Origin of the sequence: Bacillus sp. JNUCC-22 (assembly GCF_018861275.1) — a bacterium.
Classification (GTDB): Bacteria; Bacillota; Bacilli; order Bacillales; family Bacillaceae; genus Bacillus; species Bacillus velezensis.
This window is the reverse complement of record NZ_CP076408.1, coordinates 3,641,675-3,757,017: the sequence shown is the minus strand read 5'-3', so window position 1 is coordinate 3,757,017 and position 115,343 is coordinate 3,641,675. Positions and strand designations below refer to the sequence as shown.

The 115,343-nt window shown below is 46.9% G+C and carries 108 protein-coding genes, 1 pseudogene, 3 riboswitches and 1 other annotated feature (2 of these 113 running past the window's edge); of the genes and pseudogenes, 64 read left to right on the top strand and 45 right to left on the bottom strand.

Going from position 1 to position 115,343, the window contains the following annotated elements:
* Both hutH and hutP read right to left on the bottom strand, forming a co-directional pair.
* Window positions 1–1,035 carry the 5' portion of a histidine ammonia-lyase gene (hutH, locus tag JNUCC22_RS18420; RefSeq protein WP_039063838.1) on the bottom strand. The gene continues 504 nt to the left of window position 1, outside the view, so only the first 1,035 of its 1,539 coding nucleotides appear in the window; the start codon lies at window positions 1,033–1,035; the stop codon falls past the left edge of the window.
* A gap of 112 nt (window positions 1,036–1,147) precedes the next feature.
* The gene (gene hutP / locus JNUCC22_RS18415; RefSeq protein WP_007407810.1) at window positions 1,148–1,594 is read right to left on the bottom strand and encodes a histidine utilization transcription antiterminator HutP; all 447 of its coding nucleotides are present in this window, start codon (window positions 1,592–1,594) and stop codon (window positions 1,148–1,150) included.
* A 241-nt stretch (window positions 1,595–1,835) separates the two neighbouring features.
* Between hutP and JNUCC22_RS18410 the strand changes: the two genes are divergently transcribed.
* The 3 genes from JNUCC22_RS18410 (at window position 1,836) to JNUCC22_RS18400 (ending at window position 5,106) form a co-directional block, all read left to right on the top strand.
* On the top strand, window positions 1,836–3,242 hold the full coding sequence (locus JNUCC22_RS18410) for an arabinan endo-1,5-alpha-L-arabinosidase AbnB (RefSeq protein ID WP_100001663.1): 1,407 nt from the start codon (window positions 1,836–1,838) through the stop codon (window positions 3,240–3,242).
* A 113-nt stretch (window positions 3,243–3,355) separates the two neighbouring features.
* A protein-coding gene (locus tag JNUCC22_RS18405) for an IS3 family transposase (RefSeq protein WP_216061885.1) occupies window positions 3,356–4,506 on the top strand; the annotation gives its coding sequence in 2 pieces (ribosomal slippage) (window positions 3,356–3,629 and window positions 3,629–4,506; 1,152 coding nt in all).
* Window positions 4,507–4,716: 210 nt separating this feature from the next.
* Window positions 4,717–5,106, top strand: a complete 390-nt coding sequence (locus JNUCC22_RS18400; protein ID WP_216061984.1) for a (deoxy)nucleoside triphosphate pyrophosphohydrolase — start codon at window positions 4,717–4,719, stop codon at window positions 5,104–5,106.
* Here JNUCC22_RS18400 and JNUCC22_RS18395 read toward each other — a convergent pair.
* Window positions 5,095–8,226 carry a DUF3427 domain-containing protein gene (locus JNUCC22_RS18395; protein ID WP_216061983.1) on the bottom strand — a complete coding sequence of 1,044 codons (3,132 nt, stop codon included), beginning with the start codon at window positions 8,224–8,226 and terminating at the stop codon, window positions 5,095–5,097. The two genes, JNUCC22_RS18400 and JNUCC22_RS18395, sit on opposite strands and share 12 nt — an antisense overlap.
* 670 nt (window positions 8,227–8,896) lie before the next feature.
* Here JNUCC22_RS18395 and JNUCC22_RS18390 point away from each other — a divergent pair.
* The 20 genes from JNUCC22_RS18390 (at window position 8,897) to JNUCC22_RS18295 (ending at window position 30,602) form a co-directional block, all read left to right on the top strand.
* Window positions 8,897–10,732, top strand: a complete 1,836-nt coding sequence (locus tag JNUCC22_RS18390; protein WP_216061982.1) for a beta-glucoside-specific PTS transporter subunit IIABC — start codon at window positions 8,897–8,899, stop codon at window positions 10,730–10,732.
* A gap of 18 nt (window positions 10,733–10,750) precedes the next feature.
* The gene (locus JNUCC22_RS18385; protein ID WP_020958057.1) at window positions 10,751–12,148 is read left to right on the top strand and encodes an aryl-phospho-beta-d-glucosidase; all 1,398 of its coding nucleotides are present in this window, start codon (window positions 10,751–10,753) and stop codon (window positions 12,146–12,148) included.
* 81 nt (window positions 12,149–12,229) lie between these two features.
* The gene (locus JNUCC22_RS18380) at window positions 12,230–12,676 is read left to right on the top strand and encodes a universal stress protein (protein WP_007407802.1); all 447 of its coding nucleotides are present in this window, start codon (window positions 12,230–12,232) and stop codon (window positions 12,674–12,676) included.
* A gap of 147 nt (window positions 12,677–12,823) precedes the next feature.
* On the top strand, window positions 12,824–13,735 hold the full coding sequence (locus JNUCC22_RS18375; protein WP_007407801.1) for a DMT family transporter: 912 nt from the start codon (window positions 12,824–12,826) through the stop codon (window positions 13,733–13,735).
* A gap of 141 nt (window positions 13,736–13,876) precedes the next feature.
* Window positions 13,877–14,941 (top strand): polysaccharide lyase family 1 protein, encoded by a 1,065-nt coding sequence (locus tag JNUCC22_RS18370; RefSeq protein ID WP_007407800.1) that lies wholly within the window; start codon window positions 13,877–13,879, stop codon window positions 14,939–14,941.
* Window positions 14,942–15,102: 161 nt separating this feature from the next.
* Entirely contained in the window at window positions 15,103–22,134 is a 7,032-nt protein-coding gene (locus JNUCC22_RS18365) for a DNRLRE domain-containing protein (RefSeq protein WP_216061981.1), read from the top strand.
* Window positions 22,135–22,137: 3 nt separating this feature from the next.
* A complete protein-coding gene (locus JNUCC22_RS18360; protein WP_015387499.1) occupies window positions 22,138–22,545 on the top strand; it encodes a YxiG family protein in 408 nt (135 codons plus the stop codon).
* A 67-nt stretch (window positions 22,546–22,612) separates the two neighbouring features.
* Window positions 22,613–23,092 (top strand): hypothetical protein, encoded by a 480-nt coding sequence (locus JNUCC22_RS18355; RefSeq protein ID WP_039063832.1) that lies wholly within the window; start codon window positions 22,613–22,615, stop codon window positions 23,090–23,092.
* A 42-nt stretch (window positions 23,093–23,134) separates the two neighbouring features.
* Window positions 23,135–23,962, top strand: coding sequence for a hypothetical protein (locus JNUCC22_RS18350; protein WP_072589729.1), 828 nt, complete (start codon window positions 23,135–23,137; stop codon window positions 23,960–23,962).
* Window positions 23,963–24,007: 45 nt separating this feature from the next.
* Complete coding sequence (locus JNUCC22_RS18345; RefSeq protein WP_072589728.1) at window positions 24,008–24,517, top strand: YxiF family protein; 510 nt, start codon at window positions 24,008–24,010, stop codon at window positions 24,515–24,517.
* The gene (locus JNUCC22_RS18340; protein WP_044802380.1) at window positions 24,499–25,104 is read left to right on the top strand and encodes a hypothetical protein; all 606 of its coding nucleotides are present in this window, start codon (window positions 24,499–24,501) and stop codon (window positions 25,102–25,104) included. The genes JNUCC22_RS18345 and JNUCC22_RS18340 overlap by 19 nt, the downstream gene beginning before the upstream one ends.
* Before the next feature lies 1 nt (window position 25,105).
* Window positions 25,106–25,951 (top strand): hypothetical protein, encoded by an 846-nt coding sequence (locus JNUCC22_RS18335; protein ID WP_044802381.1) that lies wholly within the window; start codon window positions 25,106–25,108, stop codon window positions 25,949–25,951.
* A gap of 1 nt (window position 25,952) precedes the next feature.
* Window positions 25,953–26,318, top strand: a complete 366-nt coding sequence (locus tag JNUCC22_RS18330; protein WP_072589727.1) for a YxiJ family protein — start codon at window positions 25,953–25,955, stop codon at window positions 26,316–26,318.
* Window positions 26,319–26,334: 16 nt separating this feature from the next.
* The gene (locus tag JNUCC22_RS18325) at window positions 26,335–26,613 is read left to right on the top strand and encodes a DNA-binding protein (RefSeq protein WP_072589726.1); all 279 of its coding nucleotides are present in this window, start codon (window positions 26,335–26,337) and stop codon (window positions 26,611–26,613) included.
* Window positions 26,601–27,470 (top strand): hypothetical protein, encoded by an 870-nt coding sequence (locus tag JNUCC22_RS18320; RefSeq protein WP_072589725.1) that lies wholly within the window; start codon window positions 26,601–26,603, stop codon window positions 27,468–27,470. Before JNUCC22_RS18325 ends, JNUCC22_RS18320 begins: the two co-directional genes overlap by 13 nt.
* A 62-nt stretch (window positions 27,471–27,532) precedes the next feature.
* Window positions 27,533–28,006 (top strand): DUF2716 domain-containing protein, encoded by a 474-nt coding sequence (locus tag JNUCC22_RS18315; protein WP_072589724.1) that lies wholly within the window; start codon window positions 27,533–27,535, stop codon window positions 28,004–28,006.
* A 50-nt stretch (window positions 28,007–28,056) separates the two neighbouring features.
* Complete coding sequence (locus tag JNUCC22_RS18310; RefSeq protein ID WP_072589723.1) at window positions 28,057–28,422, top strand: SMI1/KNR4 family protein; 366 nt, start codon at window positions 28,057–28,059, stop codon at window positions 28,420–28,422.
* Window positions 28,409–28,753, top strand: a complete 345-nt coding sequence (locus JNUCC22_RS18305; RefSeq protein ID WP_072589722.1) for a hypothetical protein — start codon at window positions 28,409–28,411, stop codon at window positions 28,751–28,753. Before JNUCC22_RS18310 ends, JNUCC22_RS18305 begins: the two co-directional genes overlap by 14 nt.
* Window positions 28,734–29,108 carry a hypothetical protein gene (locus JNUCC22_RS18300; RefSeq protein WP_072589721.1) on the top strand — a complete coding sequence of 125 codons (375 nt, stop codon included), beginning with the start codon at window positions 28,734–28,736 and terminating at the stop codon, window positions 29,106–29,108. Before JNUCC22_RS18305 ends, JNUCC22_RS18300 begins: the two co-directional genes overlap by 20 nt.
* A gap of 54 nt (window positions 29,109–29,162) precedes the next feature.
* Window positions 29,163–30,602 (top strand): DEAD/DEAH box helicase, encoded by a 1,440-nt coding sequence (locus JNUCC22_RS18295; protein ID WP_072589720.1) that lies wholly within the window; start codon window positions 29,163–29,165, stop codon window positions 30,600–30,602.
* 31 nt (window positions 30,603–30,633) lie between these two features.
* Here JNUCC22_RS18295 and JNUCC22_RS18290 read toward each other — a convergent pair whose 3' ends face one another.
* Complete coding sequence (locus tag JNUCC22_RS18290; protein WP_108655016.1) at window positions 30,634–31,884, bottom strand: MFS transporter; 1,251 nt, start codon at window positions 31,882–31,884, stop codon at window positions 30,634–30,636.
* A gap of 171 nt (window positions 31,885–32,055) precedes the next feature.
* Between JNUCC22_RS18290 and licT the strand changes: the two genes are divergently transcribed.
* Together licT and JNUCC22_RS18280 are read left to right on the top strand one after the other, a co-directional pair.
* A complete protein-coding gene (gene licT / locus JNUCC22_RS18285) occupies window positions 32,056–32,883 on the top strand; it encodes a BglG family transcription antiterminator LicT (protein ID WP_025285501.1) in 828 nt (275 codons plus the stop codon).
* A 235-nt stretch (window positions 32,884–33,118) separates the two neighbouring features.
* Window positions 33,119–33,850: a beta-glucanase gene (locus tag JNUCC22_RS18280; RefSeq protein WP_072589718.1), complete on the top strand. Its 732-nt coding sequence runs from the start codon at window positions 33,119–33,121 to the stop codon at window positions 33,848–33,850.
* A 41-nt stretch (window positions 33,851–33,891) separates the two neighbouring features.
* Here the strand turns inward: JNUCC22_RS18280 and citH are convergent, their stop codons facing one another.
* Complete coding sequence (gene citH / locus JNUCC22_RS18275) at window positions 33,892–35,172, bottom strand: citrate transporter CitH (protein WP_072589717.1); 1,281 nt, start codon at window positions 35,170–35,172, stop codon at window positions 33,892–33,894.
* A 200-nt stretch (window positions 35,173–35,372) separates the two neighbouring features.
* On the opposite strand from citH, the gene JNUCC22_RS18270 reads away from it, so the two are divergent.
* The 3 genes from JNUCC22_RS18270 (at window position 35,373) to JNUCC22_RS18260 (ending at window position 38,808) form a co-directional block, all read left to right on the top strand.
* Window positions 35,373–37,424: a catalase gene (locus JNUCC22_RS18270; protein WP_072589716.1), complete on the top strand. Its 2,052-nt coding sequence runs from the start codon at window positions 35,373–35,375 to the stop codon at window positions 37,422–37,424.
* 260 nt (window positions 37,425–37,684) lie between these two features.
* Entirely contained in the window at window positions 37,685–37,993 is a 309-nt protein-coding gene (locus tag JNUCC22_RS18265) for a hypothetical protein (protein ID WP_015418528.1), read from the top strand.
* Between the two features lie 140 nt (window positions 37,994–38,133).
* Window positions 38,134–38,808: a DUF3298 and DUF4163 domain-containing protein gene (locus JNUCC22_RS18260; RefSeq protein WP_012118794.1), complete on the top strand. Its 675-nt coding sequence runs from the start codon at window positions 38,134–38,136 to the stop codon at window positions 38,806–38,808.
* Between the two features lie 47 nt (window positions 38,809–38,855).
* Here the strand turns inward: JNUCC22_RS18260 and JNUCC22_RS18255 are convergent, their stop codons facing one another.
* Window positions 38,856–40,049, bottom strand: a complete 1,194-nt coding sequence (locus JNUCC22_RS18255; RefSeq protein ID WP_003150774.1) for a NupC/NupG family nucleoside CNT transporter — start codon at window positions 40,047–40,049, stop codon at window positions 38,856–38,858.
* A gap of 139 nt (window positions 40,050–40,188) precedes the next feature.
* A riboswitch (purine riboswitch) is annotated at window positions 40,189–40,289 on the bottom strand.
* A gap of 361 nt (window positions 40,290–40,650) precedes the next feature.
* Between JNUCC22_RS18255 and JNUCC22_RS18250 the strand changes: the two genes are divergently transcribed.
* Window positions 40,651–41,532 carry a methyltransferase domain-containing protein gene (locus JNUCC22_RS18250; RefSeq protein ID WP_020954369.1) on the top strand — a complete coding sequence of 294 codons (882 nt, stop codon included), beginning with the start codon at window positions 40,651–40,653 and terminating at the stop codon, window positions 41,530–41,532.
* Window positions 41,533–41,566: 34 nt separating this feature from the next.
* Here the strand turns inward: JNUCC22_RS18250 and JNUCC22_RS18245 are convergent, their stop codons facing one another.
* The 4 genes from JNUCC22_RS18245 to pepT all read right to left on the bottom strand — a co-directional run bounded on the left by JNUCC22_RS18245 (window position 41,567) and on the right by pepT (window position 45,508).
* On the bottom strand, window positions 41,567–42,703 hold the full coding sequence (locus tag JNUCC22_RS18245; RefSeq protein WP_007407774.1) for a 5-methyltetrahydropteroyltriglutamate--homocysteine S-methyltransferase: 1,137 nt from the start codon (window positions 42,701–42,703) through the stop codon (window positions 41,567–41,569).
* 78 nt (window positions 42,704–42,781) lie between these two features.
* Window positions 42,782–42,868: riboswitch (SAM riboswitch) on the bottom strand.
* A gap of 84 nt (window positions 42,869–42,952) precedes the next feature.
* On the bottom strand, window positions 42,953–43,429 hold the full coding sequence (locus JNUCC22_RS18240; RefSeq protein ID WP_007407773.1) for an LURP-one-related/scramblase family protein: 477 nt from the start codon (window positions 43,427–43,429) through the stop codon (window positions 42,953–42,955).
* Between the two features lie 102 nt (window positions 43,430–43,531).
* Window positions 43,532–43,699, bottom strand: coding sequence for a hypothetical protein (locus JNUCC22_RS18235; protein WP_003150808.1), 168 nt, complete (start codon window positions 43,697–43,699; stop codon window positions 43,532–43,534).
* A 576-nt stretch (window positions 43,700–44,275) separates the two neighbouring features.
* Complete coding sequence (gene pepT / locus JNUCC22_RS18230; protein ID WP_012118789.1) at window positions 44,276–45,508, bottom strand: peptidase T; 1,233 nt, start codon at window positions 45,506–45,508, stop codon at window positions 44,276–44,278.
* A gap of 210 nt (window positions 45,509–45,718) precedes the next feature.
* Here pepT and galE point away from each other — a divergent pair, with 210 nt between their 5' ends.
* Window positions 45,719–46,735 (top strand): UDP-glucose 4-epimerase GalE, encoded by a 1,017-nt coding sequence (gene galE / locus JNUCC22_RS18225; protein ID WP_015240856.1) that lies wholly within the window; start codon window positions 45,719–45,721, stop codon window positions 46,733–46,735.
* A gap of 45 nt (window positions 46,736–46,780) precedes the next feature.
* Here the strand turns inward: galE and JNUCC22_RS18220 are convergent, their stop codons facing one another.
* On the bottom strand, window positions 46,781–47,320 hold the full coding sequence (locus JNUCC22_RS18220) for a DUF4352 domain-containing protein (protein ID WP_120655388.1): 540 nt from the start codon (window positions 47,318–47,320) through the stop codon (window positions 46,781–46,783).
* A gap of 345 nt (window positions 47,321–47,665) precedes the next feature.
* Window positions 47,666–47,767: riboswitch (guanidine-I (ykkC/yxkD leader) on the top strand.
* A gap of 65 nt (window positions 47,768–47,832) precedes the next feature.
* Here JNUCC22_RS18220 and JNUCC22_RS18215 point away from each other — a divergent pair.
* From JNUCC22_RS18215 to JNUCC22_RS18200, 4 genes are all read left to right on the top strand, one after another.
* Complete coding sequence (locus tag JNUCC22_RS18215; protein ID WP_003150818.1) at window positions 47,833–48,669, top strand: YitT family protein; 837 nt, start codon at window positions 47,833–47,835, stop codon at window positions 48,667–48,669.
* Window positions 48,670–48,835: 166 nt separating this feature from the next.
* On the top strand, window positions 48,836–49,729 hold the full coding sequence (locus JNUCC22_RS18210) for a PucR family transcriptional regulator (protein WP_046702204.1): 894 nt from the start codon (window positions 48,836–48,838) through the stop codon (window positions 49,727–49,729).
* 117 nt (window positions 49,730–49,846) lie between these two features.
* Entirely contained in the window at window positions 49,847–50,947 is a 1,101-nt protein-coding gene (gene ugpC, locus JNUCC22_RS18205; protein WP_017418599.1) for an ABC transporter ATP-binding protein, read from the top strand.
* Window positions 50,948–51,046: 99 nt separating this feature from the next.
* Entirely contained in the window at window positions 51,047–51,889 is an 843-nt protein-coding gene (locus tag JNUCC22_RS18200; protein ID WP_012118785.1) for a polysaccharide deacetylase family protein, read from the top strand.
* Between the two features lie 34 nt (window positions 51,890–51,923).
* On the opposite strand, the gene JNUCC22_RS18195 is transcribed toward JNUCC22_RS18200, so the two are convergent.
* Window positions 51,924–53,267, bottom strand: a complete 1,344-nt coding sequence (locus tag JNUCC22_RS18195) for a citrate/malate transporter CimH (protein WP_032869366.1) — start codon at window positions 53,265–53,267, stop codon at window positions 51,924–51,926.
* A 501-nt stretch (window positions 53,268–53,768) separates the two neighbouring features.
* Between JNUCC22_RS18195 and JNUCC22_RS18190 the strand changes: the two genes are divergently transcribed.
* The 5 genes from JNUCC22_RS18190 (at window position 53,769) to JNUCC22_RS18170 (ending at window position 60,527) form a co-directional block, all read left to right on the top strand.
* Window positions 53,769–55,175 (top strand): cytochrome ubiquinol oxidase subunit I, encoded by a 1,407-nt coding sequence (locus JNUCC22_RS18190; protein ID WP_007614697.1) that lies wholly within the window; start codon window positions 53,769–53,771, stop codon window positions 55,173–55,175.
* Window positions 55,159–56,175: a cytochrome d ubiquinol oxidase subunit II gene (cydB, locus tag JNUCC22_RS18185; RefSeq protein WP_007614694.1), complete on the top strand. Its 1,017-nt coding sequence runs from the start codon at window positions 55,159–55,161 to the stop codon at window positions 56,173–56,175. The genes JNUCC22_RS18190 and cydB overlap by 17 nt, the downstream gene beginning before the upstream one ends.
* Complete coding sequence (gene cydD / locus JNUCC22_RS18180; RefSeq protein WP_216061980.1) at window positions 56,175–57,878, top strand: thiol reductant ABC exporter subunit CydD; 1,704 nt, start codon at window positions 56,175–56,177, stop codon at window positions 57,876–57,878. The genes cydB and cydD overlap by 1 nt, the downstream gene beginning before the upstream one ends.
* Window positions 57,875–59,605, top strand: a complete 1,731-nt coding sequence (gene cydC, locus JNUCC22_RS18175) for a thiol reductant ABC exporter subunit CydC (protein ID WP_150941509.1) — start codon at window positions 57,875–57,877, stop codon at window positions 59,603–59,605. Before cydD ends, cydC begins: the two co-directional genes overlap by 4 nt.
* Before the next feature lie 91 nt (window positions 59,606–59,696).
* Window positions 59,697–60,527, top strand: a complete 831-nt coding sequence (locus JNUCC22_RS18170; RefSeq protein WP_052827997.1) for an NAD(P)H-hydrate dehydratase — start codon at window positions 59,697–59,699, stop codon at window positions 60,525–60,527.
* Between the two features lie 13 nt (window positions 60,528–60,540).
* Here the strand turns inward: JNUCC22_RS18170 and JNUCC22_RS18165 are convergent, their stop codons facing one another.
* Window positions 60,541–61,899, bottom strand: a complete 1,359-nt coding sequence (locus JNUCC22_RS18165; protein ID WP_015240847.1) for a purine-cytosine permease family protein — start codon at window positions 61,897–61,899, stop codon at window positions 60,541–60,543.
* A 316-nt stretch (window positions 61,900–62,215) separates the two neighbouring features.
* Here JNUCC22_RS18165 and JNUCC22_RS18160 point away from each other — a divergent pair, with 316 nt between their 5' ends.
* Complete coding sequence (locus JNUCC22_RS18160) at window positions 62,216–63,202, top strand: choloylglycine hydrolase family protein (protein ID WP_025285486.1); 987 nt, start codon at window positions 62,216–62,218, stop codon at window positions 63,200–63,202.
* A gap of 39 nt (window positions 63,203–63,241) precedes the next feature.
* Here the strand turns inward: JNUCC22_RS18160 and katX are convergent, their stop codons facing one another.
* The 13 genes from katX to JNUCC22_RS18095 all read right to left on the bottom strand — a co-directional run bounded on the left by katX (window position 63,242) and on the right by JNUCC22_RS18095 (window position 76,131).
* Window positions 63,242–64,855 carry a catalase KatX gene (katX, locus tag JNUCC22_RS18155; RefSeq protein ID WP_216061979.1) on the bottom strand — a complete coding sequence of 538 codons (1,614 nt, stop codon included), beginning with the start codon at window positions 64,853–64,855 and terminating at the stop codon, window positions 63,242–63,244.
* A 77-nt stretch (window positions 64,856–64,932) separates the two neighbouring features.
* The gene (locus JNUCC22_RS18150; RefSeq protein WP_216061978.1) at window positions 64,933–66,015 is read right to left on the bottom strand and encodes a glycosyl hydrolase; all 1,083 of its coding nucleotides are present in this window, start codon (window positions 66,013–66,015) and stop codon (window positions 64,933–64,935) included.
* Window positions 66,016–66,034: 19 nt separating this feature from the next.
* The gene (manA, locus tag JNUCC22_RS18145; RefSeq protein ID WP_216061977.1) at window positions 66,035–66,979 is read right to left on the bottom strand and encodes a mannose-6-phosphate isomerase, class I; all 945 of its coding nucleotides are present in this window, start codon (window positions 66,977–66,979) and stop codon (window positions 66,035–66,037) included.
* Complete coding sequence (locus tag JNUCC22_RS18140; RefSeq protein WP_216061976.1) at window positions 66,976–67,857, bottom strand: ROK family protein; 882 nt, start codon at window positions 67,855–67,857, stop codon at window positions 66,976–66,978. The genes manA and JNUCC22_RS18140 overlap by 4 nt, the downstream gene beginning before the upstream one ends.
* 19 nt (window positions 67,858–67,876) lie before the next feature.
* Complete coding sequence (locus tag JNUCC22_RS18135) at window positions 67,877–69,277, bottom strand: glycoside hydrolase family 1 protein (protein ID WP_012118773.1); 1,401 nt, start codon at window positions 69,275–69,277, stop codon at window positions 67,877–67,879.
* A gap of 29 nt (window positions 69,278–69,306) precedes the next feature.
* A complete protein-coding gene (gene celB, locus JNUCC22_RS18130; RefSeq protein ID WP_216061975.1) occupies window positions 69,307–70,626 on the bottom strand; it encodes a PTS cellobiose transporter subunit IIC in 1,320 nt (439 codons plus the stop codon).
* A gap of 18 nt (window positions 70,627–70,644) precedes the next feature.
* Window positions 70,645–70,962, bottom strand: a complete 318-nt coding sequence (locus tag JNUCC22_RS18125) for a PTS lactose/cellobiose transporter subunit IIA (protein ID WP_007407750.1) — start codon at window positions 70,960–70,962, stop codon at window positions 70,645–70,647.
* Window positions 70,963–70,976: 14 nt separating this feature from the next.
* Window positions 70,977–71,288 (bottom strand): PTS sugar transporter subunit IIB, encoded by a 312-nt coding sequence (locus JNUCC22_RS18120; protein WP_094031394.1) that lies wholly within the window; start codon window positions 71,286–71,288, stop codon window positions 70,977–70,979.
* Between the two features lie 152 nt (window positions 71,289–71,440).
* Window positions 71,441–72,739: an arsenical efflux pump membrane protein ArsB gene (locus tag JNUCC22_RS18115; protein WP_061581630.1), complete on the bottom strand. Its 1,299-nt coding sequence runs from the start codon at window positions 72,737–72,739 to the stop codon at window positions 71,441–71,443.
* 13 nt (window positions 72,740–72,752) lie between these two features.
* Window positions 72,753–73,103, bottom strand: a complete 351-nt coding sequence (locus JNUCC22_RS18110) for an ArsR/SmtB family transcription factor (protein ID WP_108654954.1) — start codon at window positions 73,101–73,103, stop codon at window positions 72,753–72,755.
* Between the two features lie 102 nt (window positions 73,104–73,205).
* A complete protein-coding gene (locus JNUCC22_RS18105; protein WP_108654955.1) occupies window positions 73,206–74,102 on the bottom strand; it encodes an ABC transporter substrate-binding protein in 897 nt (298 codons plus the stop codon).
* A gap of 16 nt (window positions 74,103–74,118) precedes the next feature.
* Window positions 74,119–75,132 (bottom strand): FecCD family ABC transporter permease, encoded by a 1,014-nt coding sequence (locus JNUCC22_RS18100; RefSeq protein WP_007407745.1) that lies wholly within the window; start codon window positions 75,130–75,132, stop codon window positions 74,119–74,121.
* Window positions 75,133–76,131 (bottom strand): FecCD family ABC transporter permease, encoded by a 999-nt coding sequence (locus JNUCC22_RS18095; RefSeq protein WP_223252816.1) that lies wholly within the window; start codon window positions 76,129–76,131, stop codon window positions 75,133–75,135.
* Window positions 76,132–76,373: 242 nt separating this feature from the next.
* Here JNUCC22_RS18095 and JNUCC22_RS18090 point away from each other — a divergent pair, with 242 nt between their 5' ends.
* The 7 genes from JNUCC22_RS18090 (at window position 76,374) to licH (ending at window position 82,709) form a co-directional block, all read left to right on the top strand.
* Window positions 76,374–76,964, top strand: coding sequence for a DNA-3-methyladenine glycosylase (locus JNUCC22_RS18090; protein ID WP_060562370.1), 591 nt, complete (start codon window positions 76,374–76,376; stop codon window positions 76,962–76,964).
* 60 nt (window positions 76,965–77,024) lie between these two features.
* The gene (locus tag JNUCC22_RS19650) at window positions 77,025–77,150 is read left to right on the top strand and encodes a hypothetical protein (RefSeq protein ID WP_003150859.1); all 126 of its coding nucleotides are present in this window, start codon (window positions 77,025–77,027) and stop codon (window positions 77,148–77,150) included.
* Between the two features lie 146 nt (window positions 77,151–77,296).
* Window positions 77,297–79,252, top strand: coding sequence for a transcriptional regulator LicR (gene licR, locus JNUCC22_RS18085; protein ID WP_216061974.1), 1,956 nt, complete (start codon window positions 77,297–77,299; stop codon window positions 79,250–79,252).
* A gap of 98 nt (window positions 79,253–79,350) precedes the next feature.
* Complete coding sequence (gene licB / locus JNUCC22_RS18080) at window positions 79,351–79,659, top strand: PTS lichenan transporter subunit IIB (protein ID WP_003150863.1); 309 nt, start codon at window positions 79,351–79,353, stop codon at window positions 79,657–79,659.
* Between the two features lie 15 nt (window positions 79,660–79,674).
* The gene (gene celB, locus JNUCC22_RS18075; RefSeq protein ID WP_012118765.1) at window positions 79,675–81,033 is read left to right on the top strand and encodes a PTS cellobiose transporter subunit IIC; all 1,359 of its coding nucleotides are present in this window, start codon (window positions 79,675–79,677) and stop codon (window positions 81,031–81,033) included.
* Window positions 81,034–81,051: 18 nt separating this feature from the next.
* Window positions 81,052–81,384, top strand: a complete 333-nt coding sequence (licA, locus tag JNUCC22_RS18070) for a PTS lichenan transporter subunit IIA (protein WP_003150867.1) — start codon at window positions 81,052–81,054, stop codon at window positions 81,382–81,384.
* Window positions 81,381–82,709: a 6-phospho-beta-glucosidase LicH gene (gene licH, locus JNUCC22_RS18065; protein ID WP_014419213.1), complete on the top strand. Its 1,329-nt coding sequence runs from the start codon at window positions 81,381–81,383 to the stop codon at window positions 82,707–82,709. Before licA ends, licH begins: the two co-directional genes overlap by 4 nt.
* A gap of 39 nt (window positions 82,710–82,748) precedes the next feature.
* Here the strand turns inward: licH and JNUCC22_RS18060 are convergent, their stop codons facing one another.
* From JNUCC22_RS18060 to JNUCC22_RS18035, 6 genes are all read right to left on the bottom strand, one after another.
* A complete protein-coding gene (locus JNUCC22_RS18060) occupies window positions 82,749–83,840 on the bottom strand; it encodes a branched-chain amino acid aminotransferase (RefSeq protein WP_150941583.1) in 1,092 nt (363 codons plus the stop codon).
* Between the two features lie 184 nt (window positions 83,841–84,024).
* Window positions 84,025–85,203, bottom strand: a complete 1,179-nt coding sequence (gene dltD / locus JNUCC22_RS18055; RefSeq protein ID WP_012118763.1) for a D-alanyl-lipoteichoic acid biosynthesis protein DltD — start codon at window positions 85,201–85,203, stop codon at window positions 84,025–84,027.
* Entirely contained in the window at window positions 85,204–85,440 is a 237-nt protein-coding gene (gene dltC, locus JNUCC22_RS18050; RefSeq protein WP_003150875.1) for a D-alanine--poly(phosphoribitol) ligase subunit 2, read from the bottom strand.
* A 16-nt stretch (window positions 85,441–85,456) separates the two neighbouring features.
* The gene (gene dltB, locus JNUCC22_RS18045; RefSeq protein WP_012118762.1) at window positions 85,457–86,638 is read right to left on the bottom strand and encodes a D-alanyl-lipoteichoic acid biosynthesis protein DltB; all 1,182 of its coding nucleotides are present in this window, start codon (window positions 86,636–86,638) and stop codon (window positions 85,457–85,459) included.
* Window positions 86,635–88,146, bottom strand: a complete 1,512-nt coding sequence (dltA, locus tag JNUCC22_RS18040; RefSeq protein ID WP_150941503.1) for a D-alanine--poly(phosphoribitol) ligase subunit DltA — start codon at window positions 88,144–88,146, stop codon at window positions 86,635–86,637. Before dltA ends, dltB begins: the two co-directional genes overlap by 4 nt.
* 15 nt (window positions 88,147–88,161) lie before the next feature.
* On the bottom strand, window positions 88,162–88,311 hold the full coding sequence (locus JNUCC22_RS18035) for a teichoic acid D-Ala incorporation-associated protein DltX (RefSeq protein ID WP_003150882.1): 150 nt from the start codon (window positions 88,309–88,311) through the stop codon (window positions 88,162–88,164).
* Window positions 88,312–88,754: 443 nt separating this feature from the next.
* Here JNUCC22_RS18035 and JNUCC22_RS18030 point away from each other — a divergent pair, with 443 nt between their 5' ends.
* Window positions 88,755–89,690 carry a 1,4-dihydroxy-2-naphthoate polyprenyltransferase gene (locus tag JNUCC22_RS18030; RefSeq protein WP_007614633.1) on the top strand — a complete coding sequence of 312 codons (936 nt, stop codon included), beginning with the start codon at window positions 88,755–88,757 and terminating at the stop codon, window positions 89,688–89,690.
* Window positions 89,691–89,820: 130 nt separating this feature from the next.
* Window positions 89,821–90,453: a GTP pyrophosphokinase YwaC gene (locus JNUCC22_RS18025; protein ID WP_150941502.1), complete on the top strand. Its 633-nt coding sequence runs from the start codon at window positions 89,821–89,823 to the stop codon at window positions 90,451–90,453.
* 56 nt (window positions 90,454–90,509) lie between these two features.
* Here JNUCC22_RS18025 and tyrS read toward each other — a convergent pair whose 3' ends face one another.
* Window positions 90,510–91,754: a tyrosine--tRNA ligase gene (tyrS, locus tag JNUCC22_RS18020; protein WP_216061973.1), complete on the bottom strand. Its 1,245-nt coding sequence runs from the start codon at window positions 91,752–91,754 to the stop codon at window positions 90,510–90,512.
* Between the two features lie 45 nt (window positions 91,755–91,799).
* Window positions 91,800–92,011 (bottom strand) — a binding site (T-box leader).
* Window positions 92,008–92,505, bottom strand: a complete 498-nt coding sequence (locus JNUCC22_RS18015) for a MarR family winged helix-turn-helix transcriptional regulator (RefSeq protein ID WP_032864572.1) — start codon at window positions 92,503–92,505, stop codon at window positions 92,008–92,010. It overlaps the preceding feature by 4 nt.
* A gap of 178 nt (window positions 92,506–92,683) precedes the next feature.
* Between JNUCC22_RS18015 and JNUCC22_RS18010 the strand changes: the two genes are divergently transcribed.
* On the top strand, window positions 92,684–93,544 hold the full coding sequence (locus JNUCC22_RS18010) for a glycosyltransferase family 8 protein (protein WP_216061972.1): 861 nt from the start codon (window positions 92,684–92,686) through the stop codon (window positions 93,542–93,544).
* Window positions 93,545–93,601: 57 nt separating this feature from the next.
* Here JNUCC22_RS18010 and JNUCC22_RS18005 read toward each other — a convergent pair whose 3' ends face one another.
* Complete coding sequence (locus JNUCC22_RS18005; RefSeq protein WP_216061971.1) at window positions 93,602–95,347, bottom strand: S8 family peptidase; 1,746 nt, start codon at window positions 95,345–95,347, stop codon at window positions 93,602–93,604.
* Between the two features lie 161 nt (window positions 95,348–95,508).
* Between JNUCC22_RS18005 and celB (JNUCC22_RS18000) the strand changes: the two genes are divergently transcribed.
* The gene (celB, locus tag JNUCC22_RS18000; RefSeq protein WP_007407728.1) at window positions 95,509–96,843 is read left to right on the top strand and encodes a PTS cellobiose transporter subunit IIC; all 1,335 of its coding nucleotides are present in this window, start codon (window positions 95,509–95,511) and stop codon (window positions 96,841–96,843) included.
* Window positions 96,844–96,870: 27 nt separating this feature from the next.
* Here celB (JNUCC22_RS18000) and JNUCC22_RS17995 read toward each other — a convergent pair whose 3' ends face one another.
* A complete protein-coding gene (locus JNUCC22_RS17995) occupies window positions 96,871–97,254 on the bottom strand; it encodes a glyoxalase GlxA (protein ID WP_003150894.1) in 384 nt (127 codons plus the stop codon).
* A 94-nt stretch (window positions 97,255–97,348) separates the two neighbouring features.
* Here JNUCC22_RS17995 and JNUCC22_RS17990 point away from each other — a divergent pair, with 94 nt between their 5' ends.
* Window positions 97,349–98,536 carry a class I SAM-dependent rRNA methyltransferase gene (locus JNUCC22_RS17990; RefSeq protein WP_039063816.1) on the top strand — a complete coding sequence of 396 codons (1,188 nt, stop codon included), beginning with the start codon at window positions 97,349–97,351 and terminating at the stop codon, window positions 98,534–98,536.
* 81 nt (window positions 98,537–98,617) lie between these two features.
* Here JNUCC22_RS17990 and JNUCC22_RS17985 read toward each other — a convergent pair whose 3' ends face one another.
* Complete coding sequence (locus tag JNUCC22_RS17985) at window positions 98,618–99,520, bottom strand: DUF2268 domain-containing putative Zn-dependent protease (RefSeq protein ID WP_216061970.1); 903 nt, start codon at window positions 99,518–99,520, stop codon at window positions 98,618–98,620.
* Window positions 99,507–100,268: a MerR family transcriptional regulator gene (locus JNUCC22_RS17980; protein ID WP_216062339.1), complete on the bottom strand. Its 762-nt coding sequence runs from the start codon at window positions 100,266–100,268 to the stop codon at window positions 99,507–99,509. Before JNUCC22_RS17980 ends, JNUCC22_RS17985 begins: the two co-directional genes overlap by 14 nt.
* 234 nt (window positions 100,269–100,502) lie before the next feature.
* Between JNUCC22_RS17980 and JNUCC22_RS17975 the strand changes: the two genes are divergently transcribed.
* Window positions 100,503–101,653 (top strand): IS3 family transposase gene (locus tag JNUCC22_RS17975; RefSeq protein ID WP_216061885.1). Its coding sequence is split into 2 segments (ribosomal slippage): window positions 100,503–100,776 and window positions 100,776–101,653, totalling 1,152 coding nucleotides; the frame shifts between segments, so codons are not numbered across the junction.
* A gap of 59 nt (window positions 101,654–101,712) precedes the next feature.
* Here JNUCC22_RS17975 and JNUCC22_RS17970 read toward each other — a convergent pair.
* The 3 genes from JNUCC22_RS17970 to JNUCC22_RS17960 all read right to left on the bottom strand — a co-directional run bounded on the left by JNUCC22_RS17970 (window position 101,713) and on the right by JNUCC22_RS17960 (window position 103,085).
* Complete coding sequence (locus JNUCC22_RS17970; RefSeq protein WP_003150901.1) at window positions 101,713–101,907, bottom strand: YwbE family protein; 195 nt, start codon at window positions 101,905–101,907, stop codon at window positions 101,713–101,715.
* 129 nt (window positions 101,908–102,036) lie between these two features.
* Window positions 102,037–102,717, bottom strand: a complete 681-nt coding sequence (locus JNUCC22_RS17965; RefSeq protein WP_007407726.1) for a CidB/LrgB family autolysis modulator — start codon at window positions 102,715–102,717, stop codon at window positions 102,037–102,039.
* Entirely contained in the window at window positions 102,699–103,085 is a 387-nt protein-coding gene (locus tag JNUCC22_RS17960) for a CidA/LrgA family holin-like protein (RefSeq protein ID WP_007407725.1), read from the bottom strand. The genes JNUCC22_RS17965 and JNUCC22_RS17960 overlap by 19 nt, the downstream gene beginning before the upstream one ends.
* 106 nt (window positions 103,086–103,191) lie before the next feature.
* Here JNUCC22_RS17960 and JNUCC22_RS17955 point away from each other — a divergent pair, with 106 nt between their 5' ends.
* From JNUCC22_RS17955 to JNUCC22_RS17930, 6 genes and pseudogenes are all read left to right on the top strand, one after another.
* The gene (locus JNUCC22_RS17955; protein ID WP_047936295.1) at window positions 103,192–104,100 is read left to right on the top strand and encodes a cidABC operon transcriptional activator CidR; all 909 of its coding nucleotides are present in this window, start codon (window positions 103,192–103,194) and stop codon (window positions 104,098–104,100) included.
* Window positions 104,101–104,102: 2 nt separating this feature from the next.
* Entirely contained in the window at window positions 104,103–104,921 is an 819-nt protein-coding gene (gene thiM, locus JNUCC22_RS17950; protein WP_003150909.1) for a hydroxyethylthiazole kinase, read from the top strand.
* Window positions 104,918–105,592 carry a thiamine phosphate synthase gene (gene thiE, locus JNUCC22_RS17945; RefSeq protein WP_039063815.1) on the top strand — a complete coding sequence of 225 codons (675 nt, stop codon included), beginning with the start codon at window positions 104,918–104,920 and terminating at the stop codon, window positions 105,590–105,592. The genes thiM and thiE overlap by 4 nt, the downstream gene beginning before the upstream one ends.
* Window positions 105,593–105,697: 105 nt before the next feature.
* Window positions 105,698–105,987: pseudogene (locus JNUCC22_RS17940) on the top strand (Efem/EfeO family lipoprotein); the annotation flags it as partial.
* Window positions 105,988–106,005: 18 nt separating this feature from the next.
* Window positions 106,006–107,262: an iron uptake transporter deferrochelatase/peroxidase subunit gene (gene efeB / locus JNUCC22_RS17935; RefSeq protein WP_039063813.1), complete on the top strand. Its 1,257-nt coding sequence runs from the start codon at window positions 106,006–106,008 to the stop codon at window positions 107,260–107,262.
* An 86-nt stretch (window positions 107,263–107,348) separates the two neighbouring features.
* On the top strand, window positions 107,349–107,951 hold the full coding sequence (locus JNUCC22_RS17930) for a DsbA family oxidoreductase (RefSeq protein ID WP_012118748.1): 603 nt from the start codon (window positions 107,349–107,351) through the stop codon (window positions 107,949–107,951).
* A gap of 20 nt (window positions 107,952–107,971) precedes the next feature.
* On the opposite strand, the gene JNUCC22_RS17925 is transcribed toward JNUCC22_RS17930, so the two are convergent.
* From JNUCC22_RS17925 to JNUCC22_RS17915, 3 genes are all read right to left on the bottom strand, one after another.
* Window positions 107,972–108,646, bottom strand: a complete 675-nt coding sequence (locus tag JNUCC22_RS17925) for a glycosyltransferase family protein (protein ID WP_039063812.1) — start codon at window positions 108,644–108,646, stop codon at window positions 107,972–107,974.
* Window positions 108,646–109,326 (bottom strand): class I SAM-dependent methyltransferase, encoded by a 681-nt coding sequence (locus JNUCC22_RS17920; protein ID WP_014306063.1) that lies wholly within the window; start codon window positions 109,324–109,326, stop codon window positions 108,646–108,648. The genes JNUCC22_RS17925 and JNUCC22_RS17920 overlap by 1 nt, the downstream gene beginning before the upstream one ends.
* 216 nt (window positions 109,327–109,542) lie before the next feature.
* A complete protein-coding gene (locus JNUCC22_RS17915; RefSeq protein WP_003150917.1) occupies window positions 109,543–109,704 on the bottom strand; it encodes an anti-repressor SinI family protein in 162 nt (53 codons plus the stop codon).
* 335 nt (window positions 109,705–110,039) lie between these two features.
* Here JNUCC22_RS17915 and JNUCC22_RS17910 point away from each other — a divergent pair, with 335 nt between their 5' ends.
* From JNUCC22_RS17910 to galT, 4 genes are all read left to right on the top strand, one after another.
* On the top strand, window positions 110,040–110,663 hold the full coding sequence (locus JNUCC22_RS17910; protein ID WP_216061969.1) for a TetR/AcrR family transcriptional regulator: 624 nt from the start codon (window positions 110,040–110,042) through the stop codon (window positions 110,661–110,663).
* Window positions 110,664–110,742: 79 nt separating this feature from the next.
* Window positions 110,743–111,129: a GtrA family protein gene (locus JNUCC22_RS17905; protein WP_042635745.1), complete on the top strand. Its 387-nt coding sequence runs from the start codon at window positions 110,743–110,745 to the stop codon at window positions 111,127–111,129.
* A 51-nt stretch (window positions 111,130–111,180) separates the two neighbouring features.
* Window positions 111,181–112,365 carry a galactokinase gene (locus JNUCC22_RS17900; RefSeq protein ID WP_216061968.1) on the top strand — a complete coding sequence of 395 codons (1,185 nt, stop codon included), beginning with the start codon at window positions 111,181–111,183 and terminating at the stop codon, window positions 112,363–112,365.
* The gene (gene galT / locus JNUCC22_RS17895; protein WP_158185951.1) at window positions 112,355–113,896 is read left to right on the top strand and encodes a UDP-glucose--hexose-1-phosphate uridylyltransferase; all 1,542 of its coding nucleotides are present in this window, start codon (window positions 112,355–112,357) and stop codon (window positions 113,894–113,896) included. Before JNUCC22_RS17900 ends, galT begins: the two co-directional genes overlap by 11 nt.
* A 16-nt stretch (window positions 113,897–113,912) precedes the next feature.
* Here the strand turns inward: galT and JNUCC22_RS17890 are convergent, their stop codons facing one another.
* The gene (locus tag JNUCC22_RS17890; RefSeq protein ID WP_003150926.1) at window positions 113,913–114,158 is read right to left on the bottom strand and encodes a GlsB/YeaQ/YmgE family stress response membrane protein; all 246 of its coding nucleotides are present in this window, start codon (window positions 114,156–114,158) and stop codon (window positions 113,913–113,915) included.
* Window positions 114,159–114,660: 502 nt separating this feature from the next.
* On the opposite strand from JNUCC22_RS17890, the gene qoxA reads away from it, so the two are divergent.
* On the top strand, window positions 114,661–115,343 hold the 5' portion of the coding sequence (gene qoxA, locus JNUCC22_RS17885) for a cytochrome aa3 quinol oxidase subunit II (RefSeq protein ID WP_012118744.1). It continues 283 nt past the right edge of the window; only the first 683 of its 966 coding nucleotides appear in the window; it begins with the start codon at window positions 114,661–114,663; its stop codon lies beyond the right edge, outside the window.

Below are 115,343 nucleotides of genomic sequence, written 5' to 3'. Positions count from 1 at the left end.
AAGCTCGGCCGCCGCCACTTTGAGAAAATCCATGGCAAAGGCGATCGGCTGTCCGTGAAAGTTTCCGCCTGAGATGATTTTGGCGCCGTCTTCGAAAATGAGCGGGTTATCTGTCGCGGCATTCATCTCAATTTCTAATTTTTCTTTTACATACGCTAATGTCTGCCATGATGCGCCGTGGACTTGAGGAATACAGCGGATCGAATAGGCGTCCTGGACACGCAGCTCCCCTTGGACGGTCGTCAGCTTGCTGTCTGACAAGTAATAGCGGATTCGCTCTGCGACATCCATCTGTTCCTGATAACCGCGGGCGGCATGAATGTCCTCGTCAAACGCATCGATAATACCCTGAAGGCCTTCGATCGTTAAGCTCGCGATCCGTTCCGACTGATAGGCCAGCTTTTCGGCTTCGAGGTAAGCGATCAGCCCCATCGCGGTCATGGCCTGCGTTCCGTTGATCAGCGCGAGTCCTTCCTTAGAGGTCAGGACGGCCGGCTGAAGGTTTGTCTGTTCTAAAGCATGAGCTGTCGGCATCCGGGCCCCTTCGTAAAAGACTTCGCCTTGACCGATAAGCGCCAGTGCGAGATGAGAAAGCGGCGCTAAATCCCCGCTCGCCCCCAGTGACCCTTGCTGCGGGATGACCGGGTGAATGCGATGATTGAGATACGCGAGCAGTTGATCAATCAGCTCAGTCCGCACGCCGGAAAAGCCTTTCAGCAGGGCATTGGCGCGCAAAAGCAGCATGGCCCGCGATACAGATTCCGGAAACGGATCACCGACGCCGCACGCGTGAGAAAGAATCAGATTCAGCTGCAGATCCGCGGCGTCTTCTTTTTGAATCAGCACATCGCTGAACTTGCCGAATCCCGTCGTAATCCCGTAAATGGTCTTCTCCTCTTGAACGATCCGTTCAACCGCCGCCCTGCTTTTTTTCACACGTTCCATGCTTTCGGCAGATGCTTGAACCTCTTCAAAATCAAACAGCACACGCTGGGCATCTGCGGTTGTCAGTGAGGAACCGTCTAACGTCACCATCATTTCAACCCCTTTTCCTTTACTTTGGTAAAGCGCCCATACAAAAAGGAGCTATGCCATGAAAATGATATTTCACGCATAGCCCCCTATCATCTGAAATCTATGGGCTGATTCATATGTGATTAATTCCGACTCCGAATGTTTCGTGCTCAAGCCCCTTAATCGGAGCTCCGATCGTGCCGTAAAGTGAAACGGCGATCCAATCGCCTTCCGCCTCGCTTTCATACGGATTTCCCCGCAAGACGGCAAACTTCAGGCCCACGGTACGAAGCAGCGAGCCAAGCAGCATTTCGCCCCGCGTCACTCCGTGCAAAGCTTCCATTGTAGCGTGATACAGCGCATGTGATTCGCGATAACCCTCAGATTGAATGACGCCGCTCTTTTTGGAAGCGGTTTCAATTGCAGCTACCACCTTATGCGCATCCATTGAACCCACCCTGCCGAGACAGACTTTCCAGCCGTCCCGTTCCAGCCGTCTGATCTGCTGGTTTTCTTCAGTCTCATGAAGCAGAAGAAGGACGGATAAGCGCCCGATGCGGCGGTCTTTGTGTAAGGTCATATATGCTTCACTCAATTCTTAAATATTCTGATAACTAGTAACTGTTTTTTATATTAAGTGTTTGCGAATCAGAAGTCAAAACTTTTTTTCCAGTCTTTCACAAATCAGATTGTTATCGAAGTAAAGCGGTACATCGCGAAGCCGGCGCTGTTGATCACATATTTCCGCCATCCGCATCATAAAATGGAGCGTTGTCTTGAAAGCGTTTTAAGAAAAGAAGAGAGCGAGGAGATTTCAGAAAATGAAAACCAGTTTCTTTCGTGTGTGCCTGGTCTCAGCAGCGGTCATCGGATTCACTCTGCCGCAGGCAAAAGCCCAGCATCCGGTTTTTTCAGAGGTCAGCGTGCATGATCCGTCCGTCATTAAAACAGGCGATACATATTATGTATTCGGCTCACATTTGGCTTCCGCCAAGTCGAAAAACCTGATGCAGTGGCAGCAGATGTCTTCAAGCGTCAATCCCAATAATCCCCTGATCCCGAACGTCTACACCGAATTAAAAGAGACATTCGACTGGGCCCAGTCTGATACGCTGTGGGCGCCGGACGTCGCCCAGCTGTCTGACGGGAAATATTACATGTACTATAACGCCTGTAAAGGAGACTCGCCGCGATCCGCTCTCGGTGTCGCCGTGAGTGACAAAATCGAAGGACCCTACAAAAACAAAGGCATCTTTTTGAAATCGGGCATGGAAGGAAAAAGCGAAGACGGCACGACGTATAATGCAAACGTTCACCCGAACGTCGTAGACCCGCAAACGTTTTTTGACCATAAAGGCAAGCTCTGGATGGTGTACGGCTCTTACTCCGGCGGGATTTTCATACTGGAAATGAATCCGAAAACCGGTTTCCCGCTCCCGAACCAAGGCTACGGAAAAAAACTGCTCGGCGGAAATCACAGCAGAATCGAAGGCCCGTACATCAGCTACAATCCGGAAACGAAATATTACTATCTGTATCTGTCATTCGGCGGACTTGACGCAGCCGGCGGTTATCATATGCGTGTGGCGCGCTCTAAAAATCCGGACGGTCCGTACTATGACGCCGCAGGCCATAACATGCTTGATGCCAAAGGAAAAGACGGCAGTTTCTTCGACGACAAAGCAATTGAACCGTACGGGGTCAAACTCATGGGCGGCTACAGCTTCGCCTCACAATCTGAAAAAGGCACGGGGTACGTATCGCCGGGACACAACTCCGTGTTTTACGACGGGAAAACGAAACGATCATACCTCATTTTCCACACCCGTTTCCCGAACAGAGGCGAAGAGCACGAAGTCAGAGTACATCGGCTGTACATGAACAAAGACGGATGGCCCGTTGCAGCGCCATACCGCTACGCGGGAGAACCGGATACACACATATCGGCATCCGCCGCATCCGGAACCTACAAACTCATCCAGCACGGAAAAGACATCACAGCTACGATCAAAAACCCAAAAAACATCCGGCTTAACAACGACGGCACCATTTCCGGGGAAATGACCGGAACCTGGACAAAAACGGACAGCAGCAAAGCCCGAATCAACCTGAACGGCACAAATTATGACGGCGTCTTTCTGAAAGAATGGGACTCAGCGAGAGAGAAAGAAGTTGTGACGTTTAGTGTGCTGAGCGGTGATGGGGAGGCTGTTTGGGGAGTGAAATAAAAAAGCACCTACTCCAGTTGGGACTGACCCCATAAGATGAGACAAATAAAAACACCTTCAAGTTTGAATACGGATGATTGTTATCCGAAATTAGACTTGGAGGTGTTTTTTCTATGGGGACAAGAGTGAGTTATCCGGTTGAAGCGAAACAGAAGGCTGTAAAAATGAGATTGGCAGGCGTACCTATGAAAGAGATCATGCAGGAGTTGAATATTAAGAATAAGACACAGGTTCAGACATGGGTTAGATGGTATAAGGCTGGTGATACACATCGATTCGAACAGCCTGTTGGAAAGCAATACACTTACGGAAAAGGTCCGGAGTATTCTTCCGATTTAGAGAAACTGCAGGCAGAGATTCGTTACCTGAGACAACAGAATGAAGTTTTAAAAAAGTACAACGAATTGGAAAGGAAGTTGATAGCGAAACGTCAGTCGAACTTGTAGAAATATTGCACAGCACAATGACCGTACAGGATATCTGTATTCATTTAGGTATCTCTCGAGCGTCTTATTATCGTTGGAAGAAGAATCTGATGAAGGATCATCCCAAGCGCCATTTGGAAAAACAAATCGGCACGTTGTGCCGAGAGCACAAGTATCGATATGGATATCGAAAAATCACAGCCATACTAAAAAAGAGAATGTGTATTAACCATAAAACGGTTCAACGTATTATGCAGAAAAATCAATGGCAGTGTCGGGTTAAGGTGAAAAAGCGCAAGAAGGATGGGCAGCCATATGCCGTGGTCGATAATATATTGGATCGGAACTTTCAGTCTGATCGTCCTCTTGAAAAACTAGTAACGGACATCACATATTTGCCTTATGGACAGAAACAATTGTACCTTTCCAGTATATTAGATTTATACAATGGAGAAGTGATTGCTTTTACTATTGGGGATAAGCAGGACACAGCCTTTGTCTTAGACACACTTGATCAGCTACCAATGCTGCCTGAGAACTGCGTGTTACATAGTGACCAGGGTTCTGTGTATACATCTTACGAGTATCAAAAAGCTGTTAAAACAAAAGGCATTACCATGAGCATGTCCCGCAAAGGGACGCCCGCTGATAATGCCTCCATCGAATCGTTTCATTCCTCGCTAAAGTCTGAAACGTTCTATCTTAACAGCATTGATCGAACTACGACTGCCATCGTAGAACGCACTGTCATAGAATACATTCATTATTATAACAATATTCGTATTCAAACCAAACTAAACAACCAATCACCGATAAACTATCGGCAATTGGCTGTTTAAAAGGTGTTTTGACCCCTGTCTCAAAAACGGGGGGCAGTCCCAGTTTGGAGGGTGCTTTTTTATTGCTAATTAGGAGAATGACCTTCTATTGCTTTTAATAAACTAATTGAATTATGATGGACTCAACCTCTATCATTTGTAGTGAATAGTATAAAATTGAAAACAAAAATATGAATACATACCTAAGAAAAAACGAAAGGAAGTTTAATTTTGAAAAAAACAATAAAAGTAGCCGCCGCAGTTATACAAAATGAAAACAATGAAATTCTATGTGCTCTACGTTCTCCAACAATGTCTCTTCCTAATCTGTGGGAGTTTCCTGGTGGAAAGCTTGAAGAAGGAGAGAATGCTCGGGAAGCACTTGTAAGAGAAATTGAAGAAGAACTTGACTGTAAAATTGTTGCGGGCGATGTGATAGCCGATATTCATCATGAATATGAGAAGGTCATCGTCAATTTAATTTCAATAAAAGCGAAGATTGTATCAGGGAAGCCGGTAACAAAAGAGCATGCGGAATTCAGATGGGTGCCTATACGTGAGCTAGAATCACTAGAGTGGGCACCCGCTGATCTTCCGACCGTATCTGCTTTAATTCGTTAAATCCACATACAAGTTTTCTGGGACAGGCTGATGGAGCTTCCATTTGACATTCATTGGCTTGTCTCCGTGGCTTGATACATAATCCGCTTCTCCTACATAAATAAATGGTAAAGTGATGTTGTGCATTTCAGTGAATTTCCTCACAAATAAATGAATATGGTATCCTTTTTCCTTATGGTGAATAAAGTTTTGTCCTACGCTTGATGTATGTGAGGTTTGATTTTGACTTTGCCAGTGAAAATGGCTAGGATCAATAAAATAATCTTTATATAGCAAATGATCTTCTACTTTTTCTGACTTATTCAAATTGATAAAGATTAAATAGTGATTTTTAACTCTACGTACACCCTCTCGCCAAGTCCCTTCCTGATCAGTTGACTGAAAAAGATAAATGAGCTCATTTCTTGTATAGGTCTGATACAATGTTAGCTTAATCTCTTTTGAAGCAAGGGCTTCTATATTGTTCATACGTCTAAATTCAATTAGTCCATAGTGGACGCGCTCCTTAATATACGGTCCGAATAATGGATCGTTTAATATCTCGCTCACTTCTGGATCTAACTTGAATGTATCACCTTGTAATGTACCAAAGCGCCAATTCTGTTTTTGATCTGATTTCGTTAAACGCTCCATTGCTCGCTGAATGAGGTCATCATGTGTATCTGTTGTGATTTGAATATGAAACTGTTTTTCTAACGATTCTTTTACATCTTCTATTGTGATGATATTTTTGTGAAAACCGCTCTGTAAAATTAACCATTCATAAGGCCATTTAATAGGTAATTGCTGTTCTAATTTTGCTACTATCCCTACAACCAAGGGGTTATTGAGAATTCCTTCATCTGTAACATTCAAATCGTCCATTTTCTTTTTGGTCTGTACCCACGATTTGTATTTCTTTATAAAAAAGGTAAGCCCAGGTGCCTGTTCAGAGTATAGAAAATCAATTAATTCTGGAGAGCGTCCTAGCTCTTGTTTAAATTGCTTGTATAACGTTTTCAGCATGGCATCTGAATTTAGTTTAATATGATCGATCTTATTTAAAATTTCTTTCTTCGTTACGGCTGAAAGGTCAACATAAGATCCCCCAGGTAAATCTGAAAACTCATGCGTCACGGCCACTCGGAGGGAATCTTTATCAAACGATTTTTGGCTTGTTTGTCCAGATAGTGCGAGTGGAATAACGAATGACTTTTGATAGTTTCCGATAAAATCCAGTATCGTTACAAACTCTTTGTCGTCAGTTTTTCTAAGTCCCCGTCCTAATTGCTGAATGAAAATCGTTGGTGATTCTGTTGGTCTAAGGAACAATAGTAGATTGAGTTTTGGAATATCTATTCCTTCGTTGAAAATATCTACTGTAAATATAAGTTCTAAACTGTGGTGCGGGTCCTCCAAATGACGAATGACCTCTTGTCTTTTTGCAGGAGAATCCTTTCCTGTTAAGTAAGTTGTATAAAATCCCAATTTATTAAATTCATCACTCATGTATATTGCGTGTTCGACGTTTGTACAGAAACCTAAGCCAACCATTTTCTCGCCGTGGAATCCATACATGTTGATCATCTTGATGATATATTCTACTCGTTTATGAGTTTTTAAATGATCTACTAGCGATTTCTCTTCGTACAGTCCATTTTTCACTTTTACTTTTTCATAATCTACAGTATGATCTGAAATTCCAAAATAGTGAAATGGTGCAAGTAGCTCTGCCTTTAGAGCATCGCGGAGTCTAATTTCGTAAACAACATTATGATCACAAATCTGAAGCACATCTTTACCGTCAAGACGCTCTGGTGTTGCAGTTAAACCTAATAAAAACTTTGGTGTAAAGTAGTTTAATACAGCTTGATAGGTAGATGCTTCTGCATGATGGAATTCATCAATCACAATGTAGTCAAATTCATCTGTTGAAAAGGATTCCAATGTTTCTTTTTTATGTAGCGTTTGTACAGTGCTAAATAAAAAACGCTTATCTCTTTCTTTTTTCGTTCCAGTCAATAAACCAAAATCTTCATGATTATTGGTGACTTTCTGGAATGTTTCGATTGCTTTTGTAAGTAACTCTTCCCGGTGGGCAAGAAAAAGATATTTATTTGGTTTAAATTGCTCAAAATCAAATGCTGCTAAAAATGTTTTTCCGGTTCCAGTGGCGGCGATGATGACTGCTTTTGTCTCCCCTTCGTTTCTTGTTTTTTTAAGGTTTCGTAACGCTTCCTTTTGCATGGCATTCGGGGACATTTTCGTTTTGTAAAGAGAGTTTTGAGCAGCAAAGGAAGCACTTACCTTTTGGCTTCCTGCTTGGAATTCCTCATAGGCTTGTAAAAATTGTTCGTCAACAGGCTGTGTCTTTTCATTCCAAACAGTGTCAAACAAATCTTTTGTTTGTTGATAAACGGGGAGATATCTGGTTTCAGGTAGTCTAACATTTAACTCATACCCGGTCGTAAGTGCAGCTTGTGATAGATTTGAAGATCCTACAATGACACTATGCTGTCCAGAACAGCGTTCAAATAAGTATGCTTTCGTATGGAAAGATTTTTTATATTCATTTACAATTTTCAACTCAACATTTTCAAATTGAAGAAGATGTCTTAACGCTTTCGGTTCTGTAATACCCATATAGGTAGATGTAATGATGCGTACAGGGACATGTCTTTTAGCAAGCTCCTGAAGCGGAGGGATCAAAAGCTGAACACCAGACCACCTTGTAAAACTAACCATAAAGTCTACCCGATCCGCCGTTAACATCTCGTGTTTTAATGCTTTGAAAAAGTTATCATGAGTTTGATGATTTCCTAGCAGTTTCAGACGATGTAGAGAGAATTCCTCTGAAATAGGAAGTTCCATTTCGTTTAAACTATAAAGCACTGTGGAAAGTGGTAATGAAAAATTCGTATGTTGTCCAAGCTGAGAGGCAACTTTCTCGCTCAGCTGAATCGCTTGTTCATATTGATCTTGATCCACAAGTGTTTGAAATGTCTCGCTCAGTTGTTTTGCCGTATGTAAAGTCAAAACCTCTGCATATTCTTTAGGGCCAACCGGTTGAATGCGATGTGATGTTGGATAAAGTTTTTGTTGTTGCTGAATTTCCTCATGGAAGCCTCTATGATTTCTCATCATAATCTCCTTTTTTATATCAATAATTCCATTTTATCACTACTCTTACCAATAGGTAATACTAAAAAAGAAGAGAATAAAGTCCTATTTATTAAGCGTTTAAAAAATAACGCTGAGGTAGTTTGGTGGAGTATGGAGTATTCTTACATTGAAAATGGGGTTACTGTTGAGGTAATGGGCTTGAATTGACTGCATGATCTAGTATTTGCTCTTATCAACTGGAAGTAGGTACTACTTTAACCGTTGTGGACAAACTAGAGAAGTGTGAAATTAAAGTAGAGAAGAGGAATTAGGGCGCAATTTAACTTAAAGCTACTTTATCAGAGGTACTTAACATGAGGGTTCTTTTAGTTAATATAGTAGATGGGAACAATATTTTAATGCCTTTATATATTTGACTAGTATATTTTTAAAAATGTAAGCGTTGACACCCAATAAATCCAGTGCTAAAGTATACATATCAACCCAATATCATTCACCAAGGATTGTTACTGCAAACCGCAGGCAAAACCTAAATTGCGTCAGACAGGGGGAGACCCCCGTGTTCTGTGCAGTTTGGGTTTTTTTTATACCCTTTTTTCGGAGGTGATGCTGATTTCATAACAAAAAAAGCCGGAGAAAGGCGGGCACCTTTCGTCCGGCGGTTCCCCATTTTTAAGGAGGTATACTCATGGACTATCATAAAATATCAAAAGAGATTTTACAACTTGTCGGCGGGGAGGAGAATGTTCAGAGTGTCATCCATTGCATGACGCGGCTTCGTTTTAATCTATATGACAATGCGAAAGCAGATCGGAGCGGGCTGGAACAGACGGAAGGCGTGATGGGGACAAATATTAGCGGCGGGCAATTTCAGATCATTATCGGCAATCATGTGCCGAAGGTGTATCAGGCTTTGATGGAAAGCAGCGGGCTCAGTGATGAAAGCGCAAACAAAACTTCAAAGCAGAAGAAAAATGTGCTGAGCGCCGTGTTTGATGTGATTTCCGGCGTGTTTACACCGATTCTGCCGGCCATTGCCGGAGCCGGCATGATAAAAGGGCTTGTCGCGCTAGCGGTGACATTCGGCTGGATGTCGGAGAAGAGCGAGACTCACAGCATTCTCACGGCTGTCGGTGACGGTGCGTTTTATTTTCTGCCGCTTTTGCTTGCGGTAAGCGCGGCGAGAAAATTCAGATGTAATCCGTACGTGGCAGCCGCTGTGGCGGGTGCGATTCTGCATCCGGATTTGACGGCCTTGCTTGGAGCAGGGAAAAGTATCTCCTTTATCGGTCTTCCTGTAACCGCTGCCACGTATTCATCGACAGTCATCCCGATTTTGCTGGCGATATGGCTGATGTCCTATGTAGAGAAAGGAATTGACCGAATCACTCCTTCATCTTTGAAATTGATTGCCGTTCCGATGCTTACGCTCGTGATCGTCGTGCCTGTCACCCTGATCACAGTCGGCCCGCTCGGCGCGATTCTCGGGAATTATCTGTCTGTCGGCGTCAATGATTTGTTCAATCATGCGGGCATTGCCGCGATGATTCTGCTTGCCGGCACATTTTCTCTTATCATTATGACCGGCATGCATTATGCGCTTGTGCCGATCATGATCAATAACATCGCCCAAAACGGACATGATTACATTCTGCCTGCGATGTTTTTGGCGAATATGGGGCAGGCCGGCGCGTCATTTGCGGTTTTCTTAAAATCAAAAAACAAAACCTTCAAATCGCTGGCATTTACGACGGGCATTACGGCATTGATGGGCATTACCGAACCCGCGATGTACGGCGTCAACATGAGATTGAAAAAACCGTTCGCGGCTGCTTTAATCGGCGGCGCGGCAGGCGGAGCTTTTTACGGTATAACGGGCGTCGCTTCTTACATTGTGGGCGGAAACGCCGGTCTGCCGAGCATTCCGGTCTTTATCGGGCCGACGTTTCTTTACGCGCTGATCGGGCTTTTTATCTCGTTTGCGGCGGGTATGGCGGCGGCACTTCTGATCGGGTTTGAGGATGTACAGTCTGAACGGGACAAAGCATCTGAAACGCCGGGTGTGACGGCAGGCGGAGAAATCATTCACAGCCCGATTAAAGGCGAAGTGAAAGCATTAAGCGAAGTGAACGACAGCGTCTTTTCCGGTGGAATGATGGGAAAAGGTTTTGCGATTCTGCCTGAAGAGGGCGCAGCGGTTTCTCCCGTAGAAGGGAGGGTGACAGCCGTATTTAAAACAAAGCACGCCATCGGCATTACGAGCACCCGGGGAGCCGAGGTTCTCATTCATATCGGGCTTGATACCGTCCGGCTGGATGGCAGGCATTTTGAGATGCACGTCAAAGAAGGCGATACTGTCGCGCCGGGAGATCTGCTGATTACTTTTGATATCGACGAGATAAAGGCTGCCGGTTTTGACGTGATCACGCCGGTCATCATTACGAATACGGATCAATATTCATTTACAGACGTGAAAAAAAGCGGAATGGTCAAACCGAACGAAGCGCTTCTGGCGTTATCCTGAAAAAGAGGTGGAGAAAACATGAAGAGATTTCCGGAAGGTTTTTTATGGGGCGGCGCAACGGCTGCCAATCAGATTGAAGGAGCTTATAAAGAAGGAGGCAAAGGACTTTCTACGGCGGATGTCTCCCCGGACGGCATTATGTCTCCGTTTCATGAGACGGACGATGCGCTGAATTTGTATCACGACGCGATTGATTTTTATCACCGCTATCAAGAGGATATCGCCCTGTTTGCGGAGATGGGCTTTAAAGCGTTCCGCACCTCCATTGCGTGGACGAGAATCTTTCCGAACGGCGATGAAACAGAACCGAATGAAGAAGGGCTGCAATTTTACGACCGTTTGTTTGACGAATTGAGAAAACATCAGATCGAACCGGTTGTCACGATTTCTCACTATGAGATGCCGCTCGGTCTTGTGAAAAACTACGGCGGCTGGAGAAACCGCCAAACGGTCGATTTCTATGAGCGGTACGCCCGCACGGTTTTCACCCGTTATAAAGACAAGGTGAAATATTGGATGACCTTCAATGAGATCAACGTCGTTCTTCACGCTCCGTTTACAGGCGGCGGCCTTATATTCCGGGAAGGCGAAAATAAACAAAACACGATGTACCAAGCGGCCCACCATCAATTTGTGGCGAGCGCGCTGGCGGTAAAAGCCGGTCATGAGATCATTCCGGATTCACAGATCGGCTGCATGATCGCCGCGACGACGACGTATCCGATGACGCCGAAGCCGGAGGATGTATATGCGGCTTTGCAAAAAGAGCGGAGCACGCTGTTCTTTTCTGATGTACAGGCGAGGGGCAGCTATCCGGGCTATATGAAACGCTTCTTTAAAGAAAACGGAATTACGATCGAGATGAAGGAAGGAGACGAGGCGCTCCTGAAAGAACATACGGTGGATTACATCGGCTTCAGCTACTACATGTCGATGACGGCCAGCACGGCGCCTGAGGATCTGGCGCAATCTAAGGGAAATCTTCTCGGCGGCGTGAAAAACCCGTACCTGAAATCTTCCGAATGGGGCTGGCAGATTGATCCGAAGGGCTTGCGCATCACCTTAAACACGCTGTACGACCGTTATCAGAAACCGCTCTTCATCGTCGAAAACGGACTCGGCGCGGTTGATCAGCCGGAGGAGGACGGAACCATTCAGGATGACTACCGCATCAATTATCTGCGTGATCATTTAATAGAGGCAAGAGAGGCGATTGAAGACGGCGTCGACCTGATCGGCTACACGTCGTGGGGGCCGATTGACCTCGTCAGCGCCTCAACGGCAGAAATGAAAAAACGCTACGGCTATATCTATGTCGACCGCGGCAATGACGGAAAAGGCACGTTTGAAAGAAAGAAAAAGAAAAGTTTTTATTGGTTTAAAGACGTCATCGCCACAAACGGAGAAAGTCTGTAAGCGCAATGTTCCGGAGAAAGCCGGCAAAATTGACATTCAGCAAAGAGAGGAGGACAATAAAAGCAGAAAGGCGGGATTCATATGTTTAAAAAAATTCTTGCAGCAGTAGACGGTTCAGACATGAGCAATAAAGCCCTGGACGCAGCCATCCATCTGGCGAAAGAACAGCAGGCTGAACTCACCATTCTCTATGCGGGACGTGAAGCCGTTGTCTCCACATCAGCTTTAACCGGGATTGTCTATGTTCCGGAAAACTTCATTGAAGACATCAAACATGAAGTCGAGCAAAAAGGAGCAGCCATTCTGGAAGATGCCAAGCAGAAAGCGGCAGAAAGCGGAGTAAACGCGGAAAGCCTGTACGTCCAAGGCGAACCTGCGCATCAAATTTTAAACATAGCGAAAGAACAGCATTTCAATCTGATTGTCGTCGGAAGCCGCGGAATCAGCGGATTTAAAGAAATGATGCTCGGAAGCGTGAGCCATAAGGTCTCACAATTGTCTCCTTGTCCTGTACTGATCGTTCATTAAACAGAAGGCCCTGCTGATGCGGGGCTTTTTTCATGAGAAAAGACCGCCGGCTTTCGAAAAATAGGGTGAAATCTTCCTCTGAATCAAGTAAAATGGCTGTTAGTATTTGTCTGAATAAACAGTCAATGATATGGGGGAAGCAAATCAATGCAAGCTGAACAAACATCAAATGCCGTCATCAAAATGGTCATTTCCATGGTCATTTTCGGATCAATCGGCTTTTTCTCAGAACATACGAATGTGCCTTCAATTGAACTGGTCTTTGTGAGATGTCTGTGCGCCTCATTGTTTCTGGGCGTCTGCTGGTTTGGTTCCGGACGGTACCGCACCGAACAATGGAACCGGCGGGAGGTGCTGCAGACACTGGCCTGCGGATTTTTTCTCGTGCTGAACTGGGTGTTTTTATTTAAATCATTTGAGGAGACATCAGTGACGATAGCGATTTCCGTTTATCATTTGGCTCCGGTTCTCGTCCTTCTTCTAGGGAGCCTTATATACCGGGAGAAACTGCATATTGTGTCCGTCAGTTCCATCGTGATTTGTTTTCTGGGCACCGCCCTGATTTCCGGCATCAACGGAAGTACATCATTTTCTCAGCTGATGGGATCGGGTATTATTTGGGCCGTGCTGGCCGCCCTTTTTTATGCTTTTACGACACTGGCCGGGAAAGGCATCAACAGCCTCAGCCCATACGCCGTCACCTGTTTGCAGACCGGATTGGGCGTTATCATTCTTCTTCCGTTCGTCCGTTTCGGCGCTTTTTCTGATTTGTCGCATGTGAACTGGATCATGATTGTGTCGACCGGTATCATTCATACGGGAATTGTGTATTTGCTCTTTTTTGACAGCTTGCGGTTTTTATCCACCCGGTTTATTTCAATCATCGTATTTCTTGATCCGGCGGTGGCGATTGTGCTCGACACCGTATTTACGGGATTTCGCCCCGACCTTTATCAATCTTTGGGGATAGTGTTGATTTTTGCGGGAATGGCGCTGTCCCTGATTCGAAAGCAAAAAGCCGTGCCTTCGGAAGCTCAGGCAGACAGCACCCGTATATAGGCGGCCGTACCGGCTGCTTTTTTTGTTTTGGGGCTTTTTAGCCATAACGAAAAAGCAGACAAACAGATCATGGAAAAAGAGGATAGTAATTGTATAATACTTCTTGTGTTTACAATTTAAGAAATTAAAGGAGTGAAGGGCATGATAAAAAAGACGCGTCATCTCGCTTTCTTGGCTGCATTCGGATTTGCGCTTTGTCTGGCCATCGTATGTTCCGCATCAAAGCAGGCAGAAGCGGCAGCGGCTTATCCGGATGTGATGCAGGGACTTACCGGATTCGCGGGCAATGCGAAGGATCATAACGGTAAAGCAAAATCCGCCGTATCGGGAGGCCAGGGCGGCCCCGTCGTCTACGTCAGCAATCTCAATGATTTGAAAAACAATGCGGGCGGAACGGACCGCAAAACCATCGTCATCACAAGTGATATTTCTTCCCCGGGTAAAGCCGTCGTGACAGTCGGCGCCAATAAAACCATCGTCGGCTCTTATACCAGCCACAGGCTGACCAACATCTATCTGACCACCGGCTCCGGCTCAAACAATGTGATTTTCAAAAATCTCATTATCAGCCATAGTGCCGCCATTACAGGCAACAACGACATTCCGATGTACATAGCGAACGGACAGAATTACTGGATTGACCACGTCTGGTTTGAAGGACACAGCTACAATCCGAACAGCCACAGTGATTTGGGAAAGCTTCTGTATGTCGGCGCCAAAGCGGATTTTGTGACGCTGTCTAACTCTAAATTCACAGACCATCTGTACGGCCTGATTCTCGGTTATCCGAATGATGATAACGAAGGACGCAATTATATCGGCTATCCGCATATGACGATCACCAACAACTATTTTAATAACGTCTATGTGCGTTCACCGGGCCTGATGAGATACGGCTATTTTCACGCAAAAAACAACTATGTGACCAATTTTAATTTAGGATTCACCATTCATACAAACGCGACTGTCTTCTCAGAAGCCAACTATTTCGGTAACGGAAATGAAAAAGGCGGAATGATAGACGACTACGGGACGGCCCAATTCACCGACATCGGTTCATTCCCGTCGCTCAAAGCCCCGAAATCACCGCGCACCGGCTGGAATCCGAGATCAAATTACAGCTACGGCACCCTTTCAGCCCAGGACGCCAAAAACTTCGCCCAATCCTACGCGGGAGCGCAAAATACAAATCTCCGCTATCCATAATACGAAAAACCGCCGGCAGCCGGCGGTTTTTTTATATGAATAAAAGGTTCAAAATACCTATAATCCTTAAAATAACCTTAAATACCTAGGAAAATATTGATAAACAATTTCAATAATATTACTATTGTTAAGCCTATATTACAAAAGAAGGAGGAGAACCTATGAAAATAGGAAAAAAGAACAAGTGGAAAAAGTGGCTGGCCGGCACTCTTGCGGCAACGCTGATGATTTCCATTGCGCCTGCCGATGTGTTTGCGGCAGAAACGCGTGAAAAACAAGATCAAGCGAAAACCGCCGCCATTCCGGCCGCAGACCCGGAAAAAGATCTTCCGGCGGAAAGAGCATCTGAGCAGATGCCTCTTGATCAAAAAGATATCAATCAAGACGGTGAGATCACGTCTGAAAGAACTGAGAATTCAAAGCTTTACTATGAAGGCGAGGGTGTGTACAAACAGGAAATCTACACAGACCCCATTCATACGAAAGAAACCGCCAATGCGGACTGGGAAGACGTTTCTCCTGAATTGAAAACCGGCTCAAAGGAAGTCGGGACGGAAAATACAGTGCTGAATTCCGATTTTCTGAAGCAAATGAAAAACGGATTATACGCTACATTTGAACACGATGATCATAAGCTCACATACTCATTAACCGGCGCAAAAGGCCCCGATCAGGCTGCAATCACTCCGACAGATGCCTCAGCAAAAGTCAAGGGAGACAGCAACGAGCTTACGTATCAGCAAGTGTTTCCTGCTATTGATTTACAAACCTACACATTTAACGAAAACATAAAAGAAGACCTTGTGCTTCATAAATATGAAGGCTACAATTCCTTCACCTTTCAAATCAAAACCGACCTTCAGGCTAAAGAACAGGAAGACGGCTCGATCGCGTTTTCTGATGATAAAGACAATGTCGTCTACACCGTGCCGAAGCCCTTTATGACCGACTCAGATCTCGACGAAAAGTCAGGTGAAGTCAACAGGTCAGAAGATGTCAGCTTCAAGCTTGAAAAAAACAGCGAAGGCTACTTGCTCCATGTAACGGCCGATGAAAAATGGCTGAAAGATCCCAAGCGGGTTTATCCGGTATCTATTGACCCTTCAACATCAGTATCTGTGTCATCCGATACCTTTGTCATGAGCGCGTACCCGACGACAAACTACTCTGCCGCATCGCAGAAATGGGATGCCGGATTGAAAGCGTACGTGCTGAAAACTGGATATTATGACGGCACAACCGGAACGAACTACGCTTTTATGAAGTTTGATAATCTAAAGCCGATCAAAAACATGACGGTGACGAAAGCGACGCTCAAAGCGTACACAGCCCACTCCTATTACGGATCAAAAGCGACGGGGCTTTGGCTCGACACCGTTAACAGCAATTACGATAATGCCAAGATTACGTGGAAGAACAAGCCGGGCTCCAAAAACATCGGCAAAGCCGAGGTCTATAAAGGCCAATGGGCAAGCTTCGATGTCACCTCCGCAGTCAAGTCGTGGAACAGCGGCGGCGCCAATTACGGCTTTAAGCTTCACGCAAACGGCAACGGAAAAGAATATTGGAAGAAGCTGATGTCATCAGCAAACTCTGCTAAAAAACCATACATTGAAGTGACATACACGATTCCGAAGGCGGACACGCCGTCTGTCAAAGCGTATCATAACGGAGATTCGACAGGATTTTTCAATATCAGCTGGAAAAAAGCTGAAGGCGCCAAAAGCTATAAAGTCTGGCTCTATAACGGGAAAGAATACCAGGCCATTCCGGTCGGCAATGCAACCTCTTGGAGCACAAAAGGAAAAAACATCTGGCCGACAAAAGCGGAAATCGACTCCGGCAAATATAAGCTGCATACAGACGGAAAAGGCGGAAGTGAATTAGCGCTTAATCCTTCGCCGGTCTATAAAAACGCCGGCGGCAGCTATCCGGCAAGTAAAAATTACTGGGTCGCGGTCAGCGCGGTGTTTGACCAGGGAGAAGGCGCCATGTCTGCGGCCGCCAAGCCCGTCATTCCGAATATCGGAAGAGTTCAGAAACCGAGCACGAAAGGCTTTAATAACAACAACGCCACAGGCTGGTTTGATCTTTCCTGGAAAGCTGTATCAGGCGCAGCCGGGTATAAAATGCAAGTCTTTAACGGCAAAGGCTTTGAAACGCTTGACCTCGGAAATAAAACATCCTGGTCCACAAAAGATCAAAACATCTGGCCGACAAAGGCGGAAATCAGCGCCGGAAAATATGCGCTTCACCTGAAAGACAAAAAAGGCGCGGAATTGCCGATCAACCCGGGCCCCGTTTATAAAAACGCCGGCGGAGATGCAAATCGGAAAACTTACGGATTTAAAGTCATTGCTTATAACAAAGACGGAGAAGCGATCGCCTCACCGGAAGCGAGTCCGGCGCTGCCTGATATCGCAAAGCCGAAAAACCTGACAGGCTATGTCTATACGAACACGAAATCGAGCCAAACGGGTTATGTCAATCTCATATGGGATAAAGTCAAAAACGCCAAAGGCTACAAAATCAACATCTACAACGGAAAAGACTATCAATCATTCGATGTCGGGGATACCGATCATTGGACGACCCAAAACAAACGCATCTGGCCTTCAGCCGAAGAAGTGAAAGCGGGAAGATTCCAGCTTCACACAGACGGAAAGGGCGGCGAACTGGCGCTTGACCCTTCACCTGTTTACGAAAACGCAAACGGCAATTACAAAGGGAAGAAGAACTACTCCTTCACGCTGACCGCCTATGACGCAAACGGTGACAGCATACCGACGGCACCTTTTAACCCTGTTTTCCATGAAGGGGCGGAATTCCTCGGAACGGAAGAATTCTGGTCTATTATCGACATTCCGGACGGACAGCTGAACGGCGCGACGGGAAATGTCATCGTCAATGAGGAAGATATGTCAATCGACGGACGCGGGCCGGGGCTCGGGCTCTCCCGGACATTCAACAGCCTTGACAGCTCTGACCATATGTTCGGCCAAGGCTGGTATGCCGATGCGGAAACGTCGATCCTTTCTGAAGACGGCAGAGCCGTTTATATTGATGAGGACGCGACAACACATGTCTTCACGAAAAAATCTGACGGCACGTATCAGCCGCCGACGGGCGTTTATCTCGAACTGACGGAAACAAGCGACCAATTTGTATTAAAAACAAAAGATCAGACGAACGCTTATTTCAGCAAAAAAGGCGGCAAGCTCCAAAAAATCGTTGACGGACACAACAATACAACCGTATACGAATATAACGACAGCAATCAGCTGACCGCCATAACAGACGCATCAGGGCGCAAGCTGACATTTACCTATGATGAAAACGGCCATGTCACATCTCTTACAGGGCCGAAAAACAAAAAGATTTCATATTCATATGACAAAGACCTTCTCAAAAAGGTGACGGATACTGACGGCAGCGTCACAAGCTACGACTATGATGCCGAAGGGCGCCTCGTCAAGCAGTATTCCGCAAACAGCACGGATGACAAACCGCTGTTCACTGAATACCAATACAGCGGCCACCGTCTGGCCAAAGCCGTCAATGTGAAAAAAGAAACGTACGACTACAGCTACGACGCGGGCAAAAAAACGCTGCTCATGACGCAGCCGAACGGCCGCAAAGTGCAGTACGGCTATAATGAGGCGGGCAACCCGATTCAGATGATCGATGATGCCGAAGGGCTGAAAATCACGACCAACACTGTATACGAAGGCAACAACGTCATTCAGGACACCGATCCGAACGACGCGGATGCGGGCAAAGCGACAGAAAGCTATCAATATGATAAAGACGGCAACGTCACAGCCGTAAAAGACAACTACGGCACCGAAACGTATCAGTACAACAAAAACAATGACGTAACGAAAATGAAGGACACCGAGGGGAACATCACTGATATTGCGTACGACGGACTTGATGCCGTTTCTGAGACGGATCAAAGCGGAAAATCCTCATCCGCCGCCGTGTATGACAAGTACGGAAATCTCATTCAATCAAGCAAAGAGCTGGCAGCTTCGGCAAGTCTGCTGAAAGACGGCAGCTTTGAAGAAACAAAGCTGGGCTGGAATCTCACCGCTACGAGAGACAGCGGAAGCATCGCGTCTGTCAAAGGAAGAAGCGGCGCGCTGTCCGGACAAAAAGCATTGGAGGTCACCTCACAATCCTCTACTGCCGGAACAGAGCACGGCCATGCGTCCGCAACGCAGGAAGTGCAGCTAGAGCCGAATACGACGTATACACTCAGCGGCCAGATCAAAACGGATCTGACGAAGGCAAGAGCGTATTTCAACATTGATCTGCGTGACAAAGACCAAAAACGCATTCAATGGATTCACAATGAATCAGGCGCATTAGCCGGAAAGAATGACTGGACGAAACGGCAGATCACCTTTACAACACCGGCCAATGCAGGAAAAGCCATCGTCTATATGGAAGTGGATCATAACGACAAGGACGGCAAAGGAAAAGCGTGGTTTGATCAGGTTCAGCTGGAAAAAGGCGAAGTCTCTTCAAGCTATAACCCGGTGCAAAACAGCAGTTTCACGGCCAAAACAGATGGCTGGAGCACAAGCGGAGCCGCCGCTGACCTTGATGAAGGCTTCGATGATGACAGCTCATTAAAAGCGTCCCGCACAAATGCATCACAAGCCAATGCGGCCGCAAAACAAACCGTTACGCTAGGCCAAAGCGCGGACGATAAGCCGGTATATATCACGCTGACAGGGATGTCCAAGGCTGACGGCGTAAAATTAACGAACGACAATGATTACGCTCTTCAGGCTGACGTCACTTATGCGGACGGCACGACGGGCGTATACACCGCCAAATTCCCGCAGGGGACACAGGAATGGAACCGGGCGGCGGCAGTCATTCCGAAAACAAAGCCGATCAATAAAATCGAAATCAGCATTCTGTTCCAAAAAAGCGCCACAGGAACGGCGTGGTTTGATGATATCCGTTTAATCGAAGGAAGCATCCTGACGAAAAACACCTATGACGAAAAAGGAAACTACGTCACAAAAGAAGAAGACGAACTAGGGTATGCAAGCACTGCTTCATATGACGAGACTGGAAAGAAAATGTCTGAAACCGACGCGAAAGGCGAAACAACCGCCTACGAATACGATCAGGCCGACCAGCTGACAAAGCTGACCTTGTCAAACGGCACATCCATCCTTCACAGCTATGACAAGGAAGGAAATGAGCTGACAAAAACGATTCGGGCCAGCGCAGACCAGACCTATCAATATGAATATGACGTCATGGGCAAGCTCGTCAAAACAACCGACCCGCTCGGCAATGTACTGAAGAGTGAATATGACGCCAACAGCAACTTGACGAAAACCGTTTCCGCCAACGGCAATGAAGTGTCGCTGACCTATGACGGCACCGACCGGGTTAAGTCAAAAGCGTATAACGGCACTGAAAAATACAACTTTACCTATGACAAAAACGGCAATGAAACATCGGTCACAAACAAAGAACAAAATACAACGAAAAAACGCACCTTTGACAACAAAAACCGCCTGACCGAATTAACCGACCGCGGCGGCAGCCAAAGCTGGACGTATCCGGCTGATTCGGATAAGCTGAAAACTTTCTCATGGAGCCACGGCGGCCAAAAAGGAACAAACAGCTTTACGTACAACAAACTTGATCAAATGATTGAAATGAAAGACGGCACTTCAGCCTATACATTTGATTATGATGAAAACGGCAATGTCCAGACATTCATCAGCGGAAATGAAGTCGGCACGAGCTTCTCATATGATGAGCGGAATCTTGTCAGCTCTCTTCATATCGGAGCGAAAAACGGCGGCAGCATCTTCCGGGAAAGCTATGAATACGACGCCAACGGCAACCGCACGATCATCGACAGCTCAGCGGGCGGAAAGGTGCAGTACGAATACGGCAAGCTCAACCAGCTCGTCAAAGAAACTCATGAAGACGGCACCGTCATTCAATATACGTACGACGGCTTCGGCAACCGGACAAATGTTACCACCACAAAGGACGGCGCAAGCAAATCAGTCAACGCATCCTTCAACATCATGAACCAGCTGACGAAGGTGAATGACGAAGACCTGTCCTACGATAAAAACGGCAACCGCACATCCGACGGCAAATACACATATACGTGGGACGCGGAAGACAACCTGACCGCCGTCACGAAAAAAGGCGAAGACAAGCCGTTCGCAACATACAAATACGATGAAAAAGGAAACAGAATCCAAAAAACCGTCAACGGAAACGTCACGAACTACTTCTACGACGGAGACAGCTTGAATGTCCTGTATGAAACAGACGCCGACAACAACGTCACTAAATCATACACGTACGGTGACAGCGGCCAGCTGTTATCCTATACAAAGAACGGCAAGAAATATTTCTATCACTACAACGCACACGGCGACGTCATCGCCATCTCAGACAGCACCGGAAAAACCGTTGCCAAATATCAATACGATGCATGGGGAAATCCGACAAAAACCGAAGCGAGCGACGAAGTAAAAGACAACCGCTACCGCTACGCAGGCTACCAGTACGATGAAGAAACCGGTCTATACTATCTCATGGCCCGCTACTACGAACCAAGAAACGGCGTATTCCTATCACTCGACCCAGACCCGGGCAGCGACGGCGATTCACTGGATCAGAATGGGTATACTTATGGAAACAACAACCCAGTGATGAACGTCGATCCGGATGGGCATTGGGTGTGGATGGTAGCAGGAGCTTTAATTGGCGGAATTTCATCTTATAAAGCAGCAAAAGCAAAGGGGGCAAGAGGTTGGAGGTTAGTTGGATCTGTAGCCTTAGGTGCTGCTGGCGGAGCAATCGGAGGAAACTATCTACGAGTAGGACGTACTCTATATAAGGCTGGAAAATTATCTAAAACGTATTGGAACGCTAGAAAAGTTGCAAAAGCAAACAAAGGTGTAATTAAAAGAGCTAGAAATAAAAAAGGTTGGGTAGTTACTACTAAAAAACATACAGTAAGATTAATGGGAAGGAATTCAGGACAAAGGAAAAGACCTTATTATCGAATGAGTCATCATAAAAAAGGGGCCATGAACGCAAAGGGACACTATTCAAATAAACAAGCTGAGACTCATATTAAATTAAGATGGCATTCATATAGAAATATCAATAAAAGATTACGTAAGGGGAGATAAACGATGTACAAAACAATAAATGAATGGGTAGATTACATAGATGGGGGGTGCGCTGTCCTTCATTTTGATTTTCAAGTGTTTAAAAAAGAACTTTCACTTAAGATTCAGGTCGTTGAAAATAAAGCCGAATATACGCATAACATTCTTTTTCAAAATGTAGCATCTGTTTATTTTAGTGCAGATATTGGTGATATGAGATTAGAAAAAATAGATCCTGAAGAATACAATTGGCAAGTATTTGAGATGAGTTACCACCCGGAAGGAATCGGAAATCTATCAAATGCTGTAATTCCTGAGTATCAATCAAATGCTAATTTTCTCATTGACATGAACAGAATGCTGATTGCTATAGAAGCTGAAACAGTTCGCTTTGATGATCAATCATTTTATGCGTATCATTCGAAATCATAAATAAACAAATAAGAGAGGTTCCCAGCCTCTCTTTTCTTACATAACGAAATCGTTTGCGGAGGTAAACATGAACACTCCTTTAAATTTACAAAAAGAATCATTGAGGGCTATAGGGAATCTGAATGTGATTAATCCGCTTAAATACAATTCGATTTATTCATGTGATCTAGTGAGTAAAGATACTTTTTCTCAATTAATGAATGACTTAGAATTCGAAACAGTTCTGATAGAAGTAATGGCATCACCTTCTTTTATTGAAGAATGGAAGAAGAAGGTTGAAAAGAAAATGATAAATATGAATACTGTATCGAAAAAGTTAATTCATATTGAATGTGTCCTAACCAAAGAAGAATTGATGGCAGATCACTTATTGGATGAATTATATTTTTTAGCATCGATCAATGATTTTGTTGTTATAATAGCAAACCCTTCCAACAATAAGTCCTATATGAATCTGAACACTAAAAAAGTTGATGTAAACACTGAGTATAATGAAAAAATCATTTGGTTTGAATACGATGCAGCAGATTTATATATCATTGATTAATTTGATATAAATTCCAGATTCCTAATCAACGGAGTGTTGCTGATGTTAGAACTTACCGCGGAGCGGGTTGGGTCATATAAAAGAGAGCACATCATCTATTTCAATGCGGGTCGGGATGATCAAGTGTTTATTGTGTCGGTGCATGATCACAAAGTAATATTGGAGGTTATGAAAGGCAGCTCTCTTTTAATCAAAAAAGAGTTACACGGATTTTCTGAAGATACCCATTTCTATCTGGTTGATTCGTATGATGACACTATCGTGATCGTTTACCTGGAAAATCATACGTGTCAATTGGCCGCATACTGCGTAAACAGTAATAAAATCAATCCGATTTGTTCTTTTCTATTAAGCGCCAATGTATTTCATCTGGGTGAGGATGGATTATTATGGATCGGATTAACAGACGAGGGTATGTATGATGAGAGAAATCCTCAAGGAAAAGCGATATTTGCTTTTCATGCAGAAGACAGAACGTTTTATTTTGAAGACGATTTTAAAGAAATGATGCATGAATGCTATGCCGTACAATCGATCAAATCTGATTTGTATGTATGTTTCGAGGGAGAGGATTGCTGTGTCATCGGGCATTATCAGATTGGACGGGATAGAATTCGTACTGTTGCAGAATATGTGCTGGACGGCGATCAATACTCCTATTGTGATCAGCTATCCGTTTCGAAAAAAAGGGTGCTGCTGATTCAGAGTCACGAGGATACCCTATTTACATTTCATGAAGAGCACAAAGGCTTATCAGAGACTGACGTCATGATACACGGTATTGATAGAAAAGGAGAAACAACGTACAGAGCCGTCCAGGACCGCATTTTTATCTTTAGTGATAACGATTTATATCTGGTAAAGTATTGATACTTCTGTGCAAAATGAAAGTATCCTGTAAGGAAGTGCTCAGTGATGAGAGAAAAGTTAATTGACAAGCTTGAGGAAAACAAAAGGCATTTTTTAATGAAACAGGTGCGTGCCTCGTTAAGATCTTGTGAAGAATCAGGGTTTGTTTATCAATTAGCTGAGGCAGAACAAAGCAGGCAGATATTTGAGACTATATTATCGAATTCTTTCCCAAGTGCAGTGCGTGAAGTTGATATAAGCGACAGGGAGACAGCTATATCGCTTATTTTAGAAAACATTGCGGACACGGGGGTTGAACGGATGAATGATATTGTTTATCTGTTTCATCCGTATAGTGATGAAGTCGGCGCTATCAAATGTGCGCTGAAGGATTGTGCATGTCATCTGCACTGTCTCATGGATTTTATAGATTTTGAAGGCCGGCTGCTTTCTAACAGCTTTATTTTAGTTGAGCCGTCCTTCTCATTTGCTATCTGTTTATTTCACACAGAATACGGCTGTGAGCTTGTGTATAAACCGCTGAAAAGAGGTTCAAAATGCATCCCTTTTTTATAAAAAACACAAAGGAATCGGCGGTTTTTCAATCCCAAATATATTCCTTATTTCATGAAAACAAAACGTTGCCCGAACAAGTATTTAAACAACGAAAACATTATTATCTATTCGAAGAATTCCACTGGGTCTTGTCTGAAGAAGGCTGGGAGATGCTCAAAAGTTTGGCGCATCATCATCACGATGATTTTATCTTAATGGCTGTTCTGGCACAACTGGATGATATGAATCGGTTTTACGAGGAATTCGGTTATTTTAACTGGTTAAAGATTCCTTTATATATAACCAAAGATGAATATCTTTCAATCTTAACTGATTATCCAAAGTACAGTAAAAATGACAGCATAATGAATATTGCATCCCGCGTCGTATGGGCTTCACCGACTTTAAAGTGGGCGATTTACGGAGAGAGAGAATTTGAAATTTGTATTTTAGGCATTGATCAGGAGATTGCGGGAAAAACGTTAGAATCATGGAGGCTGTTAGATGATCATGTTTTAGACTGGATATCAGTTGTATTCCCGGATCAGACTGTTCCGGATGAATTTCAAAAAAAGCTCACCACGCATTATAAATACAAGGGGCAATGACATGAAAATAAAAATGAACAAGATACACGATGAATCAGTAAAAGGATGTTTTTGTCACTTTGACAACTGCGGACGTCAGTATCTTGGTCAGCATCAGAATGACGGGCTTTCGTTTACGATCATCGACGAATCCGGCGCTACCCGAGTGCTTCATATCGATGAACAAATCCCGTATGAGGATATTATGCTGTTCCAACAGAGTTCGGCTGACTGGTATCTGTTGATTTTCTTTGAATCGCATGAGTATAAAGTGAAAGTATTTTCAGCAGAAGGAACTGAACAAAGTGCATTTTCTCTGCCTTCAGGGGTTTCATGCAGTCTTTTGGATGAAAAACAAAACCTGTGGATCGGTTTAAGTGATGAAGGTATTTATAGTGATGAAAATCCTGAAGGGCACAGTGTGCTGTGCTTCACTTTAGACGGGCAGCTAAAGAAAACTCACATTGATCAGCAGCTTTCAGAAATGTATGCGCCCGCGGCAGATGACTGCTATGCACTTGCAGAAAAAAATGGACTGATCTACATGCTGTATTATTCATATACAGTCATTGCTGCGTTTGATGAAACCGACGTGAAACGAGTGTGGATTATTTCTGATAAAGCATGTTCAGGGGTTTACGATCAGCTTGCGATTTCAGGTGACGGGTTTTGGATATGCAAAGATGATCATTCACTGTCCCTCATTCCGGCTGATGTCAGTCTGCCGGTGCAAGAGATAACGTGCTGTGATGCGGATGGTGATGAGCTTTCCGGGCATCAGCTGAAGCTGACTGGCAATGCCATTTACGCGGTCTCGAATTCGGGGATTTATAAGCGGGATATCAGTAATTGGAAAGCGTCAAAATGAGATGATGAAATCCAACAGATATTCTTTAAATGATGACGTCATCCGAAACCTGAAATTATACAAAAAAGATTTAGAGGGGCCGCTGCCTTCAGATACAGGGAGATTCGAAGAAGACTTTGAGGGGGTCGCCTGCTCTGGGGATTTTTATGAATACTTCGCGCTTATCTGCGGCGGCTTAGATTTTGTTTTGGCGAATAAACAAATGCCTGCGAGGCAGCGTAAAGCCTTATATAAATCCTTTTTTGAGCTGTATCCTCAATATGCGCAGCTGAAAAATGCTTTAACGGATTATCCGGAGCTCAGCCGGGAAATCGGGCGGCACGAACGGGCCCGGAGGCTGTTAGTCAGCATTTTAAACAAGAAATGAAAGGCAGGATTCTGACGTGACAGAACCTACAAGAGCAGAATGTCTGAAGAAGGCTGGTCTGATCCTGAACGGTCAAGCGGCGAGAGAAGAAGTGTCGGATTGGGCGTGCGAGTACGTGGCTGCAGATGATCCGGCGGTTGAGGACGAAACCGTTTGGGAGATGCTCGTATATTTGAGCGGGTTTGATCTGAAAGATTCGCCTGATTCGTATCTGCATACGTTAGAAGAATTAAGAGATTGGATGCAGAAATATATGAAAATGCATGAAGAAAGGGTGCGTTCATGTCGGAATTAGTCTTTACAAGAATTCATACAAAAATCAACTCAAGCGGCCCAATCATCCTGTCCATGAATGCAACGGAGCTCATCGTACTGGCTCAGGAAAAGCGGCAAGATGAATATATCAACCGCATTTTCATATTCCGGAACAGGGATGGACACTTACGTCATCGCTATCAAATTGAAACATCTAAGAAAATCATCGGTGTTCAAAAATCAAGAGATTTATTTTTGTTTCTTATCCATAAGGACTATGAGGATGGGATGGTTTATGAAGCACCGAATATTTATGTATGGCACCCGATTAAAGGATTTTACCATTCGTTTTACGGGGGCCGTTACATCCGGTCAATGACAGTCGATTCTGCGAGTAATTTGTGGCTGGGTTACGATGAATCGGGAATATTTTCTTGTCTGGACGACGATATCAGTTCAAAAGGCGTGACCCTCTTTCCTTTTGTAGACGGAATTTGGAAATCTCGTTGTGATTCTTTCTGTACGTCTCCGCACCTTATTGATCATTTTTATGGGGCGTATGCAGAAAAGGATGCTCTTTATCTTCATTACTGTACGCTTGGTGAAGATTATATCCGGAAGGTCGATTTGCAAGGCGAAACGTTAAGCTTTCATAAGGCAGACTTTGACTTTAGTGCACAATTCAAGATTGGTTCATCATATTACTTTTTGATTCGGAATGAAGCTTCGTGCCGAATTGACAAGGCAGTAAAATTTCATAACATGGCGAAACAGGCTGGGGAATATCAGCTCACTGATAAAGTCTCAAGAAAACCTCTCCGTTTTACACAAGTGGCTGCATATCAAGATAAAGCTGCGGGGGTTGATGAGAGCAACCGGCTTTACTTACTAAGCTGACGGCAGCTTTTGAAAAGGGACGGGCAGAGGTGAAACGTTTGAAGCTGCGGGAGGAGTAATACATGAATTGGCACTGTTTGAGTGAAGAGGAGACAGAGCGCTTGTGGCGCAGGGTGAATCGCGCAGTGAAATGGAAACCGGGCAGTATATTTGCCTCTATAAAACCTCCAAAACCGTTTCAGATCTTTGATGTATCTCAAGAATTCAATGATGAAAAAGGGAATATCAGTTTTTTGGAAGATGCAGAGGTGCAGTTGCTAAAGGCATTTCAATCTTGTACGTTAAAGCAAGAGTTTATATATGCGCTGGACTGGCAGCATGAATGTTATCTATTTAATCCTCATGCGCCAATTGATAAAGATGAATTCGGTGAATGGCTGGTCCCCGTTATTCCAAACGGAGACTATTGTTTCTTTATTCATCAGGACTTCCAGTGGGGGCTGCTAGGGGATCCGCGGCAGCAAACCATTACGGTTTTTGGCTCACCGCTAATAAGGGCGATAGAAAGAAACGCTCCTGTCTTATTTCAAAAGTGAAGACCGCTTGCGAATGAATCTCATGCTTTTACGGGAGGAGGAATAACAGGATGACAGAAGAAGAGTTCAGAGCTGCGGAAAAAAGCTTGGGAGCAACTTTTCCGAAAGCATATAAACGGCTGATTCATAAAAAGAACCCTGCGGAAATCGGAGAGTGGATTTTTTTCCCTATCCGTGAACAAAGCCGCTTACAGAAAACCTGGGATGATGTGATCAGGCAAAACAGTGTATGCAGAGAAGAAAGCATGCCCGACGATTTGATCGTAATTGCCGACAACGGAACCGGGGATAAGCTGTGCTTGAAAAAGACGGACAGCGTAATGGAGGAGACTGTTTATCTGTGGGATCATGAGACTGCCGATGTTGAGTTGTATGCCGCTTCTATAGGGGAATTTATAGAAAATGAAAAAGAATAAGTGGCTGATTCAGGAGCTTTTAGAATTCCGCCTCCTCCGGGAAGGGGAGATTTCTGCAATTGAGTTGGCACTTTCCTCCGAGTATGAACATCATCTCATTCGTGTAAGGCTCACATGCAAAGACGTTTCTTCCGTTCAAATAAAAGAAATGGAGAGTCAAACGGCTGGCTCAGGCATTGTAACAATTGATCCTGCTGACGGCGATGATGGACAGCATTTTCTCGTGGAGGAGTGGGAGAACCAAACGTTCCGCTTTTACTGCCGTCAATATGAAGCAGCAGAGAAGAAGGTGTTAAGTAAGGAGGCACAAAATGGAGTGGCACAAACATGAGAAAGCAGTTCTGCTGGGGCCGGATTCGCCGGGTTGTTTTGAATTGACGGAGTTTACGTTCTATACCAGGTATAACGAGTTTTGTGATAAAATCCCGGTGTTTGAGCTGAAGCTGACTGATGGACAGTATGATGCCGTGCTGCGGTTTGAAGGTGTGAGGGCTGCCCGGCTGGATGATCTTGAAAGCATCACCGACATCCATCTGGATATCAGCCCGGTCGACGGCGGCTGGGAATCGATCCGCTACTATGTCGATGACGGGGAAGGAAGCATGAGCTTTTATTGCGCCAAATGGGTCGTGCTTGACATGAAGAAAAAGCAGTCCCCCGAATGGCCCGGCAAAACGTCAGGGTAAAGCGGCGGCATTTCGCGTATAATGAGGGGAGCCGGACAGAGAAGGAGTTTAGTCATGAATGAGTTTAATGAATATGCGATCAGCCCCGAAATCCGACGGGCGCTGAATGGCTTGCAATACACCGAGCCGACTGAAGTGCAGCGGCGCGTCATCCCCGCCGCGCTGCAAAAAAAAGACCTCGTCGTCAAATCGCAGACGGGCAGCGGCAAAACCGCGGCTTTCGGCATTCCGATCTGCGAGCTTGCGGAATGGGAGGAAAACAAACCGCAGGCGCTGATTTTAACGCCGACCCGCGAGCTTGCGGCGCAGATTAAAGAAGATATCACGAATATCGGCCGTTTCAAACGGATAAAAGCCACGGCGGTTTTCGGAAAAGCTTCTTTTGACAAACAGAAAACCGAACTGAAGCAAAAAAGCCACGTCGTTGCCGGAACGCCGGGGCGTGTGCTTGATCATATAGAAAAAGGGACGCTGCCGCTTGAACGGCTGGCGTATGTGGTTATTGACGAAGCGGATGAAATGCTGAATATGGGATTTATTGAACAGGTGGAAGCCATCATTCAGCATCTGCCGAAAAACAGAGTCACCATGCTGTTTTCAGCGACGCTGCCGGATGACGTCGAGAAGCTGAGCCGCACATATATGAAAGACCCTGAATTGATTGAAGTAAAAGCGGAAGGCCTGACGACAAAAGACATTGAGCATTTTGTCACCAGAACAGAAGAAGAGGACAAAACATCTTTGCTGCGTGATGTCCTGATCACCGAAAACCCGGACAGCTGCATCATATTCTGCCGGACAAAAGAAAGAGTCATCCAGTTAACCGATGAGCTGGACAGGCTGGGCTACCCTTGCGATAAAATTCACGGCGGCATGGTGCAGGAAGACCGCTTTGACGTCATGAATGAATTCAAGCGCGGTGAGTTCCGCTATCTCATTGCGACCGACGTTGCCGCCAGAGGAATTGATATTGAAAACATCAGCCTCGTCATCAATTATGATATTCCGGTTGAAAAAGAAAGCTATGTGCACCGCACCGGCAGAACGGGCCGCGCCGGACACCGCGGACGGGCCGTTACGTTTGTGACGCCGTCTGAATCGCGGTTTCTGAATGACATTGAGACATATATCGGTTTCCGCATCCAAAAGCGGGAAGCACCGTCAGAAGAAGAAACAGCGGAACGGAAAGCAGCTTTTGCGGAAAAACTGAACGCCCGCCCAGACGTCAAAACAGACAAAAGCGAACAGTTAAGCAAAGACATCATGAAACTGTACTTTAACGGCGGGAAAAAGAAAAAACTCAGAGCGGTCGATTTTGTCGGAACGATTGCGAAAATCGACGGCGTTTCAGCCGATGATATCGGGATTATCACGATTCTGGACAACGCATCGTACGTCGAAATTCTGAACGGCAAAGGCCCGCACGTTCTTGACATCATGAAAAATACAACGGTCAAAGGCAAAAAACTGAAAGTCCATAAAGCCAAGAAATAAAAAAAGAAAGCCTGCCGCGCGCAGGCTTTTTTTACGCCGTCTCCTCGGGGACGAACGCAAGAATGCCAATCCCGATTACAAACAAAATGATCAGGCTGAACACGGCGGCTGACGAATTTCCGGTCAGCTGGGCGGTGACGGCAATCAAAAGCGGGCCGATAATCGAAGCGAACTTGCCGAAGATATTATAAAAGCCGAAAAACTCATTGGCGTTCTGTTTGGGGACAAGCTTTGCAAAGTAAGAGCGGCTCAGCGCCTGAATACCTCCTTGGGAAGTGGCGACAAGCATAGCCAAAACCCAGAAATCAAAAGCGGAATCCATAAAATAAGCATACGTGCAGACAATCATATACACGCCGATTCCGGCATAAAGCATCGTTTTTCCTTTAAACCGTTCGGCCAGCCGCCCATACAAAATCGAAAAAGGCGCGGCGACGACCTGAGTGACAAATAAAACAATCAGCAGATTTGCCGCGCTGATGCCGAGGTCAGCCCCGTATGACGTGGACATCGTAATGATGGTGCCGACCCCGTCGATGTAGAAGAAATAGGCGAGCAGAAACAAAAACAGCGCCCGGTGCTTCCTGATCTGCCTCAGCGTGCCGGCCAGCCGTTTAAAACTGCTGATTACAAGCCGCGGCTCCCTCTTGATATAATAGCGCTGGCGGACGCGGAGAAGGAGCGGGATCGAAAACAGCCCCCACCATGCCGCCGTAATCAAAAAGGCAATGCGGCCGGCAGCCTGGGCGGACAGCGGAATCACCTCCGCTTGTGCTGAAAGAATCACGGCAATGCTGAGGAGAAAAGGGATCGTACTGCCGATATAGCCCAGCCCAAACCCTCTGGCGGACACCATATTCATCCGCTTCTTTGCGGCCACATCAACGAGAAACGCATCATAAAACACATTAGACCCGGCAAAGCCGATCGTGGAAATCGTATAACAAATTAATAACAGCATCCAAGATTCGCCGGGAATCAAAGCCAGCGCGGCTGTGCCCGCCACACCGATCAGAAAAAAGAAGGCAAAAAACCGTTTCTTGCATCCTTTGTAGTCGGCAATCGTTCCTAGGACGGGGCCGAGCATCGCCAAAATAAAAGTCGCGGCGGCAATCGTATAGCCCAAATAAGCGGTAGAATCCGCCGCGCTGACACCGTTTTCCGCCGCCGCGGCTTTAAAAAACAAGGGGAATACCGCCGTCATAATAATGACCGAATAAGCTGAATTGGCCCAATCATACAGCATCCAGCTGCTTTCTTCTTTCGAAAACCGTTTCATCACACACGCTCCTTCCCAAAAACCGGTTCTCTGCATTATATGCGCCGCTGCCTCATCGTTGGACAATGATTTCTGAACGGCGTTTTCTGATTGACCTGGAGATATTGACCTAGTTCAAAAAGGATGTAAAATCAAGGTGTAGCAGGTAAATGGTCAGGCGGGAGGGAGACAGAATTGAAGATTGCGAAAGTCATTAATAATAATGTTGTCAGTGTGCTCAAAGAAGGCAATCAGGAATTGGTTATCATGGGCCGGGGCATTGCTTTTCAAAAGAAAACGGGAGACCCGGTAGATGAAGCCCGCATTGAGAAAGTGTTCACGCTCGATAACAAAGATGTATCCGAAAAGTTCAAAACCCTTTTGTATGATATCCCGATCGAATGTATGGAAGTATCCGAAGAGATTATCAGCTATGCGAAATTACAGCTCGGCAAAAAGCTCAATGACAGCATCTATGTGTCGCTGACCGACCATATTAACTTTGCGATCCAGCGCAATAAGAAAGGGCTGGATATCAAAAATGCCTTACTGTGGGAAACGAAACGGCTGTACAAAGACGAATTTGCAATCGGCAAACAAGCGTTGGCCATGGTAAAAAACAAGACTGGCGTGTCTCTGCCGGAGGATGAAGCAGGCTTTATTGCGCTGCATATTGTCAATGCCGAGCTGAATGAAGAGATGCCCAATATCATCAACATTACAAAAGTCATGCAAGAGATTTTGAGTATCGTAAAATACCATTTTAAGATTGACTTCAACGAGGAATCACTTCACTATTATCGGTTTGTCACCCACTTAAAGTTTTTCGCGCAGCGTCTTTTTAACGGCACACATATGGAAAGCCAGGACGATTTTTTGCTGGAGACAGTGAAAGAAAAGTACCATCGGGCGTATGAATGCACGAAGAAAATCCAAACATGCATTGAGAGGGCGTATAAGCACAAGCTCACCAGTGACGAGCTGCTGTATTTAACGATTCACATAGAAAGGGTAGTCAAATAAGCATAATGAAAGCGTTGGCATTTTTTTCTTCATTCACATATGATCTTGTTAGGATTGTTACTGATAAGCAGGCAAAACCTAAATTACAATGAGCGCTGATCATTTCTGTTTGTGCTGATGGTAATTTAGGTTTTTTTAAGATTCATTATTATCATTATTCTGACCGATGTCCCCTTTTAACGGAATCATGTATGATCAATAAAGAAATCGCTTTCAAAGAAAGGGGAATGCCGACATGTTTTATCGTATGAAACGAGTGCTGCTGCTTCTTGTCACTGGATTGTTTTTGAGTTTGTGTGCGATCACTTCTACTGCATCAGCTCAAACAGGCGGATCGTTTTTTGAACCTTTTAACAGCTATAACTCCGGATTATGGCAAAAAGCAAATGGTTATTCCAATGGAGATATGTTCAACTGCACGTGGCGTGCAAATAATGTATCAATGACGTCATCAGGTGAAATGCGTTTGGCGCTGACAAGCCCGTCTTATAACAAGTTTGACTGCGGGGAGAACCGCTCCGTTCAAACCTATGGCTACGGACTTTATGAAGTCAGAATGAAACCGGCTAAAAACACAGGGATCGTTTCATCGTTCTTCACTTATACAGGTCCAACGGATGGCACTCCTTGGGATGAGATTGATATCGAATTTTTAGGAAAAGACACGACAAAGGTTCAATTTAACTATTATACAAATGGCGCGGGAAACCATGAGAAGGTTGCGGATCTCGGATTTGACGCGGCCAATGCCTATCATACGTATGCGTTCGATTGGCAGCCAAACTCTATTAAATGGTATGTCGATGGGCAATTAAAACATACTGCGACAAGCCAAATCCCGACAAACCCGGGAAAGATCATGATGAACTTGTGGAATGGGGTAGGTGTCGATGACTGGCTCGGTTCCTACAATGGTGTAAATCCGCTATACGCTCATTATGACTGGGTGCGCTATACAAAAAAATAATGTACAGAAAAGGATTTCCGCTGGCGGAAATCCTTTTTTAATTAAAACGAAATAATCCCAATCAAAAGCGCCGCAATCGTCATCACAATCGTTGTCCCCACGGCCCATTTGATGGTGAATTTTTGATGATCGCCAAAGCTGACGCCCGCCATTCCGACCAATAGATAGGTGGATGGCACAAGCGGGCTGAGCAGATGCACCGGCTGGCCCAGCAAGGAGGCTCTTCCGATTTCAGCGGCGTCTATTCCGTAAGCGGAAGCGGCTTCGGCGATGATGGGAAGCACACCGAAGTAAAAGGCGTCATTTGACATGAAAAAAGTGAAAGGCATGCTGGCAATCGCAGTGATCAACGGCAGATACGGGCCCATGGCATCAGGGATGAGGGAAACGAGAGAATGCGCCATCGCATCCACCATTTTTGTGCCGGAGAGAATGCCTGTGAATATGCCTGCCGCAAACACCATTGAGACAACGTTTAACGCATTACCCGCATGCGCTGAAATCCGTTTCTGCTGCTCTTTGACATTTGGATAGTTGATCATCAAGGCGATGGCGAACGCGATCATAAAAAGAACAGGGATGGGAAGCAGGCTGGTGATCAGCGCGGCCATCAGAGCAACAGTCAGCAACAGGTTGAACCACTGGAGAGCGGGACGCTTGAGCGGCGCCGCCTCCGGATCAGAAGACGGCGTGTGTTCAATCGAAATGATGCCGAGCCGCTTCCGTTCTTTTTTTCCGAGGAGATAAGCAACGGCGATCACCCAGAGAACGCCGGCAATCATAGCGGGAATCAGCGGCGTAAAGACTTCCGACGTGTCCAATTTCAAGGAAGCCAAAACCCTCGCCGTCGGCCCGCCCCACGGAATAATATTCATGACGCCCGAACCGAGCATCGCAATCCCCGCCAGCACCAAACGGTTCATGCCGAGCCGTTTGTAAAGGGGCAGCATTGCCGCAATCGTAATCATATACGTTGTTGTCCCATCTCCGTCCAGCGAAATGGTCATTGTCAGAACCGCTGTGCCGATGGCGATTTTTAACGGATCCCCTTTGACAAGCGATAGAATTTTGGCAATGAGGGGATCAAACAGACCTGAGTCAATCATAATGCCGAAATACAGGATGGCGAATAACAGCATGATCCCGGTAGGAGCGAGGTCTGTAACGCCTTGAATCATCATCTCGCCGAGATCTTTGCCAAATCCGCTGATCAGGGCAAACACAACAGGAACGACAATCAAAGCAATAAGAGCGGAAAGCCGATTAGACATAATAAGATACATAAAGACAATCATCATCACAAAACCGAGTATGGCAAGCACGATATGACCTCCCCTGTTCAACAGCTATTTTGGTAAGCGCTTTCACAATTTATTTCTGTGAAAATGGCTTATTTCAAAATGTGTATGACCGCATATGTAAATACAGACCTAAAATCCTAATGAGCGGATCAGCAGTTTATATGAAGAACGCCGCGGGTAAATGTGCTGTAGAATGTTTCGTTTTAAAAGGGGGAACTGACATGAGTGATGATCAAAACAAACGAGTAAATGAACACTCAAAGGACAAACAGCTGGAGCAGTACCGGTCTGATAACAGCGGCAAAAAAATGACGACCAATCAGGGGCTTCGCGTGTCTGAGGATGAACATTCTTTAAAAGCGGGCGTCCGCGGCCCCACGCTGATGGAGGATTTTCATTTTCGTGAAAAAATGACGCACTTTGACCACGAGCGGATTCCGGAACGGGTCGTTCATGCGCGCGGGTACGGCGTTCATGGGCATTTTCAGGTGTACGAACCGATGACGGAATATACACGGGCGAAATTTTTGCAAGACCCGTCCGTCAAAACGCCTGTTTTCGTCCGTTTCTCAACAGTGGCGGGCTCCAAGGGGTCAGCCGACACCGTCCGTGACGCCAGGGGATTTGCGACGAAGTTTTATACTGAAGAAGGGAACTATGACCTCGTCGGAAACAATATTCCGGTGTTCTTCATTCAGGACGCGATCAAATTCCCGGATCTCGTTCACGCCATAAAACCGGAACCGCACAATGAAATGCCGCAGGCTGCGACGGCTCATGATACGTTCTGGGATTTTGTCGCTAATAACCCTGAGTCGGCTCACATGGTCATGTGGACGATGTCTGACCGCGGCATCCCGCGGAGCTATCGGATGATGGAGGGCTTCGGCGTGCATACGTTCCGTTTCGTCAACGAGAAAGGAAAAGCGCGCTTTGTAAAATTCCACTGGAAACCCGTGCTCGGCGTTCATTCCCTCGTATGGGATGAAGCGCAGAAAATTGCCGGGAAAGATCCCGATTTCAACCGCCGCGACCTGTGGGAAACGATTGAAAACGGCGGCAAAGTCGAGTATGAGCTCGGTGTTCAGATGATTGACGAAGAAGATGAATTTAAATTTGATTTCGATATCCTTGATCCGACGAAGCTGTGGCCGGAGGAGTTGGTTCCCGTCAAGCTGATCGGAAAAATGACCCTTGACCGCAATCAGGACAATGTCTTTGCGGAAACGGAACAAGTCGCATTCCACCCGGGCAATGTCGTGCCGGGCATTGATTTCACCAATGATCCGCTTCTTCAGGGCCGGCTTTTCTCTTATACAGATACACAGCTCATCCGTCTTGGCGGGCCGAATTTTCACGAGATTCCGATCAACCGGCCGGTCTGCCCGTTCCATAACAACCAATACGACGGCTACCACCGGATGACGATTAATAAGGGCCCCGTCGCCTATCATAAAAATTCCCTGCAGAACAATGATCCGTCGCCGGCTTCAGAAGAAGAAGGCGGATACGTTCATTACCAGGAAAAAGTAGAAGGCAGAAAAATCCGCCAGCGCAGTGAGAGCTTCAATGACTATTTTTCTCAGGCCAAGATGTTCTGGAACAGCATGTCTCCCGCCGAGAAAGAACATATCATCTCCGCGTTCTGTTTTGAAGTCGGAAAAGTGAACAGCAAGGACGTGCAGCAGCAGGTGGTGGATGTCTTCAGTCACGTCGACGCCGGGCTTGCCGAGCGTGTTGCGAAAGGAATCGGCGTGAACCCGCCGCCGAAGGACCGTGAATCTGATGAAACGTTCACTTCCCCGGCCTTAAGCCAGGAAAACACGGTGAAGACGGCAGCGACAAGGCAGGTCGCGGTTTTAACCGACCACGGGTTTTCTGATGAGAAAGTCAAACAAGTGCTTGACGCATGCAAACAGGCGGGAGTCAGAGCCGATATCATCAGCCCCGCGCTGGGAACCATCAAGGGAGAAAACGGTACGGAGCTGAAAGCGTCAGCCACTTTCCTGACAGCGGATTCCGTCCTGTACGACGCTGTTTTCATTCCGGGCGGAAAACAAAGCACAGACAGCCTCAAAGCCCAAAAATCGGCCAGAGACTTCGTCAGCGAAGCTTTCAGCCATTACAAAGCGATCGGCGCCTCCGGTGAAGGAAAAGAACTTCTCGCCCTCGCCGCCGGAACCGAAAGCGGCCCCGGCCTTGTTCCGGACGGGAACCATGAACAATTTCTGAAGGCCGTGGCTGAGCACCGGCATTGGGGCAGAAACATATAAGAATGAAAAAGCGCCTTTTATGAGAAGGGCGCTTTTTTCTTGTGAAAGTGAAATATCTGAACGAAGCATTAATATTGAGAGAAAACGAAAATTGCTTCCGTGCAAATCCGTACCTCCCGCTGTCCGGGACATTCAGACAACAGTTTTAGAGAGTCAGGGCATTGCATTATTTAAAGGGTTCTGACTGATGGTGAAATGATCTTTGGTTTACTTCCGCTCTGTGTTTGTGTATCTTAGGGGTAGATTTTCTGGAGGAGCGAATGATAGTGAAGCCGTTTACCGAAAAACAACTTGAAGAATATTACCGGCGTGACGAAAACATGATGATTTTGGTGTTTGCCCAATGGTGCGTCAATCATGACCTTGATCCGATGGCCATTTACAGCAAGGCTTATCCCGGACAGCCTTTAAACGAAGAGCTGCGAAAAACGGCTGAAGAACTTGTCGTGCCGAAGGAGGAATCAGAACCGATTCCTGATCAAACCGTCATCGGCGTTTTGGAGATGTTCGGCAACTCCGATTTGGCGGAAGCCGTTTATGAAGCCATTGCGCAAAGACCTTCACGGTAAAAGAGGCGTGGATTTTCCATGTCTCTTTTTTTCATGGAGAAAATGTGAAAGAAGGCCCAGAAACAATTTGCTGATCAGCGCTGTCTATAGAGTGTAACCCGTTTTCAAAAAGGGAACGGTAATGAAAAGGAGGAGTTGTGATGAAAAAGGCATTCAAAATGATGGCGGCCGTGCTCTTAACCGTGCTGACAGCCGCGCCGTTCGGGGGTTTCGCGCCTTCAGCCGAGGCCGCGCAAACCGCAAAGCCCGTTGTCAAAAGCCATACGTATAAGCATGTAAAACAGCTGACATACCCCGAGGTCACAAATACGGGAAACGCATCTTTTGAAAAGAAAATCAATCAGGACTTCAAGCGCTATATTGAACAATCGTACCAAGAATATGTGAAAAACAAAAAAGACGGTGAGAAACAAGGCTACAAAGCGGAATACCAAACAGATTTCAAGGTGAAGTATAATCAAGACGGCAAGCTCAGCATTCAGACGGAAGACTACAGTTACACAGGCGGCGCACACGGGCTGACATCCGTTCAGACCTTTAATTACGACTTGGCCGCAAAAAAACGGGTCACACTCGATAATGTGCTGAATACAAAAACGAAAGCTAACAAGACGAGAGACTATCTTTACGGCTACATCAAGAAACATGACGATCTGTTTGACCAGGACGTCAAAAAACAAGAGATCATCCTGAATAACGAAAGACCTTTCTTCTTTACGAAAAACGGCATTGCCGTTGTGTTCGGACAATATGATCTCGGACCGTACGCGGCAGGAATCCGGGACGTTTTCGTACCCGCATCCGTCTATCAATAAAAAAAAGCGATATCACTCCAAAACGGAGCGGTATCGCTTTTTTTCTTTTACCAGACAAACAATCCGACAATCGCCGCGCTCAATAAGGAAACGGCAATTCCGCTGACAAGCAGCTTCCAGACGTTTTTCCCGATGATGGCTGATTTTTCACCATCAAGCAGAGATTGATAAGATCCGTAGATCATACCGATGGTGCTGAAGTTTGCAAATGATGTCAGGAATGTCGTAGCCACGGCAATCGTGTGCGGCGGAAGTGATTTCAGCTGCCCTTTCAGATCGGCCATTGCCACAAATTCATTCGTCGCGAGCTTGATGCCCATCAGCTGTGCGACATACATCGCGTCATGTACGCCTAATCCGAGAAGGAAGGCAAACGGACTGAAGATGTATGAGAAAATCTTTTGAATGGTCAAACCGTGCATGAACAGTCCGAGTACGCCGTTTAACGCAGCCGTTAACGCCACATATCCGATTACCATCGCTAAAATAACAATGACCATGTTCATGCCGACAAGCATACTGTTAGAAATCGTGGAGAAGAAGTCTTTTTTCTCCGCTTTTGAAGGAACGTAAATAATATCATCCTCTTTAGAAACGTCCACGGGATTCAGCATATTGGCGATTAAAAGCGCGTTTAAGCAATTCAGCGGGATGGCTGTAAACACATAAGTGGACGGAACCATCGTCAAGTACGATCCGATGATCGAACCGCTGATGCTGCTCATGCTCATCAGCCCGAATGTCAGAAGCCGATTGTTGCTGACGGCGGCAAGCTGCTGGCGGATGACGGCTAAAGCTTCCGTATTTCCTAAAAACATCATCTGGATGGAGAAAAAGCTCTCCAGCTTCGGCAGACGGGATATTTTAGAAATCAGCCAGCCGATTTTATCAATGAGCCACGGCAGAATACCGAAATACGACAGCATATCAAAGAAGGTCACGACGAAGATAATCGGCAGCAATGCGCTGAAGAAAAAATCAACCGTCGGGTTCGCCATGACAGACGGAAAGGCGAAGGCAATCCCTTGACTGGCGCAGGAAATCAGCCATGTAAAGAACGCGCCGATCTTCCCGATGACAAAGCCGCCGACTTTTGTCCCTAACATAAACCAAGTAATCAGAAACTCAAAGACGAGGAGCATGACAATCGGACGCCATTTAATCTTCTTCTTGTTGGGTGAGCATAAGAAAACAACAGCCATGACAACAATGAGACCGACAATGTTCAATAAAAAGTACATGTGAGCAACTCCTATAAGGGTATTATGGAAATAAAAAAAGCTCTTATTCGTCACAAATTCCTGAAAGCCAGAAAGTGTGATAAATAAGAGCCAAAAGAAAAGAATAGACTGACAGCATCATATGCTTTTCACTCGTTCAAATTTATGCAAACTTTCTTGTAGTCTAGTCTTTTACGGCACTAGGTAGAAACAATCAGACCATATTACTGATCATATACAAGAATAACGATATTACATGAGATAGCAGTATTTTATCGTTTCAATTTTTGAAAATCAACCTTTTTAGATATTTTCAAAATAATAAATTTATATTATAAATAAAGAAAATAAAGGATGTTCACAAGTAATTGGATAATAAAGGTATAAAAGCCCCCGAAAAACAGTTCCGGTTCATTGTAAAGACGGGATGCAGCTGATAAAATGGATCTGAGGGCACCGCCTTCAAAAGACGGCAGAAAAGGGGTCATTTTCATGATCATTCAGTTCATTCGTTACAGATAATGAGAGGTATAGATAAATAGGTTAAACTTCCAATTTTGCGAGGTTTATTTGTCTATGCCTTTTTCATTTCATCGGAATAACGAATGAATGAGGTGTTTTTTTGACGTCTATAAAAAGAAAACGCGCGGAATTACTGCAATCATGCCAGTCCGTGTTCAGGTGTCCGCTATGCCGGTCGGCCATGGCGGTCTCACAATACCGAAGCTTGATTTGCGGACAGGGGCATACATTTGATATATCAAAGCAAGGATATGTGAATTTCCTCAATAAATCGGTCAAAACCCGCTATGACAGGCAGCTGTTCGAAGCGAGACGCGAGCTTTTTGACAGCCGGGAATTTTTTGCGCCGGTTCAAAAGGAGATTGCCGCCATCATCACCCATATTCAAACTCCGCAAACATCAGCGGCGATATTGGATGCGGGATGCGGAGAAGGCTCTCATTTAGCCGCCGTATGCAAATGGCTTCAGCCCGCTTTTTCCGTGACGGGAATCGGCATTGATCTCTCGAAAGAAGGTGTGCTGCATGCCGCAAAGGCCTTCGGGAATCATTTGGTTTTTGCCGTCGCTGATGTGGCGGATGCGCCGTTTGCCGACAGCTGTTTTGATGTCGTGATGTCTGTTTTATCACCTTGGAATTACAAGGAATGCAGCAGGCTTTTACGAAAGGGCGGCACAGTCATTAAAGCGGTGCCGCGGCGTGATTATTTGAAGGAAGTAAGGGAATTCTTCTTCGGAGACAGTCCTCGGCTGAATGACACCGCCGATTCTGCGGCCGGACGATTCCAAGCGGGCTTTCAAACCTTTGAGCGCAAACGGCTGTGTTACACAAAGACTTTAGCGCAGCCTGACCTCGAGCGGCTTGTGAAAATGACGCCCTTAACATGGAAATGTACTGATGACAGCATCCGGCGGTTCATCAGCCGGAAAGAGGCTGCTGTCACGATAGATATCGATATTTTAATCGGAACCGATCCGCTGTAAAACGGAAAAGACACGCTAATCGCGTGTCTTTTTTTTATTTCCAGACTTCTCCGGCAATGTTGACGACATGGCGCAGTTTCGCCCATTGCTGTTCTTCTGTGATCAGGTTTCCTTCCTCAGTGGAGGCGAATCCGCATTGCGGGCTGAGGCAAAGCTGGTCCAGGCTGACATATTGTGAAGCTTCTTCAATCCGGCGTTTAATCGCGTCCTTGTCTTCAAGTTCGCCGTGTTTCGACGTAATCAAACCAAGCACAAGCTGAAGATCAGAGCGTTTGACATAACGGAGCGGTTCAAAGCCGCCGGAGCGGGAATCATCATATTCCAGGAACAATCCGTCAAGATCAAGCCCGTCAAAAATCGTTTCAGCCGCTGCATCATAGCCGCCTTCAGCCGTCCATGTGGATTGGAAGTTGCCGCGGCAGATATGCATCGTAACCTTCAGATCGTCAGGGCGATCCTTGATGGCGTCATTAATGGAAGCGGCAAACAGCTTGCGCAGCTCATCCGGCGTCGTGCCGAAAGCTTCAATCTGACGAAGCCCCGCTTCTGATAAGAAAACGGCCCATGCGGTGTCATCGAGCTGAAGGTAGCGGCACCCGGCGTCATAGAAAGCTTGAATCGCTTTTTTATACGCTTTTGACACATCGTGCTGAAATTGTTTGTAATCATTCTGGTAGGACGCTTTTTCCAATTTTCCGCGGAAAAACAGCATATTCGGACTTGGGATGGTCATTTTCGGAACAGCATCGCCGGCAATGCTGTGCAGGAATTTATAATCTTCGAGCATCGGATGCTGAGAAAAATCAATAGCTCCCGTTACTTTAATGCCGCGCGCTTTCGTCTGTACGTTGTGAAATTGAATGCCGCTTTCAGGCGTAAACGCTTCGACGCCGTCTAAATTTTCGAGAAAATCAAAATGCCACCAGGCCCGTCGGAATTCGCCGTCAGTCACGACATTGAGGCCGGTTTCTTTCTGCTTTTCCACGCTGCGGATGATTTCTTTGTTTTCGATTTCGCGCAGCTGTTCTGCCGAAATCTCACCCGCCGCTCTTTGCAGGCGGGCTTGCTTCACAGCCGCCGGCCGCAGCAGGCTTCCGACCTGATCCGCGCGAAACGGCGGGTTTTTTCTTAGAAGCGTATGCAATGGTTGTTCTGTGTTTTGCTGTGACATGAACGATTCCTTCTTTCCTGATGAAATATAAAAAAACTCTTCCCTCGGATAGGGAAGAGCTTGCGTCCGCAAATCTCAACCTTATCTTCAGGATTTAGCACCATTCTGCTGAACAGCGGTTGCCGGGTATCATAGGGCCAGTCCCTCCACCTCTCTTGATAAGGAAATATGCTATTTTTCAGAATAAACTGTAATACTATTAATCTTAGTATGTTTTCTCATATTGTCAATATATTTCGATAAATATTTTTATTTGTCACCCTCAAATAGAATCATATCTATCACAATGGCGATCGCGAGACAAAGAACGATATCCTCTTCCTTTTCAATCTGCAAATGATAGGAATCGCCCCAGCTCATCCATGATTTGGTGACAGTCATCCGGTTTGATTTTCCGTCTGTCACTTGAAAATTCCGGCCCCACACATCGCCGGTAAGATCCCAGCCGAGTCCGGAAATTTCAAATTTCGGTTTGAAAAGCGTGACTTTCTTGATGACTTGGCAGACGGGTTTGCCGCTGACGGAAATCTCGTAACGGGGAACGAACGACATCAGTTTCTGATTGACGCTGGCGAGCGTGCGGCCGTCCAAATCAGTCAGCTTCAGTTCATCACCGAATGAAAACAGCTTTCCTTCAACATTGTAGACTTCTTTTCCGCTTTCAAGAAACACTTGAAAACGATTCTTAAACGTAAACATTCGCTCTTTGATGTAAAAATGGTACATAAAAAAACTCCTTTTTTATGTTGTACGAAAAAAGGAGGCGGTTGGTTTCATATCGGCCGGGTGCATAAAAAAAGGCTGCCGATTTTGCGGCAGCTGTCGTCTTTATGATAGCGGCATCCGGCGTTTTTGACGGATCGCATTTAAATCAATGATGTTATTCGTGTCGGCAGCTGTCACCAGCGGGCTTGTCTTTGGCGTTTTCCGGCGGTTGTCCTTACTGAAAGAGAAAACAAGATACCCTGTCAAAGCAGCAAAAATAAGTAGCATCATTTTACATACCTCCCAAAAAAAGTTTTGGTATTATTATTGTACGAAAAAACAAACGAAAAGTATTCAAACAATTGTCACTTTTTTAAAAAATAACGTCATTTTCCGTAAAAATGACTATGGGTTGAAGAGATTTTGCTCTTGTTGTGGTTCTATAGATTGTATCGGCTGATGAATGATGATCGTTTATATAACTTTTTCACTATTTTTTGTAAGCATCAAATTAACTACTTCGTTGTTTTCGTTTGCCCTGTGTTATTCAGTACCCTAAAAAATCTTATAATATGCAAAATAACTGCTTCTAACAGATGACTGCAGGATGACAGCGCTTTCTTTATTTTTTTAAAGAAAACGAGATGTTATCTTAAAAAAATCGTTTGAACATTTTCCGCAGTTTTTTAAAAGGGTTTGATTTCGTCTCCAGAATACGCGGGTCTTTTAAGGTTTTTTTCAATTCTTTCGCTACAGTCCCTCTTGCCATAGTCTTCACTCCTTCTTTCCAATTCATACCTTATATACGGAAAGAAAGAAGGAAAGGTTTCATGTGAAAGAAAAAAACCAAAGCAGGGGGCTTTGGTTTTAAGCGCGCTCTTCAAAGAGCCTGGCGATTTCAACAATGACGTTTACCGCCTTTTCCATATGATCGACGGAAATGTATTCATATTTTCCGTGGAAGTTTTGGCCGCCCGTAAAAATGTTCGGTGTCGGCAGCCCCATGTAAGAGAGCTGTGATCCGTCGGTTCCGCCCCGGATCGGTTCGATAATCGGGTCGATGTCGAGGTTTTTCATGGCTTGATAGGCGACATCGACTATCTCTTTGACCGGTTCGATTTTTTCTCTCATGTTGTAATATTGATCACGCAGTTCAAGCTTGATGCTTTCGTTGCCGTATTTGGCGGCCAGCGCATCGGCGGTTTTCTGCATATATTCTTTTCGTTCTGCAAAGCGGTCTCTGTCAAAGTCTCTGATGATGTACGACAGGGCGGCTTCAGAAACGTCTCCGTTCATGGAAAGTAAATGATAGAAGCCTTCATACCCTTCCGTATATTCCGGCGCTTCTTCTTTCGGCAGCGCGTGATGAAATTCCATCGCGATTTTTGAAGCGTTGACCATTTTGTTTTTCGCCGTTCCCGGGTGGACGCTTTTTCCGTAACAAGTAAGCTTTGCGGCGGCTGCGTTAAAGCTTTCATATTGCAGTTCGCCGAGGGGGCCTCCGTCTATCGTGTAGGCGAATGCGGCGTTGAAGCGGCCGACATCGAATTTGTGAGGGCCTCTGCCGATTTCTTCATCGGGCGTAAACGCGACCCGGATCGTTCCGTGTTTGATGTCCGGATGTTTGATCAAGTACGCCATTGCCGTCATGATTTCGGCAATGCCCGCTTTGTTGTCGGCTCCGAGCAGCGTCGTGCCGTCTGTTGTGATCAGCGTCTGGCCTTTATAGCGGGAGAGCTCCGGGAATTGCTCAGGCGACAGGACGACATTGAGTTTGTCATTTAAAACGATATCATGTCCGTCGTAGCTCTCAATAATCTGAGGATTCACATTTTTCCCGGTAAAATCAGTCGCGGTGTCCACGTGAGCCAGAAAACCGACAGTCGGCACGTCTTTATCCGTATTCGCCGGCAGAGTCGCCATGACGTACCCATTGTCATCGACTGTGATGTCTGTCATGCCGATCGACTTTAATTCATCTGCCAGCATGTTGGCCAATGTCAGCTGGCCGGGGGTTGAAGGGCAGTTTTCATTGTTTTCGTCAGACTGTGTATCGACTTTTACATAAGAGGTAAAGCGTTCAATGATTTCATTTTTCATACCGTCATCTCCTTTGTCTTATCTTACCATGCGCGGGGGAGGGATTTCTATTTCGCAACCGTTTTGAATCGAAGGCTCTGTGTTTTACGCGAATGAAAACAAATTATGAAGAAACGATGACTAAACGATTAAACTTTTTGGAAATGGATGATTGAGGAAGAAAAAACCGATATAATATGGTCAATTCATTCAATAGGGGAGGCTTTCTTCATGGCGATTTTAGTGACAGGCGGAGCGGGTTATATCGGAAGCCACACATGTGTCGAGCTGTTAAACGGCGGCTATGACATCGTGGTTCTGGATAATCTGTCAAATAGTTCACCGGAAGCATTGGAGCGTGTGAAAGACATTACCGGAAAAGGGCTTGTGTTTTATAAAGCGGATCTCCTTGACCGTGATGCCGTTCACCGGGTATTTGCTGAAAATGAGATTGAAGCCGTCATTCATTTTGCGGGATTAAAAGCCGTCGGTGAGTCTGTGGCTGTTCCGCTCCGTTATTATCATAATAATCTGACGGGGACGTTTATTTTATGTGAAGCCATGCAGGCACACGGCGTGAAAAAAATCGTCTTCAGTTCTTCAGCGACGGTTTACGGCGTTCCGGAAACAACGCCGATCACTGAGGATTTTCCTTTAAGCGCCACCAATCCTTACGGGCAGACAAAGCTGATGCTGGAACAGATTTTACGCGATCTGCATAAAGCGGACTCTGAATGGAGCATTGCGCTGCTCCGCTACTTTAATCCGTTCGGCGCGCACCCGAGCGGGCGGATCGGAGAAGACCCGAACGGCATCCCGAATAATTTAATGCCGTACGTCGCACAAGTCGCTGTCGGCAAGCTTGAGCAATTGCAGGTGTTCGGCAATGATTATCCGACAAAGGACGGCACCGGCGTGCGGGATTACATCCATGTCGTTGACCTTGCCGAGGGCCACGTCAGAGCGCTTGAAAAGGTGCTGGACACAACAGGCGCGGATGCCTATAATCTCGGCACGGGAAGAGGCTACAGCGTTCTTGAGATGGTCAAGGCGTTTGAAAAAGTATCAGGAAAAGAAGTGCCGTACCGTTTTGCCGCCCGGCGCCCGGGAGACATCGCCGCATGCTTCGCAGACCCGGCAAAAGCAAAGGCTGAATTAGGATGGGAAGCAAAGCGCGGGCTTGAAGAAATGTGCGCCGACTCTTGGAAGTGGCAGTCCTCCAATGTGAACGGGTACCAAAAGGTGTAAAAAGAAAGAGACCTTCAAATGGTGAAGGTCTCTTTTATACGGTCATTATTTAATTTTCACTTCAACATCGTTGCTGAATTTAATTTTCCAAGTACCTTTAGAGTATGCGTTTTTATCAACTTCAAAGGCTTTTACGTCAGTAACTTTAATGTTCGGGTTCAAGTCACTTAAAATTTTACTGTTGTCTACTTTTGTTTCTGTTGCATAGCTTGAAGAAGCATCAATATCTGAATCATAGGATGTTCCTTTAGAATCTACTAATTTCGCTCTTGGAATGGAGAAAGAGCTTAACGGCTTGTTTGAAACATTTTTAACTGTGTATTGAACAGCTACGATAACGCCGCCGTCAGATGCTTTTTTCTCGACAAATTGAGAGCCTACTGAATCTCTTTTTTCCACTTTCGTAACAGTAACTTCTGTTTTTTCAGTCTTAACAGTGTCACCGATGTTATACAGTTTTTCCTTGGATTCCGCAGCTTTTGAAGACGCGGTTTTAGATGATGAAGATCCGCCTCCGCCGCCGATGTTTACGAGAATGATAATAACCACTACTGCCAGAAGCAATGTGATAATTTTATGTCTCATAAAAAAGTTTCTCTGATCTTTACCGCAGTTTGGGCATTTTTTAACGCCTTTAGCGATTTCTTTGCCGCATGCCTTACAAGACACCAGGTTGCCTGCCATAATATTTCCTCCTATGTAAACTATTTCTTGAAAACTACATACTATAATGCCTGTAAAATAACCTACAGTCAATAATATTTTGAGAAAAAAAGTATTTTAATGATTTTTTAGTCATGTATTTTAGTGCCTTTTTTAGTATCGGCAGATCGCTCATATTTTTTATACGTTTATTGAAAAAAGAGTGGTTGAACATGTTCGTGATTTCCCGTATAATCTTGAAAGATATACAAAAACTGAACATAAAAAACAGTGGTTTTCTAGGGTTCCGCAATGCTGAATTGGTCTGGACCGAGAGAAAACACACAGCAGGTTCCTGCTGTGACACGTTGGGATAAAAGCCCGGGAGTTTCTGCTCTTTTAATGAAGAGTGCTCTCCCGGGCTTTTTTGATTTTATATAAAGGGAGTGTCTGGGATGAAAAAGAGATTGCTGGATGTGCTGATGCTGATTATTGGGGCTTTTATCTTTGCTTTGGCCGTTAATTTATTCGCCATTCCGAATGATCTTGGAGAGGGCGGGGTAACGGGAATCACCCTGATCTTGTACTATGTGTTTGAATGGTCGCCCGGGGTGACGAATATCATTTTGAACGGGATCTTATTGATTATCGGATATAAATTTTTAGACGGAAAAACAACGCTTTATACGATCATTACCGTTGTCGCCAACTCACTGTTTCTGCATCTGACGCATGATTGGCACTCGCCTTCACATGAACTCATTATTAATACTATTTTTGCGGGTGTGTTTGCCGGTGTCGGAATCGGGATCATTATTCGAGTCGGAGGCACGACTGCGGGTTCTGCCATTTTGGCGAGGATTGCGAACAAATATCTCGATTGGAATATCAGCTATGCGCTTTTGTTCTTTGATCTGATTGTCGTCTTCAGTTCTTATTTCATCATCGGTGCAGAAAAAATGATGTTTACCATTGTCATGCTGTACATCGGAACGAAGGTGATGGACTTTATCATTGAAGGCCTGAATACGAAAAAAGCGGTGACGATTATATCTGAGCATAAGCACGAAATCGCCGAACAGGTCAACACGCTTATGGACAGAGGGGTTACGCTGCTGTCGGGTAAAGGAAATTACACGGGGCAGTCGAAGGAAATTTTATATATCGTCATCCAGAAACAAGAGCTTTCCATGCTCAAAAAAATTATTAAAAGCTGTGATACAAAAGCGTTTGTCATTGTTCATGATGTGCGTGACGTCTTTGGTGAAGGCTTCGTCGATATCTCTAAATAAAAAGGAACCCTCTGCCGGCGCGGAGGGTTTTTTTCTTATGCCGGCAGAAGCTGTTATGATCCGTTTCCCGGGAAATAGCCTGAAAGCTGTCTCTTAAAACGAAGTGGATACAATCGGCCGGACGTTTTATACTGAAAATATGATAGAGCGATAGAGAGGAGCGCATATGAATCCGTTATTGGCAATTTACCCGAGGGCTGTGTTGTCTGATACGTGCTGTACGGCGGAGGATGTCTTTTGCTTGTATGATGAGAAAAGGCGGGTCTATGTCGCCATTCCGAAGGAGGATATCACCCCGAAGGAGAAACTGCTTCTGGAATCATTTTTGACGCCCGCTGAAGAAAAAGACGATTTTTTTCCGGAGACGGCGGCAGCAAAGAGGTGGCGGCGGTTTCTGCTGGAAGAAGGTCCGGTGCCTGATGTCAAGGAGCCTCGTGTCCGTTTTATCCATTATGACTTATTGGGAGAACGGGACTGGGGGGCATTTACGGAAGCGCTGCGCCATTTCTGGCCGGTTTCATATACAGTTGTCCGGACGGGAAGGGATCAGGGCGTGATTGTGGAGGAAGAAAAGCTGGAAGCGCCAGATTCGGATGACATCGCATCTTTTGTGAAGATTCTCGAAGGCGATTTTTATTTCAGTGTCCGTTTTTTCATCGGAAGGTATTATGGCGCGGGAGAACGTCTGCGCCTTCATTATCGGAGAGAACAGCAATATTGTCAGATTGGCCGGCGTCATCTCCCGCAGCTGAGCACTCTGACCGCGGAAACGGTATTTCCGGCCATGCTCACGGAAGAAAGCAGAGAAAAGCTCTCAGCCTTGCTTCACGAAGAAGCGGTGCTGCTGTTTCAGAAAGAACCGGAGCTGAAGCATACGATTCAGACTTTTATTGAACATAACTCGAACATGTCGCTCACATCGAAAAGACTGCATTTGCACCGCAACAGTCTTCAATATCGGATTGATAAATTTGCGGAACGCTCGGGTATTGATATTAAGACATATCGGGGCGCCCTGTTGGCTTATTTCATTTGTCTGCAGTATGAAAAATCATATTAAATGGGAAATGTGCACGAAGGCAGCGGACTTTTTTTATGAACATTGCCTATATCCGCCGCCGTGTGACGCTGTTACAATCCTATTTAAGAAAGCGTTTACAAATAAAGGGGGATATACATGGCGGAACTTCGGCTGGAGCATATTTATAAGTATTACGATCAAAAAGAAGCGGCTGTCGATGATTTTAACCTTCATATAAAAGATAAAGAGTTTATTGTGTTTGTCGGTCCGTCGGGGTGCGGCAAGTCGACAACTTTGCGGATGGTTGCCGGGCTGGAGGACATTACGAAGGGTGATTTCTATATCGGTGACACGAGAGTGAATGACATCGCTCCTAAAGACAGGGATATCGCCATGGTGTTTCAAAACTATGCGTTATATCCGCACATGACGGTCTATGATAATATCGCTTTCGGTCTGAAGCTGAGGAAGATGCCGAAACCGGAGATAAAAAAACGGGTCGAAGAAGCGGCGAAAATGCTGGGACTCACAGAGTATCTGCACCGCAAACCGAAAGCGCTCTCCGGCGGGCAGCGGCAGCGGGTTGCATTAGGCCGGGCGATTGTCAGGGACGCCAAAGTGTTTTTAATGGATGAGCCGCTGTCAAATCTGGACGCAAAGCTTCGGGTGCAGATGCGGGCAGAAATTATTAAGCTGCATCAAAGGCTGCAAACAACCACAATCTATGTGACGCACGACCAAACAGAAGCACTGACGATGGCGACACGCATCGTAGTCATGAAGGACGGAAAAATTCAGCAGATCGGCACACCGAAAGACGTGTATGAACATCCCGAAAACGTATTTGTCGGCGGGTTTATCGGCTCCCCAGCGATGAACTTTTTCAAAGGAAAGCTGACGGACGGCGCCATTCAGATCGGTTCAGCCGCTCTCAGCGTGCCGGAAGGGAAAATGAAAATGCTCCGGGAAAAAGGGTATGCCGGCAAAGATGTTATCTTCGGCATCCGCCCGGAAGACATACATGATGAGCTGATTGTGGTAGAATCCTATAAGAATTCATCCATCACAGCTAAAATCAATGTCGCGGAATTGCTCGGGTCAGAAATTATGGTTTATTCCCGGATCGGGGATCAGGATTTTATCGCCCGGATTGACGCCCGCCATGACATTCATGCCGGTGAAGAATTGACCGTCGCTTTCGACATGAATAAAGCTCACTTTTTTGACAGTGAAACAGAAATCAGAATCCGCTCATAACGCAAAGCCGGACAGCTGGATGTCCGGCTTTTTTGATGTAACAATTTATGACGCATAACCGATATAAAAAGTAAATAGAAGACAGAAAGCAGGAAAACGATGAAACGCATGATCATGTGCATGTGCCTTTTGGCTGCCGTGTTTACGCTTGCCGCCTGCTCGGGCCATGAGGCAAGCGCCGAACAAAGCATTCCGAAGGCAGAAGCGCACCACGATAAAAAGTCTGTAAAGCGCCAAATCAAAAAAGAGCCGGATACGTCCGCCTGGGTTCAAACGAAAGGAACGGCAAGACTGCCGATTCTGATGTACCACAGCATTTCTGAGGGAAACAGCCTGCGTGTGCCGAAGGAAGAATTCCGGCAGCATATGAAGTGGCTTCATGATCACGGCTATTATACGATGACTCCTGAAGAGGCCTATCTGATGCTGACGGAGGATAAGGAGCCGCGTGAAAAATGTGTTCTGATCACATTTGATGACGGCTATACCGACAATGTGAAAGCGGCCTATCCCATTTTAAAGAAATACAAGATGAAAGCGACAATCTTTATGATCGGAAACTATATCGGGCATAAGAATCATCTGACTGAGAAGCAGATGAAGGAGATGGCCGCCCACGGCATTTCCATTCAGAGCCATACGATGAACCATCTCGAATTGAACGGGCTCACACCGCAGCAGCAGCGACGTGAAATGAAGGACTCTAAGCGTTTATTTGATCAAATGTTCGGGCAGCGGACGTCTATGATCAGCTACCCTGTCGGACGATATAATAAGGAAACATTAAAAGCCGCCGCCGCGTCAGGCTACCGTATGGCGGTCACGACGGAGCCGGGAGCGGCGTCAAGAGATCAGGGGCTTTACGGGCTTCACCGCGTCCGTGTGTCGCCGGGCATGTCCGGCGCGGCATTCGGCTCTTATATTCAAAATGTGATGAAATAACAGAGCCTCCGCATATGCGGAGGCTTTTTTCAGTTTAATAGAATTGATGAAGCAGCAGAAGGGTGACACTCACGGTAATCGCTCCGCCGATTCTGGTCGACACTTGGGCGAACGGCATAAGCTCAAGCCGTTCAGCGGCGCTCAAGATCGCGACGTCGCCGGTGCCGCCCTGGCCGGAATGGCAGGCATTAATAATCGCCGTCTCAATCGGGTACAGATTCAGCCATTTTCCGGTCAGAAAACCGACGGCCATCATCGTGACGACGATTGATAAAATGGTAATGATGTTGCTGATCGTAAACGCCGCAATCAGCTTGTCCCACGGTGTCATTGAAACGCCGATCGCAAATAAGAGCGGATAGGTCACGGCTGTCGAGAAAAAGCGCGAGACGCCGAAGGCTCCGTTTTCAATCGAAGCCGGCGCCAGCCTGAACAGCTTAATGAGAACGGCAAGGACGAGCATCACGACAGGAGCCGGAAGCTGAAAGAAATCATGCGCCAGCATGCCGACCAAATAGAGGGAAACCGCTAAAATACCGCCCGAAGCGAAAAAGGACAAATCAAACGTTTTATCATTGGCCGGCTGTTCCAATGCGGGAGCGGAATGATCAGACTTATCAACCTTCCCGTTGCCCGTCCATTCCGGTTTGCGTTTCCCGATGACATTCAGCAAACCCGATAACATAATGGCGCACAGGCTGCCGAGCATGATGGACGGCAGCACAAGCGCAAAGGCGTCTCCCTGGGACATCGGCATAATATCGGAGTAGCCGATGGATAAAGGAATCGCGCCTTCACCGACACCCCCCGCCATAATCGGAACGACAATATAAAGCAGTGTGTGCTGAAAGCCGAGCCCGAGCAGCGTCCCGACGCATAAGCCGACGATGGCGGCCGCGATCGAGCCGGCGATCAGCGGAATAAAAATCTTGACGAAAGCTTTGACGAGCGTCTCTCTTTTCATCCCGAGAATACTGCCGACGACGATACCGGCAATAAATAGATAGAGAAAGTTGGAGCTTTCTGTGAATTTTGTTGTTGAAGTAATAATGTCTTTCGGAAGCAGGTGGTAGTAGACGACAGCGGATGGAATAAAGGTTGCGAGAATCGCAGGGCCGCCGATGGAACGCACGATCGGAATGGATTTTCCGATCTGGCCGAAGGTAAATCCGAAAAAACTCATGACGGCAATTGATGTCAGAATGTCGCTTTTTACATCACGGCTCATGACAAACACCGTAATAAGCAAGAAAAGCAGGATATAGATAGGAAGAGGAATAATGCCGATTCTTATATTCATTGCTCTGGCAAACCAGTTATCAGTCCGTTCCTGTTTTTGGATTGAATCCGTTTGCAATTTTGGTTGAAGTTCTCCCATGCTTGTTCCCCCAGTCGTTATGTAGTGAAAAAATATCCCCATTTAAAGTATACTAAAAAATTTAAATTGTTCATATATTATGAATTTACTAGGGGCATGCTTTCTTCACATTTTCTTTCTCAAAATGGCGATTTGGCGGGCTTTTTCACCGAGAAAAGCATTTTGTTCGCCACACGAATAAAAAAGAGGTACGATATCAAAAGGACAAATATCCTAGGTGCTGACATAAAATCTCTACAAATCCGACAATAATCGGTCACAATTTCAGCCTTATTTTAGGTATATTGATCTTTTTTTTTAGGCTGAATCGTTGTAAAGTAATGATATTGAATCATTTCTATGACAGCCGCTGTCCCCCAGGGTGTACAGGCTGATATTTCAATAGTTTTGACGAATTTGTGAAACATTGAGCAAATATATCATTTTTTGTGAAATACCGAGCAATGATTTCGCTATGTTTGTGAAATGTTGAGCAATTTACCAGATTGGAGGAAAAACATCATGAGTGAGTTGGTATTAGCCCGCATTCAATTTGCATCTACAACATTGTTTCACTTCTTGTTTGTGCCTTTGTCTATCGGGCTTGTGTTTATGGTTGCTTTGATGGAGACGCTTTATGTTGTCAAAAAACAAGAGACCTATCTCAAAATGGCTAAATTTTGGGGGCATCTCTTTTTAATTAACTTCGCTGTCGGCGTCGTCACAGGGATTCTTCAGGAATTCCAGTTCGGATTGAACTGGTCTGATTATTCCCGTTTTGTCGGAGACGTATTTGGAGCTCCGCTTGCGGTTGAAGCGCTTTTGGCGTTTTTTATGGAGTCTATTTTTATCGGATTATGGATTTTCGGCTGGGACCGTTTATCTAAAAAAGTGCATTTGCTTTGCATTTGGCTTGTGTCCTTCGGAACGATTATGTCATCTTTCTGGATTTTGACAGCAAACTCATTCATGCAGGAGCCGGTCGGCTTTGCGATTAAAAACGGCCGCGCGGAAATGAATGATTTCGGGGCGCTTCTGACAAACCCTCAGCTTTGGGTTGAATTCCCTCACGTCATTTTCGGGGCGCTTGCGACGGGTGCTTTCTTTATCGCCGGTGTCAGCGCATTTAAATTATTGAAGAAAAAAGAAGTGCCTTTCTTCCATAAATCTTTCAAGCTTTCGATGATTGTCGGTCTGATCGCCGGTATCGGCGTTGCGTTCAGCGGACATATGCAGGCTGAGCATTTAATGGAATCGCAGCCGATGAAAATGGCTGCCAGTGAAGCGCTTTGGGATGACAGCGGTGATCCTGCCGCGTGGACGGCTTTTGCGAATATTGATACGAATAAAGAAAAAAACACATCAGAAATTTCAATTCCTTACGCACTCAGCTACTTGGCTTACCAGAAGTTCAGCGGCAGTGTGAAAGGGATGAAAACACTTCAAAAAGAATACGAAAAAACGTACGGAAAAGGCGACTATATCCCGCCTGTTAAAACGACGTTCTGGAGTTTCCGCATTATGGCGGGAGCGGGCGCGCTTATGATTTTTGCCGCGATTGCCGGTTTTATTCTGAACCGCCGCAAAAAGCTTCATACGAGCAAGTGGTATTTACGGGGCATGATCGCACTGATCGCATTCCCATTCATTGCGAACTCTGCCGGTTGGATTATGACTGAAATCGGCCGCCAGCCGTGGACGGTCATGGGGCAATTGACGACCGCACAATCCGTTTCTCCTAACGTAACGACGGGATCTCTGCTGTTTTCAATTATCAGCTTCGGCGTCATGTACTTGATTTTAGGCGCGCTGCTTGTTTTCCTATTCGTTCGTGAAATTAAAAAAGGTGCGGACCATGATGATCATAAGGATGTTCCTGTGTCAACGGATCCGTTCAGTCAGGAGGTCTACCATGGGGTCACTTCATGATCTTTGGTTTATACTCGTTTCAGTTTTGTTTGTCGGATTTTTCTTTTTAGAGGGTTTTGATTTCGGTGTCGGCATTTCGACCCGATTTCTTGGCCATAATGAATTAGAACGCAGAGTGCTGGTGAACACCATCGGCCCGTTCTGGGATGCGAATGAGGTGTGGCTTATCACAGGTACGGGAGCGATCTTCGCGGCATTCCCGAACTGGTATGCGACGATGCTGAGCGGATATTACATTCCGTTTATCATCATTCTTCTTGCCTTGATGGGGCGCGGCGTGGCATTTGAATTCCGCGGCCAAGTGAATAATCTGAAATGGGTCAAAACATGGGACTGGGTGATTTTCTTCGGCAGCCTTATCCCGCCATTTGTATTCGGACTTATTTTCACAAGCTTGTTCCGCGGTGTGCCGATTGACGGACATATGAACATTCACGCAGGTTTTTCAGATATTGTGAACGTGTATTCCGTTCTTGGCGGAGCAGCCGTCACCCTTCTTTCATTCCTGCACGGTTTAATGTTTATCACCCTGCGCACGATCGGTGATTTACAAGAGCGTGCGAGAAAAATGGCGAAACGCGTAATCGGTGTTATCTTTCTTGTTGTACTTGCTTTCTTTGCGATGTCTGCATACGATACGGATATGTTTACACGCCGGGCAAACATCACGATTCCGGTATTCGTGCTGATTGTCATCTGCAACGTTCTTGCCGTTGTGTTCATGAGCAAGAAAAAAGACGGCTGGGCATTCGGTATGACCGGCGCGGGTCTTGCTTTGACAGTTGCGATGATTTTTATCTCTCTGTTCCCGCGCGTCATGGTCAGCTCGCTGACAAGCGCGTATGACTTAACAGTAGCTAACGCGTCTTCCGGTGATTATTCACTTAAGGTCATGACAATTGTCGCACTGACTCTGCTGCCGTTTGTCATCGGCAGTCAGATCTGGAGCTATTATGTCTTCCGGAAACGCGTCAGCCATAAGGAGCCTATGACTTATTAATGGGAAAAGACCTGTTTCTTTATAAAGGAATGAAGCGGATTCTTGCGATCATTACGGGATTAACGATTATACAAACGGCCGCCATCATCTTGCAGGCGGAATGGCTGAGCCAGGCGGTAACCGGATTATTTAACGGGAAGCGGATTGCTTCTCTTTATCCGGTTATCGGCTTTTTCCTGCTTGCGTTCTTGGTCCGGCATGCGGTGACAGCGGTTCGGCAGAAAATCGTGTACCAATATGCCGCTCAAACCGGCGCGGACTTAAGAAAAAGATTTCTTGAGCAATTGTTCCGTCTCGGCCCCCGCTTTGCGAAAAAAGAGGGGACAGGCCGGATGGTGACGCTGGCGATGGAAGGCATCAGCCAGTTCCGCCGCTACTTAGAGCTGTTTCTGCCGAAAATGGTCAGCATGGCGATTGTGCCGGCAGCCGTTGTCATTTACGTGTTTTTTCAGGATAAAACATCGGCTTTGATTTTGATTCTGGCGCTTCCGATTTTGATTATATTTATGATTCTGCTCGGGCTTGTCGCGCAGAAAAAAGCCGATCGCCAATGGAAGTCCTATCAGACACTTTCCAATCATTTCGTGGATTCGCTCCGCGGACTGGAGACATTGCGGTTTTTAGGATTAAGCAAATCACACAGTAAAAACATCTTTCATGTCAGTGAGAGATACCGCAAGGCGACGATGAGCACGCTCCGGGTCGCGTTTTTATCATCATTCGCCCTGGATTTCTTTACGATGCTGTCGGTGGCGACAGTGGCGGTGTTTCTCGGCTTGCGGCTGATAGACGGACAAATTCTGCTCGGGCCGGCATTGACCGCGCTCATTCTCGCGCCTGAATACTTTCTCCCGGTCCGCGAAGTGGGGAATGATTACCACGCGACGTTAAACGGGCAGGAGGCGGGGAAAACGATTCAAGCGATTTTGGCGCAGCCCGGTTTTAAAGAAGAAAAGCCGCTCGAACTTGATACGTGGACTGACGGGGATGAATTACAGCTTACGCGTTTGTCCGTCCGAGAATCGATGTCTGAATTTCATCTGTCCTTCAAAGGGAAGAAGAAAATCGGGATTATCGGGGAAAGCGGTGCGGGAAAATCGACACTCATTGATGTGCTGGGCGGCTTTTTAGAGCCTGTGTCCGGTGAGATCAAGGTAAACGGTGAATCCCGCTCGCATCTGCAGTCGGACGGCTGGCAGAAGCAGCTGCTTTATATTCCGCAGCACCCGTACATTTTTGATGACACGCTTTTGAATAATATCCGGTTTTATCATCCTGATGCTTCGCGTGAGGAAACGGCGCAGGCCGCTGCTTCGGCGGGTCTTTCCGAACTGATCCGTGATCTGCCCGGCGGTCTTGACGGCCGGATCGGCGAGGGCGGACGGGCGCTCAGCGGAGGACAGGCTCAGCGTGTCGCGCTGGCCAGAGCCTTTTTAGGAAACCGGCCGATTCTCCTTTTGGATGAGCCGACCGCTCACCTTGATATTGAAACAGAATATGAAATAAAAGAAACGATGAAAGACCTGTTTGAAAATAAGCTTGTTTTTCTGGCCACTCACCGTCTTCACTGGATGCTTGAGATGGACGAAATTATCGTGCTTGATGACGGCGCGGTGGCGGAAATCGGCACCCACGACGAATTGATGGCGAAACAAGGCGTATACGCCAAACTTGTAAAGGCGCAACTGGGGGAAAGAACATGAGAAAAGAAGAATGGATTCTGCCGTATATAAAGCAAAATGCCCGTTTGTTTGTTCTTGTGATTTTTTTAGGCGCGGTGACGATTTTTTCGGCGGCCTTTCTCATGTTCACTTCCGGTTTTTTGATCTCTAAGTCGGCGACTAGGCCTGAGAATATCCTGCTGGTGTACGTTCCGATTGTGGCCGTGCGCACCTTCGGGATTGCCCGTTCAGTCTCACGGTACGCCGAGCGTCTGACGGGGCACCATATCATTTTGAAAATCGTGTCCGACATGAGGGTGCGGCTTTACAATATGCTGGAGCCGGCCTCGCTCATGCTTTCATCCCGTTTTCGGACGGGCGACATGCTCGGCATTTTGGCTGAGGATATTGAGCATTTGCAGGATGCGTTTTTAAAAACGATTTTCCCGGCGGTTTCCGCTTTGCTGCTGTATGCGGCATCCGTTATCGGACTCGGCTTTTTTTCCTGGCCGTTTGCCGCTTTTGCGGCGATTTATCTGTTTATATTGGTTGTATTGTTTCCGGTTGTGTCGCTTCTTGTGACGAGAGCGAAAAACATGAGGCTGAAAAGCGGCCGGAATACGCTCTACAGCCGGCTGACAGATGCCGTGCTCGGCGTGAGCGACTGGATGTTCTCGGGACGCCAGGCGGCCTTTATTTCCTCTTATGAAGAGAAAGAGAAGGCATGGTTTGACCTTGAAAGCAAACGTCAGCGGTTTACGAGATGGCGTGATCTCGCCGCGCAATGCCTTGTCGGCGGCTTCATATTGATCATGCTGTTCTGGACGGCTGGTCAGTATGCGGACGGCAGCATCGCCAACACGATGATTGCGGCCTTTGTGCTTGTCGTATTTCCATTGACGGAGGCGTTTCTGCCCCTTTCGGATGCGCTGACGGAAGTGCCTTCTTATCAGGATTCCATCAAAAGAATGAGTCAGGCGGCTCCGGAGCTGCGAAGTCGTGAGGTGAAGCAGACGGATGAGAAACTGGATGTATCGGATGTGACACTTACATTTGATAACGTGACGTTTTCTTATGATCAGCACAGTCATGTGCTTGACCGTTTTTCTTTCACTCTCCGCCAAGGTGAAAAAATGGCGCTGCTCGGCAGGAGCGGCTCCGGTAAGTCGACCTCTCTCGCTTTAATTGAAGGTGCCTTAGTTCCCGATTCGGGCAAAGTGATGCTGAATGGGCTGGAAACTGCGGCCGTGCAGGAGCAGATTTCCTCAGCGGTGGCCGTTTTGAATCAGAAACCTCATCTCTTTAACACGAGCATTATGAACAATATCCGGCTCGGAAACGGCAAGGCGAGTGATGAAGATGTTAAGCGTGCGGCTCGGCAAGTGAAGCTGCATGATTATATTGAATCACTGCCTGACGGATATGAAACGTCCGTGCAGGAGACGGGGATTCGTTTCTCAGGCGGGGAACGGCAGCGGATCGCGCTTGCCCGTATTCTGCTCCAAGACACGCCGGTCATTATCCTTGATGAACCGACGGTCGGCCTTGATGCGGTCACTGAACGCGAATTGCTTGATACGATTTTTGATGTCTTTAAAGAGAAAACGATCCTCTGGATTACACACCATTTAGCGGGTGTGGAAACAGCTGATAAAATCGTCTTTTTAGAAAATGGAAAAGCAGAAATGGAAGGAACTCATCAAGAGCTGCTTGCAGAAAACGAACGGTACCGGAAGCTTTACCGTCTTGATGTTCCAATCAGAACATAAACAGCCGCAAACAAGCGGCTGTTTTTTTTGTGCGGTTTAAAATCTCTTCTTGTTTGGAATATAAATAGGAGACAGAAGAGGAGGTACAGAGATGAATATAATGGATTGGACGGAACAGGATGTGAAAGATACGCTGCCGAAGCGGGAGGCAGACAGCCATAAGGGGACGTTCGGGACGGCGTTATTGCTGGCCGGCAGCGAAGACATGCCGGGAGCTGCCCTTCTGGCCGGATTGGGCGCGATGAGAAGCGGTGTCGGCAAGCTCGTCATCGGTACATCGGCAGGCGTCATCCCGCTTATCGTCCCGGTGCTGCCGGAAGCGACGTACTGGCGTGACGGCTGGAAAAAAGCCGCGGCGGGCCAGCCCGGGGAAACCATCCGGGCCGCTGCCATCGGGCCGGGCCTTCCTCAAACAGACGAAGTGCAGCAGGCGGCTGATCAGCTGCTTTCTGCCGATTATCCCGTCATACTGGACGCGGGCGCCATTACGAAAAGAACCTATCCAAAGAGGAAAGCCCCCGTGATCTTGACGCCTCATCCCGGCGAATTTTCCAGAATGACAGGCCTTCCGATTCAAGAGATTCAGCAGAACAGAGCGGGATATGCCGCGGAATGGGCGGAGCGGCTTCACGCCACGATTGTCCTGAAAGGAAACGAAACCATTATCGCTTTTCCCGACGGGGAATGCCGCAGGAATACAACAGGAAACGGCGCGCTTGCAAAAGGCGGGACCGGCGACACGCTGACGGGAATGATTCTCGGCATGCTGTGCTGTCATCAAGACCCGAAGCATGCCGTATTGAACGCCGTCCGCCTTCACGGTGAATGTGCGGAGTTATGGACGAAAGAGCGCTCCGCCCATACCTTATTGGCGCACGAACTTTCTGAACTGCTGCCGCGTGTATGGAAGGAATATGAATAAAGAAAAGGCGTCTTCATAGAGAAGGCGCCTCTTGTTGTTTTACCCTTGATTTCATCAGGACATAATACAGCAGCGACGGAACGGCCAGGCCGATGACCCAGGCAATGTCGCCTCCGCCGAATATTTCAGCGAGCGGCCCAATGTAAAAGGATGTATTGATGAACGGGATTTCTAATATAATCGACAAAACGAAGGCGGCCGCTGTAATCCAATTGACCCTGCCGTATTGTCCGTTGACGTCAAACATCGATTTGACGTGGTATTTTCCGCGGCGGATAAAATAGTAATCCACGAGGTTGATCGCCGTCCATGGAATTAAGAAATAACTGATGAAAAAGATGAAATTTAAAAACAGTTCCATGAAATTGCTTTGGCCCAAGAGACTTAATACAGTACCTGCTGCCGTCACACAAAGGATCATTACCACTCTCGTTTTCGGCGTCACCTTCAGTTTTAAAAACGGCTCTAAGGTAGTCGTCGTTGACATAAAGGCTCCGTATAAATTAAAGACGTTGATCGCCATTTGCCCGAACAGGACGATGATCAGCATAATAAAGGAAAACGGACCAAACAATCGGACAATCTCATTTCCCGCATTAGCGGTAAATTCCGGGAGCGCCGTCGTCAAAATGGCGCCGAGAAGCATCATCCAGATGGAACTGACTGACGTACCTGCGTAGCTGTACCAAAAGGTATGCGATGCCGGTGTTTTGACCGGCAGATAACGGGAATAATCTGCGACATATGGCGCATATGCCAGCTGCCATGTGGCCACCGCGCTGACCGCCACTAGAAAAACAGGCAGATCTAATGAGCCGGGCACCCAGCTTCCTGAAGGAATCGGCAGTTGAAAAATAAGAATCGTTGCAGCAAAAAAAACGGCAAAGGAGGTCCAAGAGAGGATTTTCTGCATTTTGTGAATCAGATCATGACCGTAGATCGTGAGTAAAAAACAGATGGCGCTTAAGCCGATAATACACCATGAAGCCGGAATCGGTACAAAGCTGCTCAGTGTACCGGCTGCGAGAATCGTACTGCTCGCAAAGAAGCCCAAGTAGATAAACATGACCAAAAAGAGGGGCAGAATCGCTCCGATCACGCCGAATTGCGCGCGGCTTTGAATCATTTGCGGAATTCCGAGCTGAGGTCCTTGTGCGGAATGAGACGCCATAAAGATTGCGCCGATAAAGGTTCCGATAATAATGGCGGCGATACTCCAAAAGAGATCGAGCCCCATTGTAACGGGCAGTGTGCCTGTGACTAACGTCGTAATATGCATATTAGCCCCGAACCAGACGGGGAATAAATCTTTAGCCTTTCCGTGTCTTTCGTCATGCGGAATATGTTCAATCGTTCGCCTTTCTACTTTCAATAGATAATCTCCTCCGTATGTTCTTCTTTAACATAAAGACATAGCTTAACAGATTGACCTGCCGTTTACAAATTCCAGCATGCAGGAAAAACATTGTAAAGCCTCGTTGACAGCCGTTCAAAAGTTTTTTTGAAAAACGGAACAAACACTGCCGCCAAAACGATTTGCCAGGGTTTAAAAGGCATGGATATGCTTACGGACTAATATGTATTAAGGAGAAATGTGTCAATCTTTTGACGAATGGAGCCATTATTCGTTAAGCTGGAAGAATAGTTTACTTTGTGTAAATTTCATTAATGAAAAGGGGATTGATGATATGTGTACAAGTCTTACATTGAAAACGACAGACGGTAATCACCTATTGGCGCGAACGATGGATTTTGCATTTCAGCTCGGGACGGACGTCGTGCTTTATCCTCGTCAGTACAGCTGGAAAAGCGAAGCTGACGGCAGGATGCATAAGACGAAATACGCATTTATCGGCATGGGGAGAAATCTCGGCAATGTTCTGTTTGCCGACGGCGTAAATGAAAAAGGGCTGTCGTGTGCGACGCTGTATTTTCCGGGCTTTGCGGGATACGAGAAAGCGGAACGGGAGGGCACCTGTCACATCGCTCCTCATGAGTTTGTCACCTGGGCCTTATCAAACTGTGAATCTCTTGAAGACATAAAGGAAAAGCTCGGTTCGCTGACGATTGTAGAGAAGAAATTGATGTTATTGGATACGGTGCTGCCTCTTCATTGGATTTTATCAGACCGCACGGGCGGCTGCATTGTCATCGAGCCGACACCGGAGGGAATGAAAGTATATGACAACAAACCCGGAGTGATGACCAACAGCCCGGAATTTCCTTGGCATGTGACCAATCTGCGCCATTATATCGGAATCAGGCCGCAGCAGTCAGAAAGCAAAACATTGGGCGGAATGACATTAACCGCTTTCGGCCAAGGATCTGGAACGATCGGGCTTCCCGGTGATTACACGCCGCCATCCCGATTCATCAGAGCCGCTTATCTGAAAGAGCATTTAGAGCCTGCCGCTCATGAAACGGATGGCGTTACGGCCGCTTTTCACGTGCTGTCCAATGTGAATATTCCAAAAGGCGCGGTGATCACAGAGGAGAATGAAATTGATTATACGCAGTATACGTCGGTCATGTGCTGTGACACCGGGAACTACTACTTTCATCTGTACGACAACCGGCAGATTCACAAAGTAAGTTTATTCCATGAAGATCTTGACCGTCCGGAGCCGAAAGTATTTGCGGCCGCGGCGGAGCAGAATATACAGGAGCTGAATTAGCTCAAAAAAAAACAGGACGCGATTGTCCTGTTTTTTTATTTAATACGGATCAGACGGATGGCTTTCCTGTTCAGCCTGTTTTGCGGCTTGTGCTGTATCAGTAGTGCCGATCGGCCCGCCGCTGTTGCTTTCGGCGGCTTTTTTCAGCCCTTCCGCCACACGTTTTCCGTAGTCCGGATCTGCTTTTGTGAAATTCTCAATCATTTGATCCTGAATGTCTTTGCGGCAGGAAGAAAGCGTATTGACCAGGTTTGTGATCAATTCGTTCCGTTCAAATTCCGAAAATCTGCGGTATGTTTCTCCGGCCTGGCCGAAGTTATTCGACCGGTCGATCGCCTCCCGCATCACATCGCCTTCGACATGAGGTGTATGGTCTTTCCCATCCTGCTTTGCTTCGTTGAGTCCCCCCATAATGGACGGCTCATAGTTGACGTGCGGGTTTTGTCCTTCTGCCCGATCGACCCGATACTGCATTTGCCCGCCTTCCTGGTTGGTGGCGACATGCTTTTTCGGCGAGTTGATCGGAAGCTGCAGGTAGTTTGCGCCGACGCGGTACCGCTGGGTATCTGAATAGGAGAATGTCCGCCCCTGAAGTAATTTGTCATCCGAAAAATCAAGGCCGTCCACAAGCACGCCCGTTCCGAATGACGCTTGTTCCACCTCGGCATGGTAGTTTTCCGGGTTTTTGTTCAGAACCAATTTACCGATCGGCTTCCAAGGGAAATCGTCTTTATACCACAGCTTGGTCGGATCAAGCGGATCAAAATCCAGCTCGGGGTGTTCGTCATCAGTCATGATTTGCGCATACACTTCCCATTCAGGGTAATCGCCTTTTTCAATCGCTTCATACAAATCCTGTGTCGCATGGTTAAAGTTTTTCCCCTGAATCTCTTCCGCTTCCTTCTGTGTCAGGTTGCGGATGCCCTGTTTCGGTTCAAAGTGATATTTGACGAGCACGGCTTTTCCTTCTTCATTGACCCATTTGTAGGCATGGACGCCTGAGCCCTGCATCTGCCGGTAGTTGGCCGGGATGCCCCACGGCGAAAACAAGAAAGTGATCATATGAGTCGCTTCCGGTGATTGGGAAATGAAGTCGAAAATACGCTCGCCGTCCTGAATGTTCGTAACGGGATCAGGCTGAAATGCGTGCACAAGATCCGGGAACTTCAGCTGATCACGGATAAAAAAGATTTTCAAGTTGTTGCCGACCAGATCCCAGTTGCCGTCTTCGGTATAAAGCTTAACGGCAAACCCCCGGGGATCACGCAATGTTTCCGGGGAATGCTTTCCGTGGTTGACGGTAGAAAACCGCACAAACGCCGGAGTTTTCGTTCCTTTCTTTTGAAACACTTTCGCTCTTGTGTATGTAGAAATCTCCTCGTCTCCAAAACTTCCGTACGCCTCAAAGTATCCGTGTGCCCCGGCGCCGCGCGCGTGAACGACGCGCTCGGGAATTCGTTCGCGGTCAAAGTGGCTGATTTTCTCCAAAAAATCATAATTCTCCAATGTCGTCGGTCCTCTATTGCCGACTGTCCTGACATTCTGGTTGTCAGTGACCGGATGGCCCTGCCGGTTTGTCAGCGTGTCTTCTGACTCGCCTTTACCGGTCGTTTTACTGGAAAGCGTTTCTTCGCTGTTTTTGTTATTTTCCATTGTTGAACCCTCCTTTTTGAACGGTAACAATATGCCCAGCAGAGCCGTTTCTTAAAACCGATTTTCAAAAGAAGCAGTTATTCCGCGATCGGCGTCAAGGACCCGCCGTTCCATATTTCGCCTTTGTTCAGCGTCCAGCTGTTTTGATAAAGGCTTTGCGCGCCTTGATTGGCCGCCGGACTTAATTGTTCATCCCATGTCAAAAAGTACGTTGTCTCGGGATACTTTTGCCTGATCGCATTGATAAAAGCAGCATAATCAAAGCTTCCGATATTACCGGACGGACCGGTTTCGGCAAAGGCAAACGGTTTTTTCAGAGACAGCATTTCATCATAGCCTGATATCGCATACGGATCAGTGAAGTAAGCGTCCAGACCGGTAATATCCACAAAAGATGAGCCTGGGTAAAAGTCTGTCTTAAAGTCTCTGTTGTCATCCGGCGAATACACCCACAAAAGGTTATCCAATCCTCTTGTCTCTGTCATATAGCGGTATATCTTCTTGTAAAGCTCTTTGTACAGCGAGATTCTTTCATTGTCTTTTTGGTTGTAGCCTGTCAGCCCCCACCAGAACCACTCGCCGTTCATTTCATGCAGCGGTCTGAACAGAACGGTGACGCCTTGATTTTTCAGCTGAGTAAGGCCGTCGGCGATTTTGCTGAGCAGCGCCTCAAGCCGTTTTCCTTCAACAGTTGAAGGGTTCAGGATGTTTTTGTACTGGCTGTTTGAGATGGCCGTTTTATAGTTTCCGGATGGAAAAGCCGGATTTGCGAGATGCAGGCTGACCTGAGGGAGGCCGCCGCTTTTCCAGTATGAGATTAAGCTGCTGTTGCAGCTGTAATCGATAGAATCGGTGATATCCGCTGTTTCAAGCCATCCTCTCCCATAGTCACAGCCGTAGATGGCGGGAGACTGTCCCGTCGCGTTTTTTAAGCGGTTTTCCTCTGTCATTGAAAAAGTGACATCGCTGTACCCGCCGAACGCCCCGGACATGACCCTGTTTTCTGAACGGTTGGGCAGGTGCGCCAGCCAGTTCATGATATCTTTTGTCGTCTGCTGGGCATTTGGGTTGACGGGATAAACGGTGTGAGCTGATATCGGACTGGCGGCTCCTAAGAGTAATAAAACGATAGACAGGCAGACTGCTAACTTTTTGAGCATATAAAAGACCTCCTGATTTTTAGGGTGATGAAGGATGTGAAACGATAACCTCACAATCTCCTTCTATAACAAAATCTCCGGAATCCGCCGGCACGATAAAGTGATCGCCTTTGTGAACGGGGCATCCATCCAGTTCTCCGCGTCCTTTAATGACGCTTGCGAGTAAATACCGGCCGGGTGCGGGGAATGATGCTTTCCCGCTCACATTCCATTGATAAACTGAAAAGAACGGTGTCTCTGCGAGTATTGTAATGAGAGCATCTCCGATCCGATGCTTTGTGCTTTTTACTTTTTCATCGGTATGCGGAATCTCTGTTACGTCAATTGCTTTCTGAAGATGAAGCTCGCGTTTATTCCCGTTCCCATCCGTCCGGTCATAGTCGTAAAGCCGGTAGGTGGCATCAGAGCTTTGCTGGATTTCAAGAACGAGCGTACCTTCACATAAAGCGTGCAGTGTGCCGCTCGGGACATAGAAAAAGTCGCGAGGTTTAATGGGGATGCGGCGGAGCAGGTGATCCCACTTGTTTCGTTCAATGAGCCGAACGAAGTCTTCTCTCGTTTGGGCGCGATGCCCTAAAATGAGCTCCGCGTCTTTTTTGCAGTCCAACACGTACCAGCATTCCGTTTTTCCGAGTTCGCCGTTTTCATGCCGATGTGCATATGCGTCATCCGGATGCACCTGTACGGATAAGTCCATATTTGCGTCAAGAATTTTTGTGAGCAGGGGAAAAGCGTCTTCTTTCGGCTGTCCGAACAGGTCAGGGTGTTCATTCCAGAGACGGTGTAATGATGTTCCGGAAAAAGGCCCGTTCCGCACGATGGATGTGCCGTGCGGATGAGCTGAAATCGCCCAGCACTCGCCCGTCCGCTCAGAAGGAATCTCATACCCGAATGTATCGCGCAGCTTCGTCCCGCCCCATAATCTTTCTTTAAAAACCGGTTCCAAAAATAAGAGCTTCGTCATTTTCCCGCCTCCCGGTTTGCCGCTTCTAAGGCCTGCTCCGCCAATACGAGCGAACCGGCCGCGCCGGAGTGAATCCCTAATTGAGGGGGAACGATGTATTTTTCAATATCGGGCAGATCAATATATTGATTCAGCCGCTTTTTCACGTGCTGACGGATAGAAGAGAACAGCTGCCGCTGCTTCATGACGCCCCCGCCGAGAATGATCTTTTCCGGCGAAAGTATGAGAATATACTGCACAAGCGCTTCGGCAATATAATAGCCCTCAAGCTCCCACACTTCCTGCTGATCCGTCAGCAGAAATGCTTTTTTCCCCCAGCGTTTCTCAATGGCGGGGCCTGCCGCGAGGCCTTCCAGACAATCTGTATGGTAAGGACAATTGCCCTTGTATCCGTCGTCCGGATGTCTTCTGACATAAATGTGGCCCATTTCAGGATGAGACAGCCCTTGAACAAATCTGCCGTTCATGATGGCGCCCGCGCCGATGCCTGTGCCGACCGTCAAATAGAGGCAGCTGTCCGCGTTTTTGGCCGCGCCGAAAGAAGCTTCTCCAAGCGCCGCCGCATTAACGTCGGTGGTGAAGCCTGCGGGAATATCCAGAGCGCTTTTGATCGTTTGAAGAATAGGGCAGTTCCGCCAGGCTGTCTTCGGCGTCGCGGTGATGCACCCGTATGTTTGACTGTCGGGACGGATATCAATCGGTCCGAATGACCCGATGCCGATGGCGTCTATCGGGAAATCTTTAAAGTAACGGATCACCTGTCTGAGTGTGTCATCCGGTTCTCCCGTCGGAAACTCTGCTCTGTCCAGAATGGTGCCGTCTCTTTGTCCGGCGGCACAGACAAATTTCGTGCCGCCGGCTTCAATACCTCCAAGCATGGCCGTCCCTCCTCATCTGTTAAAATCCGTTTTGATCGGAAACGGCTTTGAACCAGCGGCCGCTTTTTTTGACAGTCCGTTCGCCCCCGTTTTCCAGATTGACAGATACAAAGCCGTAGCGGTTTTTATAAGCGTTTGTCCAAGACCAGTTGTCCATGAAAGTCCACAGGTGATAGCCTTTTACATTTGAACCTTCTCCGATGGCCCGATGCACCCATTTCAGATGTTCCTGGATAAATTCAATCCTGTAATCATCCTGAATGATGCCGTTTTCATCGCGGAAGCGTTCCTCGCCTTCTACTCCCATGCCGTTCTCAGAAATAAAACACTCGATATTTCCGTAATGTTCTCTGAGATTGGTGAGAATGTCGTAGATTCCTTTTTCGTAAATTTCCCAACCGCGATGAGGGTTCATTTTCCGGCCGGGCATGACATACGGATCGAAGAAACGCTCAGGCAGGAAAGGGGCATGCGGATTCGGAACATGTTCTTTTGCCTTGACGCGCCTCGGCTGATAGTAGTTCACGCCTAACAGGTCAACCGTATGCTCCTGAATGAGGCGGAGATCTTCTTTCTCATAATGCGGCAGAAAGCCTTCCGCCTTGAGAATCTCGACAAGCTCCTCAGGAAATTCGCCCTTTACGGCGGGATCTAAAAATGAGCGGTTGAAAAAGGCGTCGGCAATCCGGGACGCTTTGACATCTTCAGGATGTGAGCTTCTCGGATAAGAAGGCGTCAGATTCAGAATGATTCCGATTTGTCCGTCCTGTTTCAATTCTCTGTAGGCTTTGACAGCCCTTGCATTCGACAGCAGGGTATGGAAGCCGGCCTGCACCGCTTCTTGAAAATTAACGTGATTCGGGTAGTGAAAGTCGTATAAGTAGCCGCCTTCAATCGGCACAATCGGCTCGTTGTGAGTGAACCATTTTTTCACCTTGTCACCGAATAGCGAAAAGCATGTTTTGGCGTAATGTTCAAACGCGTCAACGGTGTTCCGGCTGACCCAGCCCCCCTTCCGCTGAAGGGCGAGCGGCATGTCAAAGTGAAACAAATTGACAAACGGCTCAATATGATGGGCAAGCATTTCATCGATGACGTCCTGATAAAACGCGACCGCTTTCTGATTGACCTCGCCAGTTCCGTCCGGAATCAATCTTGACCAGGAAATAGACAGCCGGAAGGAGTTGTGGCCGATTTCTTTCATCAGCCGGATATCCTCCTTGTATTGATCGTAAAAACGTGACGTGTCGCCGGGACCGACGCCGTTAAAAAAACGGCTCGGCTCTTTTTCATACCAGTAATCCCATATGTTTTGGCTTTTTCCGTCTCTGTCAGCGGCGCCTTCTGTTTGGGTGGCGGAGGCGGAAGACCCCCACCAGAATCCTTCCGGAAAACGATATTGAATATTTGATTCAGTCAATTGATTTCTCTCCCTTACTGCGATTTTGATTACATACTCATGCTGTCATCCCGGGCATGCTGCTCGGTCTCAGCTTCTTTTTCCTTTGCCATGTTTAATTTGTCCAGCGCTTTAAGAAACGGGAACCAGATGACAAACACAATACAGAGGTTGACCAGCTGCATAATGCCGCCCATGACGGAATTGGTCGCCATAATCCCGTTAATGAAAAGGGGGACGGTCCAAGGCACGGTCACGCCGGTAGGAGGGGGCACGATCCCCGCCGACATGGCCAGGTAGGTGACAAGTGTGACAACCATCGGCGCGATCACCCACGGAATGATAATGATCGGGTTCATCACGATCGGCAAACCGAAAATAATCGGCTCATTGACGTTGAAAATGCCCGGCGCGAGACCGAGTTTGGATATCTGTTTCATCTGTTTGCTTTTCATAAAAAGCAAGATGGCGATCACTATGGCCAATGTCATTCCGGTTCCGCCCATTCCGACGGTGTAAATCTCCATAAACGGCTTAGAAATAATATGGGGAATCTCTTTTCCCGCTGTATACGCAGCCAAATTTTCGACCTGTAATGTATTCCAAATCGGGTCCATCACGGAATTGATAATGATTTGTCCGTGAAGTCCGAAAAACCATAAAATCTGAATAAAGAAAACAGCGATTAATGTAGGAATGATGCCGCTTCCAAGTCCGACAAGCGGGGCTTGAACCGTATGATAAATGACATCATGCAGATTGGTGTGAAAGATCTGGGTGACAGCCGCATTGATCAAGAGGAAGACGGTAAGCGTGATAAAAGCCGGAATCAATGCGGCGAACGATTTAGCAACAGCCGGAGGAACACCGGCAGGCATCTTAATCGTTAAGTTTCTCTGGACGATTCTTCTGTAGATTTCACCTGACAAAAAAGCGGTTATCATGCCGAGAAACATCCCTTTTGCTCCAAGCCGGTCAACCGGAATGACGCCTGCGACCGCTTTGCCCGTTTCCGGCTCTAAAACGAACGGGGTGAGCAGCAGAAAAGAAACCAATGCGATCGCTCCGCCGAATACGGCCTCCACTTCGTAGCTTTTGGAAAGGTAATAGCCGATCCCGAAGACGACAAAAATGGACATAATCCCCATCGTCGCCGTCGAAGCGCCGCCAAACCCGGATTGAAAGACAGACAGGGCGGAGCTGCTCATGATTTTGTTTAAAAACGGCAGGTTCGTCAGCACGACGAACACCGAACCGAAAATGGTCAGCGGAAACGCCAGCATAAAAGCATCCCGTAAGACTTGCAAGTAGCGGTTATTGTTTAATTTTCCCGCGATCGGAACAAGGAATTGGCTGATTTTCTCAAACACGTCTTCACCCCCGGCTTTTTATAAATTCTTTGATTGAAATAAGTCGAGCATTTCTTTGACGAGCTCTTTCATTGAAAGCGCTGACATTAAGTGATCTTCAGCATGCATAAAAAGCAGAGAGACATCCGTCTTGGCGCCGCCGGCTTCTTTTTGAATCATCTGAAAATGGATGTCGTGCGCTTTCCCCAGTTCTTCTTCAGCCTTTGTCAGAAAGGTGTCTGACTCATCTGTCCGGCCGTCTTTATAAGCGCGTATCGATTGAATAATATTGCTGCGGGCATTGCCGCTGTGAAGAATCAGCTGAAAACTGATCTGTTCATCCGTGTACGTTTCCATGCTTATCGCCTCCTTTATTTGTTCTCTATCAAGGCAACGGCCTGTTCGTATGCTTTTTTGCCGTCTCCCATGCCGTAAGCCATCATGTCAATCACATCAACGGTGATGTGAAGCGGGTCCGCATCTTTTTGAAGCTCACCTTTTAAAAAACTCATCTGCGGGCCGATCAGTACGACGTCTGCGTCTTTCAGCGCTTCTTTTGCTTTATCCTGTCCGACTGCCCAAATCTCGGCTTCCTCACCGATGGAGCGGGCGTAATTCTGCATTTTCGTAACAAGAAGGCTGGTGGACATGCCTGAGCTGCAGGCTAATAAAATTCTTTTCATGAGGAATCCCTTCTTTCATAAAGTTAAAACGTTTTCATGAATATTATAATCTTTTGAAATTAAATGTCTATACTTTTAAAATATAAAGTTTTACTTTTCGGATTTTTGACACAAAAAAACCTTTTAAGATTCAACTTAAAAGGTTTTTCATCTCAAGCGAGCCATAACAGCCATAAATAAAGTCCGATCAGGGTGATGAATAACGTCGGAATGGTTAATATCAGACCTGTCTTGAAATACATTCCCCAGGAAATTTTCACGTTTTTCCGGCTTAGCACGTGGAGCCATAACAACGTCGCCAGCGATCCGATCGGCGTGATTTTCGGCCCGAGGTCCGAACCGATAACATTCGCGTAAATCAATGCTTCTCTCATCAGCCCGTGAGTTTCCGTTCCGCTGATGGCTATGGCGTCAATCATCACCGTCGGCAGGTTATTCATAACGGAGGAGAGGATCGCCGCGATAAACCCCATTCCGAGTGTGCCCGCAAACAAACCGTGATCCGCCGCTTTCTGTATAAGCTGAGAAAGAAGATCCGTCAGTCCGGCATTCCGCAAGCCGTACACGACAACATACATGCCGACAGAAAAAAACACGATGGCCCACGGGGCGTCCTTGATGACTTGTTTCGCAGGGACGGCGGGGCTTCGCTGCGCCAGAATGAGAAAAATGACCGCGATGGAGCCGGCAACGAAGGAAACGGGTATCGACAGCAGTTCGCTGACGAAATATCCGATCAATAAAACGGCCAGCACAGCCCACGATAACCGGAAAAGGCGTTCATCCTTAATCGCGGATGCCGGATGTTTCACAAGACCGGTGTCATACCGTTTCGGAATGTTTTTTCTGAAATAGAGATACAGCACCAAAATGCTTGCCGCCAGAGAAAAAAGGTTGGGCACCAGCATGCGTGATGCATATTCAATGTATCCGATATGAAAGTAATCGGCGGATACAATATTGACCAAATTGCTTACAACGAGCGGAAGCGAGGTGGTGTCGGCGATGAATCCTCCGGCGATAATAAAAGGAAAAACCAGCTTTTCAGGTAAATTCAAAGCCCGCACCATCGCCAGTACGATCGGGGTCAAAATGAGCGCCGCTCCGTCATTGGCAAACAGGGCGGAGACAACAGCCCCTAAGACCGACACATAGAGAAACATCCGCAGCCCGCTGCCTTTGGCCGCCATGGCCATATGCAGCGCGGCCCACTCAAAAAAACCGATACTGTCAAGAATCAATGAAATGATAATAATGGCGATAAAGGCAAGTGTCGCATTCCAGACGATTCCCGTCACTTCCGCGATATCGTGCAGGCTGACTGCTCCGGCGATCAAAGCGAGGACCGCTCCGCCGCAGGCAGACCAGCCGATTGATACATGTTTCGGCTGCCATATGACAAACACAAGTGTCAGCACAAAAATCAGCGCTGATAAAACCGCAACTCCCAAGAATATATCCCCCTTACCGGCATGTAACAGTGACTTCTTTTTGCCGCAATGTCTGTAAAACTTCGTCCTTTTCATCTATCTGCTGCAGAATCGAGCAAACCAGCGCGTATTCCGGACCGGACGGATGAATGGCATAGTACCGCCACTGACCCTCGCGTCTTTCCCGCACAAGGCCGGCGTTCTTTAATTTCCGCAAGTGCTGGCTGATGCCGGGCTGACTTATATCAAAAATAGCCGTCAGCTCGCAGACACAATATTCCTTATCCTTCAGAAGCTTCAGCATCAAAAGCCTCGTCGGGTCGCTTAGAAGTTTGAGGCACTGGCTGATCCCTTCGGAACTTAAAGCATTATGCCTCCGTTCCATGCGCTCACTCCTTTTTTATACTATTATATAAGCAGATGTTTATATAAGTAAACGACAATATAAAAAAGCCGGCCTTGCACTTTTTGCAAAACCGGCTCATGTTTATTTTTGGAACAGTTTTTTCGCTTCATCCATTGCTAATTTATTTCCCAGTGCTGAATAATCAAGCCAAGGCTGATCGGCAATTTTATAGACGTGGTTTGCTTTCACGGCCTTCAGCCCTTTCCATACAGCGCTTTTTTGCAATTCTTTATAGGCTTGCTGTGATTTGTCGTCTCTGTTAACGACGACGAAAATCGCATCTGCGTTGTAATCAGGCAGCACTTCTTGAGAAATGACTTCATAAGGGCGGGAGGTGTTCATTTCTTTAATGCCGTCAGCCGGTTTCAGCTTCAGATCGTCAAACAGAATCGGTCCCATCGGACGGCGTGTGCTGAAGACGCGAAGCTCTTTTGCGTTCACGCGGATCGCCATGACTTTGGAGTTTTTCCCTAATTCCTTATTCATCATGGATCTGACTTGTTTTGTTTCATCTTCGTAATCTTGAATAAATGTTTTCGCTTCTTTTTCACGGTTGACGATTTTTCCGATATCTTTTAGATGATCGCGCCAAGTGCCTTTATCAAGGTCGAAAACGTGTGTGTTTCCGATTTTCTTGTATTTTGACACATCTTTTCCCGCAAATTCTTTATCAAGATAAATGTTGTCTGGATTCAGCTCAAGTAAAGCTTCCATATCCGGGTCTGAGGCAGGTCCGAGTTTTTTCGTGTCTTTCAGCTGATTTTTCACATGAGGGAGAAAATCTTTTAATTCTCCGCCCACGACGGAACCGGCAGGTGTAACGCCGAGAGCCAGCAGATCATTTGTCAGGTGAATGGACATCGAAGCGATTTTATGATCGCCGGATTTCTTTTTTGACTCCGGCTGTGTTGAATCGGATTGGCAGGCAGCCAATAAGAAAATACACATGAAACTGACGAGCGCAATTATTTTTTTCATGGGAATACTCCTTGTTTTATGATTTGATTTTCATGACGAGATAGAGAAAATACGGCGCGCCGATGGCTGCCGCAACCACGCCGGCCGGAATGGCGTTCGGCTGAAACAAAGACCGGCCGATGGTGTCTGCCGCGACAAGAATGACGAGTCCGATTAATCCCGCAATCGGGATAATATGCTGATGCATGGTGCCGACGAGCCGTCTTGCCAAGTGAGGGGCGGCAAAGCCGATAAAGCCGATTCCCCCGGCCATCGCGACGCTCGCGCAGGACAAGCCGACCGCTATGGCGATCAGCATGATCCTTTTTCTCTGCACGTGTGCGCCGAGCCCCGCGGCTGCCTGGTCACCGAGCATTAAAATATTCAAAGAGCGGGCGTTAAGCCATGCAAGCGGTGCGAGAATGCCGATCCAGGGCAATAGCGACCACACGTGAATCCAATCCCTGCCCCAGACGTTTCCCACCAGCCAGCGGGAAGCGAATGTATAAGTTTCTTCATTCAGTCGCAGCGACATAAACAATGTAACGGCGCTGAAGCCTGCGGAAACGGCGATCCCGACTAACAGCATGCGGATCGTTAAAAAACCGTTCAGCCTGTCGTACGTAAGCACTACGATCAGCAGGGCGGCGAGTGTTCCGCCCGCAAACGTAAACAGCGGGATGAACATCGATGCCTGCGCCTCCAGGGAATGAAAGAACGTGATATACATCATCAAACCGAAGGAAGCGCCGGCATGCAGTCCGAGAATGCCCGGATCGGCAAGCGGATTTCGGGATACACCCTGCAAAATAGCGCCCGACACTCCTAAACCGATGCCGGCCAGCATCGTCACCAGAATCCGGGGAAGCCGGTAATCGAATAAAACGGTTGTGCTTTGAAACGTGCCGTATCCGAACAGCGTTTTTCCCACCGTGAGAGGAGAAAGCCGGAATGAGCCCGTATGCAGCCCGATCAGAATAATGCAAACGGCGATGACCAGCAGAATGAGTCCTGCCGCCGCCGCTTTTTTTGTTTCTTTCTGCACTTTCATTTATAAGTCTCTCCCTTCCTTGCGGGCAATATAAAGAAAGAAAGGGACACCGACAAGTGCGACCATAATGCCTATCGCCAATTCCCTCGGGGGACTGACCGTGCGCGAGGCCAGGTCAGCCAAAATCAATAGAATCGCGCCGAGTAACGCGGACATCGGAATAATCAGCCTGTACGTAACGCCGACGATCTTTCGCGCGATATGGGGAATGACCAGCCCGACGAAGCCGATCGCGCCGGCAGCGGAAACAGACACACCGGCAAGAACGACGGCGATCATTAATCCGGCGGCACGCGTCAGAGCCGTGTTCACCCCTAAATTCGCCGCCACGTCATTTCCCATTGAGAGAAGGGTGACGGACCGGCCCATGAATGTCGCGAGAATGATGAAGACCGCAATCACGGGAACAAGGACTTGTAAATGAGTCCACTTGATCCCTGACACCCCGCCGGCGTACCAGAAGGCCAAATCCTGGCTTAAATCGTAATAAATCGCCACACCGGTACTGAGTGAATGTAAAAGAGCGGCCACGACCGCCCCGGCAAGCGTCACTTTTAAAGGTGTCATGCTGCCTTTTCCCGCCGCACTGATAAAGAAAATCAAGCCGGTGCTTGCCAGTGCTCCCAAAAATGACATCACCATCAGCAGGGCGTATGATAAATGAGGGAAAAAAGCAAAGCTGAGCGCAACAACAAACATGGCGCCCGCGTTTACGCCTAAGACACCCGAATCGGCAAGCGGGTTTCTCGTGACACCCTGCATGAGGGCGCCGGCTGCGGCAAAAGCGGCTCCTGTAACGGCCGCCCCGAGCACCCTCGGAAGACGCAATTCATGAATGATCTGCTGGCCCGTTATATTCGGATTGTAATCAGCAACAGCCGACCAAACCGTATGTAAAGTAATGTCTTTCGCACCGAATGAGACGGCGAAAAAAATAGATACAAGCAGCCCGATCACCGCGATCAGGAAGAAAACCCCGTTTTTTAAGATGCTGATCAGACGGTTTGCGGACCTGACAGAATCGCTCAAAAATCAATTCACCTACTTTTATGATCATTGTCCGGTATTTATTGAACATGAGAATCATTTTCATTTGAACCATCATATTATACCGAGCCGATTTTCAAAACGCAATAGAGCGTTCAACAATAATGTCCTTTTTTTCTCTCATGTTTATATTGTAAAAAAGAAGTGAAAAACGTGAAAGAGGAAATCGCTATATTCAGAAAGGAGGGAGGCAAATGGCGGGAGAACGAAAGCCTTTGCCGATTGAATTTTACCAGAAACCGTCAGTGGAGCTTGCCCCTTTATTGCTCGGCTGTCTCTTGGTGAAGGAGACGGATGAGGGAACGGCTTCAGGTTTTATCGTGGAAACGGAAGCTTATATGGGAGCGGAAGACCGGGCGGCGCACAGCTTCGGCAACCGGCGCACGAAACGGACGGAAATTATGTTCCATGAGGCGGGCCGCATTTATACATACGTCATGCACACTCATACATTAATGAACGTCGTCGCCGCGGACATCGGCATTCCGCAGGCCGTGTTAATCAGGGCGGCGGAGCCTCATGAAGGACAGTTCCTGATGGAGAGCAGGAGACCGGGCAGACCCCCGAGAGAGTGGACAAACGGCCCGGGAAAACTGACGAAGGCGATGGGCATTTCAATGAACGACTACGGCGGCATGATCACGGAACCGCCGCTGTATATTACGGAGGGCTTTACGCCTGAGCATATATCAACAGGCCCGAGAATCGGGATTGACAACAGCGGAGAAGCCCGGGATTATCCGTGGCGCTATTGGGTGACGGGGAACCGGTATGTCTCACGCTGACCATGTTTATAAACGCTGATAACAGGGGAAAGACAAGGTAAAAGAAAGGGGATTCAGACATTGAAAAAATTTTTCAAAACGATTATCAAATGGGCGCCCGTCATCTATCCGATCATCAGAAAAATCATAAAAGAACGGAAGGCATCTAAGCGGAACCGCATGTCCGCATCCCGAACAGCCGGCTGATCCGGCTGTTTTTTTACGGGCTTGGCATCGGATTGCCGCATTGACTTGAAATCCTCCCCATTATAGAATTTACATACATTTACCCCTTCCTCATTCTTTTTGCCCATTTTTCACGTCTGCATCTGATCTGATAGGAGGTTTTTCTCATGCTTCATGGGCGGCTTCGTGAACTTCTGCGCTTGCTTTTAGCTGCTGAAACACCGGTTACAAGCTCAGTCATCGCTGCAAATGTAAAGGTAACGACGCGGACGGTCCGCAATGACATAAAGGAACTGCAAACCATTGTAGAAAAACACGGCGCATCCATTCAATCTGTCAGAGGGAGCGGCTATAAGCTGCTGATCCGGAATGAGCAGCCGTTTAAAAACTGGCTTCAGGACAATTTCCAGCAGAACAGCACCGTGCCGATTTTTCCCGATGAACGGATAGATTACCTTATGAAAAGAATGCTTCTGGCCGACGGCTACCTCAAGCTGGATGACTTGGCGGAAGAACTGTTCATCAGTAAATCCACACTTCAATCTGATTTAAAAGAAGTCAAAAAACGGCTCCGCCCCTATGACATCATTTTGGAAACAAGGCCGAACTACGGCTTTAAGCTGCGCGGCGAAGAGCTCCGCCTCCGTTATTGTATGGCGGAATACTTAGTGGACGACCGCGAGCCTGAGCCTGATCTCCTGAGTGAAAAGGCCGGTATTCTGCCGAAAGACGACATTCATGTGATCCGCACAGCCATTATGAAGCAGGTTCGAAACCATAAGATCCCGCTTTCTTTCTTCGGCCTGAACAATCTCATCATCCATATCGCCATTGCCTGCAAACGAATCCGGACAGAAAACTATGTATCTCTCATTCCGGAAGATCTTCATGATATTAAGCTTGAAACAGAATATCAGTCAGCGGAAGCCATCGTAAAAGAGCTTGAATCTGCGCTTTCGGTCACCTTTCCCGAACAGGAAACCGCCTATATCGCCATTCACCTGCTCGGGACAAAGCGCATGACCCAGTCACAACTGGAAGGAAAAGAGCTTACAAGGCTGATAGACGGGGAAACCAGCCGTTTGACGGAGGCCATGATCGAAGCCATTGAGCGGGAGCTGAAGCTCGGAATCACGGACGACAATGAGCTGAAAGCGGGTCTTGCGCTCCACATCAAGCCGGCGATTAACCGAAACCGGTACGGAATGAACCTGAGAAACCCGATGCTCTCCGCCATAAAGGAAAATTATCCGCTCGCATTTGAAGCGGGAGTGATTGCGGGAATCGTGATCAAGGAGCAAACCGGCATTGATATTCATGAGAATGAGATCGGATATTTGGCGCTTCATTTCGGAGCCGCCATTGAAAGGAGAAAGACGGAACGGCCGCCTAAACGCTGCTTGATTGTCTGTGCGTCCGGCGCCGGCAGCGCACAGCTTTTAAGAGAAAAGCTCCGTTCCCGGTTCGCAAAGCGTCTTGAAATCGTCGGAACGGCTGATTACTGCAGCCTTGACCAGCTTTCCTTTGAGTCGATTGATTTTGTGGTCAGCACAGTGCCGATCAAAAAAGACCTGCCCGTTCCCGTATTAAAGGTTCATACGCTGTTGGGCGGCGGGGATTTTACAAAAATCGACGCCATGCTGGAAGAAAAGCGGGAACAATTGAACTTTCTGAAACCGGAGCTGGTATTTTTGCAGCAGGATCTGGAGACGAAGGAGGACGTCATCCGTTTTCTCGGACAGCAGGTTGCAGCAGCCGGCCTCGCTTCTGATTCTCTGACCGATTCTATTTTTGAAAGGGAAGCGATTTCTCCTACGAGTTTCGGCAATCTTACGGCGATTCCGCACCCGCTCGTTCCGCAGACAGACACGACGTTTTGGGCGGTATGCACGCTGAAGAAGCCGATTGACTGGGCGGATAAGCGTGTCCAATTTGTCTGCCTGCTCTGCGTCGAGAAAGAAAGCAAAGCCGACCTCCAGCATATGTACAAATGGCTCGGCGGCATGTTAGATGATCCGGCCGCGGTAAGCCGTCTCTTAAAATGCACAACCTATCAGGAGGTTTTACGAGTATTCAGAGACAAACGATCAGAGAAAGACCGGGGTACACCTTTTTTCCGTTAACAGCGGAAAAAGCCTGAGTAGTTATGAAAGCGATTTCATAATATGATGGTACTAACATCGAGACATACAAAATATCAAACTTTCAGGAGGTCTTTTACATGAATATATTACTCGTTTGTGCAGCAGGGATGTCAACAAGCTTACTCGTCACCAAGATGGAAAAAAGCGCGCAGGAACAAGGAAAAGAATATAAAATCTGGGCGGTGTCAGGCGATTCAGTCAACCAGCATATTGATAAAGCGGACGTATTGCTGCTTGGGCCTCAAGTCCGTTATTTGCTTCCGCAGCTGAAAAAATTGGGTGAATCAAAAGGAGTGCCGGTTGAAGTCATCAATACCGTCCATTACGGCACATGCAACGGAGCGGAGGTTCTGAAATCAGCGGAACAGCTCGGAAACGCATCGTAGAAAGGGGCGGGCCGTGTGAATAAGGTGAACCAGTTTTTAGAAGAGAAAGTCATGCCCATTGCCGGAAAAATTGCCTCCCAGCGGCATCTGCAAGCATTGCGTGACGGGATCATCCTCACCATGCCGCTTATCATCATCGGTTCATTTTTTCTGATCATCGGCAACCTGCCGATTCCGGGATATGCGGATTTCATGGCAAAGACGTTCGGAAGCGCCTGGTCTCAAAAACTGCAATATCCGGTTGATGCGACCTTTGAAATCATGGGTCTTGTCGCCGCTTTCGGAATCGCCTACCGCCTGGCCGAAAAATACGGGGTGGATGCATTATCGGCCGGTGCGATATCTTTGGCGGCGTTTCTCTTGGCAACGCCGTACAAAGTTCCGTTTCTGCCTTCCGGCGCCAAAGAGGAAATCATGGTCGGCGGCGGCATCCCGCTGTCTCTCATGGGAAGCAAAGGGCTGTTTGTCGCGATGATCATCGCCATGCTGTCGACGGAAATTTACCGCCTGATCATCCAGCGGAATTTCGTCTTCAAAATGCCGGACGGCGTGCCTCCTGCGGTCAGCAAATCGTTTATCGCTTTAATTCCCGGTTTTGCCGTCATCTTTCTGATCTGGGGCGCGCGTTTAATTGTCGAAGCGACACCGTTTGAAAGCCTTCATAACATTGTAAGCGTTGTACTGGGGACACCGCTCTCGATTCTTGGGGGAAGTCTCGGCGGAAGCCTGATAGCCGAAGCGGTTCAAATGCTCTTGTGGGCGTGCGGATTACACGGGGCGAACATAGTCGGCGGCGTCATGGCGCCGATCTGGTTCGGAGCGATGGATGCCAACCGGATTGCGTTTCAGGCGGGCGATGCGCTTCCGAATATTTTCACCCAGCAGTTTTTTGAAATCTGGATCAACATCGGCGGAAGCGGCGCGACACTGGCGCTCGTGGTCACCATGTTTCTCCGTTCGCGAAGCAAGCAGATGAAGCAGCTTGGGAAACTCGCCATCGGGCCGGCCGTCTTTAATATTAATGAGCCGATTATTTTCGGGATGCCGATCGTCATGAACCCGATGCTTCTCATTCCGTTCATTATCACACCGCTTGTCACACTGGTCTTTACCTATATCGGCATGAGCACTGGCCTCGTCGCCAAACCTGCCGGCATTGCCGTCCCATGGACGATGCCGCCGATTTTCTCCGGCTATCTTGCCACGGGCGGAAAAATATCAGGGGCTGTCATGCAGGCGATTAATATCATCACAGCATTTATCGTGTACTATCCGTTCTTCAGAATGTGGGATTCGCAAAAGCTGAAAGAAGAAAACGAACTTGAACAATCGCAGGCGCCAGCCGTACAGGGAGACGAAAAAGCCGTGCTGTAGAGAAAGGGAGTGAAACACATGAATGAAAAAATGGAACAGACCATTTTTCAGATCATCCTGCATGGCGGCAACGGCAGAAGCGCATCAATGGAAGCCATTGCCGCCGCAAAGCGGGGGGACAGAGCCATGGCGGAAGAAAAGCTTCAGGAAGCCGCAAGGGAACTGACGGAAGCCCATCATTATCAGACAGAACTGATCCAAAATGAAGCCGGCGGAGAAAAAACAGACATGACGCTTTTAATGGTGCATGCGCAAGATCATTTAATGAATGCCATGACCGTGAAAGACTTGGCCGCTGAGTTAGTCGAGATTTACGAAAAAGTGAGTCTGCAAGGGGGAGCAAAAATATGACAAAAGGAATTAAAATTGTAACGATCGGCGGAGGTTCAAGCTATACACCGGAGCTTGTGGAAGGCATCATTAAACGCTATGAGGAACTGCCTGTCAGAGAATTATGGCTCGTCGACATTCCCGAAGGCGAGAAAAAACTCAATATTGTCGGCACGCTTGCAAAACGCATGGTCGAAAAAGCGGGTGTTCCGATAGAGATTCACCTGACGCTTGACCGGAGAGAAGCCTTGAAGGATGCGGATTTCGTAACGACTCAATTCCGCGTCGGCCTTCTTGAGGCCCGCGCCAAAGACGAACGGATTCCGTTAAAATACGGCGTAATCGGCCAGGAAACAAACGGTCCGGGCGGTTTATTCAAAGGGCTGCGCACCATCCCGGTTATTCTGGAAATCGCGAAAGACATCGAAGAGCTTTGTCCGAATGCATGGCTCGTGAATTTCACAAACCCTGCCGGCATGGTTACCGAGGCCTTGCTCCGCTACTCGAATCTCACAAAAGTCGTCGGCCTCTGCAATGTGCCGATCGGCATTAAAATGGGCGTCGCAAAAGCATTGGACGTGGATGTCAGCCGGATCGAAGTGCAATTTGCCGGGCTGAATCACATGGTCTTCGGATTAGATGTTTTCTTAGACGGCGTCAGCGTGAAAGATCAAGTCATTGAAGCCATGGGAGACCCGAAAAACGCCATGACGATGAAAAATATTTCAGGGGCGGAATGGGAGCCTGAATTCCTGAAGGCGCTCGATCTGATTCCTTGCGGCTACCACCGCTATTATTTCAAAACGAAAGAAATGCTCGAGCATGAAATAGAAGCGTCACAGACGGAGGGCACACGCGCCGAGGTCGTACAGAAGGTTGAGAAAGAACTGTTCGAACTGTACAAAGATCCGAATCTCGCCATTAAACCGCCGCAGCTTGAAAAACGGGGCGGAGCGTACTACAGTGACGCGGCCTGCAACCTGATCAGCTCCATCTATAACGACAAACATGATATCCAGCCCGTCAATACGATCAACAACGGCGCGATCGCCAGCATTCCGAATGACTCAGCGGTCGAAGTGAACTGTGTTATGACGAAAGACGGTCCGAAACCGATCGCCGTCGGTGATCTGCCGGTGTCTGTCCGCGGACTCGTCCAGCAAATCAAATCATTTGAGCGTGTCGCCGCTGAAGCAGCCGTCACGGGAGATTATCAAACGGCGCTACTTGCGATGACGATCAATCCTCTCGTCCCGTCAGACTCCGTGGCAAAGGCCATTCTGGATGAAATGCTTGAGGCCCACAAAGAACATCTGCCTCATTTCTTTAAGTCGATTGAAGCATAAGAGCAGTAAAAAACCCGGATTCGCTTCCGGGTTTTTTGCTTATTTTGATTCGCTTAGTGAGGCGACTTCCGTCGTCCAGCCGAACACGTCGGCTTCCGCGCCTTTTTGAATGCCTGTAATGGTATCGTACAATTTCTTCGAGATCTCTCCGGTTTCACCGCTGCCGATGACAAGACTTTCATCATTCCAGATCAGTTCGCCGACCGGAGAAATGACCGCCGCCGTACCGGTTCCGAATATTTCTTCCAATCGGCCGTCACGATGCGCCTGGATGATTTCATCGATCGAAATCTTCCGCTCAGACACAGTCAGTCCCCAATGTTTGAGAAGGGTGATGACGGAATTTCTCGTAATTCCTTCAAGAATGCTTCCGTTCAGCTCCGGCGTCACGATCTCGCCGCTGATCTTGAAGAAGATGTTCATGCTGCCGACTTCTTCGATGTATTTTTTCTCAATGCCGTCAAGCCATAAAACCTGGGAAAATCCCTTCTCTTCCGCAACCTGCTGCGCTTTCAGGCTTGATGCGTAGTTGCCGGCGGTTTTCGCGTTTCCGGTGCCGCCTTTGACGGCGCGCACGAATTCGTTTTCCACGGCGATTTTTACCGGTTTAATGCCTTCTTTGTAATAAGAGCCGACCGGGGAAAGAATGATAAACAGCTTGTACGTATGGGATGCCGCTACACCGAGGAAAGGCTCAGTCGCAATAATAAACGGACGGATATAAAGGGAAGTGCCTTCCGCTTTCGGAATCCAGTCTTTGTCGATGGCTACGAGCTGTTTCAGGCCTTCAAGAACAAGCTCTTCATCAATGAGCGGGATGCAAAGGCGGTCATTTGACTGGTTCAGGCGCTCCATATTTTTCTCCGGTCTGAACAGAAGCACTTCCTGATCCTTCGTTACATACGCTTTAAGCCCTTCAAAAACGGTTTGGCCGTAATGATAAACCATGGCCGCAGGATCCATTGAGATGGACTGATAAGGGATAATTCTCGGATCATACCAGCCTTGATCGGCGTCGTAATCCATAACAAACATATGGTCGGTGAAAATTCTGCCGAACGCAAGGTCATGGGGGTCCGGTTTCGGTTTTTTGGCTGAAGTCAATTCAACACGAATATCTTGTTTCATAATGTTCTGTCTCCCTATTGGTGTTATTGTCAAACTTATTTGAAAATAATTTATATTCTATTGTATACCTTCAACAAATATTCGCAATAGTTTTCCTCAAATTTGTGAAAAAATCAAAATCACATAAAAAGCAGGGGAGAGAATGCCCCCTGCGTGTTCGTTTTTACGTATTCTGTCATCACCGTGCTCAGTGAACCGTCACCTTGCCGGTTTTGTAAAACTGCTCCATTGCTTTATCGACGTACACCCAGCCCTTCCAGGCGATATGGATGGTGTCTTTCATAAAGTACGGATCATATTCGTGCCCGGATAAGTCGGCAACCTGAAAGCCCTTCGCTTTAATTTGCTTAGTGACTTTTTTGTAGTAATCAGTCCGGCCTTTTTTCGGGAAGCCGGTGTAGTCATACCATTTTCCGTTGACCGGAATAACCACGAACATCGGTTCAGCGCCTGCATCTTTCAGAATGTCCAGCATATCCTCAAAGTCGTGATATTCGACTGATTTGGCGTATGTTCTTCCTTTGTTGATTCCTTTCACTCTCTTTACTTTCTTCTTAATCTTTTTATAAGAAGCGTCATCGATATAGAAAGGATTGGACTTGGAGCTCCGTTCTCCTAATTGAGCGGCGGCTGTTTTTAACTCTGACCACGATTTCCCTTTCAGGTTTTCAGAGATCGTCCGTTCAGGGCCCTTGTTTTCTCCCATTGAATAATAAAGATCTTTTTTCTCAAGCAGAGAATAATAAGCTTTGGCAGCCGGCATGACCGCTTTCACTTTCCATGATTGTCCGTTGACCATTCCCTTGTACAATTCAGAAAGGACGGCATCATGCTGAACGACTTTAAAACGGAGCATGCGCTTCATCATGTTCTTTTTGACCGCGGGATCAATCTGGTTATTAAATGCTAAATCCAATGCCTGAAGTGATGAAAAATTCGGCGCAAAGTGCTGTTCATCAGAACCTTTTTTGATAAACCATTGCGGAGAAACAATGAATACCAGTTTTTTGCCCTTCAGCTGCTGATAATGCGCCGCAAAGTTCACGGCGTGTATCAAGGATTGGTCCCCGCCTTTTCCGACAAGATAAGGCGTAAAGCCTTGGTTGTTCACTTGGAAATAGTTGGACGGGTGAAACTCATCCAGTCTTGAAAGCTCGGAAGAACCGAAAATCGGCAGATACTTCGAGTCTTCGAACATTTTGTTTTGAAGATAGAGTCCCTGGAACATATTCGGATTTAAGGCTGCCGCCGACTCTTCGACACGTTTTTCAGGAATGAAGCGCGTAAGCCATGAAGCCGGAACTGCGATAGCTCCGACAAACAGGACGAACGCTAAAATAATTGGTCCAAAGAAACGCTTTTTCATTTACTTCAACTCAGTCAGTTTGTTTACAATGTTGTTTGGCGTATTCCACTCGTCACGGTCAAATTCAGTGATCGGCACTGTAATGCCGAAGCGGTTTTCGATGGCGACCAGCAGCTCTACAGTTCCGAAAGAATCAAGCAGTCCTTCTTCAAAGATTTCAATATCAGGATTTTCTTTCACAGCGTCCTCCTGACAAACTTCAGCTAATACGTCTAATACTTCCTGTTTAAATTCCATGTGTTTTCAATCTCCTTTAGTGATGAAATGGTTTTCCTGAGAAAATATAAAATCCGAAACATACGAAATGGAATGTGATGACGATGGCTAAAAAGGCCGTAAAACGATTGGCGGGCAGCCACTTGTATTTCTTATTCCATTTCTCAAAAAAGTTATACCCGGTCATTAATACGGCGTGGTACAGGCCGTATACAATATATTGCAGGGCGAGTCCGTGCCAGACGCCCATCAGCATGAACAGCAGGAAATACCCGATGTTTGAGACGGCCATCCGGTTCTTTATCCATTTTTTCTTTGTCATCCAGAAAACAAAGCGCATAAATACGTAGTCTCTGAACCAGAAGGATAAGGACATGTGCCAGCGGTTCCAGAAGTCTTTAATGTTTTTGCTGATAAACGGCTTATTAAAGTTTTCCGGAGATTTGATACCCATGATATAGCTTACACCGACGGCAAACATCGTGTAACCCGCAAAATCAAAAAACAGGTACAAGCTGTATCCGTACATGTACAGCACATTACCCCACAGTTTGCTGTGGGTGATATGAGACAGATTCATAATGAAATACGTGTTAATCGCATATCCGATAATGAATTTGTATAAGAAACCGATAAAAATTTTATGAATGCCGGTATACAGTAAATCAGCGTATTCTCCCTTTGTCCATACTTTCTGTTCGTCCTTGGCAAATCTGCGGTATCTGTCGATCGGACCGGAAGAAATGGTCGGGAAAAACATTATAAAGTACAAAAGGCGGTGAAGCGGCATTTTTTCTTTAATCAGCCCGTCTCTCGTTTCCATGATCAGCTGGACGCCTTTAAATGTCAAATAAGAAATTCCTAAGAAACTGATCAGGTTATGAACCGGGTGATGAGGCGCCGGCGGAAAGAAAAACGGCCATAATTTAGATAAAAACAGGGGTAAAATGGACGCGATCACGGCCATACTGAAGACAAAGCCGCTGTTGGCTTTCAGTCTGTAAGCGAGATAACCCCTGATTAAAAGCACCTGCCACAGCGTAAAGATACATAGTGCGATCACGCCGTGCAGATCATGCGCGAAAATCAAAGCCAATACGATGATGGATATAAACATGTTGTATCCTTGGAATCTCTTGCCGTTCAGCCCTAAAATAATCGTCGGCAAAAGAAGGATTCCAAGTAAGATAAAGAAGAAAAACGAGCTGTAAGGCGTCATACAAGAACCTCTTCGCCAATGCGTTTACGGTCGATTTTTCCGTTCGCAGTCATTTGAATGTGATCCTGATAAATGAATTTTCTCGGAATCATGTAGGCCGGAAGCGAAGCGGCCAGTTCTTTCTTAATGGCGCTTGTCAGCTGGAATTCTTTTTCAAAATCATGTTTTTCAGGCACGATGGCGGCAATTAAATATTCGACAGGTCCGTTAGGCTGATACGGGATGACAACCGCCGTGCGCACATATTGAGACTGCCTTACATGTACTTCGATTTCCTCCAGCTCCATGCGGTAGCCGTGAAGCTTAATCTGGAAATCAAGGCGTCCTTGGCAGAAAATCTGACCATCCTGAACATAACCGGCATCACCCGTGTGATATGCCCACTGGCCGTCGATCGGGAAAAACGCTTTTTCCGTCAGAGAAGGCTCTCCGAGATAGCCTTTGCTCACGCTCGGGCCCGCGATGATGATTTCCCCTTTTTCTCCGTCCGGAAGCTTATTCCCGTTTTCATCCATGATGAAGATATCCATATCGGGTTTTGCAAAACCGACGGGCAGAGATTCATTTTCATCGATAATCTGCTGCGTAATTTCAACGGAGGTGACGGCAACCGTTGTTTCAGTCGGGCCGTATGTATTGAATACGCGGGCCTTCGGAAAACGGTTTAGCAGTTCCTGTGCCACGGCAGCCGGAAGCGCTTCTCCGCAAAACATAAATACTTCTGCCTCAGGCAGGAGCTCCTGCGTAAAGCCGGGGTCCATCAGACACATTTGGACGAAAGACGGCGTCGATGTCCAGACGTTCAGTTTGGATTTCTCCAGCTCTTCAAATAGTACTTTCGGTTTATTGATTTTGTCTTTCGTTACGCAATGCAGCGTACCTCCCGTTTGAAGCGACGGGAAAATGTCCATGACAGATAAATCAAAAGAAAACGGCGCTTGGTTTAAGAATATCTTACCATCGCCCACAGGAAAATCCCTGCAGATCCAGTCAGTGAAGCTTTGCAGGTTATCAGCCGATATCTGCACGCCCTTCGGATTTCCCGTGCTGCCGGACGTGTAAATAATGTAAAACGTATCCAGCTCTTTTACCCAGTTCTCACGGCTGAGGTCTGCATCTCCGTCAGCTGCAAGCTCTTCGGGCGTAACGGTTTTAATCAGATTGCTTCCCGTATCGACTGCATCGCCCGATACGCTGATAAGCAGCTCTGCGCCTGAGCTTTCAATGATTTTGACGATCCGCTCCGCCGGAATGGAAACATCGACAGGGATGTAAGGGCGGCCCGCTTTGACGCTTCCTAAGAAAGAAACGATCATATTCGGCTCCATATGTCCGTAAACGAGGACAGGCGCTTTCGAACCGTCAGCTGTATGTTTTTGAATGCCGGACGCAACCCGCTCCGACAAATCCCATAATTCCCCGTAAGTGAGGGAATGATCTAAGGAACGAAACGCTTCAGCCTGCGGCTTGGCGTCTGCGTATGTTTTTATAGCATCAAGTAGTTTCATAGTTATCCTCCCCGATTAGAAATCGTTGTAAATATAAGTGCCGGTATTCGCTGTATGAAATCCATACATCCAAAAGAGCAATACTAATATCAGAAAATAAAAGCCCGTATGAAACGTCCATTTGATCAATGTATTTTCATAAGCACGTTTTAATTTTTGCATCATATTCAAAATTCCTTCCCCGCGTATTCAATAATTACACCAGTATATGACGATTAGATTAACAAAAAGTTTCAAAATATGTCTAATATCCTAAGCTTAAAATTTCCTTAAAAATGAATGAGGAACAAAAGGATGGAAAACACGCATGTATAAATTGGCAAATGATCATACTAAAAAGGCGCTGTTCAGGCGGGATTTTTAACTTATCGTAAATATAAACGAGGTAAAAAAATTTTGGCGGCTTTTTCTTAAGCAGGCTTGTGCCGAACCCCAATGGAGAAGGGCGAAAAGCCGTTTCCGGCAGGATAGCCGATAAAGCGCCGCATCTTGTGAAATGAGGAAGAAATTATTATGATAGATAAGGTAGCAGAAAACGTGAAAACCCCAATTCAACACTACTGTTATCGGCTGACTGTGAAAGCCTTTTAATAGAAAGGAAGAGGAAAATGAATCAAAACAATATGGGGGGCAGCCAAAAGACGCCCGAGAAAGAAAGCATGGGCCGCATTTTGTGGCAGCTAACCCGCCCTCATACATTGACGGCATCGTTTGTGCCCGTACTTCTCGGCACCGTATTGGCGATGTTTTACGTAAAGGTTGATTTCCTGCTGTTTTTGGCCATGCTGTTTTCCTGCCTTTGGATCCAGATCGCCACGAACTTATTCAATGAATATTACGATTTTAAACGCGGTTTAGATACGGAGGATTCCGTCGGTATCGGCGGAGCGATCGTCCGCCACGGCATGAAGCCGAAAACAATTCTGCAGCTGGCGCTCGGCTCTTATGCGATTGCCCTCGTGCTCGGTGTTTATATCTGCATGAGCAGCAGCTGGTGGCTTGCGGTTATCGGCCTTGCCGGCATGCTGATCGGCTATCTGTATACGGGCGGCCCGCTGCCGATTGCGTATACACCGTTCGGGGAACTGTTCTCCGGCATTTGCATGGGCTCTGTATTTGTCCTTATTTCTTTCTTCATTCAGACAGGCAGAATTAATGAACAGAGCATTTTGATTTCTATCCCGATCGCCATCTTGGTCGGAGCGATTAACCTGTCCAACAATATCCGTGATATTGAGGAAGATAAAAAAGGCGGACGTAAAACGCTGGCCATTTTGATGGGGCATAGAGGGGCCGTCATGATACTGGCCGCATCTTTTGCCATCGCTTATATCTGGATCGTCGGTCTTGTCATCATGGGTTACACAAGCCCGTGGCTGTTCCTGGTCTTCCTGAGCGTGCCGAAACCCGTTCAGGCCGTGAAAGGCTTTGTGAAAAACGAGATGCCGATGAACATGATTATTGCGATGAAATCAACGGCGCAAACCAATACATTCTTCGGATTCCTGCTTTCAATCGGACTCCTGATCAGTTATTTCCGCTGATCAAATGAAAGGCAAATGCCATAACCGGCATTTGCTTTTTTTTATGACATAATCTTCACGATATTGTAAAGAACCTGACCGCGGACTGACACGTCTCATATATGGACAGCAAAGCAAGGAGATGAAAAAAATGGACTTGTCAACAGCCCATATGGATGATTTGAAAACGGTCATGGAAGATTGGAAAAATGAATTATTAGTTTATAAATTCGCTTTAGATGAGCTGGATACGAAGTTTTCTATCATCAGCCAGGAATATAATCTGATTCACGGGCATAACCCGATCGAGCATACAAAATCACGCGTAAAAAGTTTCGAGAGTATCGTCAATAAACTGATGCGCAAAGGCTGCGATGTGACGACGCAGGAAATGAAAGAGCATATTCATGATATTGCGGGTCTCAGGATTATCTGTTCCTTTATTTCCGATATTTATAATGTCGCTGAGGTTTTGAAGCAGCATAAGGACCTGAAGATCGTAAAGGTGAAGGATTATATCAAACATCCGAAGCCGAACGGCTACCGCAGCCTGCATTTGATTATTGAAATTCCCGTTTATTTGACGAATCGTGTGGAATATGTGAAGGCGGAAATTCAAATCCGCACCATTGCCATGGATTTTTGGGCGAGCCTTGAACATAAAATTTATTACAAATTAAATAACGAAGTCCCAAAGCATCTGACCGACGAGCTGAAGGAAGCGGCGGACATCGCCCATTATTTAGACGAAAAGATGCTTGGAATTAAGAAAGAAGTCGATTAAACGATTGACGCATCACAAACAGCTGGACCGCTTTTATGTGCAGTCCGGCTGTTTATTTATCCGTTTACGCGCAGCTGTACAAATTTTCGCTTACCCACCTGAATCGTCATGCCGTCTTCTGCGGGAATGACGGTATGAAGGGCATCCGTTTTCTCCCCGTTCACTTTGATTCCGCCGTTTTGAATCATACGGCGTGCTTCGCTTTTTGAAGAAAAGAGTCCAATCGTGACGAGCAGCTCAATAAGGGGCACGGTCTTTTCTCCGTCCCATATGACGGTTTTCATATCTTCAGGCAGGCTGTTTTGCTGGAAGACACGTTTGAAATGCTGTTCTGCCGCATCTGCCGCTTTCCTGCCGTGGTACATTCTGACGATTGTACCCGCTAAGATCATTTTGGCATCTCTCGGATGAAGCTTTCCTGATTCCAAATCCTTCTCCATCTGTTTTTTCTCCGCAGGCTCTAGATCTGTCGCTAAATGAATATATGTTTTCATCAGGCTGTCCGGCAATGACATCGTTTTGCCGTACATGTCGTTCGGATGCTCGTCAATGCCGATGTAGTTGTTTTTTGATTTAGACATTTTTTCAACGCCGTCAAGACCCTCCAAAAGCGGCATGAGGATGACGACCTGCTTTTCTTTTTTGTAGCGTTCTTGGAAATGGCGGCCCATCAGCACGTTAAAATGCTGGTCCGTACCGCCGAGTTCGATATCGCTTTCGAGAACGACAGAATCGTAACCCTGCATCAGCGGGTAAAAGAATTCGTGAAGTGAGATCGGTTTTTGCATGGCGATGCGCTCCTCAAAGTCGTCGCGCTCCATCAGACGGGCGACAGTAATTTTCCCCGCTAATTCAATCACATCTTCCAGATTCAATGTCTTCAGCCATTTTGAGTTGCAGTGAAGTTCAACTTTGTCTTGATCCAGCACCTTGCCAAACTGTTCAAAATAGGTTTTGGCATTGTGCTGGACTTCTTCATCAGTCAGCTGTTTTCTGGCTTGCGACTTCCCCGTCGGATCACCGATTTTTCCGGTAAAGTCCCCGATAACAAGCTGTATGATATGGCCGTTTTCTTGAAATTGGCGCAGTTTGTTTAACACGACGGTATGGCCCAAGTGGACGTCGGGTGCGGACGGATCAAGGCCGAGTTTAATGTTCAGCGGCTTGCCGGATGCCACTGATTTGGCGATTTTATTTCTCAATTCTTCAGGCGGTATGACGTCCGCGGCGCCGGTCATGTACAAATCCAGCTGCCTTTGCACTTCTTTTTCCTGATCATTCGTTAAAGTGATTGATTCCATCTTTTACATCCTCCTTTTTTTAGCCAAACAAAAAAGCCGCATCCCAAAAGGGACGTGGCTGTATGCACGCGGTACCACCCTGATTGAAGACGACGTCTTCCGCTCATTCGAATAACGGTTTCCCGTTCTTTGCTACTGAAGTTCACAAAGAAAGCTCAGGGAGGTAATTCACGTTTGTCTTTGTGCCGGCTTGCACCATCCGCCGGTTCTCTGAAACAGGGAGACAATCCGCTACTGATTCCCGTCATAGCTGCTACGTTATGAAATTGTCAGCGATTTTTTGCAGCAGGGCGGACAGCGTTTTTTGTTCCTGTTTATCCAGACAGGCCGTCAGTTCAATTTCCCCCTGATGAAAGTCGGGGTACAGATCTTCAATAACCTTTCTGCCCTCATCGGTAATACTGACGAATACAAGCCTGCGGTCTCTTTTGTTCGTTTGTCTGCTGCATAAGCCCTTCTTCTCCAAAGTGTTCAGGACATTGCTCGCCGTCGCCGAGGTAATTCCGGATAGAGCGGCTATCCTTCTTGTATCAAGCGTTTCCCATTCACAAAGGTCATACAGGATGGAAAACGCCGTCCATGATAATTTGTGTGCCGACAGCACCTCTTTCTCCATTTTTACACGGAGCTGCTGGGCGGACCGATAGAGTGCAGCGGCAATATAGGCCGCCTCTTTGTTTTTGCCGGATAGATCGGAAAAAGGCCTGTTCGGCTTCTTATTGTCTGATCCGGCATCGTTGCGATTCGTCAATGGCGTCATGCTCCTTTTTATTGTCAGAATCATTAGCTATGAAATGAATTTTAACAGAGAATGCAAAAGATATCAAATCGCAAACAGCACATTCCCGCAGAAAAAATGTGTAAGATCAAGGTTTACTTTTTAAAAAAAGGGAAAGACATTTGTACAACAAAAAGGGAGATGAATATCAGTGGGAAAGAATGAAACAATGCATATCGTATCATGTGCCGATGATCATTATGCTCGTCATTTGGGTGGGATGTTCGCTTCTTTATTGATGAATATGGATAATACAAGGAATGCCAAATTATATGTGATCGACGGCGGAATTACTGCCGAAAACAAGGACAAGCTTGAACAGACTGCGATGTCATTCGGGACGCCGCTTGAATTTTTAGAAGTAGACGCTGATCAATACAAGCATGCAGTCGAAAGCAGCCACATTACAAAAGCAGCTTATTACCGCATTTCCATCCCTGATTTAATTAAGGATGAGTCCGTAAAGCGGATGATTTACATTGATTGCGATGCAATTGTGATGGAAGATATTTCGGTTTTATGGGATATGGATATTTCCCCGGCAATAGTTGCGGCGGTAGAAGACGCCGGACAGCATGAAAGACTGAAAAAAATGAATATCAGCGACACTGCCAAGTATTTTAATTCCGGCATTATGATTATAGATTTCGAACCTTGGAGAAAACAAAATATTTCCGAAAAGGTGATTGATTTTATCAACGAAAACAGCTCGGAGGATTTTCTCGTGTTCCATGATCAGGACGCGCTTAACGCGATCTTATATGATCAATGGCATGAACTGCATCCGCGCTGGAACGCGCAGACGCATATTATCATGAATGAGAAAACACCTCCTGAACTGATCGACCGTATACGTTACAGAGAAACACGTGCCGAACCGGCCATCGTCCATTTCTGCGGCAGCGACAAGCCTTGGAATACAGGCACCTCGCACCCGTATCGTGATCATTATTTCCGATATATGTCCTTTACGAAATGGAACACGATCGACCGCCCGGCCATGAACCAATAGGCAGGTGTGATGAAAACGCTTGTGAAGCCGTTATCCGGCTCATAAGCGTTTTTTTTATTATTTCACCCGAATCGCACGCATGCGTTTTTGCAGGCCGGTCTTTTCGGCAGACGGCTTCAATCGGCTGACTGCTGTTTGTGCCGCTGATTTTGCTTTTTTAGTCTTGGTTTTTTCCGCCGCTTTTACTTTGTCTCTAGCCTGCTGTCGGTTGAGTTTATCTTTTATCCGGCCAAGCCGTTTTTCCAGAGCGGTTTTTTCTTTTCCCGGCTGGATTTCGCTGACTGCTTTTTGGGCTTTTGCGGTGCTGGCCTCAGAGGTCTTTTTTTCCGCCTGCTTGACGCTGGCCTCAGCTGTTTTCAAAAGGCTTGAATTGACAGCGTTCAGCCGCTTTTGCAGCCCTTTTTTCTCTGAACCGGCCGGTAATTTGCGAATGGCGCTTTGTGCGGCATTGACGGCGGTTTTTTTCTTTTGTTTTTCGGCAGTCCGGACTTTGTCTCTTGCGTCCGTCACATTTCTTGCCGTCTGAACTTTATTGATCCGGGACTCGAGAGCGGTTTTTCCCTTTGACTTGGACAGCTTGCTGACGGCCGTTTTTGCTTGATTGATATCTGCCTGTTTTTTCGTCTTTTCCGCTTTTATTACAGCCCGTTCGGCAAAGCTCTTTTGCTTTACGTGATATTGCACCAGGCCGTACCCAAATCGGCTGTCACGTCCGGGAGCGCCCAGATCTTTGACGTTTTGCTGCATCTGCTGCCGGAGCTGTGTATTTGTTTCCTCGGGATATTTCTGCCTGAGCAGCGCGAACATGCCGGTGACGTGGGGTGCGGCTTGAGATGTGCCGTCAGCCGCGGCGTACATTTGATTCAGGTACGTGCTCGTAATATTGGTGCCGGGTGCGGCAAATTCAATTTGTTTTCCGGTCGTGGAAAAAGCCGCGAGCCCGTTTTTTTCAGTTGACGCTGAGACTGCCGTTACGCTGCTGTAGGCGCCCGGATAATTGACGGGTTTTTTGTTGCCGTCGTTTCCTGCGGCGGCTACGATCACGATTCCTTTTTTGTATGCTTTGTCTACGGCGTCGTGAAGAATTTTGCTGTCTGCGTTAGTTCCGAGGCTCATATTGATGATGTCCATTTTGTTGGCGATCGACCAGTCGATCGCTTTAAGAAGGCTTTTAAGATCCCCTGCACCCTTTCTGTCTAATGCTTTAACCGCATATAACCGGACATCCGGCGCGATGCCGTCAATGCCGTATCCGTCATGTTTTGCCGCAATGATTCCGGCGACATGCGTCCCGTGTCCATTGTCATCTTTGTATGAAGAAGTATAGCTGACTGCGGAATAGCCTCCGGCAATGGAAAGGTCATCATGAGGGTAAATGCCGCTGTCAATGACAGCCACTTTAACCTTTTTTCCCGTCAAGCCTTCTTTCCACGCCTGCTTGACCTGAGTCGGTTCTATATCCCATTGCGGCAGCGCGTAACTGCTGCTTTGGGCCGCTGATAACGGGCGGATATCAGAACCGCCTGCTGCCTGAAAGGATACATTGTCTTCTACATATAAGATGTCAGGGTCCTGTTTCAGGTCTTTCACCGTTTGTGAATCGGCTGACACGGCGACTGCCGGGAGATGCTGATAGGTCTGTTCCACATCCGCTCCGCTGTCTATGGCGGATTCCTTGCCGTTTTGATTTTTGTACACCACGATAACGTCCCGGTCGTGCGTCTCGGCGTGCGCGGGCGCCGCGGCGGAGAACAGGCCGGCGCACAAGGCCGCGGCCATTATCGGTTTCAGGGTGTGATACATTGTGATTCCCCCTTTTTCTTTATATATCGGCAGTGCGGAATTCTTTTTTTCCTGAAGGATAAGGAAAATTTCTGTATGCAAATGTAAGCGTTTCCAAAATATGATGGAGAAAATGCTTTAAGACATCTGCGCAATGAACTCAAAAAGGGGGTTTTTGATAAATGAGTACGTTCAATCGGGTCATGGAAGAAAAAATCATGCCTGTCGCCGGAAAAGTCGCCGGCCAAAGGCACTTAAGAGCTTTGCGGGACGGCATTATTTTGACTATGCCGCTTATCATCATCGGATCGGTTTTTCTGATTCTGACGAGTCTTCCGATTCCCGGTTATGCCGATTTTATGGCTGGTCTTTTCGGTGAAAATTGGGTTGAAAAGCTCGGGTATCCTGTGAATGCGTCCTTTGATATTATGGCGCTTGTCGCCGCCTTTGGGATTGCTTACCGGCTTGCGGAAAGCTATGAGGTGGATGCCCTGTCGTCGGGAGCCATTGCCCTTGCCGCCTTTTTATTGGCGACGCCGTATCAGATTCCGTTTATTCCTGACGGCTCGGCAACAGAGATTATGGTGGGAGGCGGCATTCCGATTTCGCTGCTCGGAAGCAAAGGTCTGTTTGTCGCGATGATCATTGCAATGCTGTCTACGGAAGTGTACCGGTTTATCATACAAAGAAATATCGTCATTAAAATGCCTGACGGAGTGCCGCCTGCGGTCAGCAAATCGTTCGTTGCGCTCATCCCCGGTTTCATTATTATTACGCTTGTATGGCTGGCCCGTCTGTTTATTGAAATAACTCCTTTTAAAAGCCTCCACAATGTCGTAGGCGATCTGCTGGGCACCCCGCTGTCTATTTTGGGCGGGAGTCTCGGCGGAAGTCTTATCGCCGAATTCGTGCAAATGCTGCTTTGGTCGTGCGGCATACACGGCGCGTCCATTATCGGCGGCGTCATGTCGCCGATCTGGTATGGGGCGATGGATGCCAACCGTTTGGCTTTTCAGGCGGGAGAAGCGCTGCCGAGCATTTTTACGACACAGTTCTTTCAAATATGGATTAATGTCGGCGGAAGCGGAGCGACGCTTGCCCTTGTGCTGACCATGCTTGTGCGCTCCAGAAGCAAACAGATGAAACAGCTCGGCCGTCTCGGAATCGGGCCCGCGATTTTTAACATTAACGAACCGATTATTTTCGGGATGCCGCTCGTCATGAATCCGCTGTTAATCGTGCCCTTTATCATTGCGCCGCTCTTGACCATTACGGCGACGTACATCGGGATGAGCACGGGGATGGTGGCAAAACCGGCGGGAATCGCCGTGCCGTGGACGATGCCGCCGCTGATTTCCGGTTATTTGGCGACGGGCGGGAAAATCTCCGGTTCGGTCATGCAGCTGATCAATCTCCTGATTACATTTATCATCTATTATCCGTTTTTCCGAATTTGGGATCTTCAAAAATGGAGAGAGGAACGGGCGGCGGAACAAAACGTCACTGAAGAAACATAAAAAAAACGGGCGCTTTCGCCCGTTTTTTTAACGCTGGAAAAATTCGATCCATTCGCCGTCAGGTCCTTCAATGTAAAAGTAGCGGTACCCGTTCGGAAGCGTCGTGATTTCTTCATCGATAAATACGGCGCCCTGACGCTTCGCATGCGTGAACTCCGCCGCGATATCTTCTGTCAATAAAGCGACATGATGCACTTTTCCTTCTGCGGGAAGCTCGCTGCTGTAGCCCTGGATCAGCTCAATTTCTGTCTCCGGCCCTTCCTGAAAGCCGAGAAAGGCAAGTTCAATAATGCCGTTCGTATGAGTGATACGATCCTTTAACTGCATACCGAGAACGTCTTGATAAAAGGCGATGGATGTTTCAATATCTTTGACCATAATGCCTGTATGGTCGATTCTTTTGGCTGTCATGGTTTTCCCCCTGTTTTGAATTTTTCGGGACAATGCGGTGTTGATCATGTTTTATGGTACGATAAGAGAAAGCAAAACGAAAGAGGAATGCACAATGAAGCTACTTACAGTGAAAGATACATTTGCCGGAAAGCTGAAAAAAGGATTCCCCCTGATTGAAAAAGACGCTCTGTCCGGAAGCTCGGCTCATTTAACAGAGGGCGATCTTTTTGATGTGACATCCGAGAAGGGTGAGTTTATCGGAAAAGGCTATTACGGTTTGCAGAATAAAGGAGTCGGCTGGGTGCTGTCCCGCGCGAGAGATGAACGGATCGACGGACGTTTCTTTCTGGACAAGCTGAAAAAAGCGGCTGAAGCGAGAGCTCATCTGTTTAAGGCGCCCGACACGACGGCGTTCCGGCTGTTCAACGGTGAGGGCGACGGCATCGGCGGCGTCACGATTGACTTTTATGATGGTTATCTGCTGATTCAATGGTACAGTAAAGGCATTTACACTTATAAGGACAGCATGATTGAGGCGATTGACGGACTGGAGCTTTCTTATAAAGCGATCTATGAAAAGAAACGATTCGATACGGCCGGGCAATACGTGGAAGACGACGATTTTGTCAAAGGCGAAAGAGGAGATTTTCCGGTCATTGTTCAAGAAAACGGCATCCGATACGCTGTGGATCTAAACGACGGGGCGATGACGGGCATTTTCTTAGACCAGCGTCATGTACGCAAAGCGATTCGGGACAAGTATGCAAACGGCAGACGGGTGCTGAATACGTTCTCTTATACGGGGGCATTTTCCGTTGCGGCGGCGCTTGGCGGAGCTGAGAAAACGACCAGCGTCGATGTCGCCAACCGCAGTCTCGCAAAAACAATTGAACAGTTCAGCGCCAACGGAATTGATTATGAGGCGCATGACATTAAAGTCATGGATGTTTTCAAATACTTCGGCTATGCGGAGAAAAAAGGGCTGGAGTTTGACCTCATCATCCTTGATCCGCCTTCTTTCGCCCGCACAAAAAAACGGACGTTCAGCGCGGCGAAAGATTATAAAAATCTGCTGAAGGAAACGATCGCCATCACCGCAAAAAACGGCATCATCGTCGCTTCGACAAACAGCAGCGCCTTCAATATGAAGAAATTTAAAGGCTTTATAGAGACCGCCTTTAAAGAAACAAATGAGCGTTACGACATTTTGGAAGAATACACGCTTCCGGAAGATTTCAAAACGATTCCCGCGTTTAAAGAAGGGAACTATTTGAAGGTTGTTTTCTTGCGGAAAAAATAGAATGACCATTTATAGCGTGGAAAGAGGGGAAAAGAAAACCCTCTTCCATCGCTTTAATACGGGATAAAATAATCTTCATTCTTAAAGAAACAACCCGCTATTACTTAGTATCTCATCTGTGCCAAGTAAAGTGGCCTCTCTAATCCCCACATTGTTGGCTTTCATGAAGGATTGCACCGCTTGGTAGCCAACCGCATAACCTGCAAACGGTGATAAGCCGACAGGCTGATAACCTTGTTCGGCTGCAAAGGTGTCACCAAACATGTAACTGCTGACCTCAGCAAACCCTTTCACATTTAATGAGTCTTTGATGATTTCTTTTGAGTATTCTAAGTCTTCTTTTTCAAAAGAAGTAACCCAGGGACCTAACAGAGCTTCTCCGTAAAGTTCTTTGGCAAACGATTCTGCCAGCCCCTCTATAATTAAGTAATCACCAACCGTTACGTTCCCATAGTCCCAATTGAAATACGAAAAACGAATATTATGATGAAATTCATGTGCGATTACAGCAGGCAGTCTCGGTATGTTATATGAATTGGGGAATATTGAAACTTGAATAAATCCCGGAATTCCTCCGAATCCACAATACCCTCTATGTAATTCAAGCTTTTTTTGATTGGCCAGATACATCCCAAACCTTATTTCATCAGCATTTATTTTTAAGCGGTTTTGTTTGATAAATTCTACACAATGAGTTAAAGTGCCATATGCAATTTGAAGAGCTTGAATTTCTTTTAGATTCTCTAATGCTTTTCTTCCGGTTTCCGTATCAAATATGCTCAGATAGCCCAGCATATTTGCAGCCATGATTACATCATATCCGTTAGGTTGCTTTGCCTTTAAGGGGACATTAATCTTTTTCCACATATCTTCAAAAGGTTTCATCATTGAATACCGATAATAATCTTCTCTATTTTCAACCATTGAAAATAATGTTTCGTATTGCCCAATTGTATCCTCGATAATGATTTTAATGGGTACCACCCTTTTTTTGATGATCTATATAAATTGTAATGGCATCACTCATGAGCTTCGCCAACCCTTCACCATACCGGTCGATGTTCTTAGTGAAGCGTTTATCTTCAATATAGAGTTGACCTAATCCGTAAAAGGCATCAAAAGAATATTCACCAAAATTTTCATTGAGAAAATCAAACCACTCTTTGATAGCTGTTTGTACGTCTGGGGACTTGGGAGATTGGTTAATAAGGAGTGCAAATTTATTGAACATTGCAGTCCACTTATCAGATAAATCTTTTTGCTCACCATCAGTCATGCTTTTCAATCTAATATTTACCTTATCGACAGGTTGATCACCCCACCGTTTGCGAGCTTCTTGTTCATAAAGATTATGATTGAAGTTCATTCCCTCAAACCGCTCTTTGTTCGTCATGCAAATCTCTCCCATCATATGTTTGATTGATTTATCGATGGTTTCAATCATTTTATCGACTCTATTCCGTTTATCAATCAACATTTTCTTTTGTAAAATTAATGCCTCCCTTCGGTTAAATGAAGGACTATTAATGATTTCTTTAATCTCTTTTAAGGAGAAATCGAGCTCCTTGAAAAATAGTATCTGCTGCAGCTGTTCAAGATTCTCTTCAGAATAAAGCCGATAACTGGAATCGGTCGTTTCCTGAGGAGTCAATAATCCAATTTGATCGTAATGATGGAGAGTACGTATGCTTACTCCAATCAGTTCAGCTACTTCTTTTACTTTCATACCCATCACGTTTGCCGCCTCCTTAATGGCTACTCTAAAGTATTACGCAACGTAAGAGTCAATAGTTGGTTAAAGATTTTTTGTATATAAAGGGGAACATATGAGGATTTCATTGCTGAAATTAAAGAAAAAAAGCCGGGCGTGAAGGGACTGACCCCATAAGATGAGACAAATAAAAACACCTTCAAGTTTGAATACGGATGATTGTTATCCGAAATTAGACTTGGAGGTGTTTTTTCTATGGGGACAAGAGTGAGTTATCCGGTTGAAGCGAAACAGAAGGCTGTAAAAATGAGATTGGCAGGCGTACCTATGAAAGAGATCATGCAGGAGTTGAATATTAAGAATAAGACACAGGTTCAGACATGGGTTAGATGGTATAAGGCTGGTGATACACATCGATTCGAACAGCCTGTTGGAAAGCAATACACTTACGGAAAAGGTCCGGAGTATTCTTCCGATTTAGAGAAACTGCAGGCAGAGATTCGTTACCTGAGACAACAGAATGAAGTTTTAAAAAAGTACAACGAATTGGAAAGGAAGTTGATAGCGAAACGTCAGTCGAACTTGTAGAAATATTGCACAGCACAATGACCGTACAGGATATCTGTATTCATTTAGGTATCTCTCGAGCGTCTTATTATCGTTGGAAGAAGAATCTGATGAAGGATCATCCCAAGCGCCATTTGGAAAAACAAATCGGCACGTTGTGCCGAGAGCACAAGTATCGATATGGATATCGAAAAATCACAGCCATACTAAAAAAGAGAATGTGTATTAACCATAAAACGGTTCAACGTATTATGCAGAAAAATCAATGGCAGTGTCGGGTTAAGGTGAAAAAGCGCAAGAAGGATGGGCAGCCATATGCCGTGGTCGATAATATATTGGATCGGAACTTTCAGTCTGATCGTCCTCTTGAAAAACTAGTAACGGACATCACATATTTGCCTTATGGACAGAAACAATTGTACCTTTCCAGTATATTAGATTTATACAATGGAGAAGTGATTGCTTTTACTATTGGGGATAAGCAGGACACAGCCTTTGTCTTAGACACACTTGATCAGCTACCAATGCTGCCTGAGAACTGCGTGTTACATAGTGACCAGGGTTCTGTGTATACATCTTACGAGTATCAAAAAGCTGTTAAAACAAAAGGCATTACCATGAGCATGTCCCGCAAAGGGACGCCCGCTGATAATGCCTCCATCGAATCGTTTCATTCCTCGCTAAAGTCTGAAACGTTCTATCTTAACAGCATTGATCGAACTACGACTGCCATCGTAGAACGCACTGTCATAGAATACATTCATTATTATAACAATATTCGTATTCAAACCAAACTAAACAACCAATCACCGATAAACTATCGGCAATTGGCTGTTTAAAAGGTGTTTTGACCCCTGTCTCAAAAACGGGGGGCAGTCCCTGAAGCTCCGGCTTTTTTCTATTCAATAATGTGCTGGACCCGGCCGATTCGCCCGTCTTCAAGGCGGACCTTAATGCCGCGCGGGTGGAAGCTTGAGTTCGTCAAAATATCCTTCACGATTCCTCTTGTCAGCTTTCCTGAACGCTGATCGGCTTTCAGGACGATATCGACTTCAAGTCCTTTTCTGATGCTGCTTCGCTGCTGGCCGTTCATATGACACATCCGTTCTTCAGTCTTTTCACTTCATATCTTATCATATCGTGTTTTCGTCTTTTTATGAAGGACAGACGAATCAATCCTTCATAGCAAATAAAAAAAGACCGCTCTGTAAGGAGCAGTCTTTTATGACATAAACGAAAGCAAAATCGGGGCCGCGCACAGCGTCATAATTGCGGCGAGAATCATGGACACGCTTGAGATCGTTCCTGATACGGAGCTGAGCTCAAATGCTTTAGATGTTCCCGCTCCGTGCGCGCTGGTTCCGAGCAGCACGCCCCGGGCAATTTCGTTATCAATGCGGAAATAGCGGATGACCATCGGCCCGATGATCGTTCCCAATAAAGCCGTTAAAATGACGAAAACCGCTGTAACGGCCGGCATCCCGCCGATCATTTCTGAAACGTTCATGGCAATCGGCGTCGTCACGGATCGCGGCACGAGACTGTCGACTAAGCTGCTGCCGAGATGGAACCATTTCGCGATAAAGGCCGTTGACAGAATGGCGATACATGAACCGACCGCTACGTTCAAAATAATTTCCACGGCGTATTTCTTTAAAATCGGGAAATATTTATAAAGCGGGATAGCGAACGCCACTGTTGCCGGCTGAAGCATATCGGTCAGCAGTCCGCCGCCGAGATTGTATGTCTGATACGGGACATTGACAAGAAGCAGCAGTACGACCAAAACAGCGGGCGTAATCAGAAGCGGCGACGTATACACCCGCGGAAAACGAGTGTAGAGTTTTTTCGCGCCCAAATATACTAAGACAGTTAAGAATAAACTTATGATTCCGATGAACACGTTTGTTTTTTCTCCTTTCTTTTTGCTATCAGCTGTGTAAGCGTACCTGTTGAAACCATCACGACAAATGTGCTGATGACGACGACAAGTAAAATGCTTACGCCGAATTTAGACATAATATCTCCGTATTCAATCACTCCGACGGCAGACGGGATGAAAAACAGCAGCAGCTCACCGAGGAGCCATGCTGCGCCAAGCTCAATCCATTCAAGTTTGATAATCTTGAAATGCAATAATGTGAAAAGAATCACAATCCCGATTATACTGCCGGGAATATTTATATGAAGAGCCGCCGTGACCCAATTGATCAGACGCGCAAATATAAACAGCAGAGCGATTTGAATAACGGTAAGCAGCAATTTTTTCATAATGATGCCTCCCTTATATTTATATTGTACAGAAGGTTTTGCTATAGGTAAAATACATATAAAGAATAATGTGTATTCCTTTTGTCTATAGAAAGGATGAAATGTAATGGATATCCGGCACTTAACGTATTTTTTGGAAGTGGCCCGTTTGAAAAGCTTTACGAAGGCTTCACAGTCTCTGTATGTTTCACAGCCGACAATCTCAAAAATGATTAAAAACCTGGAGACGGAGCTCGGCATTAAGCTGTTTTACCGCAATGGCCGGCAAGTTGAACTGACTGACGCCGGGCAGAGCATGTATGTGCAGGCGCAGGAAATCACAAAGTCCTTCCAAAACCTGACGTCAGAGCTGAACGATATTATGGAAGTGAAGAAAGGGCACGTCCGCATCGGTCTTCCGCCGATGATCGGGTCCGGCTTTTTCCCGAGAGTGCTCGGTGACTTCCGCGTCACATATCCCGATGTGACGTTTCAGCTTGTTGAGGACGGCTCTATTAAAGTGCAGCAAGGGGTGGAGGACGGCTCGCTTGATATCGGGGTCGTCGTACTTCCCGCGAATGAAGAGGTTTTTCATACGTTCACAATCGTCAAGGAAACCCTTATGCTCGTCGTCCATCCGTCACATCGGCTCGCTGACGAGAAAGAATGCAGTCTCCACGAATTGAAAGAAGAGCCGTTCATATTTTTCAGGGAGGATTTTGTCCTTCATAATCGAATTATGACGGAATGCGTGAAAGCCGGATTCAGGCCTCACGTCATTTATGAAACGTCACAGTGGGACTTTATCAGCGAAATGGTATCGGCCAACCTCGGTATCGGCCTGCTGCCGGAAAGAATCTGCCGCGGTCTTGATCCTGACAAAGTCAGAACCATTCCGCTCGTTCATCCGGTCATTCCGTGGCATTTAGCCATCATTTGGCGGAAAGACCGCTATATGTCCTTTGCCGCCAGAGCCTGGCTGGAGCATACGAAATCGTATTTATGGAATCCGAAAAAGAGAAAAAAGGATGATTAAGCATGGACGCACAAACCGCAGCTCAACACTTGAGTAAAGTGCGGGATCAAAACCCGCTCGTTCACAGTATCACCAATAATGTCGTCACGAACTTCACCGCTAACGGACTGCTCGCGCTCGGCGCATCGCCCGTTATGGCTTATGCAATTGAGGAGGCAGCCGACATGGCGAAAATCGCAGGAGCGCTCGTCCTGAATATAGGAACCCTCAGTTCGGCGTCGGTTGAAGCTATGATCGCGGCCGGAAAATCGGCCAATGAAAACGGCGTTCCGGTCATTTTTGATCCGGTAGGCGCCGGCGCCACGCCGTTTCGGACGGCATCAGCCCGCAAGATCATACAGGAGGTCCGCTTGTCCGTCATTCGCGGAAATGCCGCGGAAATCGCCAATATTGCCGGCGCCCCTGATTGGAAGATAAAAGGCGTGGATGCGGGGGAAGCCGGAGGAGATGTGGTTCAGCTCGCTAAGACGGCTGCAAGCGGGCTGAAGACGGTCATTGCGATTACCGGAAAAACCGACGTCATCTCCGACGGCACCGACACATACGCCGTACATAACGGTGATAAACTGCTGACGAAGGTGACGGGGGCGGGATGCTTGCTGACGTCTGTAATCGGAGCCTTCTGCGCAGCGGGGCAGGACGTTCTGCAAGCGGCCGTTTCAGCCGTTTCTGTATACGGAAGCGCCGCTCAGCTTGCCGCTCTGGACACCTCCCATAAGGGGCCGGGCAGCTTCCAGATTGAGCTTTTAAACAAGCTGGCAAGCATCTCAGAACAAGAAGCGGCCGAGCTTGCCGCAATTGAAAGGGTGACAGAAAAATGACGCGTATTTCTCGGGAAATGATGAAGGATATGTTATCGGTTTATTTTATTATGGGATCAAACAATACAAGCGCAGACCCCGTTTCCGTGGTGAAAAAAGCCATTGAGGGCGGCGCTACGCTTTTTCAATTTCGGGAAAAGGGGAGCGGTTCTTTAACAGGGGAGGAACGTGTTCTGTTCGCGAAGCGGGTGCAGGATGTCTGCAGGCAGGCCGGGATTCCTTTCATCATTAATGATGATGTCGAATTGGCCTTGCGCCTTGAGGCGGACGGAGTGCATATCGGGCAGGATGACGCAGACGCCGAAGAAACGAGAGCGGCAATCGGCGATATGATACTCGGTGTGTCAGCACATAACGTCTCCGAGGTGAAGCGGGCGGAAGAAGCCGGAGCCGATTACGTCGGAATGGGCCCGGTCTATCCGACCGAAACAAAAAAAGATGCTGAAGCCGTGCAGGGCGTTACATTGATTGAAGAGGTGCGGCGTCAGGGCATCACCATTCCGATTGTAGGAATCGGCGGCATTACGGCTGACAACGCGGCGCCCGTCATTGAAGCGGGTGCAGACGGCGTCAGCATGATCAGCGCCATCAGCCAAGCCGAAGATCCAAAAGCGGCGGCGCGGAAGTTTTCAGAGGAAATTCGGCGCTCCAAAGCAGGGCTGTCCCGATAGGGCGGCCCTTTTTCTGTGTGCGCAAAAAGGCAGTGACGGACTTGGAGAATATAAGCCGTATGTCAAGAACAGGGCAATCAGCTTGCAATATCGACCGAAGTGTTTGACGGCTCTATCGCTTCGCTCAAAGTGATGCCTGAACCAATCACCGCCGGCGCCGAAGGCTTAAAAGCCCTCTACGAAACAGTGAAAAGCTCGCAGTGAGAGGTCATTTCGAGATCACGGAAAAACTTGATGCGGAATTCAGCGAATTTGAAGGTTTGATGTCGAAATACAAAACGTGCGATCAATCGTATATGTCTTGTGATACATTAAGTACAGATCAAATCAGAGAGATAAGCACGAAGCTGACGGCTCTTTCTGAAACCATGTCGAAGATTGCCGATGTGCTTTAAAAGGAGTTAAGACGCAGCATGAGCGATGAACAAAACAAGGAAAAACAGATCCACAGACGGGATGTCCTGAAGTGGGGCGCCGTCGCGAGCGCCGCCGTCGCTGTCGGAGCGAGCGGCCTCGGAGGACTCGCGCCGCTCTTCAAACCGGCGGCCACCGCTTCAAAGAAGAATGATGAAAAACGTGATCGTGATCAAATCGTTCCTTTTTACGGGAAGCACCAAGCAGGAATCACAACGGCGCACCAGACGTATGTGTATTTTGCAGCGCTTGATGTCATGTCAAGCGACAAAGCCGATGTCATCTCCCTTTTCAAACAATGGACAAGCCTGACGCAGCTGCTGACTTCAGGCGCCGTCCCGTCGGGCGAACAGAAAAATAAATATATGCCTCCGCAGGATACCGGGGAGTCGCAGGATCTGGCACCGGCGAATTTGACCGTTACCTTCGGCTTCGGCCCCGGGTTTTTCGAGAAAGACGGGAAGGACCGCTTCGGACTGAAAGATAAAAAACCGAAGCATCTCGCCGATATTCCGCCGATGCCTAACGACAAGCTTGATAAGAAACAAGGCGGCGGTGATATCGTCATACAGGTCTGCGCGGATAATGAACAAACGGCGTTTCACGCGGTGCGCAACCTGATGAAACAGGCATCGGGGGTGTGCGAAGTCCGCTTTCTCAATAAAGGTTTCTTAAGCGGCGGGAAAAACGGAGAAACACCGCGCAACCTCTTCGGATTTAAAGACGGCACCGGCAACCAAAGCACAAAGGATGAAAACCTGATGAATTCGATCGTTTGGGTTCAATCAGGAGAGCCTGACTGGATGACGGGCGGCACGTACATGGCGTTTAGGAAAATTAAGATGTTTTTAGATATATGGGACCGTTCATCCTTGAAGGAGCAAGAGGACACGTTCGGGCGGGTGAAAAGCTCGGGCGCGCCTTTCGGACAAAAAAAGGAAACTGATCCCGTGAAGCTGAATCAAATTCCCGCCGACTCGCATGTCAGCGTGGCAAAATCAACCGGCAGACAGATTCTGCGCCGGGCATTTTCCTATACGGACGGAATTGATCCACAGACGGGCTATGTTGACGCAGGCCTGCTGTTTATCTGCTTTCAAAAAGACCCGGACCGCCAATTTGTCCCGATGCTGAAGGCTTTGGCGGCAAAGGATGCGCTGAATGAATACACACAAACGATCGGCTCTTCCTTATTCGCCTGTCCCGGCGGCTGTAAAAAAGGAGAATATATCGCCCAAAGGCTGCTGGAATCGTGACACCTTCCATATGGAGGGTGTTTTTAAAAAAAACACTTGTAACTACATATGTTACAACTTAAAATAAAAAGGAAAGGAGACTTACAATGACACTGCAGATTAAAGTATATTCTGATTATGTATGTCCGTTTTGCTTTGTCGGCAAAGCGGCGTTTGAAGAAGCAATCAAGGACAAGGACGTACAGGTGGAATGGATGCCGTTTGAATTGCGTCCGAGCCCCTCGCCGAAACTTGATCCGGTGAATGATCCCGCCAAGCGGCAGATGTGGAAAAACTCCATTGAGCCGATGGCGCAGTCGTTAGGCGTTGAAATCACGTTCCCCCGCGTGTCACCGCATCCTTACACGGATTTGGCATTTGAAGGCTTTCATTTCGCAAAGGAACATGGGAAAGGAAGCGAATACCATACACGCGTTTTTCAGGCGTTCTTTCAGGAAGAGCAAAATATCGGTGACGTTGGCGTGCTGACAAAGCTTGCGGAAGAAGCCGGACTTGACGGCGCTGCCTTCAAAGAGGCGCTTGAGACAAGAGCGTACAGACACGTACAGCGGGAAGCGCTCCGCCATGCTTATGAGGAAGCCGGCATTACGGCAGTGCCGACGTTTATCATCGGCGATGAGAGAATCCCTGGCGCGGCGGGAAAGGAAACCTTTGAACAAATCATTGAGCGGGAACTGAATAAACGTTAACCCGAAAAAAGCCCTCTCGATCAGCGAGAGGGCTTTGCCATATAGTGTTTGACAAATGTTTGTCTGTCCGCTTCATATGCCGCGGCGTCAAATGAGTCGCCGCAAAAATGAAGGCACCAAGGGTCTTTCTGGCAGGCGACGCCGACTTGATAGCCGTGTTTTTGAAATTCAAGCGACTGTGATGTGTCGTAAAAATGAAAGCCGCGAAACAAATCCTCCCGCCACTCCACGTCATATTGAGCCGCCATTAACAAGCCGTCAATGGCGTCAGCGGGCGTAAACAGGCCGTCTTCATCGCCGTGCTCAAAGTCCAGCGGGTGATAAGCATTCCCCCGGTATTCAATCACTTTTCCCATCCGCTCTCCGCTTTCCCACCAAATGCCGTTCGGCGGCAGGGTTTTGCAGCCGGCGACACCGAGAAGGCCGAGCTCCTGATGAGATTGAAAGATATGAAGCATGTCATGTAGGAAATGCTGATGAATGATAAAGGTATCCTGATGCAGATAAATTTTATATTTGGAGGGGTGTCTCAGCGCTTTGTTGTAGGACGAGGCCATGCTTGCTGAATCGTATATCGGCATGATATCAACGGAGTATGAAGGGGGGACGGTAAGCTGCATGATATGGCTCTTGCACCGGGAGTAGAGCGACTCGTCATTCACACAGACGACAAACAGAAATGAATGTGAATCCATTACATGCTCCTCTCGGCCTCAATCACATATTGATACGCCGATGCTTCTGTCATAAAGTCATGCCTTATGCCAAGCTGTACGCATACTTCGTGCAATGATGCGATGGCTTTGTGATAAGAGGGGTGATCAACGCGGATCGCCTCAATGCGTTTCACCTCATAGCCGGCGGCTTTAAATAATGAAAGCGTCTCTTCACGGGTAAAAAAACGCAGGTGGGTCTGATCCATTAATCCGGCGTCACTGTAAGTCCATTTGCCGGCTAAAAGCTCCAGCACCACTGAGATGTGGCCGACATTCGGTATGCATGCAAGCACCGTGCCGTCTTTTTTTACATACGGGCGAAGCTTTTTCAGCACGGACCACGGGTCGACAAGATGCTCAAGAACGTCTCCGAACAGCATGCAGTCGAATTGTTCTGATTCGTACGGAAGAATGGCGGATTCAATGTCGCCGCAAAGCACGTGGCTCAATTTGCTTTCCGCCTTTTTTGCGGCTTCGGGATACGCTTCAATGCCGTAAACCGTTATTCCGCGGTCTTCGATCGCCGCTCCTAAATTGCCTGTGCCGCAGCCGACATCAAGCACTGTCCGCCAGTTTTCGTCTATTTTGTTCAATAAATAAGGATTCAGGCCTTCGTAGTAGTTCTGTTGTTTTTCATCATAATAGGGATTCGTATCCATCTGTGTATCACCTCATAAACGGGCATATACACAAGATATGCAGCGGGGGGATCTCATATCACCATGTTTGGCTGTTCAATTGCGGAATGCGGACGGGAATGGTTGTCCGGTATACGGTTTGTTCTCTGATTCCCCTCTTATTGCGGGTGTTCCTTTGAAAACTCGGGTGCGGGCGGACTGTGGCAGGTCATATAGTAAAAGGATCCGCCTGTAATCTTACCGCTGGCGGATGGTGTTTTTCATTGGTGTTTTTTTCTTCACCGCTTTTTCAGTATTTAAGAAGCGCCTCACATCGTCAATGTGCAAACCCATGATTCTAGCCTCTTGAATTAACAATTGCCAATCTTGATCTATATCTTTCATTACATGAGTTTTCATAAGAACCTCCAATTGAAAAATTGATTTGCCCAGCTACAGCAGCCAATGTATAACAAATATCACACATAGTTGGCCGGTAATCCCAAATTGAAGATGAATTCACCTACCTATTCCCTAAGAAAATGACTGAAATAACCAAAATCCTTCAAGAATTCTTACGTATAATAATAAACAAATAAATACTGACTGGATAGTATGCAAATAAAAATAAATCATATGACCTATTAATATTTACCCTCAAAGCGTCGACTAGCATATTCTTTTTGCATAAAAAATACCGCAAAAGAATGATTCGGTGTAAGATAAAGTGAATGATCAAACAGCTGGGGTAAAAAATGAAAAAAAACAAATTTCAAATTAAGAGAGAAGAAACATTTGAAAGTTTTATTGACGCAGGCCTTCATCTCCTGATTGAAAGAGCTTACGATTCAGTCTCAATCGATGACATCAGTAAAGCGGCGGGTTTCAGCAAAGGCGCGTTTTACGTTCATTTTGAAAGCAAGGAAGATTTTCTGAAGCATTTATTAGACAGGCGTCAGATTAAAAAAAGGATCATCACCGGCTATCTCGATGAATTAGAAAAGCAAACAGCGCGGCCGTTGACGCTTTGTGAAGCTGCGGCAAGCGCGGCCAGCCTGTTGATGCAGTTTGTAAACAGCAAGCCTGCCTGGAATGTTGTGTCTTTTGCCGTTCATATGCCTACTTACAAAGTCGTCAGTGAATATGAAGCTTATATCCGTCTTTATAAGTTATGGATAGAAGAAAGCACCATGTACATAAATTGGCTCAAATCGAGAAATTTAATAGAAGACCATATAGATACCGAGCATACCGCTAACATGATGTGCGCGCTCATCGACGGGATGATTAAGCAATCCAATGTGCTGGGAAGGCCGGTTACTTTCCGCAGCATGTTTGACGCGCTCTATGTTTTTGTCAGCGGCAGAAAATCAGGGTAACGTTCTTCTTGATTTGACAAAAGGTTTAGAAAAGTCTTTCAGAAAGCGAGGAACTGCCATGCGCTACAGAGAAATTATGATGTATATCATTATGGGGATATTCACGACCATCGTGAATATCGTCAGTTTTTACTTTCTGACGTCGGCATTTGAGATGGATTACAAGGCGGCGACCGTCGCTGCTTGGGTTCTGTCCGTTCTATTTGCATATGTCACGAATAAACTGTATGTATTTCAGCAAAAGACCGCGGGGATGCGGAGTCTGATGAAAGAATTGACGGCCTTTTTCAGCGTGCGGGTATTGTCCCTCGCCATCGATCTCGCCATGATGATTCTTCTGGTCAGTCAATTTCATATGAACGAAACGTTGGCGAAAATCGCAGATAACGTCATTATCGTAGTCGTCAACTATGCGGCCAGCAAGTGGATTGTCTTCAGAAAAGCGAAAGAAGAGGGCGTGTCATAACGGTTTCTTTCCGCGCCCCGGGGGAAAGTGTAATGGTGAAAGGGGATGCGTATGAAGCACAAAATAAAGAAAGCGTTTGCTGATGTATTCGGGGAATCGGAGGACCTGCGCATTTTCTTTGCGCCCGGCAGAGTGAATCTCATCGGAGAGCATACGGATTATAACGGGGGCCACGTCTTTCCTTGCGCGCTGACGATCGGTACATATGCAGCCGTCCGGGAGAGAGGGGACAGGCTCGTCAGAATGTACTCTCATCATTTTAAAGATGCGGGCATAAAGGAATGCAGTCTCGATAATATCCGTTATCAAAAAGAGGACGGGTGGGCCAATTATCCGAAAGGGGTCATGGCGGAATGTCTCGGCAGCGGTTTTTCCCTTCCGCACGGCTTCGATATTGTGTTCTGGGGAAACATCCCGAACGGCGCCGGGCTGTCATCTTCGGCTTCGATTGAACTTGTTACGGCGGTCATTCTCAAGGAATGCCATGAGCTTGAGGCGGATATGCTCGACTTGGTGAAGCTCGCTCAGACGGCGGAAAATTCCTTTATCGGCGTCAGCTGCGGAATAATGGATCAATTCGCCATCGGAATGGGAAAGAAACATCATGCGATTCTGCTGAATTGCGGGACGCTCAGCTTTGAATATACAAAACTCGGGCTGTCGGGGCTGTCGATCGTTATTGCAAATACCAATAAAAAACGAACGCTTGCAGACTCAGGCTATAATACGAGGCTCAAGGAGTGCGGGGAAGCGCTTTGTGATCTTCAGAAACATCTTTCCGTTCAATCACTGGGAGAGCTGACCCCTTCCGCTTTTGACGCTCATGCGGAGCTGATTCAGAATGAAGTGAACAGACGCCGGGCGAAACACGCCGTCTATGAAAATCACTGCACAATAGAGGCCGCCGACATGTTCAGTAACAATCTGCTTTATCATATCGGTGAATTAATGAGGGATTCGCATCTCTCTTTACGCGATGACTACGAGGTGACGAGTCATGAGCTGGATACACTGGCTGAAGCGGCCTGGCGCCACGGCGGGGTGATCGGATCAAGGATGACGGGAGCCGGTTTCGGCGGCTGTACAGTCAATATCTTCAAGGACGATGCGGTTTCGGATTTTATTGAAACGGCAGGGGCCCGCTATGAGGAAAAGACAGGGAGAAAAGCTGACTTTTACACGGCGGATGTCGGAGCCGGAGCGAGAGAACTAAAGGGGGATGACGATGGCAATTGAGCGGCACGTGGAACGTTTAATCCGGTACGGATTGCAAAAAGAGCTGATTTCATTTCTTGATATTGAATATACAAGAAACCGTTTATATGAAGCTTTGCATATCACCCATCCGGAGGTTCCAGAACAGAAAGAAAATGAATCGGCGGCATCATTGCCGGACATATTGGCCCCGATTTATGAATGGGCGGCAGAAACGGGCCGGATTTCAGCCGATACAGACACCTATCGCGACCTGCTGAGCGCGAAGATCATGGGCTGCTTTGCCCCGCAGCCGTCCGAGATTGTCCGTCGTTTTGAAGAAACAAAGGCGGTGCACGGACCGGAGCAGGCGACAAAGGCGTTTTACCGATTTTCAGAGGATGTGTATTATATCCGTTCGGACAGAATACAGCGGAATGCCGGGTGGACGGCTGAGACGGCTTACGGAAAGCTGGACATCACGATCAACCTTTCAAAACCGGAAAAAGATCCGAAAGCAATTGCCGCTGCCAAAGAGCAGCCTCAATCCGATTATCCGAGATGTGTTCTTTGTAAAGAAAATGTCGGGTACGAGGGGAGACCGGATCACCCGGCGCGTCAAAACCTTCGTGTCATTCCGGTAATTCTCGGCGATGAGCAGTGGTTTCTGCAATTTTCTCCGTATGTGTATTACCGGGAGCATTGCATCGTTTTGAAAGACCGGCACGAACCGATGAAGATCAGCAAAAAAACGTTTGACCGGCTGCTGTCGTTCGTCAGCCAGTATCCTCATTATTTTCTCGGTTCCAATGCTGATCTGCCGATTGTCGGCGGCAGTATTTTAAGCCACGACCATTTTCAGGGGGGCAATTATGAATTCCCGATGGCGCGGGCGGAGACAGAAAGCCGGTACAGGCTGCCTGACTATCCGAAAACGGTGCTGGGAATTGTGAAGTGGCCGATGTCGGTCATCCGCCTGCAAAGCGAGAGTGCGTCTGAGCTTTCCGGCGCGGCGGATGCCATCCTGCGGGCATGGCGCGGTTATTCCGATGAGGCGGCTGATCTCCTCGCCTGTTCAGGAGGAACACCGCACAATACAATTACGCCGATTGCCCGGCGGAGAAACGGTTTATTCGAATTAGATCTCGTCCTCAGAAATAACCGCACCTCTGATGAGCATCCGCTGGGAATTTTTCATCCCCACCAGGAAGTTCATCACCTGAAAAAAGAAAATATCGGACTGATTGAGGTAATGGGGCTTGCGATTCTGCCGGGCCGCCTTGAACAAGAAATGAAATACACGGCTGAAGCGCTGTGCTCACCGGACCCGGAAGCGGTCTTAACGGCAGACCCTTCTGCGGCAACGCATAAAGATTGGGCGCTCAGCGTGCTGCATAAGCGGAAGGTAACGAAAGAAAACGCGGAACAGATTTTGAAAGAGGAAATCGGCCATGCCTTTGCGCGGATACTGGAGCATGCCGGCGTCTTTAAACAGACAGAAGAAGGCAGAGCGGCTTTCCGGCGGTTTATCCGCCATTTGGGCGCTCTACCGGAAAAAAGCCCCATCCCATAAGGGACGAGGCTTTTTTTTATCCTCTGCTTCTGGCGATCAGGCTGAATAAGAATACCACGATCGCAGCTCCGATGATTGCCGGAATGATGGCAAAGCCGGCAAGGTGAGGACCCCATGTGCCGAGCAGTCCGTGCCCGATCCATGCGCCGATCAGACCGGCGATCATTGACCCGATGATTCCCCCGGGCATACTGCCTTTTACAAATAAACTTCCGATCCAGCCGATAATAATAGCGACAATCAGAGATACGATAAAACCCATAAATATCACTTCCTATTTTTTATTATTTATGCCTATATGTTTCCTTCGTTTTGTCCATATTAAACATATGAATGCGTTTTTTATAATGAACATATCAAGGCGCGTTCCGGTCTTTTTTTTCATAATGCGTTGCGTTAAAATGGAAACCGTGTGAAAAGGTGTGAGCAAAGGAAAAAATATTTCTTTTGTAGAATGTTTAACAAAATGAAACTTTTTGTTGACCAGCGTTTTTTATTATGGTAAACCTTTATTTGGTATTATTCGTTCTCACTATCTTTTTTCTCTATATATGCTAAATGATCTAAAACTTTTTATGTTTGATTTGCGCAAGTGGAAAAAGTTCATGCATTTTTTGACGATTTTGTGACATTAGGTCGAAAAAAAGATGAACTTTAGAAAAAAATAAAGCTAATAAGGGCAGATTTTGATAGCATAACAAGGTAGATAGAGAAAAGATTTTGAGAAAGTACATTTCAGATTCACTACATCAATAGGAAGGATGGTGATCTTCTTGTTCAGAGCATTTAAACCGTTACTTTTATTAGCGATGTTGGCTGTTGTTTTCGTACTGGGCGGATGCAGCGACATTTCCGTTTTAGATCCGAAAGGACCTGTAGCAGACCAGCAGAAAGATCTGATTCTCTTGTCAATCGGATTTATGCTGTTCATTGTCGGCGTCGTTTTCGTACTATTTACAATCATTTTAGTGAAATACCGCGACCGCAAAGGCAAAGACAGCGGAAATTACAAGCCCGAGATGCACGGCAACACGTTCTTAGAAGTAGTCTGGACAGTGATCCCAATTTTAATTGTTATTGCACTTTCTGTGCCTACCGTACAGACGATATATTCGTTAGAAAAAGCGCCTGAAGCGACAAAGGATAAAGAGCCTCTTGTTGTTTATGCTACTTCGGTAGACTGGAAATGGGTATTCAGCTACCCAGAGCAGGATATTGAGACGGTTAACTACCTGAACATTCCTGTAGACCGTCCGGTTTTATTTAAAATTTCTTCAGCCGATTCAATGGCATCGCTATGGATTCCTCAGCTTGGGGGACAAAAATACGCGATGGCGGGAATGCTGATGGATCAATACTTACAGGCTGACAAAGTGGGAACATATGAAGGCCGCAACGCGAACTTCACCGGCGAACACTTTGCCGACCAGAAATTCAACGTAAAAGC

Excerpts from the sequence above, each read along its gene's own strand:
- hutP (WP_007407810.1), bottom strand. The coding sequence starts at position 1,594 with ATGACCTTACACAAAGACCGCCGCATCGGGCGCTTATCCGTCCTTCTT.
- JNUCC22_RS18410 (WP_100001663.1), top strand. The coding sequence starts at position 1,836 with ATGAAAACCAGTTTCTTTCGTGTGTGCCTGGTCTCAGCAGCGGTCATC.
- JNUCC22_RS18395 (WP_216061983.1), bottom strand. The coding sequence starts at position 8,226 with ATGAGAAATCATAGAGGCTTCCATGAGGAAATTCAGCAACAACAAAAA.
- JNUCC22_RS18390 (WP_216061982.1), top strand. The coding sequence starts at position 8,897 with ATGGACTATCATAAAATATCAAAAGAGATTTTACAACTTGTCGGCGGG.
- JNUCC22_RS18385 (WP_020958057.1), top strand. The coding sequence starts at position 10,751 with ATGAAGAGATTTCCGGAAGGTTTTTTATGGGGCGGCGCAACGGCTGCC.
- JNUCC22_RS18380 (WP_007407802.1), top strand. The coding sequence starts at position 12,230 with ATGTTTAAAAAAATTCTTGCAGCAGTAGACGGTTCAGACATGAGCAAT.
- JNUCC22_RS18375 (WP_007407801.1), top strand. The coding sequence starts at position 12,824 with ATGCAAGCTGAACAAACATCAAATGCCGTCATCAAAATGGTCATTTCC.
- JNUCC22_RS18370 (WP_007407800.1), top strand. The coding sequence starts at position 13,877 with ATGATAAAAAAGACGCGTCATCTCGCTTTCTTGGCTGCATTCGGATTT.
- JNUCC22_RS18365 (WP_216061981.1), top strand. The coding sequence starts at position 15,103 with ATGAAAATAGGAAAAAAGAACAAGTGGAAAAAGTGGCTGGCCGGCACT.
- JNUCC22_RS18360 (WP_015387499.1), top strand. The coding sequence starts at position 22,138 with ATGTACAAAACAATAAATGAATGGGTAGATTACATAGATGGGGGGTGC.
- JNUCC22_RS18355 (WP_039063832.1), top strand. The coding sequence starts at position 22,613 with ATGAACACTCCTTTAAATTTACAAAAAGAATCATTGAGGGCTATAGGG.
- JNUCC22_RS18350 (WP_072589729.1), top strand. The coding sequence starts at position 23,135 with ATGTTAGAACTTACCGCGGAGCGGGTTGGGTCATATAAAAGAGAGCAC.
- JNUCC22_RS18345 (WP_072589728.1), top strand. The coding sequence starts at position 24,008 with ATGAGAGAAAAGTTAATTGACAAGCTTGAGGAAAACAAAAGGCATTTT.
- JNUCC22_RS18340 (WP_044802380.1), top strand. The coding sequence starts at position 24,499 with ATGCATCCCTTTTTTATAAAAAACACAAAGGAATCGGCGGTTTTTCAA.
- JNUCC22_RS18335 (WP_044802381.1), top strand. The coding sequence starts at position 25,106 with ATGAAAATAAAAATGAACAAGATACACGATGAATCAGTAAAAGGATGT.
- JNUCC22_RS18330 (WP_072589727.1), top strand. The coding sequence starts at position 25,953 with ATGATGAAATCCAACAGATATTCTTTAAATGATGACGTCATCCGAAAC.
- JNUCC22_RS18320 (WP_072589725.1), top strand. The coding sequence starts at position 26,601 with ATGTCGGAATTAGTCTTTACAAGAATTCATACAAAAATCAACTCAAGC.
- JNUCC22_RS18315 (WP_072589724.1), top strand. The coding sequence starts at position 27,533 with ATGAATTGGCACTGTTTGAGTGAAGAGGAGACAGAGCGCTTGTGGCGC.
- JNUCC22_RS18310 (WP_072589723.1), top strand. The coding sequence starts at position 28,057 with ATGACAGAAGAAGAGTTCAGAGCTGCGGAAAAAAGCTTGGGAGCAACT.
- JNUCC22_RS18305 (WP_072589722.1), top strand. The coding sequence starts at position 28,409 with ATGAAAAAGAATAAGTGGCTGATTCAGGAGCTTTTAGAATTCCGCCTC.
- JNUCC22_RS18300 (WP_072589721.1), top strand. The coding sequence starts at position 28,734 with ATGGAGTGGCACAAACATGAGAAAGCAGTTCTGCTGGGGCCGGATTCG.
- JNUCC22_RS18295 (WP_072589720.1), top strand. The coding sequence starts at position 29,163 with ATGAATGAGTTTAATGAATATGCGATCAGCCCCGAAATCCGACGGGCG.
- JNUCC22_RS18280 (WP_072589718.1), top strand. The coding sequence starts at position 33,119 with ATGTTTTATCGTATGAAACGAGTGCTGCTGCTTCTTGTCACTGGATTG.
- JNUCC22_RS18270 (WP_072589716.1), top strand. The coding sequence starts at position 35,373 with ATGAGTGATGATCAAAACAAACGAGTAAATGAACACTCAAAGGACAAA.
- JNUCC22_RS18265 (WP_015418528.1), top strand. The coding sequence starts at position 37,685 with ATGATAGTGAAGCCGTTTACCGAAAAACAACTTGAAGAATATTACCGG.
- JNUCC22_RS18260 (WP_012118794.1), top strand. The coding sequence starts at position 38,134 with ATGAAAAAGGCATTCAAAATGATGGCGGCCGTGCTCTTAACCGTGCTG.
- JNUCC22_RS18255 (WP_003150774.1), bottom strand. The coding sequence starts at position 40,049 with ATGTACTTTTTATTGAACATTGTCGGTCTCATTGTTGTCATGGCTGTT.
- JNUCC22_RS18245 (WP_007407774.1), bottom strand. The coding sequence starts at position 42,703 with ATGTCACAGCAAAACACAGAACAACCATTGCATACGCTTCTAAGAAAA.
- JNUCC22_RS18240 (WP_007407773.1), bottom strand. The coding sequence starts at position 43,429 with ATGTACCATTTTTACATCAAAGAGCGAATGTTTACGTTTAAGAATCGT.
- JNUCC22_RS18235 (WP_003150808.1), bottom strand. The coding sequence starts at position 43,699 with ATGATGCTACTTATTTTTGCTGCTTTGACAGGGTATCTTGTTTTCTCT.
- pepT (WP_012118789.1), bottom strand. The coding sequence starts at position 45,508 with ATGAAAAATGAAATCATTGAACGCTTTACCTCTTATGTAAAAGTCGAT.
- galE (WP_015240856.1), top strand. The coding sequence starts at position 45,719 with ATGGCGATTTTAGTGACAGGCGGAGCGGGTTATATCGGAAGCCACACA.
- JNUCC22_RS18220 (WP_120655388.1), bottom strand. The coding sequence starts at position 47,320 with ATGAGACATAAAATTATCACATTGCTTCTGGCAGTAGTGGTTATTATC.
- JNUCC22_RS18215 (WP_003150818.1), top strand. The coding sequence starts at position 47,833 with ATGAAAAAGAGATTGCTGGATGTGCTGATGCTGATTATTGGGGCTTTT.
- JNUCC22_RS18210 (WP_046702204.1), top strand. The coding sequence starts at position 48,836 with ATGAATCCGTTATTGGCAATTTACCCGAGGGCTGTGTTGTCTGATACG.
- ugpC (WP_017418599.1), top strand. The coding sequence starts at position 49,847 with ATGGCGGAACTTCGGCTGGAGCATATTTATAAGTATTACGATCAAAAA.
- JNUCC22_RS18200 (WP_012118785.1), top strand. The coding sequence starts at position 51,047 with ATGAAACGCATGATCATGTGCATGTGCCTTTTGGCTGCCGTGTTTACG.
- JNUCC22_RS18195 (WP_032869366.1), bottom strand. The coding sequence starts at position 53,267 with ATGGGAGAACTTCAACCAAAATTGCAAACGGATTCAATCCAAAAACAG.
- JNUCC22_RS18190 (WP_007614697.1), top strand. The coding sequence starts at position 53,769 with ATGAGTGAGTTGGTATTAGCCCGCATTCAATTTGCATCTACAACATTG.
- cydB (WP_007614694.1), top strand. The coding sequence starts at position 55,159 with ATGGGGTCACTTCATGATCTTTGGTTTATACTCGTTTCAGTTTTGTTT.
- cydD (WP_216061980.1), top strand. The coding sequence starts at position 56,175 with ATGGGAAAAGACCTGTTTCTTTATAAAGGAATGAAGCGGATTCTTGCG.
- cydC (WP_150941509.1), top strand. The coding sequence starts at position 57,875 with ATGAGAAAAGAAGAATGGATTCTGCCGTATATAAAGCAAAATGCCCGT.
- JNUCC22_RS18170 (WP_052827997.1), top strand. The coding sequence starts at position 59,697 with ATGAATATAATGGATTGGACGGAACAGGATGTGAAAGATACGCTGCCG.
- JNUCC22_RS18160 (WP_025285486.1), top strand. The coding sequence starts at position 62,216 with ATGTGTACAAGTCTTACATTGAAAACGACAGACGGTAATCACCTATTG.
- katX (WP_216061979.1), bottom strand. The coding sequence starts at position 64,855 with ATGGAAAATAACAAAAACAGCGAAGAAACGCTTTCCAGTAAAACGACC.
- JNUCC22_RS18150 (WP_216061978.1), bottom strand. The coding sequence starts at position 66,015 with ATGCTCAAAAAGTTAGCAGTCTGCCTGTCTATCGTTTTATTACTCTTA.
- manA (WP_216061977.1), bottom strand. The coding sequence starts at position 66,979 with ATGACGAAGCTCTTATTTTTGGAACCGGTTTTTAAAGAAAGATTATGG.
- JNUCC22_RS18140 (WP_216061976.1), bottom strand. The coding sequence starts at position 67,857 with ATGCTTGGAGGTATTGAAGCCGGCGGCACGAAATTTGTCTGTGCCGCC.
- JNUCC22_RS18125 (WP_007407750.1), bottom strand. The coding sequence starts at position 70,962 with ATGGAAACGTACACGGATGAACAGATCAGTTTTCAGCTGATTCTTCAC.
- JNUCC22_RS18120 (WP_094031394.1), bottom strand. The coding sequence starts at position 71,288 with ATGAAAAGAATTTTATTAGCCTGCAGCTCAGGCATGTCCACCAGCCTT.
- JNUCC22_RS18110 (WP_108654954.1), bottom strand. The coding sequence starts at position 73,103 with ATGGAACGGAGGCATAATGCTTTAAGTTCCGAAGGGATCAGCCAGTGC.
- JNUCC22_RS18105 (WP_108654955.1), bottom strand. The coding sequence starts at position 74,102 with ATGAAAAAAATAATTGCGCTCGTCAGTTTCATGTGTATTTTCTTATTG.
- JNUCC22_RS18100 (WP_007407745.1), bottom strand. The coding sequence starts at position 75,132 with ATGAAAGTGCAGAAAGAAACAAAAAAAGCGGCGGCGGCAGGACTCATT.
- JNUCC22_RS18090 (WP_060562370.1), top strand. The coding sequence starts at position 76,374 with ATGGCGGGAGAACGAAAGCCTTTGCCGATTGAATTTTACCAGAAACCG.
- licR (WP_216061974.1), top strand. The coding sequence starts at position 77,297 with ATGCTTCATGGGCGGCTTCGTGAACTTCTGCGCTTGCTTTTAGCTGCT.
- licB (WP_003150863.1), top strand. The coding sequence starts at position 79,351 with ATGAATATATTACTCGTTTGTGCAGCAGGGATGTCAACAAGCTTACTC.
- licA (WP_003150867.1), top strand. The coding sequence starts at position 81,052 with ATGAATGAAAAAATGGAACAGACCATTTTTCAGATCATCCTGCATGGC.
- licH (WP_014419213.1), top strand. The coding sequence starts at position 81,381 with ATGACAAAAGGAATTAAAATTGTAACGATCGGCGGAGGTTCAAGCTAT.
- dltD (WP_012118763.1), bottom strand. The coding sequence starts at position 85,203 with ATGAAAAAGCGTTTCTTTGGACCAATTATTTTAGCGTTCGTCCTGTTT.
- dltC (WP_003150875.1), bottom strand. The coding sequence starts at position 85,440 with ATGGAATTTAAACAGGAAGTATTAGACGTATTAGCTGAAGTTTGTCAG.
- dltB (WP_012118762.1), bottom strand. The coding sequence starts at position 86,638 with ATGACGCCTTACAGCTCGTTTTTCTTCTTTATCTTACTTGGAATCCTT.
- dltA (WP_150941503.1), bottom strand. The coding sequence starts at position 88,146 with ATGAAACTACTTGATGCTATAAAAACATACGCAGACGCCAAGCCGCAG.
- JNUCC22_RS18035 (WP_003150882.1), bottom strand. The coding sequence starts at position 88,311 with ATGATGCAAAAATTAAAACGTGCTTATGAAAATACATTGATCAAATGG.
- JNUCC22_RS18030 (WP_007614633.1), top strand. The coding sequence starts at position 88,755 with ATGAATCAAAACAATATGGGGGGCAGCCAAAAGACGCCCGAGAAAGAA.
- JNUCC22_RS18025 (WP_150941502.1), top strand. The coding sequence starts at position 89,821 with ATGGACTTGTCAACAGCCCATATGGATGATTTGAAAACGGTCATGGAA.
- tyrS (WP_216061973.1), bottom strand. The coding sequence starts at position 91,754 with ATGGAATCAATCACTTTAACGAATGATCAGGAAAAAGAAGTGCAAAGG.
- JNUCC22_RS18005 (WP_216061971.1), bottom strand. The coding sequence starts at position 95,347 with ATGTATCACACCCTGAAACCGATAATGGCCGCGGCCTTGTGCGCCGGC.
- celB (WP_007407728.1), top strand. The coding sequence starts at position 95,509 with ATGAGTACGTTCAATCGGGTCATGGAAGAAAAAATCATGCCTGTCGCC.
- JNUCC22_RS17995 (WP_003150894.1), bottom strand. The coding sequence starts at position 97,254 with ATGACAGCCAAAAGAATCGACCATACAGGCATTATGGTCAAAGATATT.
- JNUCC22_RS17990 (WP_039063816.1), top strand. The coding sequence starts at position 97,349 with ATGAAGCTACTTACAGTGAAAGATACATTTGCCGGAAAGCTGAAAAAA.
- JNUCC22_RS17980 (WP_216062339.1), bottom strand. The coding sequence starts at position 100,268 with ATGGGTATGAAAGTAAAAGAAGTAGCTGAACTGATTGGAGTAAGCATA.
- JNUCC22_RS17970 (WP_003150901.1), bottom strand. The coding sequence starts at position 101,907 with ATGAACGGCCAGCAGCGAAGCAGCATCAGAAAAGGACTTGAAGTCGAT.
- JNUCC22_RS17960 (WP_007407725.1), bottom strand. The coding sequence starts at position 103,085 with ATGAAAAAATTGCTGCTTACCGTTATTCAAATCGCTCTGCTGTTTATA.
- JNUCC22_RS17955 (WP_047936295.1), top strand. The coding sequence starts at position 103,192 with ATGGATATCCGGCACTTAACGTATTTTTTGGAAGTGGCCCGTTTGAAA.
- thiM (WP_003150909.1), top strand. The coding sequence starts at position 104,103 with ATGGACGCACAAACCGCAGCTCAACACTTGAGTAAAGTGCGGGATCAA.
- thiE (WP_039063815.1), top strand. The coding sequence starts at position 104,918 with ATGACGCGTATTTCTCGGGAAATGATGAAGGATATGTTATCGGTTTAT.
- efeB (WP_039063813.1), top strand. The coding sequence starts at position 106,006 with ATGAGCGATGAACAAAACAAGGAAAAACAGATCCACAGACGGGATGTC.
- JNUCC22_RS17930 (WP_012118748.1), top strand. The coding sequence starts at position 107,349 with ATGACACTGCAGATTAAAGTATATTCTGATTATGTATGTCCGTTTTGC.
- JNUCC22_RS17925 (WP_039063812.1), bottom strand. The coding sequence starts at position 108,646 with ATGGATTCACATTCATTTCTGTTTGTCGTCTGTGTGAATGACGAGTCG.
- JNUCC22_RS17920 (WP_014306063.1), bottom strand. The coding sequence starts at position 109,326 with ATGGATACGAATCCCTATTATGATGAAAAACAACAGAACTACTACGAA.
- JNUCC22_RS17915 (WP_003150917.1), bottom strand. The coding sequence starts at position 109,704 with ATGAAAACTCATGTAATGAAAGATATAGATCAAGATTGGCAATTGTTA.
- JNUCC22_RS17910 (WP_216061969.1), top strand. The coding sequence starts at position 110,040 with ATGAAAAAAAACAAATTTCAAATTAAGAGAGAAGAAACATTTGAAAGT.
- JNUCC22_RS17905 (WP_042635745.1), top strand. The coding sequence starts at position 110,743 with ATGTATATCATTATGGGGATATTCACGACCATCGTGAATATCGTCAGT.
- JNUCC22_RS17900 (WP_216061968.1), top strand. The coding sequence starts at position 111,181 with ATGAAGCACAAAATAAAGAAAGCGTTTGCTGATGTATTCGGGGAATCG.
- galT (WP_158185951.1), top strand. The coding sequence starts at position 112,355 with ATGGCAATTGAGCGGCACGTGGAACGTTTAATCCGGTACGGATTGCAA.
- JNUCC22_RS17890 (WP_003150926.1), bottom strand. The coding sequence starts at position 114,158 with ATGGGTTTTATCGTATCTCTGATTGTCGCTATTATTATCGGCTGGATC.